Consider the following 115,343-nt stretch of genomic DNA (forward strand, 5'->3'; position numbering starts at 1 on the left):
GTTGAACTGACGTTTAAATACGGCAGGGTCGGCGACGAAGTCCTCGTGGGCGACTGGGATGGCGACGGCACGGACACCCTCGGTGTCCGCAGGGGTCACACCTTCTACCTGAACAACGAACTCGTTGGCGGCAACGCCGATAGCGAGTTCAAGTACGGTCGCGATAACGACGAGGTTCTTGTTGGTGACTGGGACGGCGACGGCACCGACACCCTCGGTGTTCGCCGCGGGCACACCTTCTACCTCATGAACACCCTCCAGGGCGGGGACGCCGAGCAGGAGTTCAAGTACGGTCGCGACAACGACGAGGTCCTCATTGGTGACTGGGACGGCACCGACGGTGACACCATCACGGTGCGCCGCGACACGACGTTCTTCGTCAACAACGAACTCGTTGGCGGCAACGCCGACACCTCCTACGCTTACGGCCGCACCGGCGACACCGCCCTTGCTGGCGACTTTGATGGCGATGGCAATGACACGGTCCTCCTGATCCGTGGCAACGTGTTCTACGTGAACAACGCCCTCGTTGGGGGACCCGCCGAGTCAACGCTCGAATTCGGTCACGAGGGAGACACCTTCCTTGTTGGCGACTGGGACGGCGATGGCACCGACACTCCCGGCGTCAACCACGTCAACTAGAAACCCTCCCCGGGCAATCACGTGTTCGCCCCGCCATTGACTCGAACACCCTGATTGCACAGAGCTGCTCCCCGATCTCGGACCAATGATTCCGACATCGGGGAGCAGTTTCCCGTCACTTACATCTTCACGCTGCCACGCTCAATCGGCCATTTCCACCATTGATAGCCGGACGTTCCCGTCCCGAATCATCACCGCCCCGAAGCGCCACCAACCTCGGCATGCTCCACCCTCAAGAAAATACCGACTTAGTCGCCGAACAGTTCCTCGACCGTCGATCCCAAAACCTTCGCAATGTCGAGTGCGAGGAAGACACTCGGGGCATAGTCGCCACCCTCGATGGCGACAACGGTTTGGCGGGAAACACCCACAGCCTTCGCCAGGTCAGCCTGCGTGAAGCGAAGCTCCTTGCGCTTATCTCTTATCTGCTCACGCACGGTTACCCCGCCTGCCCACGCGAGGTCTCACAGAGCCAGCCCCGCATAGCATCCCCCACGCACCACCTCGCGAGCTCACGCCGCGGAGCGCGATCGCCGTGTCGACCGAGTACATCCCAGCCATCACTCATCGTCCTCCGCTTCTTCGGCGCGGGCCGCCTTCTTCGAGGACACGGTCACGGCGACTAGGCCAACCGCTCCACCGACGAGACCTCCCGCTGCGAAGCCCTTGAGGAAAGACTCCATGATGTCGGTAATCTCAGCCGACAGAATTCCTGGAATCAGTGGCTCGCCCGTCACGGACATAATCAGTGCAACAGCCGACATAACCAGCACGAAGATGCACAGCAGAATGACCGACCTCCGCCATATCCGATCCCCCTGCCGGCCCGCCACCGCGTAGATATCGACGCCATCCTTCTTCGACCGGTAGGTGAAGAGCAGGTGCGGCACAAGAGTGGCCACAAGAACCAGCAGGAAAAACGCGACCCATCCGAAGGCCAGAACGATGACCGAGGCAACGAGACCCATGCCGTAGTTGACGTTAAGTGCCCACCTTGCCGCGTTTCCCATGACGTGCGATTCTCGCTCGTCGATGATCCATCCATTTGAGTCCGGTTTCATGACCCCTCCTCATGTCAAGCATCTTTGACACTTACAGTCAACCATACCTGACATTACATGTCAATGATTCTTGACTAACTAAGTCAAGCATTCTTGACACCAGCGTTTCTGAACCCGAAGCACTGCTTCAAGATCGAGCGGGTCACGGCGCAGAGCGAGGAAACTCGGGATTATCTGAATACACGTCGAGCAAAGCCGTCCGAACAGGGGCGATGGGGCTTAGGGTGGAATAAACACAGAAATCATCATTGAGAAAGCAGGTCGCCATGTCTGAGTACCTCCCCAACGTCTACACCGAGTTCCGCGAGAAGTTCCCCGAGGTTGCCGACAACCAGGACGAGCTCGCCGCCAGCATCGATCAGGCTGGTCCGCTCGACGATAAGACGAGCCGTCTCGTTAAGCTCGGCATTGCCCTTGGCGGGCAGGCGGACGGCGCCGTCCGCTCCAACGTTCGCAAGGCCCTGAAGGCCGGAGCCAGCCGCGAGGAAGTTGAGCACGCAATCCTGCTCGGCCTCACCACCCGAGGCTTCCCGGCAACGGTCGCCGCATGGCAGTGGATGAACGAGGTCGTCGACGAGGACTAATCCCGCTAAGACAATCGACAAAAGGAGCCATGCCTATAGCACTGATCCAGGCAGGACTTGTCCTTGGTGCCCGTACGGGCATGCTCCCCCAATCTCCCCGGTGGAAGTAGGTTCCTTCCCGCACTAACCGCGACTGAAGCCGATAGCCTCCTCCAAAAGCAGTTCCCCGCACGACATGTGCGGGGGAACTGGCTGTCTAAGTTAGACGAGTGTGACTACTCGGCACCGACGCGGACGCGTGCGAAACCGGTGATGGTGCCACCAGCGGCCTGGACGACCTGGGCGACCGACTGCTTCGGATCGCGGGCGTAGGCCTGGTCGAGCAGAACAATCTGCTTGAAGAAGCCGCCGAGACGCCCCTCAACGATCTTGGCGATAGCCTGCTCCGGCTTGCCCTCTGCACGGGTGACCTCTTCAGCAATGCGACGCTCGTTCTCGACAACATCGGCCGGGACGGAGTCACGGTCGAGGTACGAGGGGTTGAGAGCAGCAATGTGAACCGCGACGTCGTGTGCAATGCCGGCGCCTGCGGCGTCGGTTGCAACAAGAACGCCAACCTGCGGGGGCAGGTCCGTCGCGGTGCGGTGCATGTAGGCAGCAACGTTCTCACCGGAAACGGTGGCGACGTGGCCGATCTCGATCTTCTCGCCGATTGCTGCCTGCATGGCGTTGAGGCCGTCCTCGACGGTGCCCTCGTCCAGCTTGGCTGCGAGAAGCTCGTCAACCGTCTTTGCACCCGATGCGACAGCGGCCTCGAGGACGTTGTCAGCGAAGGTCACGAACTTGTCGTTCTTTGCAACGAAGTCGGTCTCCGAGTTGAGCTCGATGAGGACGCCGGTCTGGCCGTCGGCCGAGTCAACAACCTTCGAGACAACGAGGCCTGCGGAAGCGGTACGTCCCTCGCGCTTGGCGATGGACTTGAGGCCCTTCAGGCGAAGGAGTTCCTCGGCGCGGGCGGGATCGCCCTCGGCCTCGGCAAGTGCGTTCTTGACGTCGAGCATGCCTGCGCCGGTCTTCTCGCGCAGAGCCTTGATATCGGCAGCGGTGTAGTTAGCCATGAATGGTTACCTCTCAGGCCTTGTCAGCTTCTGTGGTGGTCTCCGCCTCGGGGGCGGCGTCAGTCTGAGCCTCTACTGCCTCAGCAGCGGCCGGCTCCTGCGTTGCCTCGGGGGCAGCAGTCTCCTCGGTAGCGGCCTCTTCGGCGGCAACCTTGTCGTCGTGAGCGTCAGCCTTGGCGAGCATCTCGCGCTCCCACTCGGGCATGGGCTCTTCCTCGGTCGTGGCTTCGCCACCGGCGCGCTGGATCTTGCCAGCAGCAACGGCGTCAGCAACAACGCGGGTCAGCAGCGAGACGGAACGGATCGCGTCATCGTTGCCGGGAATACGGTAGTCGACCTCATCCGGGTCACAGTTCGTGTCGAGGATAGCGACAACGGGGATGTTGAGCTTCTGAGCCTCGGAGACCGCGAGGTGCTCCTTCTTGGTGTCAACGATCCAGATGGCGGAAGGAATCTTGTTCATGTTCCGGATACCGCCGAGGGTACGCTCAAGCTTTTCCTTCTCACGCGACATCATGAGAAGTTCCTTCTTGGTGAGCCCGGAGCCAGCAACGTCGTCGAAGTCGACGAGCTCAAGCTCCTTGAGGCGCTGAAGGCGCTGGTGAACAGTGGAGAAATTGGTGAGCATACCGCCGAGCCAACGCTCGGTCACGTAGGGCATGCCAACGCGCGAAGCCTGCTCGACAATGGCCTCCTGGGCCTGCTTCTTCGTTCCGACAAAGAGGATCGTGCCACCGTGAGCAACGGTCTCCTTGACGAAGTCGTAGGTGCGTTCGATGTCCTCAACGGTCTTCTCGAGGTCAATGATGTAGATGCCGTTGCGCTCGGTGAGAATGAAGCGCTTCATCTTGGGGTTCCAGCGACGGGTCTGGTGCCCGAAGTGGACGCCGCTCTCAAGGAGCTGGCGCATGGTAACGACTGCCATGTGTAGCCTTTCGTTGCGCTATTGCGCGGTTTCCAGTTAACTGACGTGAACCGGGTGGTCCCGTCCCTAGTGCCCGGCGACGACGGACCGCTGATGCGGACTGGAATCGTCGGTGTGTTCGGACACGCGAAGTCATTCGGATAAACCGAATGCCCACCTATCCTAGCGGAAAACCGCACCAAACCACCACGCTCTCGGTCCTCCCCAGCTGTGATCCTCGTCCACAAACCACAGGCCAAGCCGAGCATCCTGAGACAGTCTTAGGAAAATAACAGCGATGGTCGAAATCCGCACTCGATGCGGATGTGTGCCTGCCGGATGACGGCCGGGGTGACTATCTGGAGCAACGGCAACGGACTGGTCAGCAGGAACTCCAACGTAAAAATTGCTCTTGTCATTCTCGGAACTCACGATACGTCCACACGTGGGGAATGATTGACCGTTCCCCCGGGGGTTCTCCCCCGCATCTGTGTCAAGCTCGCTAGCTCGAGACTTCAGGCATGAAGATCTCAATCCTGCTTGCCCTGACACTCCTTCCCGTCGCCTCGCTTGCTCCGACCACGCTTGAGAATCCAGGTAGTTTTATCGCCTCGGACTCGGCGGAGCCGGTGGCCAGCACTGCACCGATCAGCTCAGTTCCGCCACCCAGTACTTCTTCACCAGCAAATTCACCAGCAAATTTCTTCTTGCCGCGGTCCGCGACCTACACATCGTCGTCCAGTCTCGTCGCACCGCAGTTCAGTATTGATCCCCCAGGAGAGCCACTCACCTGCTGGAGAATGACTCGGGCAAGCAATATCGGGCCAGCAAGGTCCTTCTGTCCCAGAGCTTTCGCTCTATCCGTCTCCAGAGCAGAGCGGGCTGCAAACGCCGCAGTTGTTCTCAGCGCGGTCTTCGCCGGCCGACAATTTTCGTGTCGAGGACGGAGCGCGAGGATTCACGTCATCAGCGGCTCCGATAGGAATTGATGATTTCGACTGGCCAACATCTTCCAAGACCGTCCTGCGCGGCTTTGATCGGCTGGAGCACAACTGGCTCTCCGGTCATCGCGGAGTCGACCTGGCATCGCGGTCCGGCGAGAAGATCCGGGCGGCCGGGCCTGGCCGTGTTGTTTACTCGGGGCTCGTCGTTGACAACAACGTGGTGTCGATCGAGCACTCCACCGGTATCCGAACGACATACATGCCGGTGGACCCATCGGTCTCTATCGGCGACTGGGTCAATACGGGCGATGTCATCGGCACGATTGAGGAAGGACATTGTCTTCTCGGTACCTGTCTTCACTGGGGCGCCAAGAGAGGGGACCGTTATTACGATCCCCTCTCTCTTCTCGACGCTGTCGAGATCAGGCTCTATCCCGTCAGCAAGTAGAAGGTGACGATCAACCCGCTACTTTGGAATAGGTGGTCCTCTTATTGAGGCGAAGGAGCGGATATGGGCTTGGTGGCCCTCCCATATCCACTCCTCCAGATATAGGCCACGAGAACGATGACGGTCCCAGACAGGATGACCGCCCACCAGGGAAATCCTGGAATCTCGGGAGCATCAAAAGCTGTTTCGACGTCATGGATCGGCGTGGGTGTGACTCGTTCTCCGGTGACAAGAATGCGGTGCGAGTTGATGCCGAGCGGGGTGCACGTCACGAGAGTGATGAGGTCCCGCTCGGGATCTGCGAAGATCGCCTCCGTTTGATCAGGCTCGATGACCTGAACGCTGACGACCCTATAGGTCAGTACTTCATCGAGAACAAGGACGGAGAAAGTGTCGCCTTCCTCTGCCATATCCAGGTTGTTGAAGAGTGTCGATTCGGGGAGTCCCCGGTGCGCGGTGAGCACGGAGCGAGTTCCAACCCCTCCGACCGGAAGGGAGGTCCCCTCAAGGTGGCCCACGCCCTTCTCCAACGTCGTATCGCTCGTTCCGTGATAGATCGGTAGATCGATTGTCAAGTCGTCATAGCGGAGCCGGCCCATGAATCCTCCGCCTGTCAGGGCAAGGAGTTCCTCATAGTCAAAGCCGCCGTCAGCAAACGTTCCCTCACCGGTGGCAACGTTCGTGTTTGCTTCGTAGATTGCGCCCGACGCTAGGGCGTCGTTGTAGGCATGGGCCAGTTCGAGCTCACTATTGGCCAGAACCGGATCGTTCTGCGGCGGCTGGTCCATCCTCTCCCTCATCAGCTCAATGACTCTTGACTGCTCGCGCTGCGAGAACCATGAAGCGATCTGCGGATAGAGGGTGACGAGAACACCGGCGAGGATGACGAGGCAGGCGATTGACTGTGCCCACGGGAACCGCCACCGGCGCTGTGCCGGGACCTCCCGTTGCGAGACAACCGTGCCTGCCACTGTCACTACCTTTCATTTGCTTCCGGGAGGGTTGTGGCGGCGGAATCCCGCCGCCACAACCCAACCATCACTGAATCGTTCCCGTTTGTTGACTACTCGGTCTTGCGGCGACGGGTCAGAGCAAGAGCTCCACCGCCAATGCCAACGAGAACCAGGCCACCAACGGTCATGAGCAGCGTGCCCTGAGCACCGGTGAGCGGAAGGTCCGGACCATCGGTCTTGGGGTTGACGATCGTCAATGCATTGACGTTGTTTTCACCAGCGCTGATGGTCACGGGGTTGGTGATAACACCTGCCGAGTGCCCGGAGGGGACCACGGTCTCGTAGACGCAGTAATCCTTGGTAGGTGAATTCAGCGGATCATCGGAGTTGGCAATCCACAGTCCGAGGGGCGACGTTGCCGGTGACGTGTAATCCCACAGGACAATGCCGTCATCACCCGATACGCCGGTCGCCACCGGGTCACCGGTCGGGACCGTAGCGGGGCACTGAGTGCCAGCAGCATCGAACACCTGGAACTCAGCGCCCGCAAGAGGAAGCGCGGTTTCCGAGTCATCGGTCTTCAGGATTGAGAGCTGTCCCCAGTAGGTATGCGGCTCATCCTCACCCGGGACGGTGGTTCCGTTGAACTTGCTCGCATAGTCATCGTTCGGGATCGACCCATTACCGACTGACGTGACGGTCGTATCGAACTCGATGATCAGGTTATTGCCCTGGTTATCATCAAGGAGGGCACGTCCGGATTCCGTCAGAGTCCAGACCGCATTCCCTTCCACGTTGTAGTGCGTTCCATCGACTAGAGGTGTGGCCGGATCACTATCGATCGTGACCGTCGACGAGCCTGGAACGTAGGTGAGCCGGGAATCGAGGGTATCCGTAATCACCGCTTCCGTGAAAGTCTCGTCGTTGTTCAACACCGGGATGGGCACATTCAGGGTCCAGGTGACATCCGAGCCAACGACCAAATCAACCTGATCTTCGTCGATGGTCTTCGACGGCACGTCCATCAGCTGGTTCTTCGGATCGGCCACAACGTCGTAAGTCCAGCCAGCTCCGCCTTCCCCAAGGGAGGTCGGGATGGAGACGTAGAAGTCGGGAACCTTGGAAACGATCGGATGGTCTCCCGGGTCAGTTTCCTGAACCAGGTAGATTCCAACATCCAAAGTGAACGTCACCTTTCCGCCGACCGTCACAGCATCCTTTACGGTGGTGGTCAAGCAGAAGGGGTCCGCCGGCGCTGCGGGAGCACTGTCAAAGAGGTCTTCTAAGCCATCCCAATGACTCGCGTTCGTGAGGTCAAGAGGGACACATGTGCCCCCATCAACCTTCCCAACTCGGGTCACGGTGAACTCGACACCGTCAAGGAGATTGTCCCGGTCGGGTGTTTCCCCTTGGCCCACCGGGCCACCCGAATACTTGTTGATCGTCAGTGTGCCGTCATCGGGGGCTCCCGGCTGATCGGGGCCTATGTTGGTCCCGACGGGATCGTTCTCATCAGCCATCGCGGCTGTACCCACCCCAGCGAATCCAGCTAGTGCGAGTGCCAATGCACCGGCCCCAGCGGCAAATCGCCGTAATGCGGTGTGTTTCGTAGACATTTCTACCGCTTCCTTTCTTTCCCTCGGCCGCCTGTGGCTTCGTAGAGGGTCGATATTTTTCTACTTTCCTTGCGGCCCGAGGCCGAATGCTTGCCGCTCACTTTGAGCCAATGAGCGCCGGTTGAGTCCAAACCCTCTACGCCACCTCCCTGCGGTTCTTGCGCAGGTGCGCGTAGCCCATGCCGCCCACTCCGAGAAGGAGAATCGACGGGCCAACAATCATGAAGAAATCGCGGCTCATGCCACCGGTCAACGGTAGGGCAGGCGGATCTCTTCGTTCATTTTCAACTGGGTCGAGGGTCACCTCGAGTGAGGCAGGGTCCTCTTTTCCAATGGTGAAGGTGATGGGGTCACTGTTCAGGTAGTAGCCTGCCGGCGCCTTCGTTTCGGTGAGCGTGTATTCACCCCAGGGCAAGTCCTCGATCTGGAACACGCCGGCTTCCAGGTCCGCATCGGGCCCAGCACAGGAATCAGCCGTGCAGTCGGTAATCGCTAGCACGTCACCGTCATTGAACAGGTCGGGGCCGGCAAGCTCCCATTCCGAGCCCGACAGCTTCGCACCAGAGTCATCGACCTTTGTCCACTCCACGCTGCCGAGTTCACGAAGGGTCGTGTTTGTCACGATGATCGTCGATGCCTGAGTAGCTGCCGTGACTGGATCGCCAATAGTCGGCTCCCCGTCCCAGCTGTAGGAGGGATCGTCTGCCACGGGAACGTCCGGACGTCCATTCTCATTGACAACTGAGCATTCGGAACCAAGCGGGATCAGGTGCGTACCATCAGAGGCCCAGGTTTCACCGTCCTTGATCGGCCCCCATTGACCGGTGACAGTTTCATCGCCGAGAACACACTGCCAGTCCCCGCTGTATTCCAATTCAGAATCAGCAGTGCCGTCGACAATCTTCGTTACCTCGAAATTGCCGTACACGCGGTCGGCGGTGTTCGTGACGACCACGTTGACGGCATCATTGGCCACGACAGTCGCGGAGTCAGCCGCTTCCGGGTACTCGATGGTCGGAGTTCCCCACTCCCATGACGTGTTGGGAAGGGCAGTATCATCCGGTCCCGTTTCAGTCACGGTACACCCGGAGCCAACCGGAATCTGGTTGGGGGGCACCGAACCAGATGCCTCTGTCAGGACTGCGGGGCCCTCCCCACTGGCGGTCCATGTGCCTGCGGCCGTCTCGTTTCCTCCGATGGAGCAGGCGTAGGTTCCAGTGAAGGACGCATCGTCAGCCGTCTCTGGCGGGACATTGAGATACTTTTTCTCAATGGTGAGTGCACCATGCTTGGGAGGTTCCTGATTCAAGACTGTGCAGGCAACGATGGAATCTACCTTCACATCGACATCAAAAGCTAGGGCTCCCTTATTTGTGACCGGGACAGGTGCTCCACTTGCTTCACAGACTGCGTTGACACCGTTCTGTTGCACGAGCTCATATCCGGCTTGCTGAGTTTCAGTGACTGTGACTGTCCGTGAGGCTGTTGGATCCGTACCCAAATTCAGACGGAAGTTGACGGCTCCAGTCTCTTCATCAGTCACCCTTCCCAGTGAAGAAACAAGAGACTCATTGTCTGCGACCAGCACTGCGTCAGTCGTGGCAGCAGTGAAGAACCAGCCAGCGGGGGAAGAATCGATTATCTCACCATCGGCGTCAACGATCTGCTTTGTTACGGAGACAGAGCCCCTGCAGTTCTTACGAGCAAGCTCTTCCAGCTGCTCTTCAAGTGCTTCGTAATTGGCAACCAGGTAGTAGTCAGTACCTTCTATGTCGCCGGAAACATCCTTGATATTTTCCTCGTCGACACCGCTACCAACACCGAGCCCCATGACAAACGCGCCATTCGACTTCAGATCATTGGCCCGGAGAATCGCAGTATCAAGGTCGATTTGATCGAAACGTGTCCCGTAGTCATTATTTCCGGGCGGAGCACTTCCCGGGGTGCCGTAAGCGGTTGGTTTTCCATCGGTAATAAAAACGACCATGTCATAACCACCGGCAACCTGCCCAAGCCCAGCATCCCAGTTCGTTCCACCCTGAGCGCTGGTCGGGCGCGAAAGACCGTTGATGTGTGCACGAACCACGTCAGCACCGTCATCCGTCGCCACCGTTGTTGCGGGGAGATTTGTATTCGACCCCGCTGGGGCAAACGTTGCAAACGTATAGATGCCAACGCTTGAGGGCGTACCTTCAAGGGCGTCAATAAACGCCACTCCCGCATTCTTAGAGTTATCGACATCCCTATCGCTCAACGAGTTTGATAGGTCGAAAACCAGAGCGATACTCAGGCCACACTGGTTGGGCAGTGCCGGGTTCGGCATCGGATTGACATTGACACTGACAAATTGTTGCACAAACGTGCCGAAGCCATGAGTACTCTGGCCGTGTGCATTATTGAAACCCCCGGAATAACCAATACTCTTTTGATAATTGCTGGAAGGTCTTTCATAATTCGCCTCCCCATACGAGAACTGACCAGATTGTTGCGTGATCTGATATCTCGTATCGGTTACGACATTGTGTCCACCAAATTGCTTCACCAGGAACTCACCCGGATCGGGATCTAGGTCTGGCCCGTCACACGGGGAGGCGATACAGTCGTCGACACTGGTAGCTCCTGCCCAACGTGCGAACCCACGATACTCGATAGTAAATGTCGCTCCGCCGACCGGGTTCCCACTTGCGTTCTTCACATCCCAATAGATGAAGGGGGGCGACGCCTCATCAGGCGAGCCCACCGCCATCGGCTCAATCGCGGCCTCACTGGCAAGCGACGACGCTTCACCATCTTCTTGACCCTCATCGATTCCAACCACGTCGTCTTGGACGACGATATCCTGCTCATCAGCCAGGTCCCCTGAGCCTTCGTCACCAGGAATTGGCGTTGCCGGCTCGTCCGGTTCTTCAACGATGGGATCGTCCGGCTCGGGAGCGGTAACCGGATCGACGGGATCATCCGGTGTCGGCACGACTACTGGATCGACGGGATCATCCGGTGCCGGCACGACTACCGGATCGACAGGGTCCTCCACGGGAGAGTGGCTCTCAATCGGATCGGCGGGCTTCTCGATCTCGGCACCGCCGCCCGTCGTATCATCCGAATCTCCCGCTGCTGCCACGCTGAGCGGAGCGAGGCTCAAACCTAAGAGGGCGGCGGCGAGGGCCGCTGTCATCTGTGACCGCCAGTTATGTGATCGCATTGTTCTCTTCATGTCATTCACCTCGAGCGATGCCGGCCCGTTTGGTTACCGCGGACTGACGTAGGGCTTAGAAACGATTGGTCAATCGACCTCGTGTAAGCGGTGGACACGCAGAGTTTCGTGGCGATCGTGACCGTCGCCGTAGCAAAAAAGCGCTTCACACATGTATGTCGCACGACTACCCCCACCCAAACAGACAGCTTTATCCAAAGAGATGAGCCACCCGCTCGCTGCCGACTTCTATCCCCTTCTCGTCAAGAAGGCTGATAGTTCGGGTCCGGGCGGACTGCTCAGAAACCGAGACATCTTTTGTTCCGGTTTGCAGTTGATTCTTTGCCCTCGGGACCACTTGCTCAATCGATATGCGCCTAAATCGTCCCGTTTTCATCATCAAATTATGAGAAATCTAGAAACTAATTGATGAAAATGACTGCTGGACTTAATGAATGAGAGTCCTTTATTGATGAGTAATCAGTACTGCCCGGATCGGATCACACCTGGATCACCCGGAAGCGCGCCACTCATCGTTTTTTTAATGAGACACGCCTGAATCCTTGCGTAATCACCGCAAAAGGCATACAGTCATTCCACGATCTTCTAATCGATCAGTCAGAGTCGTCCGGTGGTTCACACCTGGCAAGGGAGCCTGTCGGGCACCCCCCGAGCTGGAGAGTTAGCTATGCCTCGGAGTGCTTTCAAGCGTCTTGTTACTACGCCTTGGTTCCTTGTCTCCATACCAGAGCCGAATCCAGGGTCACTCCCACGACCACGCCTCGATGACCTCCTTGAGTCAAGCAGTAGCGATTTTCCGATCACAATTATTGAGACTCCCCCGGGATTCGGCAAGGCCACCGCCCTTGCCGCTATGGCCAATGCTCGGAAGGAAAGTACTGCATGGGTGACGGCCCTTGCGGTCTACTCAGATCCGGTCCCGCTCTTCGCTGCGATACTCTCGTCGCTTCATTATCTGTACCCGGGCAATCAAGGGATCCACGATGAGATCACGCGGCTCAATCAGGACGATGACCCGCTACATTCCCGCATTGCCTCGATGCTCTCCCATCTGCCCGAGGACAGGCGCACGGTCGTCGTCATCAACGATGCTCATTACCTCAGCAAAAAGGCACTCACAGATCTGGTGGTGCCACTGGCTCGCTACAGCCGGGGCCAACTGCATTTCATTCTGTCCGGGATGCAGTCGCTCACCTCGTGGCTCTCAAAGGAGACTGCCGAGGGCATTGCCCACACGATTCCCCACTCGGAGTTCCTTTTCACGCGGGAGGAAACGACCGAGCTTGCTACCGCTGCCGGTCTTGACCCCGAGCGGATCCATGCCGCCAACCGCTGCATGCATGAGGAAACGCACGGGTGGCCGGTCGCCGTTCAGCTCCTCATTAAGAGCCAGTACGAGGCCACCGTGGATGTGGAGACCGGTACGGCCCCGACCCTCCTCACCGAATACATCGTCAACGAAGCGCTCACCAGCTTGCCCAAGCGGCTCCAGGACTTCGTTCTCACCGCCACTGCCTCAACGGGCACCAGCCCGAAGCTCGTCACGCACCTGACAGGTGACATCAGTAGCCCTGCTCTCCTACAAGAATGCCAGCGCCGGGGACTTTTCCTTGAACTCTTGAGAGACAAGGACAGTGATCCTCGGTTCCGTTGGCATCCGCTCTTTGCCCAGAGCTGCCAGGACATTCTCAAGGAGCGCGACCCCGAGCACTACGATGCGATGCAGAGGAGAACGGCGGAGTGGATGGCAACGCGGTATCCCTCGGTTGCCATCACCCACGCACTCAAGGTCAAGGACCCCGACTTCGCGGTTCATATGATTGAGGACGTGTGGCTCCAGATGATCACGAGCGACCACACGGCAACTCTTGAAAGCCTCTGCCTCGAGGTTCCCACTGCCGGACGCAAACTTCCGAGCCTTCTCTATATCCGCGCCTGCTGCCGTGACATCCTGGGGGATGCCATCGGTGCCAAGATGCTGAAGGCACGTGCCGATCGCGGCATCGCAACCCTCGAAGGGGACGAGGCTGAACGCACTCGAATCACCAAGGCCTTCGCTGAGCTCCTCCTGCTGGAGAACCACTCGGGACTGGATGCGGCTGTCAGCACTGCCGAGGAGATCCTGACAACGACACAGCTCCACAGAAGTCTCTTTACCCACGGTACGTTTATCACCGCATGGAACTGCCTGAAGCTGAGCCGCGCCCCCAGGCGCGCCGCCGCCCTTTTCGGTAGCGTGTCCGCGAGCGCCGAGATCGCCGGCTTCCCACTAATCGGACAGAGCGCCAAGGTCGGCCTTATCACGGCGGAGGCTTTCTCGGGCCGGTTCCGGGTTGCCCGGCACCTCCTTGACGAGTTTGACACCGATCACAAAGTGTCGGCGCCGAACAGCCCGGTTGTCGGCCACGTGGTCGCCTGGCCGGATGCTTTCATGTCTTTCTGGCAGGGTGACATGAACCGCGCGGTTCAGCTCGTCCGTGAAATCGATAGCGTGGACGGCTACGGGGTTGACGAAACAGACCTTGCTCGACTCTATTTTGCGTATGCTGCTGCCCTGTCGCGCGACACATCCCTGCTGAATGAGGCAACGATCATGGTGGGGAAGATGGACGATGAGGAGACTCATGGCATGCCCTGGCCGATATACAAGCATGTTGCCGAGGTCTGCCTTCATCTCGCCCGCGGGGATCGCACCCGCGCCATTGCCCTTCTCGAAGATGTCAAGGAACATTCGTGGGCCAGAACCACCCGGATCATCATCGCCGAACTGTGGTTCCGATTGGGACTGCCCGATCGTGCACGCCGCGAACTCGACCACGTGGACGACACCTCCCTCGTCAGTTTCAATCTTGCGCTCTATCAGAAGACCCTCGCGGCGATTGACTGGGTGAAGGGAAACAAGCGCAGGGCGCACAGCCGGTTTGAGTCGGCCCTCGACGCGGCAGTACCGGAGGGCGTTCTCATTCCGTTCATTTACCTGGATGACGCCAGCCGAGAACTCATGACAACACATTCCTACTCGGGGACGAAGCACAACGATTTCCTTATCACGAGGATTGCGGCAGATGCTGCTCGAAGCCGCAAGTCCACCGGTGTCGGCGCACTGCTGTCCGAGCGCGAGTACGAGGTATTCAGTTTCCTGGCAACACCGATGACGGCCGAGGAGATCGCAAAGAATCTGTTCCTCTCCCCCGCCACGGTCCGCTCGCACCAGGCATCGATCTACCGGAAGCTCAGGGTGACGAACAGAAAGGATGCCGTCAGGCAGGGCCTGAGCCTCTAGCTGTCCGCTTACCGCATCGGGCCTTGTGCTGACACCATTGGGGAACGGTAACTCTCGTTGTCGTCCTAGGAGATCTGCGACTTCCACGTATGAACACGCGGCTCCCGCTCCTCGAGTTGCCGTTGAGGAGAATCCGCGATCCGAGCTGCTTTCAGTCCAGCAGCCGCTATTCTGCTATTGCGATCCAGGCCCCGAAGGTGACGCACGGGATTCCCACGGGATCAATCGGAGGTGCTCTCCACCGCTCCCGATCCCATGTCCTCACGGTTCTTTCCCTATCAACGGAAGCGGCGCCAGTCCGTAGACTGACGCCGCTTCTTGGTTGACCGGGTGGAGTCATCCACCTGTCGTTTTACCGGATGGATTGATCCATCGGTTGTTAGGCATTCTTCCTGCGCGCCGTGTAGAGCGCAACGAGGCCTGCTGCCAGGAGGAGGAGTCCGAGCACGATCGCATTGCGAACGTCCGCACCCGTCACCGGCATGTCCGGACCGGAGGGATCCTCCGGGTCCGCGGGAATCTCATCGAAATCGTTGTCGAGGGTGACGGAGACGGCGGTGCCTGCCTCGTCTTCGACAACGATGACGACCTCGGTTCCGTCGCCGCTGATGGTGACATTGGAGTCAGCCGACCATTCGGCTCCCTCCCACGTCACGGTTGCGGGAACATCGAACTCGCCCTCGGTGAGGGTGACTTCGGTGCCGAACGGCACGTTTTCGATGGTGGCGGGCTCCCCTGCGACGAGCTCGAGCTCAACGCTTTGCGGGGCGCCGAGGATGTCGGTCCACGTGGCGGTGACCGGGTAGGTCGTGTTCGCCGGGACAAGGTCCGCTCCGGAGCCGGAGAGTTCCTTAACGATCGAGAGGTTGCCCAGCGTTGCGTGAGCAACGTTGGTGATCTCAACGGTCGGGTTCTGTGCCGCTGCGATTGTCAGCGTCGCGGTGCCGTCCTCGTTGATGATAAGGCCTTCGACTTCGCCCCAGGCTGGAGCTGCCCACGTGAAGGCCGCGTTGCCGGCGAGAGCATCCTCGACAAGGGTGACCTCCGTGCCGTGCGGCAGATACTCTCCGAAATCGACGGGGGTGCCGTCGACCGGGACCTCGATCGAACGGGAAACGGTGACCAGGTCACCAGTCTCCCCATCGGCCTCAACCCAGGTTGCAATGATCGTCACGGTCTCGGACACGTCGGGATTGTCCAGGAGGACTCCCTCAACGTACTTGACGAGCGTGAAGGTGCCAGGGGCCCAGGTCGCCTCGTTGGTGACGGTCACGAGTGTGACATCGTCCTGCTGGTCGGAGACAACAACGTCGGCGCTGCCGTCACCGTTGTCGGTGACGTCGTCACCGGAGATGACGATCTCATCCCAGATCACGGTGTCGAAGCCGGGGCGGTCGCCCTCGGTGATCGTCACAACCGTGCCGGCGGGCAGATCCTCGCCAAGGGGCGTGGGCTCGACAGCGTTGATCGTGAGCTCGCGAACCTGCTCGACGTCATCAGCGTCGGTCCAGGTGACGGTGACCGGGAATTCGGTCTCGGGAGCAACCTCGTCGGCTGCTTCACCGGCGATGCCCTTGATGATGGAGAGGCCAGCAACGGAGGTTGCCGCATGGTTCTCGACCACGACAGCTGCCTCAGCGTTACGTCCGACTGTCACAACGGCGGAGTTGCCATCGATCTCGACTCCGTCACCGGACCACGCGGGTGCAGCCCAGGCGATGCTGGAACCGTCCTCAAGCGGAACTTCGGTCAGGATGACCTCGGTGCCAATCAACAGATCCTCACCGAGCGGGACCGGGGTGCCATCGGTCGGGACCTCGAGGGTCTTCGAACCGGTGACACCTTCCTCATCCCATGTGGCATTTATTGTCACGTTCTCGGGAACAGCACCGTTATCTGCCTGGTCGCCGGTTACGATCTTGGAAATCGAGAAGGTGCCGACGGTGCGCTCAATACTGTTCGTCAAGGTGACCTCAACAGGAGAGTCGATCGCTGCGTCGTCAACAAGGACAGACTCGGGGGTGAACACAGGTTCGCCCCAAGTGAGGATGTCATCGTCTACAAGCGCAGTTTCTTCGAAGGTAACAGTGGATCCGACCGGCAGGTCCTCGATGATAAACGGAACGCCTTCGGTTAGCTCGATTGTACGATCCGCCGGATCCGGGAATTCTTCACTGATCGCAGTCGTGTCGATCGATGCGGTGACCTCGAAGGTGCGGTCTGCAGTCGGATGGTCCGCTGCCCCTCCCTCAACTTTCTTGACGATGCTGATCGAGCCAACATCGAACGTGTTCGTGATCGTCACAACGACGGGATCATGTGCGATAACAGCAGCGCCCGAAACCTCGGTCGCCGTTGCACCACCGGTGACAGTCTCAACGACCGTGCATTCGGCACCGATCGGCAGATCACCGATCGTCGCCGTGTAGTCGTTATCTGCCGATAGCGGGACGATTCCGTCGTTAGCGAGCGTGATCGGTGTGTCCTCTCCGTTGACGTTGTAGACGCACTGGGCCTGGGCCTCGAAGGGACCAACTCCGTAGAGCTCGGCTCCGTCACCTACGAGTTCCTTGTTGATGACGAGCTCGCCCACATCAAACGTGTTCGTAACCGTCACGACCGCGGGTGTTGCTGAAATACTGCCGGAACCGGAGACCTCGGTTGAGGTTGCACCGCCCGTCTTTGTCTCGGTGACCGTGCAGTCAGCACCGATCGGCAGGTTACCGATGGTGGCCGAGTACCCGTTGTCCGCCATTAGCGGGACAACCCCACCGTTAGCTAGAGCAATCGAGGTATTGGCACCGTTGACGTCGTAGACGCACTGGACCTGGGCCTCAAAGGGGCCAGCTCCGTAGAGATCAGCACCTTCGCCAACAACTTGCTTGTCGATGACGAGCTCACCCACGTCGAACGTGTTCGTAACCGTCACTACTGCTGGGTCATTTGCGATAACAGCATCGCCCGACACTTCGCTCGAGGTGGCTCCACCGGTGAGGGTCTCGGTAACGGTGCAGTCAGCACCAATCGGGAGGTTCCCAATGGTGGCCGTGTAGCCGTTGGCCTCACTGAGGGTCACGCGGCCTTCGTTTGCGAGGCCCACGGGGGTCGGCACGCCATCGACGTCGTAGACGCACTGGGCTTGAGCCTCAAAGGGTCCGGCTCCGTAGAGATCAGCACCCTCGCCAACAACCTGCTTGTCGATGACGAGCTCACCCACGTCGAACGTGTTCGTTGCCGTCACGAGGAGCGAGGAGAGTTCCTCGGTGTCCTGCGTCGGAACGACAATTTCGGCAGGGCTGATGCTGGTCGACGTGGCGCCTCCTGTCGTTGTTTCAACAACCGAGCAGGACGTGCTTGCCGGCATCGACGGAGTCGTGTAGGTGCCGCCGCCAACAAGGGAGAAGGAATCCGTGAAGATCTCGTCACCGTTGTAGATGCAGACGAGGTCGAAACCGAACTCGCCGGTTCCGAAGATCTCGGCGCCTTCACCATCGACCACCTTTTCAAGGGTGATCTGACCCGCGTCGTAACCGTTGGTGACGGATACGTCGGTCGGGGTGTCTGCGGAGAGAACACCGATCGTTGCCGTATCGCCATCGGCGGTGACATTGAGACCGGAGTAGACGATGCTGTCCGCATTGGAACCAACCTCGGTCAGCTCACACAGCGAACCAACAGGAATCGTGTTCGCCGGGATGTTGACGGTCTCCCCATCTTCGAGGGTGAACTCGTAGACCGCGGTACCGGCATCGTCGAACGTCACGGCGTTGCCGAGCAACGTCTGGCAGGTGAGCACAAAGTCGAACGGGCCGAATTCGCCAAGATCGGCGTCTGTTTCGACCGTCTTCGAGACCGAAAGGTCACCGAACTGGTAGTCGTTGCTGAGCGTCGTGATCTGCGCCTGCGGGACATTGCCCTCGGCGTCGACACTCTCCAGAACCTGGAGCGTGTCGTTCTCGATAGACCGCGAGGTCTCGCCGAACTCACCGAGATCGCCCTGTTCCGTCACCGTACATTCGGCGCCGTAGGGGATGCCGTCGATCTGGACTGTCCATTCATTTGCCTCTGTGAGAACAATGGTGGAGTAGTCACCCAGGTCGACCGGAGCACCCTCGATGGTGCACTGAACATCGGCTCGGAACTCGCTCGGCGCGTAGGCCGCGGCGGGTCCGGTGATGTCCTTCGTGACCGCGATGGAACCGATGGGGAGCTGCACGCCAACCTGGGCCGGAGTGAGCTTCTCCCACGAGTTTGTGTTCGCGGGCAGGTAACGCACACCAAACTGGTTGATAGCACGCTCGTTCTCAACCGGGACGGTCACCGAGGCACCCGACGGATCTGCCGCGGTGGCCGGTGCGTTCTCGGTCTCGAACGTTACATCAACAGTGTTGCCGGGAAGCATAGTTCCCGCATCCGTACCCGCGAAGTCAACATGAATGCGGATGCCGCTGACGGTCGACCAGTCGGTGTCGTTCGCTGCTTCCAGCCACGTTTCACCGTTCTGCTCACAGGGCTCCTGGTTTTCAAGATTCGACCAGGTGCCGGTGCACACGTCGCTGGAGGACGTGACCTCAACCGTGTAGGTAGCGCCCTCGGGTGCGTAAACGGTTGGGGCCTCCGTGATCTGCGGACGGTAGTCCGAGCCGCGGTTGCCACCGGAGACATACATCTTGTCGCCAGCAACGGGAAGCTGGTCAAAGATGACGAGTTCGTCCATGTTTGTCGTGCCGGCGTTGACGGTGCGCAGTACCCACGAATCGGTTCCACCGATGGCGGAGTTCGCGATGCAGGGGTAGCGGTAGTAGTCGGCACCATCCGAGGCCGTGAGGTTCGGTGTGCACGCCAGGTCCGCGTTCAAGGAATTGACCGCGCCGTCAAGCGAGCCCATGACTCCCTTGACCGCGTAGAGGTTCATTCCTGCGGTCGGCTGAACGAAATCCGAGGTGCCACACGACGTGGGGTCCTGCGTCCAGTGACCGGTGTTGCCCTGATAGGGACTCGTGTTGCCACACTGATCCAGAGTCTCGACCGTGTTCGCAACAATAACGTTTGTCGCTTCCTGTCCAGCCTGGAGTCCCGGCTGGAGCTCAAGGTGGATACGGATCTTAAACGTCTCGCCCGGCTGCATGATGTTTCCATCCTCTGGCCAGGTGAAGACTAGTTCCCCGTCCCTTTCCTCGAGCGTGACGTCTTCGGACAGCGTTCCGCCATCCTCCGCCTCGTAAACGGGGGCGTACTCCGCACTGAACAGCAGGGAATCTGGCAGTTCATCGCGCAGTTCCGTCAGTGTCAGGTATCCGGTACCAGAGTTCTGAACGGTCAGATCCCACGGAATCGGAACACCGACGTTGACCGTGCGGCGTCCTTCGTTCGCGAGCTTGTTGACCTTGATCTCCTGGGTTCCCGGGCTCAGCTCGACTACGGCGTCAGCCGTGACTTCAGGGCTGCGGTCCCGTTCACCGATCGCCTGGACGGTCACCGTGTTCTCAACGGTTCCCTCCATGGCAATCTCCTCGCCGCTATCGCGGAAGGTGTCGCGGAGTTCCACGGTGAACGGAATCGATGCGTTCCACGATGCTGCGGGGAGCGTCTGCGAGAACAGGCCACCGTCAGCACGGGTGAATGTCACCTCGATGCCCTGAATATCCGCGTACTGCTCGGCACCAACCGGAACCTCAACGGAATCCAGCGCGGTCGGAGCAGAGTCAATCCACTCCATCGCCCCGCTATCACCGAACGGGCCGTAGACAGACACAACGGCCTGGTCCGATCCGGACGGCGCACTGATCGTTCCAAGTCCCGTGAAGGTGAACGAGTTCCAGAAGTCGGGCGAGCTGACGTTGTCGTCGCGGATCCACACCTCGACAGGCGAGAGCGTATTCCTGGGCGTCGTCCCGCTATTGGCGGACAGCGTGACCGTCACGGGGGTATCCCGCTCCGGCTCGATTAGCAGCGACGGGGACACCGACTTGCCGGGGGCAACGGTAATCTCACCGCCGGTGAGAACAACGCTGGCCGGGTCAAGAGCACCCGTTCCCTCGCCGTCTGCGAGGACGGGATCGAAGGACTGGGCGAATACGCGGTTCGTGAGGTTCGCGGTTTCTCCAGCCAGGAAGGTCTGATCACTACCGTCGTGACGGAGCGTCTCGCGAAGCTTCGTCTCGTAGGTAATCGTGAACTCGTTTGCCGACGAGATGGTGCCACCGGTTTCCGCCGGGTCGGAGCCCTGGAAGGTCACGGCAACGCCGATAACGTCCTGAAGTTCCTCCGCGGTCATGCTAGGTAGAGCATCCACGGTCGTGTCTTCAACGCTGAGCGCGTTTGTCACCTCGTCGTAGCGGAGCAGCCATGCGGGTGAAGCCGCAAGGTCGACCTCGCCCGGCCTTGACGAAGAAACCTGAAGACCGGTCAGATCAACCCTGTTGAAGGGGCTCTCATCCAGCCACTCGGTCGCATCACCCATCTCCCCCAGGTCAAACGGTGACGTGGTCGCGCCCGCAGCCGTGGCTTCAACCTGGCAGTCGGTGTTGCTACCCATGTCATCGCATTGCGGCGGATCAACAATCGACAGGTAGGAGGCCTTCGATGCAGACATGCTCGATGCCTTCACCGTCCAGTTGATCTCCTGGAACAGGCTCGGATCGGCACCGGGTGCGGGGACGTAAATCTGATCCTCACCGTTAACGATCGACACCGACTTGTCCACGCGGACGTTCGGGGAGCCGTTGATGATCTGAATTTCATCAGCATCGGTGTCCCGTACCGGATCCGTATTCTCATCGATCGGATCGGCCTCGAGTTCAACAGTGTTGAGAACTTCGCCGGTGTTGGCAGTGTTGTAGGTTCCACCCTGCTCAACCCAAATGCCCGCGCTGCGGGTCTTGTTCCTGATTTCCCAGTCGAGGGTAAAGGCACGTCCTGAGCCTTCGGAGACACCGGTCCCCGGCTCGGGCGCGTACGGGTCGGTGGCATTCGTGCGTGCGTCCGTGTTCTCGCCGAGAACAATCTGGAAGCCGACGGTCGACTCGCGTTCAGCAGCCGTTAGCTCGTAGCCAACGAATCGGCCATTCTGGATCCAGCCACCGCTTGGAGCGGCCACCTCAACCCAAGTGGAGCCATCATAGAGTCGCACCGACTCGATCGTGTCGTACTTGAGGAACCAGCCATTCGAGTACGGAGTATTCGAAGCGTTGATCGGGTCAATGCGCTTCAAGTCAAAGGAATCGTAGACGCTCTCCTCGATGTTGATCGTTGGATCCGACGGATCCGTGATCGTTGCATTCTCGTACCCTGCCGTGAGGCTCCACGACAGAGTGGTCGACCGTTCCTGACCTGACTGCGCAATGACATTCGCCTCAGTCCAGCTCTTCACAATATCAATCGGTCCAGGACCGCTGGGAGACGGGACAACCGCACCAGTATCGACATCGAAGTCCTCGTCAATTACCGGCGTTCCATTGCCAGTCTCACCGTTTCCTGAGGCAACCGCTGCGTTCTCGTACTCCGTAGCTACGTCCGGGAGGTCTTCACCGAGGCGGGTCTGTTCAAGGGCGGTGAAACCCACGTAGGGACGAGCATTGAACGTGGCGGGAAGGCCGTCATCACTCGAGAACTCAAAGCGCACACCAGTCACGTCCTCAGCGGCAACGGCCGGCGTGAGCGAAGCGAGGGCAGCATCAAGCGCGGATGCATTGAGGCTAACGAAGCGGGCCGAGGTCTCCGCGGGGAAGACACTGACCTCATGCCACGTATCCCCTACCTGAACGGAGAAGCTCAGCTCAACGTTGGCCGGAACCTCGGTTGACGGCATCGAGGAAAGCTCAAAACCATTCCAGAAGTTCGACGCCGAGTCATCCCAGACATCCTCAATAATGAGGGACTCGTTGGTGACCCAGTCGGACGACGCCACCGACTGCGCGACGAGGCTGGTAACAACGGTCTCACCCGGGTAGACGTCACGGTTCGGGCGCACGTCCTTCGTCAGGGTGACATCAATACCCGGTGCAATAACAACAACCGAATCGCGGTCAGTATCCGAATCAGACAGACCGTTCGGGGCAGTAACCTCGACGGACACACCATTATTGAGCGTGACCGAGTTCGGGGCAGCGCCTGCCGCGTCCTCGGTCGTTGCGATATCGAAGGTAGCATCCGCACTCGCACCCACCGCAATTGTTCCGGTGAAGACGATGTCGAACCCGGAAATGGCAACCCCGGGATCAGCCGGGGTCGCCCCATTCGTATAGGCGGTGGTGATCGGATCTCCACCATCAAGCGGGTGGTAGACGACAGCGGCGTCGGTCGCACCGGCAGGCCATGTCGGCGCCGCATTGAAACCATCAAAAGTGATCGTGTCGGTGAAGAAGTCCCGGTCCGAGATAACAAGCTCGGCTACTGGAACACCGGACTGGTTCACACCGGTGAGGGTCGCTGATGCGGACTGGCCGGCACCGATCCGATCCTGCTGGATGTCCTTCGCCGCAAGGGCCTCGATGGGAGCCGGGGTGATCGCGAACGGGGCATTGTCCGTCACGGTCACCGGCTCATACTCGGGCTCAATAGCCGTGGCCGAGGCAATGTTCGTGACATCCTGGCGAGCAACCGACAGGTCGCTACCATCATTGCGGTCCGTGGCCCGCTGGCCTACCGTCATATCAATCGCGGCCGAGGCGCCAGCCTCGATCTCGCCAGCAAACGTAAAGCGGAGCCCAGCAACATCGGCTGGGTCGACACCCGTGGGAAGAGCCGCAGTCACCTCAGCGTTACCCGTCACCCATGCATAGGTTCCGTCTGCCTGAAGAACGTAGGCGTCCACTTGAACGGTGTCGGCACCTGCCGGAAGTGCAACACTGTCAAGCGAAGCGAGGTCAACGATGCTGAACGGGTTGTTTGCATCCAGGGTGTCCGCGCCGTCGACCGCCGTTGCCGGGTCCTGAACAACAAGACTGCTCACCGGAATATTCGATGAGTTTGTCGCGGCAAGGGTAACCGCGGACTCAGCTCCCTCCTCGAAGTACTGCGAGGAAGGGTCCCAGTTCTTTGTGATCCCTGCATTGATCGTGCCGGGAACATTCACAGTAACGGTGGCCTCGTCAGCATCCGGCGCCGAGTTATCAGCGGAGGAAGAGACATGGTTGACGGCGGTGATGTCGGTGCCACCGGGTAGATCCTGCGGCACCTGCAGTGTCACCTAGAGGTGGAGGGTCTGTCCCGGCTCCATTCCTTCGCCGTCCTGCGTCAGATGGAGCACGTCAAGGACTAGCGAAGTATCAGCGCCAAGTTCTGCAGGCTGGTCGGTTAGAGCAGTATCGCCCTCATACCAGGTAACTTCGCGGGGAACTTCTGCCGCTGCCGGGCTGATGAAGACGTTGTCAATCGGCCACCCGGCCAGCTCCGTCGGGAAATCATCTACCAGCTCAGCATTGAGACACGTCGTTTCCTGGCATTCCAGGTAGATGCTGTAGGTAAACGAATCACCCGGCTGGAGCTCTTCCTTATCGACCGACTTTCGAACGGTCAAATATTCCGGGAACTGCTCCTGCATCGGCGAGGCGGGTTCGCCCGTGGCAGCCGCGGGGAACAGCATGACGGCAGCAACGATCATGGCCAGGGCGCTGTACGCGCGCTTGCGCATACGAGTCACACTCGCACGACTCTTAGCCAAACCCCTGCTACCTGCCGAGCTCAGCGTGGCCAGTACAGAATGACAGGCTCTCATCAGCCAGTTTGGCTGACGAGAGCGGGTGTTGTCGTCATTCAACGGATGAGGACGTTTCACGTCATTCCCCCTTTTCCAGTTGTGATTTCATCGGGTGTCTCCTTTTTTGAAGTGCTGGTAAGAACGTTGAAGCTCTGCTGTCAAAGTCGCGCGTAAGAGTGGCTATGGCAGGGCATAGCTCACCCAGTAAAGGGCTTCACAAAGCTGCTACTGGGTCCAATTTCCATTGCCTCAACGCGCGATTCCGCGTGAAATCTGAGCGCAACAGGTCAGGTCAAACGACTCCAGACCTTGAGGTAGTATCCGTCGATCGCCATTGATCGACGGATACCGGGATTGGTGTAAAGATAGGGTCGATTGCTGAGGCACCGTCGCTGAATGCGCCGGCGGCCGCGTGTCGACACTCATGAATTCCTCGCAGTTCTCATAACGGATCACCCAAGACCGTCATGGGCTCGGGCGATATGCCGATCTGATCGTCCACCGAAAGCTTGTGCGCTTCAATGAAAGTCGGAGAACCCGCGCTCCATTCATAAAGTTATGATTACTTTTTCAGCAATGTCTCCCCATTTGATGAGTCGTTCAAAAAATGATGAGAGGGCGAGTAATCATTGTCGTCGGCGCTTCGGTAGCCGGGTAAGACGGCCTTAGCCGAGTGCTATTAGCTTCGATAATGGCTTCATTACATCAATACATGTGCGCGTCTATCGCACATCATCGCACCGAGATTCCCTAGACCAAGATGGGTATCAAACCGCTTCTTATTTCATGAGAAACTAAGAAACGAGTTTTTCCATCTTGTTACGATGTGGATATGCCAGGCGATTCTCTGCATCCACTACCGGCCGTTGCGCGATTCTTTGTCACAGCACCGGAGGTCAGCGGACGAGAGATTCTTCGCCACGAACTATTTGAGATCATTACCTCGTCGGTACGTGAGTATCCGATCAGCGTCATTGAAGCACCGTCCGGTTTCGGAAAGACCACCGCCCTCAGCCTGTGGGCAAAGGAGCGCGAGGAGCCCACCGTTTGGTTAACCCTCGGCCAAGAGGGCAAGACAACAACGCAACTTTTCGCCTACCTTTTAGCGGCACTGCAGCGCACATTTCCCGAGTCTGACGATCTCAGCAAACTGGTGCTCGATGTCCAGGACGGCGCGGAGTCACTACAGCCGGTTCTCGAGTCACTCTTGGACGCGATCCCTTCCGCCGGCACAACCGCTGTCATCATCGACGAAGCACAGGCTTCCAGTCAGGACGCCCTCAACAATATTGTGGTTCCGCTGGCTCGTTACAGTGGCGGTCGTATCCGCTTCATTCTCAGCGGCACAGGTCGCCTGTCGAAGTGGATGGCAAACCCCCTTGCCAAAGGGGAGGCTATCCGGCTCGCAAACGTCGCGTTCCCATTCACGCAAAACGAAGTGAAAGAGCTTGTCGCCCTGAGTAGCGACGCAGGTGCCGATGCCGCTCTGCGCCTGTGGGAGGAGACGGGTGGATGGCCGGTGGCGGTCCGGCTACTGCTTCAAATAGGAGCCGTTGAACATCCGCCGGTCAATCTGAAAGAGCACACTCCCCCAAGCGTCCTCACCGACTACATTGAAGCGGAGATTCTGGAGAAGATCCGTCCGGAGCTTCGCGAATTTATCCTCGATGCGGTTATCGCCGACCGAGTCAATGAGAGCCTTGCCAGCGAGATGACAGGCAGCCACCTCGCTGCCTCCTACCTCGAAGAGTGCCGCACGGGCGGCCTGTTCCTCGACAGCTTCCAATACAACGGTGGCGGAACCGTGTACCGCTGGCATTCCACCTTCGCGCTTAGCTGCCGTGAGATCGCCGAGCGCACCGACCCGGCTCGGGTACAAGCCGTTCACCGTCGAGCGGCGGGATGGATGGCCGACCCATATCCGGCGGAAGCTATTTTCCATGCGCTCCAAACCGGCGACGACGACTTCGCGGTGGCAATGATCAACGAAGTGTGGATGCCGCTCGTCATGCACGGGCACACGGACCGACTGGAGGAGCGTTGCCTGCAACTGCCGAGAAGTAGGCAACACGATGCCTCAATTATGCATATCCGCTCCGTGTGCCGCCACATTGCTGGGGACACGATCACATCCGAGTTGCTCAGAACCCATGCCGATGCTGCCTTGGAACGACTGTCCGGTGACGAACTCAAGCAGTCCCCCACGACAATGATTTTTACGAATCTCCAAATCCTTTCAGGACACGCCGAACTCACGGAGACTGTGGCCGAGGCCGAAAAGATCCTCGCGAAGGCGGCCCTCTCGAAGAGCCAACACCTGCACTACATGTACGTGGTCGGCTCCACGATGATCCGCTTGCGCACCAACCCCCGTCGCGCCATCGAGCTTCTAACCGCGGCGACAATGGGTGCTCGAGAAATGGGTCTTCCGAGACTCGCGCACAGGGCGGCCGCAATGAATGCCCTCGCTCTCGCATTCGTCGGTAAATTCCATGCCGCACGCCAGATCATTGATCGCGAATCGGCAGACAACCCCAGCATGTTCGATCCAATCGACGGAAGCGTCGTCTATTGGTCGTCCATGTTCGTCGCCTATTGGCAGGGGGATATCGACCAGTTAATCAGGGACGCCCGGGTTCTCGACTCTAGCCAGCAGAAGGCAACGTGGCGTACTGGGATGGGGCGCCTCTATTTCGCGGCCACGGCAACGATCGCCCGACACGACCTCCTCGACGAAGCACTCGTCATGCTTGATAAGATACCCGACACCGTTGAGCACGGTCTCCCCTGGCCCGCCTACAAGGCAATCGCCCATGCCGGCATACTGTGGGCCCGCGGCAAGAGGCCCGCTGCCGTTCAGGCTCTTGAGCGGATCGGTTCGCACGACGGGATCACAACCGTGTTATCGATGGCGGCAGAAATGTGGCGCAGGCTTGGCTACCCCAATAGGGCCCTCAAATTGATTTCGAAGATCGACAAGAACCAGCTCACCAATTACACCGCGTCGAGCATCCAGTTCACCCAGGCTGTCATCGCATGGGACAAAGGAGACCAGACCCTTGCCCACAATCTGCTAGACAGCTGCCTCACGCTAGCCGTTCCAGAATCAATTGCGTCGCCGTTCGTCGGTCTCGATGAATCATCGCGGGCGCTCATCCTCGCCCACATCGACCGGGGTACACCCCACGAGCATTTCCTAACCGAACGGCTGGCAACGAGTCCTTCTCATGTGGTCTCAACCCTCGAACCGAATCGCGACCTCTCCCGCCGCGAAACGGAGATTCTCCAGTACCTGGCAACGCCGATGAGCGCCGAGGAGATCGCGGAGTCCCTCTTCATCTCTCCCGCCACCGTCCGATCTCACCAGAGGTCGATCTACCGCAAGCTCGGGGTGAAGAGACGGCGCGATGCCGTGCGCGTGGGGCTCCAGTAGAGCAACCGATTCGGGTCGTGTTGCTATGCGCGCGGGTGTGCCTGACCGAAAGCGCTCCGAAGCCTTTCTGGCGATACGTGAGTGTAGCGTTGGGTCGTTCCCAAGGACGAGTGCCCGAGGAACTCTTGAACTGTGCGCAGGTCCGACCCACCATCCAGCATGTGGGTGGCCGCCGAGTGGCGCAGGTCGTGCGGTGCAGTATCGGCAATACCCGCCAGGCCGCTGAGCCTGTGGAGGATTCCGCGTAGCGTCCGCGGGTCGAGCCGGCCTCCCCGGTCCCCGAGGAAGAGTGCGTCCGTTGGCTTCACGAGAAAGGACGGACGAACCTCGCGGTAGGCATCGAGTGCCTCCTGCGCTGGCGCGCCGAGGGGCACGATTCGTTCAACGCCGCCCTTACCGAATACTCGGACGGTATCGCCTTCGATATCGGTCGTGTTGAGCCCCGTCAGTTCACTCACTCGCAAGGCGGATGAGTAGAGCAGTTCGCAGGCCGCCCAGTTGCGGATCTTCGACTTGTTGCCGCGCTCGGCCACGTCCTTGGCGTAGTCGAGGAGTTTCCCGGCATCACCGACCGACAGCACGTGTGGGAGGCGTGAATCCGGGGACGGAGAAGAAAGCCGGGCACCGGCATCCTTCTCCGTCACACCCTGCTCGGCAAGCCATGCGGTGAAGGACTTAATGGCAGCGGCACGCCGCGCAAGACTCGACCTGGACGATCCCGCACGCTGCTGGGTTCCGAGCCACGACCGCAGGTCTTCCAGCTCAAGGTTCTCCAGCCCAAGATCAGCGACGGTCAGGTCATCACTCCTGGCGCCGACAAGAGCCGACAGGTATCCGAGCAGATTCCGGGCGTCCGACAGGTACCCGGAGACGGTGTGATCGGACAGTCCCCGACGCACGGAAAGCTCACGCCCGTAGGCGTCAATGAGGGAAGAAACGGCGAGCGAACTCATACCGCAACCCTAATCCACCGGTCGGCAATGGATCGTGCCAGACCAATCGATTGGAGGAAAGACAGGGATGTCGCAGTCTCGTGAGCTGACAGTCCCGCTTCTCTGGCAATACCGGTGAGTGACCCAACCACGCGGGGCGTCAGAGCATTCCAGACACGTCGGTCCCGTTCCCCCAGCCTGTCGTACACTGTCTCCGCCACGCGAGGAAGGGTATCGGGCCCGATGGTACCGAGGAGCTCCCTGACATCCTGTGCGCCGGTGACGCAGATCCCGAAGTCCCGCAGCAACTGATTCGTGCCAGCACTTGCCGCTGAGGTAATGGGTCCCGGTACCGCGGCGACATCACGGCCGATCTCCGCCGCGTGGCGAGCGGTCGATAGGGCACCCGAACGTACGCCCGCTTCCACCACGACCGTGACCTGACCGAGCGCGGCGATGAGCCGGTTGCGGGACAAGAACCGGTGCCGAGCGGGAGTAGCCCCCGGGGGCATCTCAGACACGACCGCTCCACCGGAGACGACGATCGCTTCGATGAGCTCCCTGTGGGCGGCAGGATAGACCCGATCGATGCCTCCTGCGAGCACAACAACTGTCCGACCGTGCCGGGCCAGGGTGGCCCGGTGAACGGCCGCATCAATGCCGAAGGCGCCTCCGGAAACCAGGACGTGAGTTGCTGCCAAATCCCCCGCCATCTCACTCGCCACGGACTGACCATAGGACGTTGCGGCTCGCGCCCCGACGATTGAGACCGACGGCCACGAGAGGATCGAGGCTCGCCCTCTCATCCACAGCCCGATCGGCTGCAGAGTACCCAGATCCGCCAGGCTCTTCGGCCAGTCTTCATCGTCCGGAATGAGGAACCGTAGATTCCTATCGAATCGGCCGGCAAGAACGTCTTCATCCAGGCCCTCCAGGCGCAGTTTCCACCGCGCAGCGTGCGTAGCAAGGTCACCGTCCAGACCGCCACTGCGGAGTAGCTCGAGTGCTTCTAGCGCACTGCCGTCGAGATGACCCGCGGGGTCGCCGGGTTCTACCAGGTGGCTCCAGACCGCCCGTGCGGCCCGCTCTCCTGTCATTGTCTGCATTGTCGCCCTTTCTATCCGTCCTTATCTTCGCGAGCGGGCGAATGGGCGTTCTCGTGCAGAAACTCCTTGGCGGAACAATGCGCCCGGCCCGTCCTTGTGGACGGGCCGGGGCTGATAGCAAGAGTGGCTACGACGGAGTTAGCTGACGCGGGCGGAAATGGGCTTGCAGTTAGGCCCCGGGGTCAGCGACACCAACCTCGGATACCGCTTCGCCAGGGCTACTTGTCGAGCCCGAGGTCCTTTGTGATGTCTGACTTGTTGAGCTCTTCGACGTTGACGTCCTTGAAGGTGACGATGCGGACGGAGCGGATGAAGCGGGTGGTGCGGTAAATGTCCCACACCCACGCGTCGGTGAGAGCGACGTCAAAGAACACTTCGCCGTTGTTCGCCGAGCGGATCTTCACGTCAACGTCGTTGGCAAGATAAAACCGCCGCTCGGTCTCAACGACGAAGCGGAACAGACTGAGGACGTCGCGGTACTCGCGGTACAGCGCGAGCTCCATGTCGCCTTCGAAGTTCTCCAATTCACTCATGTGTTACTCCTGGAAGCTGCCAAGCCGTACGGTGGTGGACGTGTGGCCCGAGCCGAGAAAGCGCGTCGATGTGGGCTGGCGAGGCATAGCCCTTGTTCGACTTCCAACTATAGCCGTCGGCGCCGTCGAGCCCGACCATGAGCTCGTCGCGGGCCACTTTGGCAAGGATCGATGCTGCGGCAATGACGGTGCAGGTGAGGTCGCCTTTGACGACGGTGCGGACTTTCGGGGTGTCGAAGCCGGTAAACAGATCATTGCCTGTCAGCCAGTCGGCAACGCCGTCGAGAAGGATCAGGTCGGGGACGACCGGTAGCTGGGCAAGGGCCGACATGCCAGCTTCGCGCAGGCCCGCCATGATCCCTGCCCGGTTGATCGTATCGACGCTTCCGTAGCCCACTGCTCCGGGAGCCCAGTTCGTGATTGTCTCGACGTAGGCTTCCCGCACGGCGGGGCGCAGTACTTTTGAATCTGCGAGGCCCACTGGCGCTTCGGGTGTCGAGGTGGTGATGGCGACGGCACCGACAGCGACGGGGCCCGCGAGTGCTCCCCTGCCAACTTCGTCCATGCCGACGATAATGGCGGGCCTACCGAGTTGTTCGGTCAGCTCCGCCAGGACCTGCTGTTCCAGGTCCGGTGTTGCTAATTTCATGGCTCGGGAACGTCCTGGAACACGCTCGAGTAGTCGCCGAGACCGCCGAATCTGCTGAGCGGATACATGATGAGAGCGACGCGCCCCTCGATGTTGTCGACAGGGACGAAGCCGCCACCGGGCGCTCCCATGTGTGCGCGAGAATCTTCCGAGTTCGAACGGTTATCTCCCATGACCCAGACGTGTCCATACGGGACGATGACGCGGAACTCCATACCGGACGGAATCGTTCCGGTCTTAATATAGGGCTCTTCGATCGGTTCGCCGTTGACGGTAAGCAACCCTCCGCTGCTACAGCAGGCAACTTCATCGCCGCCCACGCCGATCACTCGTTTGACGAGGTGCTGGCCCGAATCCTTCGGCAGGAGGCCGATCATTTCACCGATGGTGTAGAGCGTGTCCATGAATTCGGAACGATCGGGGTCGTCTTCGCTGTCGAGCCAGCCGCCCGGATCGACAAAGACGATGACGTCGCCCCGGTGGATTTCGTCGGCGGAGTTCGCCAGCTTATTGACAATGATTCGATCCCCGATTTCGAGGGTGTTCGTCATTGAGGAGGACGGGATGTAGAACGCCTGGAAGAAGAACGTCTTGATGAGAATCGAGATGACAAGGGCGAAAGCGATAACCGCCACCATCTCCGCCAAGTATGACTTCCAGCCGGATTTCTTTGACTGCGCTTCCTGCGCAGAGCCCTCACCTGCTGGTTTGGGGACGTAGCTGGGTGGCATTTCGTCATCGCGACCATGATCCTCAGCCATTCGTCCTCCTGCCTATCTTCACTCTGTCATCATAGGGCACATATGAAGACGGCCCGCCGGATAGTCCCGGCGGGCCGCATAACGTCTTCTAGTTAGCGTCGTTACGCTTCTCACGAATCTTGGCAGCCTTGCCGTGGCGATCACGCAGGTAGTAGAGCTTGGCGCGGCGAACGCGGCCGCGGGTGATGACTTCAACCGAGTCAACGGTCGGCGCGTGGAGGGGGAAGGTCCTCTCAACACCCACACCGAACGACATCTTGCGGACCGTGAAGGTCTGGCGCAGGCCGGTGCCCTGGCGTGCCAGGACAACACCCTGGAAGGCCTGAATACGGGAGCGGTTACCTTCGATGATGTTGACGTTCACGCGGACGGTATCGCCGGCGCGGAACTCCGGAAGGTCGGACTTAAGCGACTTGTTGTCGACAATGTCGAGGTTATGCATGGTGTTTCTTCTATTCCCGTCCGTGCGCGCAGGTCACAGTCGATGTTCAGGGCAGCGGAACTGCCGAAGATTAATGGTTTCTCGCCGATGCGCTTCCCCCTGCGGCAGGATTTGCGCACTGTGTCAGCGAGTGATCAGCGCGTTCTAGTATGTCACATCGAGAGTTCGAGCCATAACAATATCCTCGTTATTCTGCTCACCCACAAGGAAAGAGCGGCTTCCCACCGACTCGAATCCGAGCTTCGTGTAAAGCGCCTGCGCCCGGCTGTTTCCCCTGTTTGTTCCCAGCCACACGTAGGGCCTCTCCCACGACCGGGTTGCCGATGCTAATTCCTGCAGTGTCGCCGTCATCAGCAACCCGGCAAGACCCGACCCCCGCCAGGGCCGATCGAGATAGAACTTCGACATTTCCACAAGAGGACCGATACGAGGACCGTCCGCCAGCTCAGCATCGACCGGAGCACCTTCATCGGCTCCCGCCGCACCCTCCCCCTCCGGGACGAGGCACAGCGAATAGGCGATGAGGCAACCATCGTGGTCCCGTACACCAACGAGGACCCACCCTTCGGATGAAATGTAGTTCTGGAACGCCTCAACCGAAAGATTCTTGGCCATAAAGGCCTGAATATCGGCATCCGACATGCCCTTTGGGCAAGCGTCCGGGAATGTTCGTGCCGCGAGTTCGCTGTAGTCACCAGCCGCGTCCATGTTGGTTGGGATCTCCGCAACCGGCTTGAACGGGTGCATGCCGATTTCGGCCTTTTTCGGCCAGTACCAGCCGTGCTGGCCCAGTGCGGCGCGGTCCCGCCTGTCAAGGTCGGCAGCTTCGAGAGCGGCAATCATGTCGGGGCGCCGCAGTGCGGTCTTGCGGAGTGCTTCGTCCCTCCGCCACCTGGCGACCCGTCCGTGGTCGCCGGAGGTGAGGATCGCGGGAACCGATTCGCCCCGCCAGTCGAGCGGCCTCGTGTAGCTCGGGTATTCGAGAAGCCCTGCGCTGCCGTGCGATTCTTCGACGAGAGATTCGGGATTCCCAATAACTCCCGGAACGAGACGAGCAACGGCCTCGACAAGGGCGAGGGCGGCTACCTCTCCCCCGTTAAGGACGTAGTCTCCGAGGCTGAATTCGAAGACCTCGACTCCCTCCAGTTTCTCGTAGTGGGAAGCCACCCGCGCGTCGATGCCTTCGTAGCGCCCACAGGCAATAACGATCTGATCGCAGCGCTCCGCGAGGTCCACGCAGATTTCCTGCGTCAGCGGATATCCGGCAGGCGTTGGGATAGCGAGCACTCTGCGCGGGGAGTCGGTTCCCAGGTCCGCGTCGAAAGCAGTGTCGAGGGCCTTGCCCCAGATATCGGCACGCATGACCATGCCGGCACCCCGCCAACGGGGGTGTCATCAACGGTACGATGTCGGTCCTCGGTCCAGTCCCTCAGGTCGTGAACCTGAATGTCGATAGAGCCCCCTTCGGTTGCCTTACCGACAAGTGAAAGCCGCAGGGAGTTGAGATAGGAGGGGAAGACGGAGAAGATGTCGAAGCGCATGGTTACTTCGTTTCCTCAGAAGCATGATCCTGAGAATCATCGCTTTTCGAAGAACCCGAGACCGTCTCCTCGGAGATCACCATTTCCTCTTCGGAGAACAGGCCGGGAGGCGCGTCGATAATAACGCAGTTGTCCTCAATGTCGATCTCGGTAACGATTTCTTTAACAAACGGGACGCGGGTTATGAGACCGTCGGGCTCTTCCACGACGAGGAGGTCCTGGCCCGGCATGATCTCAAGTTCCTTCACCACGCCAAGCGTGTACCCGTCCGGGTCGAGGGCTTCAAGGCCGACGAGTTCGTGACGGTACCATTCGTCCTCACCGGTTTCTTCCTCTTCGTCGGTCTCCACAACGAGCTCGACACCGCGGATAGATTCGGCGGCGGTGCGGTCTTTGATCTCGTCAAAGAGAACGAAGTACGAGTCCTTGTAGGTGCGGTTCTTCGCCACCGTGAGGGGACCCGCCTCGGGCGGGTCCGTTTCCAGAATCGAACCGACTGCCAGGCGAATTTCCGGACGGTCGGTCCGGACGTCAAGCCGCACTTCACCCTTAAGGCCGTGGGGCTGACCGATAACTGCTACGCGTAACTGCACTTTCCCAGAGTACAAGAAGGTGCCGACACGATAAGAATCGTGCCGGCACCCTGAGATGTATTAGGCCTGGTCAGTCTCGACGACGTCTACGCGGACAGAGCCGCGAGCAACGAGCGCCGACATGACGGAACGCAGTGCCCGTGCTGTCCGACCGGAGCGTCCAATGACGCGTCCGAGATCGTCAGGATTGACTCGGACCTCGAGGGTCTCCCCGCGCCTGCCGCGCTTCGAGTCGACGCGAACATCATCGGGATTATCGACAATGCCGCGCACGAGGTGCTCGAGAACATCCGCCAGCATTAGGCGTCCTCGGCCGGTGCTTCTGCCTCGGCGTCAGCGCCGGCTTCTTCCGATGCCTCGGCTACTGCCTCAGCGTCAGCGGCAACCTTGGCCTCGGCCTTGGCGGCACGCTGCTTCTCGGCGTCGTTCTGAACGGCGGCGATAGCGGCCTTGCGCTCTTCAGCCTTCTCTTCCTCGGTCACGGTCTTGACCTCGAGAACGCCTTCGGCGTTGCCCTTGCCGCGGAACTTCGCCCAGTCGCCGGTGATGTGGAGCTGACGGCGGACCGCGTCGGACGGCTGAGCGCCGACCGAAAGCCAGTACTGTGCACGCTCGGAGTCGATCTCGATAAGCGAGGGCTCCTGAAGGGGATCGTACTTGCCGATCTCCTCGATGACTCGACCGTCGCGCTTCTTGCGACTGTCGACGACAACTACACGGTAAAACGGCGCATGGATCTTACCCATGCGCTTCAAACGAATCTTAACTGCCACTTGTGTGGTCACTCCTGGTTCTGAGTTATGGATCGCGGATGTCAGGTGGGGACCCGGACTCCCGGTCTCCGGAACACGGCTATTCCTGGTGAGAGGGTCCAAGTCAAGCCGGGTACGCCGTCTAATTCTGCCAGAATCAGCCGATCAACCCAAGCGGTAACGAGACATTCACTCCGTGGCATCACTCACGAGCCGGCCGCCAAGCACGACGGCATGCGGGGAGTTCAGAAGCTCGGGGTTCGACCGTGGATCATCGGCATAAACAACCACGTCGGCCACGCTTCCTTCTTCCAAGGCAGAAAGGCCAAGTCGTGCTCGCCCCTCCCAGGAGGCAGCGGCAATGGCAGTGTCCGCGGGAATGCCGGCATCGATACAAGCGATGATCTCGCTTGGTAGCGTGCCGTAGGAGAGCGTGCTTCCAGCATCGGAGCCCATGAGCAACGAAATACCAGCGTCCGCCATGGCAGCCATGTGCTCCTTGCGGTTCTCGTACATGTGTCTCATGCGCTTGCCGTACACGGGATACTTCGCGCCAGCCTGATTGGCAATATCGATGAAGGTCTCAACCTGATTGGCCGTTGGGGTTACGAGAATGCCGCGCTTTGCGACCTCGATCATCTGATCGGGTGACATGCCCGTGCCGTGCTCGATGTCGTCGACTCCTGCCTCGAGCAGATCATCGATCGTCTCCGTCGCAAAGGTGTGGACCGCAACCTTGGCACCGGCCTCGTGGGCGGCCTGCACCGCGTCCATGAGGATCTCTCGCGGCCAGAGCGGCTCCAGGTCCGAGTCTGCGCCCTTGGATCGGTCAATCCAGTCACCAACGAGCTTTACCCAGCCGTCGGCCTTGGCGGCTTCGTCAACGACAACGCCCGGGAGCTCGGCGGGTTCGATCTCGCGGGCAATCCCCCGCAGGTACCTCATCGGGCGAGCTATGTGGCGCCCGCAGTGGATGATCCTGAGAACGCCGGGTTCCGAATCGATCCACGACATGTCACCGGGGGTACCGAGGTCGCGAACATGGGTGACGCCGCTGGCCACCACATCAGCGGCCTGCTGCAGAGCAGTTTCACGGTCGACGAGAATATCCGCGCCGAGGCCGATATGGCAGTGCACGTCAAGCAACCCCGGCATGGCGAACCCACGAACTGTGGTTGCCGTCTTCGCTCCCTCGGGCTTCACGTAAGTGATCGCACCATCGACGATCCAGGCTTCGGGCGCTATTCCACCCCCGTGGATAATCGTTCCAGTCAGGTGGATCATGGCCTACTCCTTTACGCTGTCGCGATGTGTGGTCAGTTTTCCAATGCTCTGTCGACGCAGTGTCACTATCTCAGCTCTGAGGCTAAGTGGCCTGTCGGCTGGGAATCCCTACCCGCGGCCCGGGCGTTAGGACGTCCAGTCTGCCTCGGATCGACACGTTGTACGCCTTCTGCCTCCGGAGCAGACTGTCCTAGGTGCCTACGCTGGAACGACCGCAGGCACGTCCCTATCGGAGGAACTTGGCGAGCTCGTTCAGGTCCGGCGTATCGTCCCCCTGGTTGGAGACGCCGAACGCGGATCCCTTGGGCTGGTTGGCACGCTTCTGAGCCGCCTCCCGCTCCTGCTGTGCGCGCTTTGCGGGGTTACCGGAGCGGCCCTTCTTGTTGGCCGACTTCCTCTTCTTGGAGGCAGCTGGCTGACGGGCCTTCGCTCGCTTGCCCATGCCGGGCAGCGATCCCATGCCGGGGGCTCCGCCGCCCGTCTTCGACATGTGCTGCATCATCGTCTTGGCCTTCTCGAACCGGTCCATGAGGGAGTTCACCTCTTGGACGGTACTTCCGGAGCCCTTGGCGATGCGGAGACGGCGGGAGCCGTTCAGGATCTTGGGGTCGCGACGCTCCTGCGGGGTCATCGAACGAATGATGGCCTCAACGCGGTCAATCTCGCGCTCGTCGAAGTTCTCGAGCTGGTCACGGAACTGCCCCATGCCGGGCATCATGCCCAGCATTTTCTTCATGGAGCCCATCTTCCGGACCTGCTGAAGCTGGGCCAGGAAGTCGTTCAGCGTGAACGTTCCCTCCGCCATCTTCTCCGCAAGATCTTCAGCTTCCTTCTCATCGTAGGCCTTCTGGGCCTGCTCGATCAGGGTGAGAACGTCACCCATGTCGAGGATTCGGGAAGCCATGCGGTCAGCATGGAACCGCTCAAAGTCTTCAAGCTTCTCGCCGGTGGAGGCAAAGAGGACCGGAACACCGGTCACACCACGGACCGAGAGTGCCGCGCCGCCGCGAGCATCGCCATCGAGCTTGGACAGCACAACACCGGTGAAGCCAACACCGTCACGGAAGGCGATCGAGGTCTGGACTGCGTCCTGACCAATCATCGCGTCCAGAACAAACAGGGTCTCGTTCGGGTTGACAGCATCCCGAATGTTCCGGGCCTGCTCCATCATCTCCTCGTCGACACCGAGGCGACCGGCCGTGTCGACGATAACGACGTTGTAGTGGTTTTGGCGACCGTGCTCAACACCTGAGCGTGCCACCTGAACGGGGTCACCGACACCGTTGCCCGGCTCAGGAGCCCACACGTCCACGCCTGCTCGCTCGCCCACGATCTGGAGCTGGTTGACGGCGTTGGGGCGCTGCAGGTCGGAGGCTACAAGGAGGACCTTGTTGTCCTGTTCACGCAGCCACAGGCCAAGCTTTCCAGCGAGCGTGGTCTTACCGGCACCCTGGAGGCCGGCCAGCATGATGACTGTTGGCGGGCGCGAAGCAAAGTTCAGTTCACGAGTGTCGCCGCCAAGGACCTCAACGAGTTCGTCGTTGACGATCTTAATGACCTGCTGGGCCGGGTTAAGGGCCTGCGAGGACAGCGCAGAAACAGACTTCTCTCGGACGGACGCGGTGAATTGGCGGACGACCGGCAGGGCCACGTCGGCTTCAAGAAGGGCACGGCGAATCTCGCGGATCGTCCCGTCGACGTCCGCCTCGGAGAGACGGCCCTTGCCGCGCAGCTGCTTAAAAGAGCCGGTTATCCGATCAGAAAGTGATGCAAACACAGTCGTCCTATTCCTTTGACTTCGTTTAAGGGTAGCCGTTTCTCGTCCGCTACTACTACCCGGCGAGCCCGTGAACAGTGCCTCAGGGCCGCCCGAATGTTCCCAACCATCTTAGCGACTTGAGGAAACATCCACGAGATCCTGCCCTAGCAAGCGTTCCTCACAACCGGGCGAGGCAAATCAGGCCCACCTGCGCGGAGCAAGTGAACCGGCGGGGCAATGCCGGAAATAACCGAGCACGACCCCGCCGGGACCGCTGAACGCCAATAATTAGTGTGGTTTTCACCCTACGAGAAGGCGCAGCTTCCTGGACTTACGGAGCCCAGTTTTCAAACTCTTCGGCGGTTGCGTAGGAGTACTGGGTTCCCCTCTTCGTGACGGAGTTAGCAGCGTAACGGGATGCTGTCATCAGCGCATCGGGAACGCTGTCGCCCTTGACGATTCGGGTGGCGAAGCAACCGATAAACGCATCTCCAGCACCCGTGGAGTCAACCGCTTCCACCACCGTTGAGTCGATGAGGACCTCGTCGGTCTCGGTCAGCCAGAGGCTACCGCGGGAGCCGAGCGTCACGATAATGTTCTCGAGCTTGGATTCGGCGAGGATCTTCTTACCTGCCTCGGTGATCTCCTCGATGGTCTCAAGATCCTTACCGGCAAGAAGCGAGAGCTCCGTTTCGTTCGGAACGAAATATGTGCACTTGGCGACGTACTCGGGATCCAGACGAGTATCGGCAGGCGCCGGGTTGAGAAGGACGGGGACACCTCGCTCGACAGCAAGGTCGATCGCGGCATAAACGGTCTCGAGCGGGATCTCCAGCTGAAGGACGAGGAGCTTGCACTCCCCAATCGCATCCCCAGCATCCGCCACATCCTGGGGCGACAAAAGACCGTTCGCGCCCTTGACGATGATGATCGAGTTGTTTGATTCCCTATCGACAAAGATCGGGGCAACCCCCGAGCTGCCCGTGGTTTCGAGAACCCATTCGGTGTCGATCCCGTTGTCGTCGAAGTTCTTCACGGTGTTTGCCGCGAAGATGTCGTTGCCTACCCGGGTGACCATGCGGACGGTGGCCCCAAGGCGAGAGGCGGCGACAGCCTGGTTCGCGCCCTTGCCTCCGCATCCCATCTCGAACTCGGGGGCTTCGATTGTCTCCCCCTCCTTCGGCATGCGGTCAATGTAGGTAATGAGGTCAACATTGTTCGAACCGACAACTGCGATATCCATGACGGACCTTTCTGCCGCGTCGACAGCGACGCGAGGTTGAAGGGAAATATAAAAGCCAGCTGCGGGAAGCGATAAGGAAGGCTGGTAACCATCCGTGCCCGGTCGGGTCGATATCCCGCTGTCCCGATACTCGGAGTGTACGCCGCGAACACTGCTGTTTGCTCGATGGCAGGAGGGAGAACTTCCCACAGGAGGTAACGGTCACCAGCTTTGCCTCGCAACAGCGTTCGACTCGGACACCAGTCGGCAGCATTCCCTCAACGCGGGAGGCGAACTCCCGCTGGGCGATAACTGTTCCGTAAGAGAGTTGATGCCCTCCGGGGAGGGCATCAACCAAAGAGTGAATCGAACGAATTGCTTACGAGAGGAGCGCCTCGACGAAGCCTTCGGGATCGAACGGTGCAAGGTCGTCTGCTCCCTCGCCGAGTCCCACGAACTTCACGGGGACACCGAGGGTGCGCTGCACGTTGATGACGATTCCGCCCTTGGCGGTGCCGTCCAGCTTGGTGAGGACGATACCGGTGATGCCAACGACTTCGGAGAACACCTTGGCCTGGGACATGGCGTTCTGACCGGTCGTGGCGTCGATAACGAGGAGGACCTCGCGGACCGGCGCCTGCTTCTCCATGACGCGCTTGATCTTGCCAAGCTCGTCCATGAGGCCGGCCTTGTTTTGGAGGCGGCCCGCCGTGTCAACAACAACCACGTCAACTTCTTGGCGGCGGCCCTCGGCAACAGCTTCAAAAGCGACGGAAGCCGGATCGGCTCCCTCCACGTCGGAGCGAACAACGTCGACACCAACGCGCTCGCCCCAGGTGGCTAGCTGATCGGCCGCGGCGGCGCGGAACGTGTCTGCCGCACCGAGGACAACTGTCTTGTCTTCTGCAACGAGAACGCGGGCAAGCTTGCCAATAGTGGTGGTCTTACCGGTGCCGTTAACTCCGACAACGAGAACGGTGGCGGGGTGGTGCGCACCGTCGTCACCCACACCGGGGACGGTGTCGAGTGTGCGGTCCATATCCGGATTCACGAGGGCGAGGAGCTGTTCACGGAGGATCTCGCGGACAACCTCGGGATCGGTGGTGCCGCGCACCTTGGTCTCGGTCCGGAGGTTCTCCATGAGCTCGTCGCTGGCCTCGAGGCCAACGTCGGCAGCCAGGAGGGTTTCCTCGATCTCGTCCCAGTCGTCCTCGGAAAGGTCACCACGGGAAAGAATGGAAAGAAGGGCCTTGCCCATGCTGCCCGAGCGAGCAAGACGGGCACGGAGCCGCTGGAGGCGGGAAGGAACGGATTCGGGGCGTTCGAGTGTGGGAACGGACGGAGCCTCATCAACCGATACGTCATCCTCGATGACATCGGGATCGAGCGTTCCGACCGCGGCGTCGGCCTCGTCCTGGGCCCTCGCCTCCTCATCGGTAATAACGGGGGTGGTGGATTCGTCCAGACGGAACCGGTCAGACTTGCGCTTCTTCGACCCAGCATAGAGGCCGATGATCGCGGCAAGGACGACCACAACAGCGATAACAATATAGAGCGTTTCTGGCATGCTCCCAGTTTCCCCTATCTTCTAGCGCGAGTACACCTTGCAAGGGCAATCTTCACAGTCCAGCCCTGCTCTTTTCCCTCGTCAACGGCATAAAAAGGACATCGCGGAGGCACGAATCCGTCCTGCTGACATACCGTCTGAGCCATCCGCATGGGCTCTCATTGAACGCTGGAGAAGCTCCAGCCGAGGTAGTTCTGCGATTCGTTCCGTCGACGTTCGGCCGGTCCCCGGCGCCATATCACGCTAGTGTATTGCTACCGCAATAGAAGGAGGACGGTGTGAAAGCACTGGTGAAACCACACCGGGGACCAGGGTTGGAACTCCACGATGTCGCAGAGCCATACGCAGGCCCGGGCGAGGTCAAAATCAAGGTCATGTACGCAGGGCTCTGCGGAACAGATCTGCACATTCTTTCGTGGGATGACTTTGCGCAGAAGCATGTCTCCCCCGGACAAACCATCGGCCACGAGTTCTTTGGAGAGATCGTTGAGATTGGCGACGGCGTGGCGCAGGGCGACCGCAAGGACGAACTGCAGGTCGGCAACCGCGTCTCCGTTGAGGGACACGTCGTGTGCGGCAGGTGCCGCAACTGCCGGGCAGGCCGCCACCACATGTGCATCCGCACCTCCTCAATCGGGGTGGATCGCAACGGTGCCTTTGCCACGTACGTGACGGTCCCTGCCGACAACGTGTGGGTCCAGCCCGCCGAGATCGATCCGGAGCTCGGAGCGATCTTCGATCCCTTCGGCAATGCCGTACACACGGCATTCCAGTATCCGCTCACCGGCGAGGACGTTGTCATCACCGGCGCCGGCCCTATCGGGATCATGTCGGCCCTGATCGCGCGGCACTCCGGTGCCCGCCACGTTGTTCTGACGGATATTTCCGACGAACGCCTCGATCTTGCCAAGAAGGCCTTCGATGGTTACGGCGAGGTTTGCCTCGTCAACACAGCGAGGCAGTCCCTCGAAGTGGTCCAGGAGCGACTTGGCATGAAGGAGGGCTTCGACGTCGCGTTCGAGATGTCGGGGAATCCGCGTGCCATGGCTTCGATCATCGACAACGTGACGCACGGCGGTCAGATCGCCATGCTCGGCCTACCTTCCGCTCCCTATGCGATCGATTGGAATCGCGTCATTTCCCGCATGATCACGATCAAGGGCGTATACGGCCGGGAAATGTATGACACCTGGTACACGGCCACCACCATCCTCCTGTCCTCGAAGCCGCTACGGGAGGCCCTCCGCACTCTTATTACCCACCGCTTCCATGCCGATGACTGGGAGAAGGCCTTCGAGGCTGCTTCTTCCGGTACCGCCGGCAAGGTCCTCATCGATTGGAGAAACTCATGATGACGTTCACCGACCAGCTCGCCACCGAGCTGGCAGACATCGAATCCGCAGGCCTCACCAAACGGGAGCGGCTCCTCACCTCCGCGCAGGGCCCCCACATCACAACCTCTCAGGGACCTGCCCTGAACTTCTGCGCAAACAACTACCTGGGACTTGCCAACCACCCAGAGATCATTCAGGCCGCTCACGATGGCCTTGATCATGCTGGCTTCGGTGCAGCCTCTGTGCGCTTTATCTGCGGCACCCACGAAGAGCACCGCAACCTCGAGAAGGAAATTGCGGAATATGTGGGAACCGAGGACGCAATTCTCTTCCCCTCCTGCTTCGACGCCAATGGGGCCCTCTTCGAGGTCCTCCTGACCGCCGATGACGCAGTCATCTCCGACTCTCTCAATCATGCCTCGATCATCGATGGTGTTCGACTCTCCAAGGCGAAGCGGTTCCGTTACGCCAACCGGGACATGGCTCAGCTCGAAGAGGCACTCAAGGATGCTCAGGGTTCCCGGCGCATCCTCATCATCACCGATGGCGTGTTCTCCATGGACGGCTACTTCGCTCCGCTCGAAGAGATCTGCGATCTCGCCGAAAAGTACGGAGCAGCCGTGGCGGTCGACGACTCGCATGCCACCGGCTTTATCGGACCAAAGGGCGCAGGAACTCACGCGCGAGCCGGTGTTGCGGACCGTGTCGATATCCTCACCGGTACCCTCGGCAAGGCCCTGGGTGGTGCTTCCGGCGGTTACGTCGCGGGCCCTCAGGAAGTCATCGACCTGCTCAAGCAACGCGGCCGCCCCTACCTGTTCTCCAACGCCGTTGCTCCGTCCCTCGTGGCCGGAGCCCGCGTCGCTCTACGCCTCGCGAAGGAAGGTGATGATCTGCGGGAGCAGCTCACAAAGAACGCGGATCATTTCCGATCTCGCATGGCCCACGACGGCTTCGACCTCCTGCCTGGCTCGCACCCGATCATTGCCGTCATGTTCCCCGGAGAAGACGGGGCGCTGCTTGCCTCGAAGATCGCCGACGACATGCTGAAGCTCGGGGTCTACGTCACCGCCTTCTCATTCCCGGTCGTTCCCCGAGGGGAAGCAAGGATCCGCGTTCAGCTATCCGCGGCCCACACCGAGGCAGACATCGATGCGTGCGTCGACGCCTTCGTCGCATCCCGGGACCGAATCCAGGCAGAAGACAGCAAGTAACCCATCAACGACAACCACCTAACCGAGGCAACAATTCACCGTTCCTGCAAAATGTCCACAACGCGGTTTCCCAGGACTTAGGGTTCGAGCAGGGTCGGTCATGTCTGCGGGGCATGGCAAGATTCTTCTTGCGGTGCCCCGCTCGCTCTTGATCGGAAAGTCGATCGTGCCCTGGCATAGCCCGTTGCCTTCCGCTTGCGGTTATTGAGGGGTTCGACTCTTGAGAAGTTGAGGAGGTGCTCCGCCATGGAGGCGGTTATTGTGCGCGGGCTCGGTGGGTGCGTTCTGCGTCAGCTCGAAGTCCAGGCAAGGAAGCACGGGTACTCCGTGGAAGCGGAGGTTCGCGACATTCTCACGACAGCCGTGCACCGAAACTTCGGGATGGCACTACTTCTGGCTACCGCAGGAGCCGGTGGAATTGATGGCCTGCCGATTCCGGTGCGCGATAGTCTTGCATGCTGTGCCCACTTTGACCAGCCAGCCCCCGCACAACCAACGTCGTAGAGAGCTATCGATCGGGTTGCTCAGGTCAGCGTAATGATTTTGTCCGCATGTGCTTGTGATGAAGCGATAAGTTCGGCGTTGGCCTGGTCGGGGCCGAGGGTCCACGCTTCAGCTTTCTCTCGTGTCTTCCCGGATTCCACGTGCCGTTCGATTAGGCGCGCGATGCGGGTCGGGCCATCGAGGTCCACGTACCAGGACTCGTCGAGAAGGTTTTTGACTCCGGACCAGGGCTCCTCATCAAGGAGCAGATAGTTGCCTTCGGTGATGACGAGGTTAACGGAGGCTGGTATCCGAACTGCTCCGGATATCGAGTAACCAATGCCTCTCTGATAGGCGGGCGCGTAGATATCCCGTTGCTCGGTGCGGAGTCGGTTAAGAAGTGCAATGTAGCCGTATGCATCGAACGTGTCGGGGGCACCTTTACGGTCGCGCCGCCCGAGTCGCTCCAGCTCTTCGTTCGTGTAGTGGAAACCATCCATGCCGACAACTGCGCACCTGTCACCGAGCGCTTCTTTCACCGCTGCTGCAAGAGTTGATTTCCCGGCACCGGGTGCTCCCGCAATGCCAAGAATTGTTCGGGTTCGGAACCCACGGGCGCGATCAAGTAGCTCCGGTGGAAGCCGGAAGCGCGTCATGAGCGGCCGGGGTTCTTTTCAGTGCCGGAAGAGAAGAACTCTCCGAGGGAAACATCATCAATATCATCCGCGTAATTCCCAAGCTCGCGGTTTCTGAGCGCACTGTAGGAACCCTGCACGAGGCCGCGGGTCTCGTCCCACGTCTGAGCAGCATCGGGATCTCGTCGCACGAGCATGGCGACAGCGACGAGTACAGCAACAAGGCCAAGGATGGCAAGAATCATTCCGAACGACACGCCTCTATTATGTCCTCGCTGGTCATGGCTTTGCACGTTGAGACACGGCCACGTGATCAAACTGTAACGTCCTAACTCACTGGACAACGCCGTGCTATGTCAACACTATCGATACCCGTTCCAAATAGGACAGGAACGGGCTACGTTACTTGGCCTGGCATACCGGCGCGGTTGCGGATGCGGTTGCAACTCTTCGGTTCGGTCCCACTCGCCCGGCCAACCCGCACAGTCTTTCGTTGGCTATGAATCGTTGCCTCCCGCTAGTCAATCAGCCCATGCACTCCCGCTATTCGGTCGGCCGGATGTCCTTGAGGCGCTGGGAGATGACGGTGGAGACGCCCTGATCTCGCATGGCGACGCCGTAGATCGTATCCGCGATCTCCATCGTCCTCTTCTGGTGGGTGATGACGATGAGCTGGGAGGAGTTCTGTAGTTCCTTGAACATCGTCAGCATTCGTCCGAGGTTCACGTCATCCAGTGCGGCCTCGACTTCGTCGAGGACGTAGAAGGGCGAGGGACGCGCCTTGAAGATCGCGACAAGGAACGCGAGCGCCGTCAGGGACCGTTCACCACCGGACAGCAACGAGAGCCGCTTGACTCGCTTGCCGGGTGGCCGGGCCTCAATCTCGATACCTGCCGTTAGCGGATCATCTCCCGTGAGAACGAGCTTGCCGTCGCCACCCGGAAAGAGTGTCGAGAAGACGTGAACGAACGCGTCTTGCACATCCCGGTACGCGTCGCTCAGAACGGCCTGGACCTTCTCGTCGATGTCATTGACGATCTGAACGAGATCGGCCTTTGATTTGCGCAGATCATCGAGCTGATTCGACAGGTAGGTGTGGCGCTCCTCGAGGGCTGCGTGCTCTTCGAGGGCAAGCGGGTTAATTTTGCCAAGGCGGGCCAGCTTCCGCTGGGCCTGCTCGTAACGTTTCTGCTGTTCCTCGCGAACGTAAGGCGTGGGACCGTCTTCACCGGGAACATCGACGAGAGGACCGAATTCGCCCACGAGGTCTCCCCCGTCCATGGCCAGTTCGGCGCGTGCCTTCTCCTCGAGCTGTTCCAGAATGATGCGTTGCTCGGCGCGGGCAATATCCCGCCGGTTGGCAGCATCGTCAACCTCGGTCAGGCTCTCCTGGACTTCATCGAGTCGTTTACGGGCCTGAGCCAGAGCAATGTCTCGATCGGCGCGACCGGACTCAGCTTCCCTGCGTAGCCGTGCCGCAGTATCCCGCGCAATTTCAACCTTCTCAAGGGTTGATCCGGCGAGTTCCGCAACCTGCTGGGCAATCTTCGCATGGTGCGCTCGGCGGGCAAGCCTGCGCTGCTCCTCGATAAGCCGTGCTTCTTCCGCACGAGCGTGACGCTCTAAAGCATCGGCCTTGCCAGCAATAACCGTGGCGCGCTCCTGCGCTACTCGCAGGGCAAGCCTCGCCTCCGTCTCTTCGGAACGAGTAGCCACGGTCTTCTCATGCAGAGATTCTTTGCTGGCCTGCGCCGCAGAAAGCCTGCCCTCGAGATCTTCGGGCGCCACGTCGCGGGCCTCCCGGTCCGATTCGAGGCGTGCCAGTTCATCCTTGCGCTCGGCCAGCTCAGTGGCGATCTTCTCCAGTCGCGCCGTGTTTCTTTCAACCTCGCCGCGTGCGGCAGTCAGAGACTGTCGGAGCACACCAAGCTCTGCCGTGGCGGCGGCAAGCTGAGCGTCACGAGTGTGGAGTTCGGAGGCCGCTTCCGCGTATCTACCTTCGATCTCATCGAGGTGTTCCTGAGCTTTCTCAACGTCCTCGCCAGCCGCAACAAGGTCCGTTGCTGCCCGATCGGACTCGGATTGAGCGGCACGTGCGGCGGCCTGTCTCGCAAGGATCGAGGCTTCCGAAACGGAGCCGCCGCGGGCGGAGTGCGGTCCTATCGAATCACCATCGCGGGTGACAACGCGCGGGGCGCCTGCTTCCACGAGCCTGCGTGCCAACGTCAGATCGGCGGCAAGAATCGTTCCTGCCAAAGCGGCTTCGAGGCCGTCCCACCCGCGCATGGCATCGGTTGCCAAAATCGCATCCTCCGCCGACTCACCAACGCTCTTCAGTGCAACGCGCGCACGCTCCTGCTTGGCAACGTCAGCCTCCGGCTGTTCGCCTTCAACAACGAGAACAACGCGGCCGCCGTCGCCTTCGCGAACGTAGCGGATCGCGGCAACGGCAGAGTCAACGCTTTCGGCAGTGAGTGCACCAGCAACACCCCCGAGAGCGGTTTCCGATGCGGCTTCCCAGCCGTCCTCAACTTCTAGCAGAACGCGCAACCAGCCGGTTACACCGACAACGTTCTCCAGGACATCGGCAGAGCCGTCCTCCGGTTCGAGGGACAGGGCAAGGGTTTCCGCGCGGGTCTGGGAAACGTCCCTGCGTCCCCGAGCATCCGACTGCCTGTTGCGCGCTTCGTTGAGAGCGGCCTTTGCTTCAGCGAGTTTCTCCGCGAGCGCTTCGTGTTGCTTCGACAGCTCGTCGCCGCCACCGTCGTGTGCAACGATCGATTCTTCTGCCGTGGCGACCTTTGCCCGAGCATCCTCGTGGCGATCCTGGGCGGAGGTGCGGGACGCTTCGACGCGTTCCCGTTCTTCCTCTAGCGACTGGACCCGGCTCGTCGCCGTAACAATGCGCCCCGATAGTCGTGCCGCATCTTCTCTTCGGTCGGCAATAGCGCTCGTTAGGGATGAGATTTCGCGGTCGAGTTCCTTCTCGCTGGCTTCCGCCTTCTCACGTGCCTCGATCGAGCTATTGAGCAAGCGCTCTGCTTCGTCGCGACGGTGTTGGAGTTCGGTTTCTTCGGCGCGCACGGTCGCCGCCCGGGAACGGAGCTCTTCGGGTGATTCCCTGCGCTGGGTTTCCTGGTGGGTGGACAGTGAGCGTGCGCGCTCACCGGCGAGGGTCACCAGCGAGCTGAAGCGCTCTGCCTGGGTTGAGAGACGCTGCCAGGATTCCGTGAGATCGGCGATCACGGGGTTGGCGCGGGATCGCTCCTCTTCGAGGAGTCCCACTTCTTCACGGACCGCATTGCGCTTGCCAACGAGCTCATCCCGACGCGCTTTGAGCCGTGTCTCGTCTTCCTCGGCGGCGCTGAGGCGCGCCTGCACCTGAGCAATATCGTCGGCGAGGAGGCGTGCCTGAGCGTCGCGCAGATCGGCTTGGATCACCTGTGCGCTACGCGCGGCTTTCGCCTGCCTGGCGAGGGGGCCGAGTTGCCTGCGGAGCTCGGCAGTGAGGTCGGAGAGTCGGTGGAGGTTTGCCTCCATTGACTCCATCTTCCTAATGGCTTTCTCTTTGCGCCTGCGGTGTTTGAGAACACCGGCAGCCTCTTCGACAAAGGAGCGCCGTTCCTCGGGTGTTGCTTGCAGGACCGAGTCAAGCCTGCCCTGGCCCACAATGACGTGCATCTCCCGTCCCATGCCGGTGTCGGAGAGCAGTTCCTGGATATCGAGAAGACGAACCGGGGATCCGTTGATCGCATACTCGGAGCCACCCGAACGGAACAGGGTGCGGGAGATTGTGACTTCCGTATAGGAGATCGGCAACGCACCATCCGAGTTGTCGATCGTGAGCGACACTTCGGCACGACCAAGCGCCGGTCGGTCAGCGGTTCCCGCAAAGATCACGTCGGCCATGGAGCCACCGCGCAAGGTTTTCGCTCCCTGCTCTCCCATAACCCACGACAGAGCATCAACAACGTTTGACTTACCTGAGCCGTTAGGGCCAACCACGCAGTTGATTCCCGGTTCGAAGGTCAGCGTTGTCGCGGTCGCAAAGGACTTGAAACCGCGGAGCGTCAGCTGTTTGAGATGCACTGAATCAGTTTAGGACACGAAACAGCGATGATTGTGCAGGTAGAGCAGTGTCATCGGACAGGAAGAGGCCCAACGAGGGAGTCAGGCTGGAACAGTCTGGACCAAGCCGGACCAGATCGGCCTTGAGGATCCTTCCTGACCATGCGGAAATAACGCACTAAAGAGGTAGAGGGCCGAGCTTCCTCGACCCTCCACCTCTTCGTGTCTCTTGGTTATGGCTATGGTTATTAGCCCGCCGGTTTCGTGAAGTTCTCGATTACTTGTCGAGTCCTTCGGCGATTGCTTCAGCAATCCGGTCAACGCCGGCCCAGCACTTGGGGTCCTGGGTGGAAACGGTGACGGTCTCGCCCTTCTTAATCCCGAGAGCCATGATCGACATGATCGAATCTGCTTCCGCATCGTTGATCAGGATCTCACCGTCGTACTCGCCGGCAAGAGCCGCGATCTGTGCGGCGGGCCGAGCATGAAGCCCTGCCTCGTCAGCAACAACGGCGTCCCGCTTGAAGACGCCTTCGGCGTCCTCGCTACCGGAGTCCGACATCGGGGTCGTGTCGAGCTTTTCCGCGTAGAGGATAGCTGCGGAGGTTGCGGCTCCCGCAACATCCCACAGCTCGGAGCCCTGCTGGGCTGCCACCGCTGCGGCGATCGTTCCTTCAACGAACGGTGCGTCCTCGAAGACGATTTCGCGGTCCTCGAGGGCCTCAAGGACGGCTTCCACCGTCATCGTCGCCGATCCCAGGTCGGTCAGGGCAAGGACCGCGAGGCCCTTCTTCCTCAGACCGGTGATCGCGGCCTCGATCTTCTCGTACGACGTTCCGATGCTTCCATCATCCAGGCCTCCGGCCGGGACAATTTCCACATCCTCTGCCATTTGGCTCGCTAATTCAGCAAGCCCCTTGGCGAGGGAGTCGGAATGAGAGACGAGGACGAGACCGACGCCGATGCTCACTTCTCTGCCGCCTTAGCAGCCTCTTCCAGCAGGTAGGCGCTCGAGGTGGCTCCCGGGTCGCGGTGACCGATGGAACGCTCACCCAGGTAGGAGGCACGTCCCTTCGTGGCCTTCAGGGGTCCCGTTGCGACGGCACCGGCCTGAGCAGCATCCGCTGCGGCACGGAGAACAGCCTCGGGGGCGAGTCCGTCCTTGGCGGCCTTCTCGGCTGCGCGTACGGCGGGGGCCCAAGCGTCAACCATGGTCTTCTCCCCCTCGTCCGCCTTTCCGCGAGCCTGGATGCCGGCGAGGCCAGCTTCCAGCATCGCAACAACGTCGCGGGGTCCAAGGTTATCGGCGGTTACTTCCTTCGATGCTCGAAGGAAGGCCGTTCCCAAAAGCGGACCGGAGGCGCCGCCCACGGTCGACATGAGTGTCGTGGCAACTAGCTTGAGAACGTCTCCGGAGTTCGACACATCGGCACTGGACAGCTTCGACTTAACGGCCGTGAAGCCGCGGTCGAGGTTTTCACCGTGGTCGCCGTCTCCGATGGCACGGTCAAGCTCGATCAGCTCTTCTCTGTGCTCGGACACGGTCTTGACGCATCCCTCGATCCAGGCGATTGCCCAATCCTTACCAAGTGTCATGCTTACATTCCCTTTCGGTAGGCCACCGTGTTAACGGGGGCTTCAAACAGTTCGATCATCTCATCGTCTGCCTTGAGCAGCGTGACCGATGCTCCCTGCATCTCCAAGCTGGTGATGTAGGAGCCAACGAGGCTACCAGCCACCTCAACGTTCAGTTCACCCAGGCGCTTCGCAACGCGGGCATACATGATGTAGAGCTCGGACAGTGGGGTTCCGCCCATGCCGTTGACGAGGACGATAACCTTCTCGCCACCGGCCAAGGACAGATCCTTGACGACCGGGTCGAGAAGCTGGTCGGTGATCTCATCGGCGGTTGCCATGGGGATCCGGTGCCGTCCCGGCTCACCGTGGATGCCGATGCCGATCTCTACTTCGTCGTCATCCAGGTCAAAGGAAGGCTTGCCCGCGTGCGGAACCGTGCAGGCCGTGAGTGCCACGCCCATGGAACGCACGTTGTCGATGACGCGCTGAGCAACGGCCGTGACGCCCTCGAGGTCGTCACCGCGCTCGGCGGCAGCGCCTGCGATCTTCTCAACAAGCATGGTGCCAGCAACGCCACGGCGTCCGGCGGTGTACAGGGAGTCCTCGACAGCTACGTCGTCGTTGACGACAACGGAAGCCACCTTGATGTCTTCAGCCTCTGCAAGCTCTGCCGCGGTCTCGAAGTTGAGAACGTCGCCCGTGTAGTTCTTGACGATGTGGAGGACGCCAGCCCCGCGGTCAACGGCCTGTGTTGCAGCCAGGATCGGATCCGGGGTGGGCGAGGTAAAGACGGCGCCGGGAACGGCAGCGTCAAGCATGCCGTGACCGACAAAGCCAGCGTGGAGCGGCTCGTGGCCCGAGCCGCCACCGGAGACAAGAGCGACCTTGCCGGACTCCTTCTCCTGTGCGCGGGCAACAAACATGGGGTCCTCTTGGACCGTGACGTGCTCGGCGTGTGCAAGGGCAAAGCCGCGGACTGATTCGATGACGACATTATGTGGATCATTGATGAGCTTTTTCACTGGGACTCCTTTGGCCAGATCATGGTGTTCCACCCCACACTATACGCCCCGGAGGCGGTCAGAGCGACTGAACCAGAGACGGCCTTCACCGAGCGCGAACCAGCGTGTGACAACTTCTTGAGAGTTTTGGGTGAATCCGCATGTCCGGGCCCTCAACCGGCACAAGTCACCTCTCGCTCCCCGACACGTCAAGGCGAGCGGCCCGGGTAACTAGTCCAGGCACGTTGCATGCAGCCCATAGGGCGGTGCGAGAAAGAGGAGGCGAAATAGAGAGAGTGAGAGAGGGACTGAAGTAGTGGGGGAGCGCGAGGGAGAGGATTGGCCGTAGGAACGGGGGCTTCCGAATATTCGGAAGCCCCCACAGCAGGGACGGAGGAATGGAGGATGCGGGTTCACACGGGGAGGTCAGGTCCGTACTTAGCTGAACCGGCCCGTTCTCCTTAGTTGAACCAGAGACCGATCTCGCGTGCGGCCGACTCGGGCGAGTCTGAGGAGTGGACGATGTTTTCGATCTGACCGGTGCCCCAGTCGCGGCCCAGGTCGCCACGGATGGTGCCCGGTGCGGCGAGCGTCGGTTCGGTAGAGCCGGACAGGGAGCGAATACCTTCGATGACGCGGGCGCCTTCGACGATAACGGCGACGATCGGGCCGGACGTCATGTAGGTCACGAGGTCGGGGAAGAAGGGCTTCTCCCGATGCTCGGCGTAGTGCTCGCTGAGGAGCTCCTCGGTGGCCATGACCATTTTCAGATCGGTCATGACGTAGCCCTTACGCTCAACGCGGGCCAGCACCTCGCCGGTGAGCTGACGTTTGACACCGTCTGGCTTGATAAGAAGAAGAGTCTGTTCCATGCGTGAATTCTATCTCTCGACTGAAGAAAGCCCGTGACCTAAGCCCCAGGGGCGTTAGGAATTCGAGCCATTTTCCGCTTCGGTTTGTGTTCCTTCGTGGGCGTTCGCTTCCTGCTCTGCTTCCCACTGTGCTTGTTCGACACGGCGGACCTCGCGTTCGCGGTCGAGCTTGGAACCCCAGTAGATCGAGGCAACCCACAGTGCCAGGAAGGTTATCCCCACTACGAGCGAGACCGGCATCCAGATCCCCATCGCGAGAACGACGGCCTGGGCGATAGAGCCGAGCACGAGGCCGACGTTCGGGGATTTCCTGATAGCGATGGCTGCGATCAGGCAGAAGGCCATGCCGACGCCGGTCACGGTCCAGATGACACCGGGGCTGGCGAGGCGCAGGCCAATGGCAGCGACGCCGCCAAACAGTACGACGAAGATCTCAAGAATCAGCATCGTGAGCGTGAACTGAGCGAGGGCCGACCCTTTGGGGATCGGTGCCGTCAGCGGATTACGTGCCATTAAATGCTCCTGGCCGCCTTTCCAAACAGCTCTCTGACCCGGGAAGCCAGCTCAATGGAGCCGATGGTGAGGACCGCAGGTGCTGTCATCTCTTCCTTGTTGAGCGATTCGGCAAGCGATGCTGCCATGTCGACCGCTTCCAGCAGGTCGTATTCCTCGCGCACCCGTTCTTCCCCGAAGACATCTTCGGCGATTTCGCGAGCATCCTCGATGGGAAGCGCACGCGGGTTCGACAGGTTGGTGACAACGATGGCGTCAAGCACGGGTTCCAGGACTCCGAGCATCTGCTCGACCTCCTTGTCCGCCATAGCAGCAAACACGCCAACGATCGGGCCGTGGAACGTTTCCTTCATGGCGCCGGCTGCGGCTTCCACGCCTGATGGGTTGTGCCCACCGTCCACGACGACCGTCGGGGAGTTACGGACAACCTCGAGCCGGCCCGGCGAGGAGGCCGCCATGAGGGCGTGCTCGAGGACGGTGCCGTCGAGGGCCCCTCCCCCGAAGAACGCCTCAACCGCGGCGATTGCAAGAAGGCCGTTGCGGGCCTGGTGGCGGCCCAGCAGGTTGAAGGGGATCTCCTGGTAGGTGGCCGCCGGGGTTTGAATGGAGATCATCTGACCACCGACACCCGGGGTGCGGTCCAGCAGGAGCAGGTCCTTCGCTTCGATTTCCAGGTGTGCGCGATGGGAAGTGACGGCTTCCGCAAGGATCGGTAGCACGTCGGGGTGCTGGATTGCGGAGATAACGGTGGCACCGTCCTTGATGATTCCAACCTTTTCCCGTGCCGCCTCTTCGCGCGTGGGGCCAAGGAACTTCGAGTGGTCGACATCAATTGTCGTCAGTACTGCGACATCGGCATCGATCACGTTCGTCGCATCCCACCTGCCTCCCATGCCGACCTCAACAACGGCCACGTCAACCGGTGCGTCGGCGAAGGCGGCGTAGGCAAGAACCGTGTACACCTCGAAGGTGGACATGGGAGGGCCGCCTGCGGCGGCCGAGGCCCGGTCAACGAGGGTGATGGCGGGCCGGATTTGGTCCCACGCATCGACCCAGTCCTGGCGAGACAAGATCTCCCCATCGATCGTCACTCGTTCCCTCATGGTGTGCATGTGGGGCGACGTGTAGCGGCCCACCCGCAGGCCCTTCTCCGCGAGCAGGGCTGCGATCATCCGGGATGTCGAGGTTTTGCCGTTCGTTCCGGTGATGTGGATCGACCGGTAGGAGTTTTGGGGGTTACCGAGAATGTCGAGGCAGTCGACGACCCGCTGGGTCGAGGGCTGCACGTCGTGTTCGGGGGCACGGGCAAGAAGCTCGACGGCAATTTCCGCCATCCGCTCCTCCATGCCACTCTCCTGCGCAAGCTCGAGCGTCGGGTCGGGCTCGGCAATGACTTCGGCAATAATGTCGGAGTCGCCGAGGAGGCCCGAGGCCGCGATCTGCTGGACCGCTTCCTCGTATTCCTTCTGGGCCTGCTTTTCGGCTTCGATCGCCTTACTGTCGGTCAGTCCCAGGTCCTCGCGGTCCTCAGGATTGGGTGTTGTCACGCAATCTTCTCCGTAGTAATTGACAGCTCACCCTCGGTGAGATCGACCTCGAGGGCAAGCGTCTCGGCCTTGATCAGCTCGAGATTTGCCTCGACGGCAGCGATGTCCGCGGCCGGGACAATGAGGGTGAGTGTGATGCGGTCGGCGACATGGAGGTCGCTGGCCTTGCGGGTGTCCTGGATCTGACGGATTAGGTCGCGAGCATAGCCTTCGGCCAGCAGTTCCTCATCGAGTTCGGTGTCGAGAACAACGAACGATCCGGAGTCAAGCACGGTTGCCACGTCGCCATCCTTCGCGTTGACCACCGTCGTCAGGGTGAACTGGCCGGGCTCCAAGGTCACGGGCTCGTCCAATTCCATGACGACGTTCTCGCCGTCCTTGTGCCAAGCACCGGACTTCGCTGCCTTGAACAGTGCCGAGGTGAGCTTACGGAGATCACCGGGGAGCTCACGCGGCTGCACGGCAAGGGTTTCGTTCACTTCAAGGCCGGATTCGGCCGCATTCGTGAAGGTCACGTTCTTGACGTTGACCTCGTGGGCGATCAAATCGGCGAACGGCGACAGGTCCAGGTTGGTGACGCATTCGAGGCCTCGCAGCGGCTGGCGCACGCGAAGCTTCTCGGCCTTGCGGAGCGAGTGGGCGGCGGAGACCACGGCCCGGACTTCGTTCATGACCTCGACGAGTTCGTCGTTGTCCCAGGCCGCGGGCGGGGTCGGCCAGTCGGTCAGGTGCACGGAGCGGCCTCCGGTGAGTCCGCGCCAGACTTCTTCCGCAACGAGCGGTGCGAGAGGGGCAATGACCTTGGAAAGGGTTTCGAGGGCCGTGTAGAGGCTGTCGAAAGCACCTTCCTCTTCGTTCCAGAAACGGTCGCGGGAGGTGCGGACGTACCAGTTGGTCAGCAGGTCAAGGAACTGGCGGACCCGCTCGGTAGCGTTCGCGATCTCGTAGGATTCGAGGTCGGCACGGACGCCTTCGGCAAGCTTCTTAGTGGAGGCCAGCAGGTAGCGGTCCATGACATCTAGGTTCGTGGGGTCTTCGACGAGCTTCGCTTCGTAGCCCGCGCCCTTATTGCAGGTGCCGGCGTAGAGGGAGAAGAAGTAGTACGTGTTCCACAGGGGCAGGAGCACCTGACGGACCGTGTCGCGCAGGCCCTGCTCGGTGACGATGAGGTTGCCGCCACGGACGATTGGGGAGGCCATGAGGTACCAGCGCATCGCGTCCGCGCCGACCTCGTCGAACATTTCGTAGACGTCCGGGTAGTTGCGGAGCGACTTACTCATCTTCTGACCGTCGTTACCGAGGACAATGCCGTGGGAAACCGAGGTGCGGAAGGACGGCTTGTCGAACAGTGCGGTGGCGAGCACGTGAAGGGTGTAGAACCAGCCGCGGGTCTGACCGATGTACTCGACAATGAAGTCACCCGGGTAGTGGTTCTCAAACCATTCCGCGTTCTCGAATGGGTAGTGGACCTGAGCGAACGGCATCGAACCCGAGTCGAACCAAACGTCAAGAACATCCGGGATACGCTTCATGGTTGAATTGCCGGTCGGGTCGTCCGGGTTCGGCCGCGTCAGGTCATCGATGTAGGGGCGGTGGAGATCCACTTCACCCTTCTCGTTCATCGGCAACCGACCGAAGTCCGCCTCCAGCTCAGCCAGTGACCCGTACACGTCGGTGCGCGGGTACTCGGGGTTGTCCGACACCCAGACGGGGATGGGGCTACCCCAGTAGCGGTTGCGGGAAATCGACCAGTCGCGAGCGCCAGCCAGCCAGTTACCGAACTGGCCGTGCTTGATGTGCTCGGGAACCCACGTGATGTCCTCGTTCAACTCGACCATGCGGTCACGGAAGTCCGTAACCCGAACAAACCAGGAGGTAACCGCCTTGTAGATAAGGGGTTCGCGGCAGCGCCAGCAGTGCGGGTAGGAGTGCACATAAGAGGCCTGGCGGACCAGGACCGGGCGGTCGTTACCGCGTCCGGCCATGGGACCCGTGCCGTCGCGCAGGTCGCGGATGATTGGCATGTTCGCCTCGAACACCTGCATGCCCTCGTAGTCGCTCACCTCGGAGGTGAACACCCCACCAGCGTCGACCGGGACAACGGTCTGGATGCCAACCGCGCCGGCTACAGCCATGTCGTCCTCACCGAAGGCGGGAGCGATGTGCACGAGGCCCGTACCATCCTCGGTGGTGACGTAGTCACCGGTGATGATCTGGAAAGCATTCGGGCCGGGCGCAACGGAGTCGTCGCGTCCCTGGAAGTAGGTGAAGATCGGGGCGTACTTACGGCCTGCGAGATCGCGACCCACGATCGTGTCAACAACCTCGGCGTCCTCGCCAAGTTCCTTCTCGTAGGCAGACACGAGGTCGGCAGCAAGAATAACCTTCTCGCCGGCTAGATCGCCGGTGACGGGTGCGACAACCGAGTAGTTGACGTCCGGGTGGACAGCGATCGCGAGGTTTGAGGGCAGGGTCCACGGGGTCGTGGTCCAGATCAGTGCCAGTTCGCCGGTTTCGAGGCGAACACCGACGGTGACGGTCTGGTCCTGACGGTCCTTGTAGACGTCGTCATCCATTTTCAGTTCGTGGTTCGACAGCGGCGTCTGGTCGTTCCAGCAGTAGGGCAGCACGCGGTAGCCCTCATAGGCGAGTCCCTTGTCATACAGCTTCTTGAAAGCCCAGATCACGGACTCGACGTACGGGGTTTCGAGGGTCTTGTAATCGTTTTCGAAGTCGACCCAGCGGGCCTGGCGAGAAACGTACTCTTCCCATTCCTTCGTGTACTTCAGAACAGAGGAACGACATTCGGCATTGAACTTGTCAATCCCCATCTCCTCAATCTGGTCCTTCGTTTCGATTCCGAGGAGGCGCTGTGCCTCAAGCTCGGCAGGAAGGCCGTGAGTGTCCCAACCGAAGCGACGTTCAACGCGCCTACCGATCTGGGTTTGGAACCTACCTACAAGGTCCTTGATGTAGCCGGTCAGCAGGTGACCGTAGTGGGGCAGGCCATTCGCAAAAGGAGGACCGTCGTAGAACACGAACTCGTTGGAGCCGTTCTCCCCCGGGTCACGATTATCAATGGAAGCCTGGAATGTGCCGTCCTGCTTCCAGTAGTCGAGAATGTTCTCTTCGAGCTTGGGGAAATTGGGGGACGCCACGACCTCACCATCGCGGTGGAGCGGGTAGCGTAAGGACTTGTCAGCCATCTGGACAGTATCTCCTCGTTGACCTGCGCCGGGACGAGCGAATCGGTTTTGATCCTCCCGCGGTACCACCCCGCTTGCCGCATGCGGCCGCTTCATTAGGAGACGATGACGGGTCCAACCGTCCGGTTCTACTAAGCAGAGCAAAAACTCTTGCCGTTCTTCCGGATGCTCGCCGGTGATATCCCCTCCCGGGGCCGGGTCATAGCAATCAGTAGCTTACATCGATCGGAACGCAAATCACCACATTCCTATTCCACGACCAGCTCACAAAAAGCATTCCGCGACCTCGTCACCACGAGAATTAGACGCCCCCTCCCAATCGGGAATTCCACGACCTCTCACAAAACGAAGACGTGACATCGGTGGACGAGGGGAATGGCGGCGGGAAACGGTTGGGCGCCCTGAACTCTGCAGGACGCCGCAACTATTAACGGCTCTCCGGCATGCCCTGCTCAGGAGTATTGCCTTCACCATCGGACAAATTATCGCCGTTGGTAGCAGACGTGACACCGGTACGTGCTGAACTACTGGTACTTGACGAACCACTGTCTTCCGCTGAGGCCTTGGGGGCCCCCGAACCATCTGCCGGCAGGAGCTTGAGTCCGACGATGGCGGCGATGATGCCAATGAGGAACAGGATCTTGAGGAAGCTTGCCTGCTCGGTTCCGGTGATGAGTGCGTAGGCCACGGTGAGGGCAGCACCCGTTCCGGTCCACACCGCGTAGGCGGTGCCGAGCGGGATCTCTTTCATTGCCCGGGCAAGGCCAAGCATGGAGATCGTCATCGCGACCGCGAAAATGATTGTTGGGACCGGTTCAGTAAAACCGTTGGATTCTCCAAGCGCGGTTGCCCAGATGGCTTCAAAAACTGCGGAGATTAAAAGAATTGTCCACGCCATGTCAGCTCACCGCCTTCAGTCCGGCAACGCAGCCAATAAGCAGAACAAGCAGACCAACCCGTGCGAGCGTCGCCTTCTCGATTCCGCGATACATGGAATAGATAACAGTGAGCGAGGCACCGATACCAACCCACACGGCATAGGCAGTTCCCGTGGGCAGGTCAATCATTGCCCATGCGAGGCCGATGACGCTGATGGGGGCCGTGACGAGAAAAAGGAGGGAGGGTTTGAGCTTCTTAAAGTTATCTGAAGCATCGAGGGCACCGGCCCAGACTGCTTCGAAAGCTCCCGAAAGGATAAGGACAAGCCAGGACATGACATCAACTCCATTGAGTCAGTCTTGTCGTGTGCGGGTACTGCTCCCTCGTCCGCGCGCCCGGTTTTGGCGCCGTCAGCACTCTAAAAGACCACCGAATTTCCTTCAATCTATGGTGATCACAGTCACCGGGTGACACAATTTGCTGGTGATCACAATCGCCCAAATAGCACTCCCTTCCTCGCCGGCACCGTCGCGGGCCATGAAGGAGTTCACCCGCGTCCTGGAACAGTCAGCTTTGCTAGTGGAAGGCGACACAGAATCGGTCTCCACCACCGAAATCCGAACGCTTCGATATCGGAACCAGTTCTCGTGGCGCAGCATTTGTTTGCTCGCTATCGACACAGGCCTCGGGCAGCGAATGGAATCTAACTACGGGCTCCCCCTCCTTGCTGGCTCGGCCGATGGGGTTGCCCGGTGGGATAAGGATTCCGATCAGCCGGTCTCGATCACGCCCGAGCAACCCTGGCCCGGCACCGTCATTGGAGCCGCCGAACTTAGCATTCCCCTGAAAGAAAACCTGGACTCCGCGTACGTCTTCCTCCACGCCCTGCCCGGACACGAAGACGCACTCGCACATCTCTGGGAGACAGCACAGAATATTTTTCGTACGGAGAAACGGTCAAAGATCTCCTCCTACGTGGACCACAAGTTCGGCACCGACCACAGGGCCCCAAGCTCCGATGTGTCACTTGCATCCACCACTATCTCGGACTTCCTCATCTCCGCCGGTTTCGAACTCACCCAGACGGAGATCTGCAGCAGACTCAGCCTGCCTGCGGACGAAACGGTCCTAGCGCCCTTGAGGGAGGCAGCTATTGCCAAATCTGGTGACTACCGCCTGCTCTCCTGGACTGGTGGAACTCCGGAAGAGTACCTGGAAGACATGGTGGAAATGATGACGGCGTTCGAGATGGATATGCCGGTGGCGGGAATCGTTGAGGCCGAAGCGAACTACAGCGTGGAACGGCTCATCAAGAGCGAGCAGATGATGGCGACCCTTGGCACCACCTCCATCATCACCGCGGCCCAGCACATTCCCACCGGTCACCTAGCCGGATACACCCAGCTGGACTTTGAGCCCGGCAAGCACTCCGTTATCCAAGAAGACACCCTTGTCCTCAAAGAGCACCGCGGCAATCGCCTCGGCTACCTCATCAAAATTGACAACCTGGAACGCCTCCGCGAGCAGGCTCCCGAACGTACCTTCATTCAGACCTGGAACGCCGGGGAGAACGAATGGATGTGGGGCATTAATGAGCAGATGGGGTTCCGCCCGCACACGGCCGTTGGCCTGTGGCAGAGGAAAATCTAAGCCCAAGGCTCTTATCAGCTCGTGGGACGTCAAACCATTGCCCGGCGCAGGCCGAGAAAGACCGCCCGTTCAACGGTTTCTGCCACCCGTGCACTGACGAGAAGGTCACAGCGCTCACCTGTCAGAGGCGGGTACTATGCGGACAGTAAGGAGGCCCCTTTGTCCCATGATCATTCCCATGCGACTGCGACAACGAACCGCAATCGCCTGCTTGTTGCTTTTGGTGTAACCGCCACAATTCTTGTCGCCGAGGTTATTGGTGCCCTGTGGACCGGGAGCCTCTCGTTGCTCACGGATGCTGGGCACATGCTCACTGACACGGTCGGACTGTTCATGGCGCTGATCGCCACGCAGCTCACGTTGCGTCCTCCGGACAATCGCAGAACCTGGGGAATGCGAAGGGCAGAGGTTCTTGCCGCAGGCTTCCAGGCTTCTGTCCTGTTCATTGTCGGAGTGTTCGCCATCGTCGAGGGCATCCGGCGTCTTATCGAGCCATCCGAGGTCCACGGGACCGGTCTGCTGATCTTCGGCATTGTTGGCCTTGCCGGTAACCTCATTTCCCTTGCCGTGCTCTCGGGCGGTCGGAAATCAAACATCAACATGAGGGCCGCTTTCCTTGAGGTCATCAATGACGCTCTCGGTTCGGTCGCCGTCATCATCTCCGCCATCATCATTGCCACCACCGGGTGGGTGCGGGCAGATGCCATCGCAGGCATGATCATCGCCCTTCTCATCCTGCCCCGGGCAATCATCATCCTGAAGGAATCGGGAGCGATCCTTCTGGAATCAACCCCGGCAGGGCTGGACCTTGAAGAAGTACGCCAGCACATGCTGGAACTCCCCCACGTTATCGCGGTTCACGATCTTCACGCCTCCGAGATCTCATCCGGGTTCCCCACCCTGTCAGCACACGTTGTTCTCGACGATTCCTGTTTCCACGACAACCACGCACCCCAGATCCTTGACGCACTGCAAGCCTGCGTGAAAGAACACTTCCCGGTCAGTATCGAGCACACCACTTTCCAGCTCGAACCGGTCGGCCACACCGACCACGAATTCCACACCCACGACTGAGCCAGCCACACAGACATCCGTTTGAGCCCGCTCCACTTACGTCCAGCTTATTGATCGTCCGCGTCTGCTTTTCTGGTGCACCTCAGGTCCGCTGGTAAACATGCCGTTAAGCGGTTGGGAACAGTGACGGTATTACGCCACTTTCGGTGACCTTGTCACCGTTTCTTAACCATCTGGCAATGGGACACCCCCATAACTGTGGGCTGTCGGCAACCTCCGTTACATACGTTGAAATTGTGCGTATAGCAGTGTTTACCGAGGTATTTGCCCCCAAGGTCGACGGCATCGTTACTCGCCTGACCCATACAGTTAGAGAACTCTCCGAACTTGGCCATGATGTCGCCGTCATTGCCCCCGGCCCTGGCCCCAGGCAGCACAACGGGATTCCCGTATATCGGCTCCCGTCTGCTCGGTTTAAGCCCTGGTATCCCGAGGTTCGCGTGGGGATCCCCAGTTTCGCTGTGACCTCCCATGTCGCGAGGTTCAACCCCGACATCATTCACGCGGTCAACCCGATTGCGTCCGCAGCCTGGGGCATTCGCCTGGCTCGCACCATGAACCTGCCCTTGCTTGCCTCTTATCACACGGCTCTCCCCCAGTACACGGAAGACTTCGGCCTTCCCGTCCTGCGTAAGCCATCGGAGTTCTGGATCCGCAGGCTCCACAATCGTGCCGACGTTAACCTGTGCCCTTCCGTCCCGATGGTCGATGAGGCCCGCGCACTCGGCATTGAACGAGTAAGCCTGTGGCCCAAGGCTGTCGACACGGAACGGTACCGTCCCTCCAAACAGTCCGATGCTATGCGAGAGAGACTGACCGCCGGCAATCCGTCGGATCCCCTCATTCTTTATGTCGGCAGGCTCTCTGCCGAAAAGAACCTCCTGTCGCTACGCCCCGTTCTCGACAGGATCCCGAACGCCCGTCTCGCCTTTGTTGGCTCCGGCCCCTTCGAAGAAGAACTGACGAAGGCTTTCGCAGGAACGAAGACGGTCTTCACGGGTTACCTACACGGCGAGGATCTCGCCGCGGCTTTTGCTTCTTCCGATGTGTTTGCCTTCCCGTCGCTGACCGACACGCTCGGCAATGTCGCCTTCGAGGCCATGGCCTCCGGCACCCCCGTTGTTGGTGCCAACGCCGGTGGCATTCCCGATATTGTTCAGGACGGCATTAACGGTTTCCTCGTCAACCCGACCGATACGACCATGTTCGCGGACCGGATCACCCAGATTCTGTCCCGTCCCGACCTTCGCGCGGAGCTCACGGCAGGAGCCCTCTCCTCAGCCCGAGGCAAGTCGTGGCGCGCGGCAACTATGACCGTGGTCGACAACTATGCCAAGGCGGCCCTACGCTCCCATATCCGCCGCGGCAGCACCCTCCCCGCGGGCGTCGACGCACCCGTCGGAGCCACCCGCGTCAGCTAACCCAAAACAACTATCTAGAGCTTTGTGGCCACCCAAAACGGGTGGCCACAAACGTACCGAGCCTTCAAAGCTCACAAACCATTCTCAACTCACCGCCGATTTAGACGACGGGATTCACACGATGGGATTCGCACGACTGCTGGAGAATCCAGAAGGCCAGAATTTCGTGCGCTCAAGACGCCACGTTGTTCCTGCTTGACATTCACCTTTGCTATAGCGACTACGCACTCAGCTCTTAAGATCTCCAGCACCGCTGAGAGTCAGAACTCTCGTGTTCGCTTCAGCATCCTTTCGACGAGGTCCCGGTAGTCGCTCGTGTCGGTGGAGGCAAGGTAAGCGGATGCCATACGAAGTGGGTCTCCATGGAAGTAGTACTCGTAAAGTCCCTGGCGGCCTGCGAACGATGAGACCGCTGCATCGAAGCCCATGTTGAACAGGTGGACGCGGTCGCGCCCCGGCAGTGTTTTCGACTGGAGGTAACGGCTCGCATCGCCTGCAATCTCCCCCGACATGTCTGATTCGTACGGTAGGGCGGTAAGACCGGAGGCACCGAACTTCCGAATCGTTTCCGGCAGGGTCTGGAAATAGCGGGGGAACCACGTGCGGATGGCCGCAAGCGGTGCCATGTCTGGTTGGAAGAAGCCGTACTCGTTGATCTTGCCGTCGACCTCGGCAGCGCGGAGTGCTGATCTGCCCATCGTGGCCGCCATGATCGCCTGAGCAATGTCGTCCTGAATGTGGCCGTACCGGTCGATCCCGATTGTCTCCGCCATCTCCACCAGCAGGCCGGCAAAGAACTCGGTCTTCACGGTTGTTCTCGTCACCGATTGGTGAGCCATAAGGGCAGTGGCCCCGGTGTCGGTGAGCATAGCGTTGGACTTGGCGGGGTGGCCCAGAAGGAACACCCTGTCCCAGGGAACGAGCACATTGTCGAACACGCAGATTGCGTCGATCTCTTCGAACCGCGAAGCAAGCGGTTCATCAAACTCGCTATTCCCGTATGCGAGCGGGCGACGGGCCAACAGCCGTAGTCCTTCAATATCCGAGGGAACGGCAAAGGCAAAGGAGTAGGGCTTGTCATCAACCCCGGTACGCAGGACCGTCTGCGGCATCACCAGAATCTCGTTGGCAATCGGGGCGTTGGTCGCCACCATGCGGGCACCGGAGACCGTGATCCCACTGTCATCTTGGGCGACAACCCGCAGAGTCGTCTCTCCCCCGCCCTGCTCGGCGGCAGAGACTGCTCGGTTTGTTTGGGGTGAGCCAACGGTCGCGGTGAGGAGAACATCGGATTCCTTCGCCCACCGCACATAGTTCTCGATGTTGATGGCGAACTGTTCATCGGCTTCCGCAAACCAGTCCCGTGCCTGGCTGAGCGCGGTCAGAGCGGCGTTCAGGTAGTCCCCGGTCCGACCAAGCATGCCGCCCGAGTATTCGGCCCACTCCCTCGCCGCGCTTCTACGCCGGACCAGATCATCGGCAGATTTGGGCACAAGGAAGGACGTGGCGTAGCGGGAGCCGTTTTCCTCAAACGTGAGGACGTCCTGCTTCTCCCCTTCCTGCATGTCATACAGGTCGGCGTAGGAGCGGATCACTCCGGCAAACGCTGGGTGGTCAATGACGGAATCGACCTTCCCGTCCAGATAGACGGACGGGTTCATCTGCTTGAGGCTGTCAATATAGGAGGCGCCGTTGCGGGCTGGCATAGGTTTCCTTACATGAGGTGCTCGCGGCCGAGCACCGTCTCTGAGATTTCGGTAAAGCGAGAGCCGTTAAAGCCAAGCGGATCGCCCCGGCGTGAACCAAAGGACTGTATTTCCCCAAGGACAAGCGTGTGGTCGCCCCCGTCATAGTCCGCCCACGGCGTGCACTCAAACCAGGCAAGCGATCCATCAAGACGAGGCGCTATTTCCCCGTCCAGCCATCGCGGAGCATCATTAGGCCGACCAGCGAAGCTCATCGCCACTGCCTCTTGGGATGATCCGAGGACATTCACCGCAAAGGGGCGGTTCAACAAAAGATCATGTGAAGAAGTTGTCCGCTGGATGGAGACCAGTAGAAGAGCAGGATCAAACGAGACCGAGGTGTAGGAGTTCACGGTAATTCCCCGCCGCACACCCTCCGCTTCAAACGTCACCACGCACACGCCGGTCGGGAACCGCGAGAACGCAGTCCGGAGCCTTTGTAGGTCGGTGGTTGCGGGTAGCGGCCGCGGCTCACTCCGCTTCTCAAGCTGCTCGATGTACCTATCCATCGCTCCCCTTCATCTCATCCCGCACAGTCATTACGCACATTCAAAACGCACACCGTCCTCATACGCACAGTCCAAACACGCTCGGTTCAAATACCGGGACAGTCCAGACCCGCATAGCCACGGCAGCCACGTGTCCAAAACGTGCCAGTTCCACGAATCAGCCGTGTAGCTGGCGCACGTGTCTGCTGTGAGGAATTTGTCCTATATGTGTATATATGACAGTGCCTTGCCCCGGTCACCCGGGGCAAGGCCTGCGTGCTATGGGCGAACTACTTGCGTGCGACGACCGTGTTTGATGCTTGCGCGACGGGGCGGATCAGCATCGAGTCAATATTGACGTGGTCGGGTAGTTCGAGGGTCCACATGATGGCCTCGGCAATATCCTCGCCAAGCAGTGGCTCATCGACGCCCTCGTAGACTTCTTCCGCCTTTTCTTCGGAGCCGAGACGGTTGAGGGAGAACTCTTCGGTCTTGACCATGCCGGGGCCGATCTCGATGAGGCGGATCGGTTCACCAACCAGCTCGAGCCGCATCGTGTTTGGAAGCATCCGCTCCGCGTGCTTCGCAGCGGTGTAGCCGCCACCACCCGGGTAGGTGTCGTGGGCTGCGGTCGAGGTGAGGAACACGAAGGATCCCTTGCCGCGTTCACGGAAGATCGGGAGGATCGCCTGCGTAATCCGCAGGGTGCCCAGCACATTCATATCGTACATGGCCTGCCAGTCTTCGATCTTGCCGTCTTCAACCTTGTCGACGCCGCGAGCGCCGCCCGCGTTGTTGACGAGGGCGTCAATCCCAAACTCGCGGGCACGTTCGGCAAGCTTCGCGACGTCTTCGTCGACCGTGAGGTCGGCGGTGATCCATTCGCAACCGGTTTCTTCCGCGAGTGCCTTGAGGCGGTCTTCGCGGCGTGCCGTTGCCAGCACCTCCCATCCTGCGCTCCTCGCACGGCGGACTGTTGCTGCGCCGATTCCAGTAGATGCTCCAGTGACAAGAACTCGTTTGCTCATGCCACCAGTCTCCCCCTTCCTCCTCGGTTAGGCTAGTTCCATGATTGGTTTCCTTGGATCTGGCAACATGGCACGCGCGATTGTGGCGGGGCTCGTCGCAAACGACTACGACCCGAGCGACATTGTCGTTTCGTCTCGGGACCCACGCAACGCCGAGAAGCTGGCGCACGCCACGGGCGTGGACTTTGCGCAGTCAAATGAGGAACTGGTTTCCATGATCGGCTACGACGGAACGCTGGTTCTCGCGGTCAAGCCAAACATGATTCCCGGTGTTCTTGAACCGCTGTACGCCGATCTTGCGGAGACTTCGATTCTTGTGGTGTCGGTTGCCGCCGGCACGTCACTCGGGTTCCTGGAGTCTCATCTTCCCGATGGGCAGGCCGTCGTACGTGTGATGCCGAACGTTAACTCCCAGATCGGTGCTGGTATGAGCGGGATCTGCGGCAACGAGGCGGCAACCGAGGAGCAACTTGACTCGGTTTTTGCCATGTTCGATTCGATCGGTGAAGTAGCCCGTATTGCAGAAAAGGAATTCCCGGCATTCTCCGCTATCGCAGGTTGTTCACCGTCCTACACCTTCGGTTATATCGAGGCCCTGGCACGTGGCGCTGTCGCCAATGGAATCCCGAAGCATCAGGCTGTCCGCATCGCGGCCCAGGCCGTCTTGGGCTCAGCCCAAATGGTTCTTGAGAAGGCGGGCGAGGGGCTCACACCCGCTAATCTCCGTGACACGGTGAGCTCACCGGGCGGCACAACGATCGCTGGTGTTATTGCCATGGAAGATGCTGGGTTCTCGGCCTCCGTAGTACGCGGCGTCCAGGCCTCCATTGATCGGGACATCGCCATCCAGCGCGGCGAATAAAGTTGTTCCGGTTCAGAGGAACGAAACCGCTGGGGATGGTAATCCCCTGGGGTACATCCTGACCGAGAAGCGCTTCTACGATTTGTCGAGCACATCCAATGCCACAGCGCCACCGTCAAAGGTTTCGGGGAAGACGTCAGCACGGGTCGGATGGACTTCACCGTCAACGATCGGGAAAACCCCTTGTCCCGCCAGTGGCATTGACCAGACCTTCCCTTCCACTGTTCCGGGGCTGGACACATACTCTGACGCAACAATGACGTAGCTGTTTCCAGGAACCAGGTACTCCTCGTCTGACGCCTCACTCATGGTGCCAAACTGTGACTGGACAACGGTCAGTTCCGTTCCCACGAGCAACTTGTCACCCTTCAAGACGTCATCCACCTTGACGGTGAGGCTTTCCATTAAAAGACCAGGATCATCGGCATGATCCGCCTTCCCGTCTCGACCATAATCAACATACTCCGCGTCGACTGACACAACCGTAACAACCAGCGTTGCGTCATGTTGGTCTTGCACATCCTCAAAGGAGCTATAGATAACCGGAGCCACTTGGACGATCGGGTGGGACTCAATCGAGTCACCGTTTCCCAGCCACGACACCGCACCAGCTATCACAGCGGAAAGCCCGAAAACACTTATCACGCCAATCAATTTTCTATTCATTGCAGAACTCCGCTCCTAATATCTGGCGATAACGCCATTAATGTCGTTGGGCTGTGGAGTGGTCATAGAACAATCCGTCAGATAACCAATGTCAACCCGCATTATGCGACAACCGTAAGTGACATGGCCAAGCCCGTAGGCGTGCCCAAGCTCGTGAGTAGAGATTCGATCCTTCTGGGGGCCTGTGCGAGTATGAATGAGCGAGGAGTTCCATACGAAATTTACCTCATTGCCCGAGTAAGTCCCATCCGCGTCACAGGTGGCAGAAATCCATGCGTAGGCGTTTTGGTTCGGATACGAGTCGTCAGTGACGTTAACTTCTGGGTCCAGTGAGGTCGTAGACTCTGAGAAGTATCCGGGAGCCGAAGTGTTGTTCCATGAGCTGACCCCGTGCTTAGTAGCCCGTAGAAGCGAAGCGCTACTCACTGAGTAGAAGCGATAGGTTATCGGAGAAATTGAACCTTGGTCGTAGCGACAACCCGAAAAGGTGTAGGAATGCGCCACTGACGAAAAGGAAACCCCTAATAGACAACCGAGAATAAGCGCCAGCATAAGAGCAAGCGAGTGGCGGACAGTTAGTATTTTCTGCACCTGAATCCTTGACGGTTATTGATATCGCTTCCACCTCAGTTGACGGATGATATCGCTCGATAAGTAAAACCAATGAAATAGATTCAACAACGAATCTGTAAAATTATGTACGTTTCGTCTCTACAGAAGTGACGTAGAGCAAATGAGCCAGGCAATCGAGTATTCGAGTAAATCTGAGAGTTAACTCGACACTCAGATGGTCTCTAGACGGGACCAACGATCCATGTGCTCTAAATTACACCTACGCTCATTCCTAGTCAATGCTCAGTCCAGAATGATATCGCCTCGGTCACATTAGAGTCCCAGATTGGAGGCAAAGGGCGACGATCATCACCTTCCTAATCATCTTGCGACGTTTCGGCTCAACCCGTCATAGAATTAGGCCCGCTTATGTCCCACAAGGCCTAGGTCATCGCCCTGTAGGGTGTGGAAGTCCTTACAACTAGCACCTGTGGTGCACAACTGGACAATATCCCTCTAACTCAGGTTAGTTGTGAGTCAGTCTTCATGTCTTGGAAGATAGCTTCGGGATGACGATTGCGCTTGGTTTATCTGATGAGAAAGTCCGTGATTTCGGGTACGAGTTTGAACACCAGCCCATGGCATCAAAGGTGCATGGCTGGTCGAGCAGGGAATGAGTTGAGACCGGTTTCGCAGGTGGCGCGGGTCACGGTGTGTGACGGAAGCCTGGGCCGGGGCTGATTCCACAACCGGATAGTGCTAGGACAAGCCCCACGCAACGACGCCATACCGCCAAACAGAATGCTAGTGTGTTGCGTCGATAACTCGTTATTAGTGATGCGAAAAACAACTGGGCGCACATTGGCAAGGAGGTGAGCAGCTTTCCCATTTATTGAGCAGGGTCGGACCCCAGGTCCTCTCCCGGACTCCAACGAAAAGCACTTCTCAGCCCCGTGAGTTCTATCAACTTCTGCACCCCGGCACTGCCATTCATCGATCGGGATATTGCCATCCAGCGCGGCGCATAAGACTGTACCGATTCACTGGATCGTCCGAACTTTGACTGTGGGCCCCTCATTGCGGGGCTCACAGAATGTCTGACACTAGACCTTCGTCTAACACTGGACCTTCGTATTATTCTGGAGCCTCAGTCCTCATTTTTAGCCTTTCATGGCAACGCCGATTCGCCAGTAGCCCATGAAGGCAACCTGGCTGCGGTCCACTCCCCTGTCTCGAACGAGGTAGCGGCGAAGTTCCTTGACGACTCCACTTTCACCTGCGATCCAGTAGTAGGTGCCGTCGGTTGGTTTTGCATCGGTAGCAAGGTCCTCGCCGGCGGATGAATAGTTCGGGGTTTCCCACAGCAGTGGTGCGTCTGGGCTTTCCGCAGAAACTGCGGATACCGGACCTTCAACATGCCATCCCAAAGCGGGCGCTAGCCGCGATCCCTGTTCGGCGCCGGAGCGCGGGAGCCACGTGATTTCGTGGTGCGAGGCAGAGGTGATCTCTAGCCGGTCGTATTCGGTGGGGATCTCGATGTAGGCGGTGCAGGGAACTTCTGCGCCTTCTTTTGCGAGGTCCTCGAGGATTCGCGCTATCGCAGGCGCAGCTGTCTCGTCTCCGAGGAGAACCACTTTCTGTGCTTCACCGCGATTGAATTCAATGCCGCCGGAGGCGGCACCCTGCATGGGTGCAATGAGAATGATTTCGGAACCGATCGTGGCGTATTTTGCCCAGGTGGCCGCGGGGCCGATCTTTCCGTTTTCTTCGTGCATGACGAAGTCAATTGCCAAGCGTACTTTGTCGCCTACTCGGGTGGCGGATCGAACGGAGTAGGTACGCATGATCCCCGACTTTCTTCGGGGATGTCGAGCCAAGCCCGGTACCACTCGTCGGTTTCAACGAGCTCGGGAAGCTGACCCGATGCTGAGGGGAAGATCAGCTTGATCCGCTGATCGTAGAAATGGTCGTCGGTATCTAGATCCAGGTCCGGGCCGATAAGAACAATCCTCCGGAAGTTTGGGGAGAGGTCGAGGATTTCGTCGACGCGGACACGGACGGGGCCAAATGTTGCCATGGTCCCTACCTTTCGTTGGTGTGGTGACGGCCAATCGGCATGACTAACGGACTGTCGGACACGGGATCGGGGTGCACCTGGCAGCGGATCCCGAACACCTCCAGCATGGTCTCAGGCGTGACAACTTCTTCTGGGGTTCCCTGATGCATGATTGCGCCGTCTTTCATGGCGACCAAGTAGTCGGAGTATCTTGCAGCCAGGTTAATGTCGTGCAGGACCATGACAATCGTTGTGCCCTTGGAGGCATTCCGGTCAGTGAGCAGGTCGAGGATCTCCAGCTGGTTGGCCAGGTCCAGGAAGGTTGTCGGTTCGTCCAGCAGAAGGATGTCTGTTTCTTGGGCGAGAGACATGGCGATCCAGACCCGTTGGCGCTGGCCACCGGATAGTTCGTCAACGGCCCGTTCAGCCAGATTGTCCGTTCGCGTTGAGGCAAGGGACTGGGCGACCACCTCGTAGTCGCGGGGCGACCAGCGCCCCATGATCCCCTGGTGCGGGTGGCGGCCCCTGCCCACCAGGTCAGTAACAACAATGCCTTCGGGGGCGATTGGCGACTGCGGGAGCAAGCCGAGGACCTTGGCAAGCTGCTTCGGGGTGCGGGACCGGAGCGGTTTCCCGTCGAGCAGAACATCACCGCCGTCGGGTCTGAGTAGCCGGGATAGGGCACGAAGCAGGGTGGACTTGCCGCAGCCGTTGGGCCCAACGATCGAGGTGATTTTCCCGGGAGGGATCTCGAGTGTCATGTTCTCGATAACGGGACGGTCCCCATATCCGAGTGCAATGTCTTGTGCGACAAGCGTGTGCTGATCTGTCACAGGGAACTCCCTCCGCGATTGGTGCGGGCCAGAAGATAGATAAGGAACGGTGCACCCAGTGCCCCGGTGATAACACCCACGGGGTAACGGGTACCGAAGAGGAACTGTCCGGCAAGATCCGCGATCAGAACGACGAGCGCGCCGACAACCGCGGACGGCAAGAACAGCGAACCGCCCTGCCCCACTAGACGAACCGCGATCGGGCCAGACACGAAAGCAACAAAAGCAATCGGACCGCACGCGGCCGTTGCCACGGCAATGAGAATGACGGCAGAAACGATGAGTGCAACGCGGGTGGACTGGACTCGAACACCGAGACCCGCAGCCGTTTCATCACCGAGCCGCAGAACATTGAGGTTCCGGGAAAACACCACGATGATCGGGATAAGAATGCAGACGGCCCACACGAGCGGCATGGTCCGCTCCCACGTGGCACCGTTGAGCGAACCCGTCAACCACCTCGTCGCCGTTGGCAGATCCCACGTACTTGCCTGCGACAGAGCGTAGGTAACAACAGACTGGAGCATTGCGGCAACACCAATGCCGATAAGGATGAGCCGCGTTCCAGCAAACCCACCCCGATAGGACAGGAGATAGATCGCGAGCGCAACAAGCAGGGAGGCAACGAGTGCTACGGCCGAGACCTGGGCCTGCCCCATCCCGAAGATCACAATGCCGATAACACCGGCGGCTGAGGCACCTGCCGAAATACCGATGATGTCGGGAGAGGCCAGCTGGTTGCGGAGCATCGTCTGAAACGTCACGCCCGCTGCACCGAACGCGAGGCCCGCCAACAATCCCATCGTGGCTCGTGGGAGACGAAGAACACCCACAGCATACGAAGCCCCGGGAACATCCTCGCCCCTGATCACCGCCATAACATCGGATGGTGGGTAAAACACCTCACCCCACATGAGACTGAAGGCGTAAACGGCCACAAGCAGTGCAATGAGAAGCCCGGTAATGATTCCGCGCCTGCGGATCCTGTTATGACGGGACTGCTTCAGCCGCTGGCCAAGAGGAATGGAAGCTGGAGAATCTTCCGTCGACCGTGTGACCGCCTGGTTAGTCGCCTGCTCGGTGAGGACATGCTCGACTGAATCGTCTGGCCTGGCAGAGAGGATGCCGTGGTCGCTAACGTCCACATCGTTACTGCTTGTGTCCGCATCGCCAGCGTCCGCACCGTTTGCTCCGGCAAGGTCACGGGACCCGGCAACGTTTTGGGATGAGGTTTTAGAGTAGCTAGGTTTCACAGTTCCCTCACCTTCTGCCTACGGACAATCCAGATGAAGAAGGGGGCGCCGATGATCGGCATGATAATACCGACCGCTATCTCCTGGCCCGGAACAACGACGCGGCCAAGGGTGTCCGCAAGGATAACGAGGACAGCCCCGGCGAGGGCCGTGGTTGGCATGAGCCACCGGTGATCCGTTCCGACGATGAGGCGGCACAGGTGCGGGACAATCAGCCCCACGAAGCCGATGGGGCCGGCCAGTGCCGTTGCGACACCGCAGAGGATCACGGCCCCTATCGAGGACAGGATCCTGGTCCGCAAAACGTTCTCACCGAGACCGGTTGCGAGCTCGTCACCGAGTGCCAGGGCGTTGAGGCCGCCCGCGGTGAAGACGCAGATTAGGGTGCCGACAATGAGGAACGGTATGGCAATCCCAAGCCTGTCCCACTCTGCACCTGCAACGCCGCCAATCTGCCAGTGCCGGAATGAATCCATGACGTCGATACGGGGCAGAAGAATAGCGGAGACCAGGGCAGTGAGTGCGGCCGACGTGGCGGCGCCCGCGAGCGCAAGCTTCAACGGTGTGGCTCCGCCGCGACCGAGCGAGCCAACGACGTAGACGAAGGCCGCGGCAAAGGCAGAACCGAGGATGGCGAGGAACATGATGTTCACGGGGTTTGTTGCCCCAAAGAAGGTCATGCCGATAACCACGGCAAGGGACGCTCCCGATAGGACGCCGAAGATCCCGGGGTCGGCAAGCGGGTTTCTGGTCACTGCCTGCATACTCGTCCCCGACATGGCTAATGCTGCTCCAATAAGGAAGCCGAGGGCCGTACGGGGAATTCTCTTGTAGGCGGCCGCCTGTTCGGCCGTGTCGGTGTTGCCTTGGATAGCGGCAAACGCGTCGGAGACTCCGATCGAGCGGACACCGAACATGATCGAGGCAAGGACAGCGAGAGCCAGAAGGACAAGTAGGAGGGTAATGAAGGCGAGGCGGCGCCCGCCCCTGGAACGTTCAGTCCTCGGGGTGGGCACCGCTTGCGTGACTGTCATCGACGTTAGTTAAGTGCTTCTTCGAAGAGGGAGAAATAGTCGTCAATCCCCCATGCCACCGACAGCGGTGACGAGTTAGCGGCCGCGGCGAGCGGGCCATTACCGAGGAAGACGACGCGGCCCTCGGCGATTGCCGGGATCCGGGACAGGAGAGCATCCCCCTGCCACGCTTCAAGGCTGGATTCGTTCTCAGCGGGATCATTGGAGCCGTAGGCGATAAGGAAATCGACATCGTCGAAAGCCTCGGGGTTCTCGGCGGAGACCTCGACGTAGAACGTCTCAGCGTCGGCGGATTCATCGAGGATGCTGGCAGTTCCGAAACCGTTGTCGAGCAGGAAGCCTTGGCGCGGATCAAGTGCCGTGTAGACACCGATCTTTGACATGTCGGAGTTATCAATGAAAGCGAAGACAGGCTTCGTGCCCTCCAATGAGGGATGGTTCTCCAGGGCGGCGGCAATCTCGGCGTCGAGCTCCTCGACGAGCTGCTGGCCCTCTTCCTCCAGACCGAGGGCCTTCGAGTTCACGAGGATCGTGTCCTCAAGCGACGTACCCCACGCAAGCTCCGGGTAGGCGACGACAGGAGCAATCTGGGAAAGCTGGTCGTACTCTTCCTGCGTCAGGCCGGAGTAGGCGGCAAGAATAACGTCAGGATTCGTGTTGGCGACCTTCTCGAACGGGATGCCGTCCGTCGCATCGAACAGCTCGGGGGTCTCCCCACCAAGCTCGGCTAGTGCCTCTTCCACCCAGGGCAGCATGCCGTTGTCGTCATCGTCTCCCCACGAGACCCTCTCCATACCAACCGGCACAACACCGAGCGCGAGGGGAACCTCGTGGTTGTTCCACGCAACCGTGGCGACCCGTTCCGGCTTCTCCTCGATCGTTGTCGAACCAAAAGCGTGCTCAATGGTCACCGGGAACGCGTCCGCTTCGGCGGTGTCACCGTCAGTGGTGTCCCCACCATCGCCAGTATCCTCGCCGGCAGTTTCCTCTGCCGCGGTGGTCGATTCGGTATCGGTCTCTTCATCGGAGCTACATGCAGCGAGCGAGATAGAGAGGGCGGCTGCCGCAAAGCCTGAAAGAAGGCGGCGTGGTGTCATGTGAACTCCTGTGTGTGCAATGACCGGCGGGACTCAGCAATTGCCGAAGCTCCAACCGCACCCAACGAAGTTAGGCTGACCTAACATTACATAGATTTACGCAATGTCGATAGGACTTAATTCCCGGTACCGCCATCCACTCCGCAACTGGACGAAGCGGGATAAACCGGTCACCAGGGAAATTGCCGACAAATGCAAGAAAAAACAGGTGGGAATGAATCGCAGAACACATTCCCAGTGGCACGAAGGAATTTATGCTAGTTCACAATCTGAAACCGCGAGGCACTTCACGTCGGGACGGCAAGGTCGGATTCTGCTCATTCATACCTAGAGCACGACCTACTTACTGGAGCTGCAAAACCATGGCCTTGAGATACCACGTCGTGCGCGGGACTCAACCTGGACCTCGCCGAACTCAGTCCTCGTTCTCGACCGGAGTCAGTCCTGGTCCTCGTAAGTGAGGAGATGTCCAAGGCCGCGAATCGCGACGACCGGATGGTCCGGATAAGCATTCATGAGAACCTCGGCTGTTGCTGCCAAGCTCCTACGCAAATCAGCGCTACCGATTGTTGAATCAATTCCGGCCGCGGACAGAAGCTCACCCGGGCCGGTGATGATCAGGCCGGGGCGTCCACCGAACCTGGCATCGAGGCCCCGGCGGATTTCCCGTGCACTTGTTCGGGGATCCTCCGGAGGAAGAACGGAAATGCCACGCGGACTGTTCCCCTCGCTCAGAGCGTCTTCTTTTGCTGTTCCTTCTTTGACGAGCCTGCCTTCGCAGATCGCGACAAGCTTGCGGGCAATGACAATGATGTCGCCCTGGGTAAGACCAACGGCACGATCGGGCCACACAAGAGTGTTGAGTGCGGGCGAGATCAAAGCGGGAACATCATCCTTCGTCGTGGCCTGGGGAATACCGGGGACGGCGACGGCAAGGAGGGAACTGCGTGGGGCTTCCATGGGAACCAGGGTACCGAGGGAAGCGCGAGGTCAGTGAATGTAGCAGAGCTATGCATGCTGGTACGCAGTTACGCGACAATCACGTTTGTTGATAAACCCCGGGACCAGCAGCAGATGGTTACGAGGGGAACAGAAGACCCAGTGGCGGACTCCCGTGCGGTTAGTTCATTCCCCCGGTTTGCACTTACCCCAGTCCCGGTTCGCCCTAATCCCAGTAATGTGCCAGCAGGACACGTACTTTGCCAGTGGGAGATGCCTCACACGAGTCCCGCGAGAACTGCCGCACCTGAGCCGGTGGGAACTGTCGCACATGGATATGGGCGCAAATATTGATGGCCAGCCAAATATGAAACAATTGCGCCATGACAGAGAACGCTTCAATCGTTGCCGCCGTCGACGCTCCCGACAGGGTGAGCCTCGATGGCCTGGAAACCAAGTGGGGAACCGCTTGGGAGGAGAACGGTACCTACGCCTACGAGCTCACCTCCCGCGAGAACACCTACTCGATCGACACTCCCCCGCCGACCGTTTCCGGCTCCCTGCACGTCGGACACGTCTTCTCCTACACTCACACGGATGTGGTGGCCCGCTACCAGCGGATGAAGGGGAAGCACGTCTTCTACCCGATGGGATGGGATGACAACGGTCTGCCGACCGAGCGACGCGTTCAGAACTACTACGGGGTACGTTGCGATCCTTCGCTTCCCTACGTTGAAAACTTTGTTCCCCCGCACGACGGTGGCGACGGCAAGTCCATCAAGTATGCGGACCAGGTGCCGATCTCGCGCCGTAACTTCATTGAGCTCTGCTGGGAGCTCACCGCACAGGACGAAGCACAGTTCGAGCACCTGTGGCGCACCCTGGGTCTGTCAATTGACTGGAAGCAGAACTACCAGACGATTGGCGCAAAGGCACAGAAGGTTGCCCAGGCGGGGTTCCTGAGGAACCTCGAGCGCGGCGAGGCCTACCAGGCACAGGCCCCCGGCCTGTGGGACGTCACGTTCCAGACCGCCGTTGCCCAGGCCGAGCTTGAGGCCCGCGAATACCCGGGCGCCTACCACAAGATCGCTTTCCACGGAGAAGCTGGCGACGTTGTCATTGAGACAACCCGTCCCGAGCTCCTGCCCGCCTGTGTCGCCCTCATTGCCCACCCGGACGATGAGAGGTACCAGCACCTGTTTGGCACCACCGTCACCTCCCCGGTTTTTGGCGTCGAGCTTCCCGTTCTTGCTCACACGGCCGCTGAGAAGGACAAGGGCGCCGGCATCGCCATGTGCTGTACCTTCGGTGACCTCACCGACGTTCAGTGGTGGCGTGAACTCTCACTCCCGCTGCGGTCTGTCCTCGGTAAGGACGGCCGTATCCTGGCCGAAACCCCCGAGTGGATTACCTCCGACGAGGGCGTTGCTCTGTACGAGGAGATGGCGGGGAAGACCGTGTTCTCGTCCCGCAAGGCAGTTGTCGACAAGCTCAGCGAGACCGGTGAGATGATCGGCGAGCCCGAAAACACGAACCGCATGACGAACTTCTTTGAGAAGGGCGACAAGCCACTCGAGATCGTCACGTCCCGCCAGTGGTACATCCGCAACGGTGGTCGCCCCTACCAGGAAGCCAACGGTAAGGAACTGCAGGAGAACCTCCTGGACGCCGGTAAGGACCTGGCCTTCTACCCGGACTTCATGCGCGTCCGTTACGACAACTGGACGAAGGGCCTCAACACCGACTGGCTGATTTCCCGTCAGCGTTTCTTCGGTGTGCCGATCCCCGTCTGGTACGCGATCGACGACAACGGCGAAATTGACTACGAGACAGTCCTCGTCCCCGAAGAGTCGCAGCTTCCCGTTGATCCTTCTTCCGATGTTCCAGTGGGATTCACGGAAGACCAGCGCGGCGTCCCCGGCGGCTTCGCCGGCGAAGTCGACATCATGGACACGTGGGCAACCTCGTCCCTTTCGCCCCAGATCGCGACGGGCTGGCTGACCGACGACGAACTGTTCAAGGCCACGTACCCGATGGACCTGCGCCCCCAGGGCCAGGACATCATCCGCACCTGGCTTTTCTCCTCCATGGTCCGCGCCCACCTCGAGTTCGGCGAGAATCCGTGGAGGCATGCCGCGATCTCCGGCTGGATTCTCGATCCGGACCGTAAGAAGATGTCGAAGTCGAAGGGCAACGTCGTCACCCCGCTCGGACTGCTCGAGAAGCATTCCTCCGACGGCGTGCGCTACTGGGCAGCCTCCGCTCGTCTCGGCACCGACGCGGCCTTCGAAGAGAACCAAATGAAGATCGGCCGCAGGCTTGCCATCAAGCTTCTCAACGCCTCAAAGTTTGCCCTCACCATGGGTGGGGACACTGTCGAGTTCAACCCGGCTAAGATCACTCTGCCGGTGGACCGCGCCATGGTTGCCACCGTTGCCCGCGTCGTCCGCGAGGCCACAGCCGCTTTCGAGGCCTACGACCACACCCGCGCCCTCGAGGTCACCGAGTCGGCCTTCTGGTCATTCTGCGATGACTACCTGGAGCTCGTGAAGGACCGCGCCTACAACCGTGACGACCAGTTCGCACTGGCCGACACCGAGTCGGCACGCGCCGCACTGGCACTGTCCGTTGACGCGTTCGTCCGCCTGCTCGCTCCCTTCCTGCCGTTCGCGGCGGAAGAGGTCTGGTCTTGGTACGCCAAGGGCTCCGTCCACCGCGCCACGTGGCCGGTCGCTGACCCGCTCGAGAAGGCAGCCGCGGGCCAGGATGAGTCGCTTTTGACCGTTGCGGGTGAGGCACTTGCCGCACTTCGCCGCGTAAAGAGTGAAAATAAGGTGTCTCAACGCACAACCTACGCATCAGTAGCTATGATGGCTCCCAAGGCATCCCATGAGCAGATTGAGGCGGTCCTCGCGGACCTGCGGCAAGCAGCTCATGTGCGCGGCCCGCTCGAGATCGGTGAAGGCGAGAACATCGCCATCTCCGGCTACGAGCTGGACCCCGCGCCTGCCAAGAACTAGGCACCAGCCCTCCGGGGCGGGAAGGGAAATTATGACACAACACGATCGCCAGGTGAGCTTCACCGAGGGCCCGGTCACGGTCCAAGAAGACCAGAACCTGGCCCAGTTGCTGGAGACTCTCACCGAAGAGCGCCCCAACCGGGTCGTCATGGAGACAAAGACGGCTATTGGAGCGGCCTGGGTGCCCGTCACCTACCGCCAGTTCGAGGACACGGTTCGGGCACTCGCCAGGGGCTTCATTGCTCTTGGCATCGAGCCCGGCGACCGGGTCGGCATCATGTCCCCCACCCGCTACGAGTGGAGCCTGCTCGACTTCGGACTCTGGTACGCAGGAGCTTCGGGAATTCCCATTTACGAAACCTCGTCCCGTACCCAGGCCGAGTGGATCCTGACAGACTCCGGCTGTAAGGCCGTCGTCGTAGAGAGCGCGGCACTGCGCGACACGGTAGCGCCCCTGCTCGACACGATCGACGGGCTGGAGAACCTGTACGTCATCGACGAGGGTGCTATCAACCAGATCATCGCCGCCGGTGAGGCCATCGACGAAGCTGAGGCGGAGCGGACCATTGAGGACCGTATCGCCAACACGACGGCCGATGACATTGCCACGGTCATCTACACGTCTGGCACCACAGGCAAGCCCAAGGGCGTTCGCCTGACCCACAGGAACATCCTCCACGTCGTCCGCAACGGCCCTGCCGACCCGGATCTCAACCTCATCGTCTCGGGTGAGGACGCAAGGACGCTCCTGTTCCTCCCCATGGCCCACATCTTCGCCCGCTTCGTCTCGCTTGTCGCGATCGAATCCAACGCGGTTCTCGGGCACTCCCCCGACACGAAGAACCTCGTGGCCGACATGCAGTCGTTCAAACCCACGTTCGTTCTCGCGGTCCCCCGCGTTTTTGAAAAGGTCTATAACGCTGCCGACGCGAAGGCAAATGCCTCCAAGGTCAGGGGCCCAATCTTCCGTCGCTTCGCGAAGGTCGCCATTGCCTACTCCCGTGCGATCGAAACCCCGGAAGGTCCGTCCGCGTTCCTCAAGGCCCAGCACGCGCTAGGTGACAAGCTCGTCTACTCCACCCTCAAGGAGCTGCTCGGCGGGGAGCTCCGGCACTCGATCTCGGGTGGTGGCCCGCTCGGTGAGCGTCTAGGACACTTCTTCCGCGGCGCCGGCATCACAATCTACGAGGGCTACGGACTCACGGAAACGGCAGCGCCGACAACCGTGAACCGTCCCGGCAACATCAAGGTTGGTACGATTGGCCCGGCTTACCCCGGTTGCCTCGTATCGGTGGGTGAGGACGGTGAGATTCTCGTCAAGGGCGATCACGTCTTCGTCGGCTACCACAACAACGAGGAAGCGACGAAGGAAGCCTTCACAGGGGATGGCTGGTTCCGTACCGGCGACCTGGGTTCAATGGACGATGATGGGTTCATTACGATCACGGGACGCAAGAAGGAAATCATTGTGACCGCCGGTGGCAAGAACGTGGCCCCCGCGATTCTCGAAGACAGGCTCCGCGGACACCCGATTGTTTCCCAGGTCGTTGTTGTGGGTGACAACCGTCCATTCATTGGCGCTCTTATCACCCTAGACACCGACATGTTGCCCGGATGGCTTTCCAACAAGGGCCTCGAGCCCATGTCTGTCGACGAGGCAGCACAGAACCCTCAGGTTCTTGCAGCTCTCGACCGCGCCGTTAACCGCGCCAACGAGGCAGTCTCCCGTGCTGAGTCGATCAGGAAATTCAACGTCCTCACAACCGACTTCACGGTCGACAACGACTACCTGACCCCCTCGCTCAAGGTGAAGCGCCACAAGGTCCTTAAGGACTTCGCTTCCGAGATCGACTGGATCTACGACAGCAAGCGGTAATCACCAATAGATTAGCAACCACCCAATCAGGTGATTGACTACCTTCGGAGGGCGGCGGTTCACTGTCGCCCTCCAGTCATGTTCGCTGACGCAATCGCAGTTATTGCCGGTCTCTCGACAGACTATAAGACCAGTTTTGTTCAAACCCACCCTCTTAACGCCAAGAACATGTTAACTTTGAAAACACGTCCAAGATGACATAAAGGCCCAAAGATGCTCCCACCATACTGCGACGGACACCACCCCTATTTAGTTCGATGACCTAACCGAGCATTTCAGCACCAACAGAGGGAAAGGCGGCGGGTCCAATGATTGTGGCTCTTGACGGCATCGACGTCACGTTCCGCCGTGCCGGTAACGATATCCAGATTCTCAACAGCTTCTCCCTCGAAGTGGATGATGGGGAGTTCGTTGCACTTGCCGGGCGGTCAGGAAGCGGGAAGTCAACCGCCATCGCCGTTGCCTATGGTCGGCGGAAACCCGATCGTGGCGTTACCCGATGGGGTGACGTGGAACTGGCGGAGACAGGTGAGAAGGAACTCCAAAAGATCCGCAAGACCAGCATCGGCTTCGCGGCCCAGGATGCTCTAGTATTTGACGATCTGTCTGTTTCTGCCAACGTCAAAGTTGGTGGAGGAACTGACGAGCGCTGTTCGGAGCTCCTCGAGTCACTGGGGCTCGCAGGCTTCAGCACCATGAAGGCCGGTCGCATCTCGGGTGGAGAACGCCAACGGGTCGCCGTTGCTCGCGCCCTCGCCAAGGACCCGTCTCTTGTCCTCATGGACGAGCCGACAGCATCGCTTGATGCTGCCGCAGCAGCCCTGGTTATCGAGCAACTTTGCCATGCAGCAGGTCGGGGTGCCGCAGTTCTTGTTGCCACCCACGATGCGCTTCTTGAAGAAGCCGCCGATCGGGTGATCGAACTGTGAGCGTGCGTCCTCGCATGAGGCGAACCCACGTCATTGTCTTTGTCCTCATTGGCCTCCTCGTCTTTTCCGGTTCTCTCCTTGGCAGGATCGGGGTGTCGCGAGCAGGCGAGATCCTTGAGGACAACTGGCGCGGAGCATACGACATCCTCGTGACTCACGACGATGGATTTGAACGGATTTCGCCGGGCAGGGATGCAAACGGCTTTAACCTTGTCGATAGCAACTACGCATCACAGACGAGCCGGGTCATCGGATTTGACCAGCTCGACCAGATAATGCACAAGATTCAGTCGACTTGGCTGCACCAGTTGCCTTCCTTGGACGGATGGCAAATGCACCGCCCTAGTTTTCCTTCACGATCGAGGACCACAATTTCACTGAGGACCCAGTCCAGGACTACGTGATCACCTGGAGCATCACCGACGACAACGGCATCATCTTCGAGAGAACAAATAATCTCCGGATCGATGCGACGCGATGGACGGGTGAGAGCGGTCAGTACTTTGATGTTGGGATCAGCATCACCAACGATTTCGCGCCCATGGACCGTCACCTGCTCCTCGTTCAGGCATCTGTATTCGGCGATTCTCTCCTTCTAGGCTGGGGTCAGGGACCAACCGTTGCCACGACCATCGCCGCCGTCGATCCAGTCCTCGAACAGGAACTGCTTGGCGAGGCAGGCGAGTTCCTCCAACCCCTGGAAGACTTTGGCAGCCTCATTCGACAGCATGGTCAGCTGACCCCGATCGAAGCTTTCGGTGAGACCGGCACTGAAATCGTCCCTGAACTGATTGACATGCCGGGAGTACAGCCGGGTTCTCGACCGGCACCGTTCTGGATGTACGGCGGGCAAAATCCTCTCGTCGGCTATCTTCGCAACACCGATGCCTACCCGCCCACAACAATCACGGCAACGATCGAAGCCGTGGGCGAGACAAGCGTCGAATACGACGAGGTCATGCGGCCGTTCAACGGCGGTCTGCACGATCTCCCCTGGCCAACGAACAATCTCAATTCCGGCGAACCGATCATCGAGAACTACACGCTCAGCAACTACACCGGCACCCGCCTATACCCTCCCCAGCTCACGCAGGTCGACTCCCCCGTCGAAGGACAGGCGGCCTTCACCGCCCGGATGCTGGGGATCTACGGTCCCTTTGCCCGGATCGAGGGAGCTGACATTGACCTTCCCACCGGAACCGATCCTGGCGAAGAGATCAGCTACCGTAACCCAACCGGGAATCAGCTTTCCATTGGCACATACTCCCAAGAGGGCGCCGCTCCTTTTGAAGTTGCTACCTTCACTCCAGGAGAAATCGTCACGGAAGGCGGGTACGTTCCACTCGGGCTCTATGGGCCAAATACCGCAACGCACGAGGGCGAGCCTTTCCCCGTCTCACGCCACGCCCTTGGTATCGCCACTCAGGCTCCCTCCGCCATCCTGTCCTTCGAAGGAGCGAAGGAACTCACCTCTCAGGAGACCATCATTTCCGCGGTCCGGGTACGTGTTGGCGGGCTTGACGGCCTCGACAACGACGAGGCACTGACCAGGATTAACGACACTGCGCAGGCCATCCGGCGCATCGACGGGCTCGATGCCACTGTTGTCATCGGCGGAACAACTCAGCCCGTCAGCATCTGGGTGCCGCTCTACGCCTTTGGAACAGACGATCCCCAGGGACAGCAGGTTGTCGATGAGCTGGGCTGGATCCAGATTGACTACGGAACGCTCGATGTTGCTTCTTGGACAGCATCACTCACGAATGCAACCGTGGACCGCGTTGCCGTCGCCACGATCCTCATCTCATCCCTCTTTGTCATAGGGCTCTGTCTTCTGGCCCGACAAGAGCGGCGTACCACCCACGCTCTCCTTGCTTCACAGGGATGGAGTACGTCCCAGCGCCTGCGGTGGACACTGGGTGAGGAATGGCTGGGGCTGGCCTTCTTCGGTATCGCTTCGACAATTGCTTTTGTCATCGCGGGCACCGACATGAGTCGCTATGCAATCCTCGCCGCCGTTCTCGCACTCCTCCTTGGACTCATCATTGCCAACCCGGTCCATTCTCGGAGACTAGCCCCAGCCGACAGGCTTGGAACCCGTGCACGCATGCTAACCCTGGCGGTCTTCGAGGGCATCAGCCTCGGTATCACCGCCGCCGCCATCGGAGCCCTCGGTATGATCTCGCTCTGGTACTTCCGGCTCCTCACCCAGACAAGCCTCGGCTCCATCATGACGCAGGCACTCATGCCTGTCGTGGGAGCAATTCTCGCGGCTGGCGCAGTCATCGTCCTGACGATGGCTGTCACTGCACGGAAGAACCGCGAAGTCACGAGCGCACGTAACGACTTCTCCTATTGGGGTCTCGGAAGGTCACAGGCGCAGATTCGCACCAGGAACTTCGCCCCAATCGCTATACACGTCATCATTGCTTCAATCATCGTCGCCGCCGGAAGCCGGTATGCAGACGGCTACCAGCAGGGCACGACCCTTTATCTCGCACTCGGCGGATGCTGGATTCTCATATCGCTCCTCACCCGTGGAATCAGCGCATTGCGATGGAAGCCGACAATTCTGGAGCCAACACCATCCCAGTAAGACGGATCCCGTACCCCAGTTCCTGATCAAATACCCACTCACAACCAGTGATAACGCAAACGAACCGCGTGAGTACGTAGGCAAGCAAGTGCATTAGTAACAAGATTCGCGTAACGCTACACGCGCTGAAGATGAAACTGAAACAAACAGGATTAGCCTAAAAGGCATGCGCCAAGAGTGACAGCGGAATCATTCCCTTATGGAAGCCCTGACCGGACTCGCTCTTGGGACAGCCTTAGCCGGTTACTTATTTTCCGCGAATTCTTCGTGGTGACGGATAACTTCGGTGACGATGAACTTGAGGAACTTCTCGGCGAAGACTGGGTCGAGACCTGATTCTTCCGCGAGGGTCTTGAGGCGTGCAATCTGGCGTTCTTCGCGGCCCGGATCGGAGGCGGGAAGGCCGAGTTCAGCTTTGAGTTTGCCTACCTGCTTTGTGCACCGGAAGCGTTCCGCCAGGATGTGGATCAGTGCAGCATCAATATTGTCGATGCTTTCCCGTGCGGTACGCAGTCCCTCCGGGATGTCCTGAGCTTGTTCCACTTCTCCTCCTAGGCAGACTTCTTCGAGCGCTTATAGACGAAAGTGGGTTCACCACCCTCGAACGCCTTCTCATCAATGATGACGCGTTCGATGTCGGAGCGCGAGGGTATCTCAAACATGAGCTCCCGCAGGATACCCTCCATGATCGAACGCAGGCCGCGGGCACCGGTGCCGCGCTCGAGAGCCTTCTCAGCGATCCTGCGAAGGACTTCGTCGGTGAACTCTAGCTCGACGTTGTCAAACTCGAACATGCGCTGGTACTGCTTGGTGAGGGCGTTGCGGGGCTCGGTGAGGATGCGGACAAGGTCGTCGACCTCGAGAGCATCCACAGTGGCGATTACTGGGAGGCGGCCGACCAGCTCGGGAATGAGGCCAAACTTGTGAAGATCGTCGGGCTCAACATCGCGAATCAGGTCACCTGCGGCCTCGTGGCTGGAGAGCTCCGAGCCGAAACCAATGGAGCGGCGTCCCGAGCGTGAGGACACGATCTCTTCCATGCCCGCAAAGGCGCCTGCGACGATGAAGAGGACGTTCGTCGTGTCAATCTGGACGAACTCCTGGTGGGGGTGCTTGCGTCCGCCCTGCGGGGGAACCGAAGCGACCGTGCCCTCGATGATCTTGAGGAGGGCCTGCTGAACACCTTCACCCGACACGTCGCGGGTAATCGAGGGGTTCTCGGACTTGCGGGAGATCTTGTCGATCTCGTCAATGTAGATAATGCCCTGGGCGGCACGATCCGTATCGCCGTCGGCCACCTGAATGAGCTTGAGGAGGACGTTCTCGACATCCTCACCCACGTATCCCGCCTCGGTCAGGGAGGTGGCATCTGCAATCGCGAAGGGCACGTCAAGCATGCGGGCAAGTGACTGAGCAAGGTAGGTCTTGCCTGTGCCGGTCGGGCCGATGAGGAGAATGTTGGATTTGCCGATCTCAACGGGCTCGCTCCCCTTCTTGGGAACATCCTGGCCTGCGCGAATCCGCTTGTAGTGATTGTAGACGGCAACGGCGAGGGTCCGCTTGGCGGAGTGCTGGCCGACCACGTATTCGTTGAGGAACTCGTAGATCTCCTGCGGCTTCGGCAGTGACTCGAGCGAGAACTCGGATTCTTCCTGACCGAGCTCCTCAGCAATGATCTCATTGCACAGCTCAATGCACTCGTTGCAGATGTATGCCCCCGAGCCGGTGATCAACTTCTTGACCTGGCGTTGGGACTTCTGGCAGAACGAGCATTTGAGCATGTCCGCTGCGTCGGCGGTGCGAGCCATAAGAGTACCTCCCTGAACTGTCACCACTCTAGCGACATCGGCGTGCTGGCGCGAATGCACCACGCGGAAACGGGAGCCGTTCAATAGGCTCCCGTTTCTGTGGATTGTTACATCGTGCTAGGCCTCGATGCGGGGCGGCTTGCGGGAGGTAAGAACCTCGTCGACAAGACCGTATTCCTTGGCCTGCTGGGCGGTGAGGATCTTGTCGCGGTCGATGTCGCGCGAGACCTCTTCCTTCGTCTTGCCCGAGTGGTCGGCAAGGGTCTGCTCGAGCCATTCCCTCATGCGGTCGATTTCGTTCGCGACGATCTCGATGTCCGAGGCCTGGCCCTGGACGCCCTGCATGGCGGGCTGGTGGATGAGGACGCGCGCGTTCGGCAGCGCGAGGCGCTTACCGGGTGCACCGGCTGCAAGCAGGACGGCTGCTGCGGAGGCGGCCTGTCCGAGGCAGACGGTCTGGACCTCGGGCTTGATGTACTGCATCGTGTCGTAGATCGCGGTCAGCGCCGTGAAGGAGCCGCCCGGCGAGTTGATGTACATCGTGATCATGGCATCCGGGTCCTGCGACTCGAGGACGAGCAGCTGGGCCATGACATCATCAGCGGATGCGTCATCAACCTGGACGCCGAGGAAGATGATCCTGTCCTCGAAGAGCTTCGCGTAAGGGTCCTGACGCTTGTAGCCGTAGGGCGTACGCTCCTCGAAGGTGGGGAGCACGTAGCGGGATTCCGGCATTGCCGGCGCCATCATCGACGGGTAGTTCATCTTGTACTCCTGGTTCACTTGGTACCACCGCCACCGGAGACGAGATCCGAGGTCTCAACGACGTGGTCGACAAAGCCGTATTCGAGGGCTTCCTGGGCCGTGAACCACTTGTCACGGTCCGAGTCCTCAATGATCTGCTCAACCGTCTTACCGGTCTGCTGAGCCGTAATCTCAGACAGCTCGTGCTTCATCTTGATGATGAGGTCGGCATTGATTCGAATGTCGGTAGCGGTACCACCGGCACCGCCGGAGGGCTGGTGCATAAGAACACGGGTGTGCGGGGTGATGTAGCGCTTGCCAGGGGTGCCCGAGGTCAGCAGGAACTGCCCCATCGAGGCAGCCATGCCCATGGCAACCGTGGCAACATCTGGCTGCACGAACTTCATCGTGTCATAGATAGCCATCCCGGCCGTGACGGAGCCGCCCGGCGAGTTGATGTACAGGTAAATATCCTTCTCGGGATCCTCTGCGGCGAGCAGAAGCATCTGTGCACAGATCGAGTTCGCGTTATCGTCGCGAACTTCGGAGCCCAGCCAGATGATGCGTTCCTTGAGAAGGCGGTTGAAGATGTGATCACTCAGGCCGAGAGATGCGGCCTGGTTCTGCATCGAGGGAAGTGTGCTCAATGGACAGCCTCCTGAATAGAAAAGTCCTTGCGTTCATTCGAGGTTAACGCACCTAGCAACGTCCTACTTCCCTCGGTCGGCTTTGTTTCGCTGTTGGCGCATATAAACAAGGAGTCCGCGAGATCTCTCCCGCGGACTCCTCATGTCTATTACCTGTCGGCGAAACGACTACTTCTCGTCCGTCTCGGCCTTATCGGCCTTTTTGGCCGGAGCCTTCTTCGCAGCCGGCTTCTTTGCAGCAGGCTTCTTGGCGGGAGCCTTCTTCGCCGGGGCCTTCTTGGCGGGAGCCTTTTCCTTGGCCTCGGCCTCGGTGGCGTCCTCGGCCTTGTTGTCGGCCTTCTTGGCGGCCGGTTTCTTCGCAGGAGCCTTCTTCGCCGGGGCCTTCTTGGCAGGAGCCTCAGGTTCGGCGGCCTCCTCGGCCTTCTCCTCGACGACCTCGGCCTCAACGACCGCGGTGTCCTCTTCTGCGGCGACGGGCTCGTCGGTTGCGGCAGCGGCAGCCATAGCACCAGCCTCAACGTCCTCGTCTACGCCCTCGTTCTCGTCGATGACGGACTTGACGTCGATTGCCTCGCCGTCCTGGTCAACAACCTTGACCTCACGGAGCGAAAGGATCAGAGCCTTGTTGCGGGTGAGCTCACCGGCAAAAGCGGAGACCTGGTTGGTCTGGGCTGCTGCCTGGATGAACTGGTTCGGCTCGATGTTGTACATCTGGGCCTGCTGGACCATGAACTCGAGGAGCTCGTCCTGGCCGATCTCGACCTCGAGCTTCTCGACAATGGCGTCAAGAATCATCTGATCGCGGAACTGCTTCTCGGTATCCTCGCGAATCTCGTCACCGTGAGGGTCGCCAACTTCCTTACCCTCTGCCTCAAGGTGACGCTTGATCTCTGCGTCGATGATGCGGGAGGGGACGGGAACGTCAAGCTGCTTGTTGAGCTCCTCAAGGAGGAGGTCACGAGCTGCGTAAACGGTGTCGGTGAGCTTCGTCTTCTCGACGGAGGCACGCAGGTCGGCCTTGAACTCGTCGATCGTGTCGAACTCGGAAGCGAGCTGAGCGAAGTCATCATCAGCCTCGGGGAGCTCCGACTCCTTGACCGACTGAACGGTCACGGTAACGTCGGCCTCTTCGCCCTCGTGGTCACCACCGGCAAGGGTGGACTTGAAGGTCGTGGTCTCGTCGGCCTGGAGCCCCTCGAGGGCTTCGTCGATGCCTTCGAGGAGCTTGCCGGAGCCGAGCTGGTAGGAGATACCGGAAACGGAGTCGACAACCTCGTCGCCAATCTTGGCTTCCATGTCGATCGACACGTAGTCGTTGGCCTGGACGGGACGCTCAACGGACTTGAGGGTAGCGAAGCGCTCCCTCATCTCCGTCAGGCTGGCGTCGACGTCCTCATCGGTGACAACCGGCTTGTCGGTGGTCAGGGTGATGGTGGACAGGTCGGGGAGGTTGATCTCCGGGCGGGTGTCGACGCTGATCTCCACGACGAGAGTGCCGCCGGGCGCGCCTTCCATGTTCGGCCACGTGGTGATGTCGACCTCGGGCTGACCGATCGGGTCCAGCTCGTTCTCAACAATCGCCTGCTGGTAGTAGCCGTCGAGGGAGTCATTGACTGCCTGCTCGATGATGGCGGGGCGGCCAATGTGGCTCTCGAGGACGCGCGTCGGGACCTTGCCGCGACGGAAGCCAGGGATGTTGACCTGCTGGCTCAGCTTCTTTGCCGCGGCGTCCACGGCCGGCTTCAGCTCGTCGTACTCGACATCCACGCTGATCTTGACGCGGGTCGGTTCGAGCTGTTCAACGTTGCTCTTCACGAAAGTTACTCCAGTCATTGACGGTGTGGCAGGCTGCCACCTCACGTTTCACCTGCATTTACTGCAGACATACCGGGTTATTCTACGACACAGAAGCCGTCAATTCCCACTGTCTGGCCCCACAGGTTGCCTATCCCACTCTCAAAACAGCCGCAATCCGGGATTACGTCCAGCAACGATCCAGGAAACGATCACGGATGGCCCGATAGCTCGTTCGCGAACCATTAGGGCAGCGGTTCCGCACTGCACGTGGGAGTACACGCGAGACTAACTGGCGTTCGTTCTCCGCGACTGACCGCGACTTGATCCCTATATCTCCGAAGGACTGGGCTCCCATATCTCCGAAGGGTCAAGCTCCCAGTTCTTCTAAGGGTTGAGCTCCTAGATCTCCGAAGGATCAAGCTCAAGGTCATCCTCGTCCCAGGCCACGTTGTGGGCTGCTGGAAGGACGTCCTTTGGTGCTGCCGGGTCCTTTGCGTCGCGGACCGTGCCATCGTCGTCAACACCAAGGGCAACCTGCCCTCCCGCTGGGTGGCGTTTCTTTTCTGCTTGGGAGATCGGAATGGCTGCAGCGATAAGCGGGAGGATGAGGACAGAGGCGCCACCCGCCAGGACAATGCTTGAGGAAATTTCGTTCGTCATCGCTCCAGCATCCTCGGCAATCGAGGTGACGGCCACGATGATCGGTAGAGCTGTCGAGGAGTAGAGGGCTGTCACGACCCTGTCCCCCATTGTCAGATTCAGTTCGTGACGGAACGTATGTGCAAAGGTTCCAAGGAAGACGGGGATGCCGCGGACGAGAATGAAAAGGATGAGGAAAACAACCCAGATGATGGGCTCTTCGAGCGCGGCAGCGATATCGATGTGCATACCGGACGTAATAAAGAACACCGGGATGAAGAAACCGTAGGCCAAACCGTCAAGCTTCTTCTCTAGCTCTTGCCTGCCCTGCGGGAGGGCCTGGCGAACAATGAAGCCCGCAGCGAATGCACCGAGAACAATATCGAGTTCAAGGACGGTGGCAAGCGTAATGAGTCCTACGAGAAGGACAACGGTTCCGCGAACGGTTGTCTGCGCTGTCGACTCGGCTCCCATGTGCAGGAACCTCAGGACAACGCCGCCGGCCCTGCGAGCTCGGGTCGGCACAAGTCCGATGATGATCGTGACAACGATGAAGAGAATGACGATAAGGAGCGAAAGCCATTCGCTTCGCACCGACAGCAGCACCGCCATAGCCAGAATCGGGCCGATCTCGCCGACAGCGCCGTGAGTCATGACGCTCTTACCGATCGGGGTCTCGAGAACACCCCGCTCTTTCAGTAACGGGAACATGGTGCCGATAGCCGTGGAGGTCATGACGATCGCAATCGCCGCGCCCTCCATGCCTAACGGTGGAAGCTCAAAGATGAGATAAGTAACTCCGAAAGCAAGGATCAAAGAGAACACCCAAGTGAAACTTGCCACTACTCCGCCGCGAGCTTTGAACTCTTTGATGTCGATCTCATAGCCCGCAAGCAGGAACAGGAAGCCAAGCCCTAGCTCCGCGATTAGCTCGATCGACGCACTCTCCGACGCTATCGATAGCGCGTGAGGGCCGATGAGAACACCGAGGAAGAGGAGAACCACAACCTCGGGCAGGGCCTTCTTGGGGACCATTTTGCTGATGATTGGGGCGGCCAAAGCCGCCAAAACAATGAAGAACAGGGAAGTGATGATGTCGACGTTCACCCGTTATTACCTCCGGGTCGTGTATTCGATCGGCCAACCTATCAGAAAACAGCTCTGATATTCACTGGTCGGGGTGACAGGACTCGAACCTGCGACCTTCCGCTCCCAAAGCGGACGCGCTACCAACTGTGCTACACCCCGTCTCCGCTTAGCGGGACGAACTCATCTTAGTGGGTCGCTTCGGCCGATTGGAAATCGAGGCCAGAATCTTGATACTCTCTAAGCCGTGCGGGTGTAGCTCAATGGTAGAGCCTCTGCCTTCCAAGCAGATAGTGCGAGTTCGATTCTCGTCACCCGCTCCGCACAATCCCCGGCACAACGCCGGGGATTCTTTTTTCCCCGCCACCACTCAGACAGGCTCCCCCGCTACTCCACCCACGTGGGCCCAAACTCGACACTTAACCCACATTTGCTACCTGCAAGAGCAGTGACTGGAGTAGTCGGAGTCTCGGTGACCGATATTGGGCGCGCTTACCTTGCTGATCGAAGGCAACCGCCTCCCGAGCGGCCTGGGCAGACACCCCGGGGTAATAGTTCGCAACTTCCTCAGGCGTGATCTCGCCTGTCGCCACTAACGACGCAATGGTCAAGTACGGTATCCGCGTCTCGGCGATGGTCGGCATCCCTCCCATGCGGCGAGCATCGACCTCAATGCTTGGCAAGGGTTGTCGAAAATTTACGACATGGTCACCGTGAGAGTTAAGCAACTCCTTTGACAGTTCATCGAAGGAGACACTCATCGATTCAAGACTCGCATCGGCAAGATCGACGGAGTACTCACTCTCATGGCTTTCCACCCAGGTTGAGACTCCGTCGGATCCGAACCAGTACGTGGAAGGGCGTTCCATTACGCCAAGAGCGATCAGATCCATGAATTCACTACCGACCTTCTGCAACGACACCTCGAAGCCATGCAATGTAGCGGAGCACTACGAGGTCACGGAACGAGTAGAGCGGGGTACTGGACTCGCGCACGTCAGGAACGACCAGGCCTTTGCTTGCCCGGCTCCGGAGCTCATTTATCGTCATCCCGGTAAGCACGGATGCCAGTTGACGAGAAAACATAAGCCCACCTCCGGTCCCTTACAGAACACAGCGTAGCTAAGCTCGCCCAAGCTTCGATCACATTCAAATCGAGTCTTGTAATGCTTTCGGAATACGGGGGCGCTCACGCGGTGAACTTGCGAGATGCCGATTCCAGGTCATGCACCAAGGATAGCCATCTCTCCCCCTACGGGAGGTGATCCATTGCCTCACAGGGAATCGATCCGGGTTGCGCACGGTGGATGTCCATCGCCAACCTACCAATCAGAGACGTGAGCGTCTTCCTGTCCGCTTCGCCTAGCCCCGCAAGCAGATCGGACTCCATGTGGGCGACGCGCTCCTCGTATTTTTCTAGAAGCTCCCTCCCCTTGTCAGTTGCGACGATCTTGCGTGCCCGGCGATCTGAGGGTGCTGGGATCCTTTCGACAACGTCAGCTTTGACTAGGTCATCAATAAGGTAGGTCAGGACGGTTCGGTCAATGGCCAGATGTGCCCCGAGGGCCTGTTGGCTGGGCGGGTCGCGGTGAATGACCGCGGAAACAATCTGGAAGCCGCGAATACCCGAGGGCATGCCCTCGACAACGTCTTCAAAGAGTGACTGGTAGCCACGCAAGACCATGCCAAGGTTCCACCCAAGATCCCCGGGCGGAGCGCTATCAAGGCCTGTCCCATGTGTCGCGGCTTCTGTCACGCTAACCATCATACTCAAAATTAATCTGTTGCATAGATGATCTTTCAACTATACAGTCTGTGGAGCAACATATTTTCTTTGTGGCAGGATTTCGCTTCACCATAGGTCTTTTCCGTTGAGGGACTGCGGTGGAAGAGATTACCTCTGCTACTGATAGAGCCTTGAGAGGTCCTCTCTCCTGGCCCGACGATTAGGACTTTGCATTGACTACTGCCCCGACTGAGCTTCGCACCATTGGAATCCTGGGAGCAGGACGCGTTGGAACTGCTGTGGCACGTCAGGCCCTGAAAGCGGGCTACGAGGTGAAGATTGCAACTGCGAAGTCGGCTAGCGAGATTTCGTTGATTGTCGAGATCATCACGCCCGGTGCCATTGCCGTTGATGCTGCCGAAGCCGCGAGCGCAGATCTGGTTGTTATAGCAGTGCCGCTACACAAGTACCGCACTCTCGATCCGGAGCTTCTTGCGGGACTCACCGCGATTGATGTCATGAACTACTGGGCTCCGATTGATGGCGAGCTTGACGATTTCGAGGGTGATCCCCGGACAAGTAGCGAGATTATTCAGGCCTACCTGCCAGAGACGAGGATCGTTAAGTCTCTTAACCACATTGGCTATCACGATCTCGAAGAGGATGGCCGCGAGCCGGGCTCACCTGACCGCAGGGCGCTTGCTCTTGCAAGTGATGATGAGGAAGCTAAGGCGCTGGTTGCTGGCTTTATCGACCGCCTCGGCTATGACGCCGTGGATGCTGGACCGCTTAGCGCGGGACGCGCCTATCAGCCGGGCACTGAGATCTTTGCCAGCGCTCACAATGCTGAGCAGATGAGAGCCCTGCTCGAAGCCGCAAAGCAGCCTGCACCCTCCTAGTTCCTAAGCCACCTTTCGGCGCTTCAACCGGGCCGTTAAAACTGACACCGGCCCGTACGAATACCACCTGAACCAAACAACTCAATCAGTTACCGCAGGCATGGTCGGGTAGCCATCCTGCTGACAAACATCTTGCTGACGCGTCAGCTCAACCCATGGGAGAGACAATGGAAATAGGCGCCTACAGCTTCGGCGATACTCAGCGTCATGAGGACGGCTCGCTTCGCTCAACCCATGAGGCGGTGCGTAACCTGCACGAGGCAATCGTCCATGCGGATGAGGTTGGGCTCGACTACTTCGGGGTTGGGGAGCACCACACGACCACCATGCCTGCGTCATCACCGGGGGCCACCATTGCGGCCGCCGCCGCAGCAACAAAGCAGATTATTCTCGGCAGCGCCGCCAGCATCATCAGCACCGATGACCCGGTCCGCGTCTACCAGCAGTTCGCAACCGCCGATGCTATTTCCGGTGGTGGGCGTATCGAGATCACAGCCGGCCGCGGTTCTTCTGTCGAGACCTTCCCGCTGTTCGGTTACGACCTGGGTGACCACGACGAGCTGTACGCCAACAAACTCAACCTGCTCATGACCATTAGTGAGAGCGATTCTGAGGAAGTCACATGGAGCGGTAGCCGCCGCCCCGACATCCCGAACCTCGCGGTTGTCCCCCGCCCGGTCCAGGGCCGCATGCCAATCTGGTTGGCTACGGGCGGCAACGCGGGTTCTTCCGCACGTGCGGGACAGCTGGGCCTGCCGGTGTCCTACGGAATCATTGGCGGAGCCCCACATCGCTTTGCCCCACTCGCTGAGCTGTACCGGGAGACCGCGAAGCGCGCCGGCCACCCCGAAGAGAACATCAAGGTATCGGTAGCCGCCATGGGACTCATCGCACCCACGAAGGAGGAGGCACTCGAACGCTTCTACCCGGGCTGGTACAACCTAAACGTAGAAATGGGGCGGCTGAGGGGATGGCCGGAGCCGGATCCTAACGCCTACTACGCGCAGGCCAATGCCCCAGGCGCGTACTACATTGGTGATCCCGACGAGGTGGCCGAACGTATCGTTCATCTCCATGGGCACATGGGCCACATGCGGCACTTCTTGCAGATGGACATCGGCGGCCTCCCTCAGGACCACCTCCTCGAGTCCATCACCCTCCTCGCCACCGAGGTCAAGCCGAGGGTCGAGCGACTGCTCGCCAAGAAGTAGCACCCATCTGGCAATCGCCTCCTAATCTCCTTGCTCAAAGCAAAGCCGGGGTCGGCGTCTAACCGTTCAGGTCGCTGGCCCCGGTTTTGCTGACATGATGACAGCATGACGAACTGGGAAGTTAATCCAGCCGAGTACGAGTGCAAGCACGTTCAGCAGGCCGACATTGTCGACATCATCACTGCACGGGAGGTGCCTCTGGGTGGCCCGCGCGCCATGACTGTCCGGCGCACCCTGCCGCAGCGTAAGCGCTCCCTGATTGGCCCCTGGTGCTTCCTCGACCACTACGGCCCAGACGATGTTGGCGCCACGGGTGGCATGGCAGTACCGCGGCACCCGCACACGGGCCTGGCCACCGTCACGCTTCTCTTTGAGGGCCTGATCGAGCACATCGATACCACCGGCTTCTCGAACATTGTGCGCCCTTCCGAGGTCAACCTAATGATCGCGGGATCGGGGATCTCTCATTCCGAGTTCTCCACCGGAGACACCTCGATCCTGCACGGTGTCCAGCTCTGGTACGCACTCCCCGAAGCAAAGAGAAACTCAACGCCAGGGTCACAGCACTACGTTGCCGAACCGCAGGTTGTTCCCGGAGGAACAGTCCTCACCTACATCGGTTCCCTAGCGGGCGTAACCTCACCTATTGACACGAGGATCGATGCGCTGGCAGCTCAGGTTGTCATGAAGCCGGGTGAGACTGTCACGCTTGATATTGACCCATCCTTCGAGCACGGGGTCGTTCTCGACTCCGGCGAGCTCACTATCCACGTGGGCGAGCACGACCAGACGCTCGGTAAGGACGAGCTGGCCTACCTTCCTCTAGGCCCCGAACAGATTAGCTTTACCGCAAGTGACTCCCCGACCCGAATCATCCTGATCGGTGGCAAGCCCTTCGAGGACACGATCGTCATGTGGTGGAACTTCGTTGGCCGCTCGCACGACGCGATCGTTCAATACCGCAATGCCTGGCAGGCCGAGATCCGGATGAAAGAGCCGCCCGCCAATACCGCAAAGGACATGGAGTCCGGGAAGTATTTTGACGGCATGGCCGTACCTAGGTTCGGAGCCCACTTCCCCGAAGGCGAGCCTGCACCGCTTCCCGCCCCGAAGCTCCCCAACGCTCGAATCAAACCGCGCATTCAGCCGTAGACTAATCCCACCATTGCAATCCGGCTTGCAGAAATTTGGGTATGAAAAGGCGTGGTGCCAAGAACGAGTCTCGGCACCACGCCTTTTAAATATTTGCTAAGTCGCTAGAGCTTAGTCAATCGCACCAGTCTGGTAGGCCTTGACCAGGCGACGGGGAATGCGAACCTCGCGCCCCTGAACCTTGACCGTGACGAGATCCGTCATCTGGGCCTTCCACTGGGACCGACGATTGCGCGTGTTGCTACGCGACATCTTGTGCTTGGGAACTGCCATTGCGCCGCTCCTTTCTGTCTTAGGCGGCCGAAGCCGCGAATATTCTTACCAGGAGGACTTGGTGACGCCCGGGAGCTCACCACGAAGCGCCATGTGACGCATACGAACGCGGGACAGACCGAAGTCGCCGAGGTAACCGCGGGGACGACCATCAATGGCGTCGCGGTTACGCAGACGAACCGGGGACGCGTTGCGCGGAAGACGGTGCAGTGCGGCCATAGCCTCATCACGCTCTTCCTGCGTCAGGTTCTCGTCCACCGAAGCCTTCTTCAACTGTGCGCGACGCTCTGCGTAGCGCTCGACCATCTCGCGGCGCTGCTTGTCACGCGCAATCTTGGACTTCTTCGCCATGCTTACCTCTCTATATACCGAAACGATGTTCCGGCTATAACATCTTGTATCTTGCTGGACCTACCGGGAGTTTCCTCGCGCGATGGGGATCACCCGGAGGGACAGCGGTCCGACAAACCATCCTAACTCAGGATTGAGCCAGAACCATAGTTACATCAACCACTAATCTCCGCGCAGTCGGTCACACTTAAAAAGACCGGCGGGTCAGGGCCGATGAATGAACACCCCCTAGGATAGCGGTATGCCGCAGACGATTCGAGACAGCGTGAGAACTGAGCTTGTGATTTCGCGCTCCCGCTTTATCACCGAACTCGTCCCCGCCGCCGATCCGGACGGGGCCAGAAACCTTGTTGCCGAGCTCCGAACGGAGTTCCCAGACGCTCGCCACCACTGTTCCGCATGGATCGTCCAGGTACCCGGCGAGCAGGATCGGGAGCACTCGTCCGATGATGGGGAGCCGTCGGGAACCGCGGGCCGGCCCATGCTCGACGTGTTGCGCGGACGGGAACTCACCAATGTTTCTGCTGTTGTTGTCCGCTATTTCGGCGGGATTCTCCTTGGAACCGGCGGGCTCGTGCGCGCCTATTCCGATTCCGTGGCCCAGGCAGTCAATGAGGCAACCCTGTGGACGGTCACCGAGGTGCCGCAGTGGGAGATCACCGTTCCTGTGGCCACAGCCGGCAGACTCGAAGGGATCCTACGGTCGGAAGGCTGGGAAGTGGAGTCGCAGTGGGGTTCCGAGGTGACGATGCTGATAACAACGGACAGAGTTGATCGCCTTACCACCATTGCTTCCATTGAGCTGGGCACAGATGTCGTACCCGAACATCGCGGAACGGTTCAGCAATTCTCTCGATGAGTGAACGGGCTTGCTCGGTGGCGAAGGTCATGAAACTATAGCCATAAGCACTGAGCTTGAAGTTTTAACTATCTTCTAAGGAGGCGGCCATGAGCACCACTCGTCCGTTCCTCCTGTGCTGTCTGTTCTGTCGCTAGAGTGTCGAGCCCCAGGGTGCGTTGACGCATGCTCGGCACTCTCCCTTTTACTACTTACAGACCGGTACAACCCCCTCAAAAATTCATCGAAGGAAGATTTATGTCTCGAATTGCAGCCGACGCCACCCAGCTTGCCGGCAACACCCCGCTCGTCCGCATCAACAACCTGTTCCCCGACTCGAAGGCCACCGTCCTCGCGAAGCTCGAGTTCTACAACCCTGCCAACTCTGTGAAGGACCGCATTGGCGTTGCCATCGTGGATGCTGCTGAGAAGTCCGGTCAGCTCACCGAGGGCGGCACGATCGTAGAAGCCACCTCCGGCAACACCGGTATCGCCCTCGCCTTCGTTGGTGCAGCACGCGGATACAACGTTGTTCTCACCATGCCGTCCTCGATGTCGAAGGAACGCCGCGCACTCCTGCGCGCCTACGGTGCCGAGCTGATCCTCACAGAGCCTGCTGATGGCATGAAGGGCGCAGTCGCGAAGGCCGAAGAAGTTGCAGCCGAGCGTCCGGGTGCTGTGCTTGCCTCGCAGTTCGCGAACAAAGCGAACCCCGCTATTCACGAGGCCACGACGGGCCCTGAGATCTGGAACGACACCGACGGCGAAGTTGCAGCCCTCGTTTCCGGCATTGGCACCGGCGGAACCATCACCGGTGCGGGCCGCTACCTGCGTTCGAAGAACCCCGACATCAAGATCTTTGCCGTTGAGCCGGCCGAGTCTCCGCTCCTGTCCGAAGGTAAGGCTGGCCCCCACAAGATCCAGGGCCTCGGCGCCAACTTCATTCCCGGAATTCTTGACACCGAGATCTACGACGAGGTCATCACCGTTCCTTCTGCGGACTCCTTCGACTGGGCCCGTGCAGCGGCCACGAAAGAAGGCCTCCTCGTTGGTATCTCCTCGGGTGCTGCCCTGAAGGCCGCTGGCGAGGTTGCTAGCCGCGAAGAGTTCGCCGGTAAGACGATCGTTGTCATCATCCCGTCGTTCGGTGAACGCTACCTGTCCACCCCGCTGTTCGAGGGCCTGGTCGATTAATCATGGTTCTGTCACTCGGCGCTTCCCTGAAGACGCTCCTCAAGGAAGACCTTGAGGCTGCTCGTCGGCGGGATCCCGCGGCGCGTACCCCGCTGGAAGTCGCTTTGGCATATCCCGGCGTGCACGCCCTGTGGGCACACCGGGTGGCACATGCAATGTGGAACAAGTCAGATCGGCTGAAGCTCCCGGCACGCCTGCTGTCGCAGGCAGCCAGGTCAATCACTGGGATCGAGATCCATCCGGGCGCTCAGCTCGGGCGGCGCATGTTTATCGACCACGGCATGGGAGTCGTCATTGGCGAAACCGCCGAGGTCGGTGAGGACGTCATGATGTATCACGGCACGACCCTGGGAGGTGTTTCCCTCGACAAGGGAAAGCGCCACCCTACGGTCGGTGACCGGGTCACGATCGGTGCTGGAGCCAAGGTGCTTGGCCCCATTACGCTCGGTAACGACTCCCAGATCGGCGCTAACGCCGTTGTCGTTAAGGACGTTCCCGACGGAGTGACCGCTGTCGGCGTTCCCGCGAAGAACCGCGAGATCCCCGTCATGGAACCCCAAATCGACCCGGCCATCTGGATCTGATAAACCACTATCGGATCGACCACTAGAACTGGCGATTAACTGTGAGAATGGCGGCCTTCGGGCCGCCATTCCCCATCCAACCCCTTGTTTGACGAAAACAGGTCTTAAAGTGGGTGGCATGACCGTTCCCGACTCTTCCGCAGCGAATCCCGAGTATCTCGCGAGCGTCAAGCAGGCCCGCCAGAGGGCCCTTCTCTTTGCTGTCACTGCACTTGTCGTCCTCATTATCGGGGCCATCCTCGTTGCGGACGTCACGAGAGTTGCGAGCATCATCGGACTCTCCGTCCTTGGCTGGGCTATCGTCCAGCTCATTGGGATCGGCTACCTGCGCATGAGACCAAAAAACCCTGCGGTAGGCGTTGCCATCGTCGGAGGCATCGCAACTGCCCTTACCGTTCTTCTCATTACCTTCTTTTCAAGCGGCTTTGACGAGGCTCTTCTCGTGGCTGGCACATGGCTTGCCGGTGGCGCGCTCTCGGAGGCCGTTCGTGGCAGCAGGTGGCAACGTGCTCTTGGTGAGAAAGGGATCTCCGGCGATGTCGTGCGCACCCTCGCCATTCACACCGGCTACGACGGAACCCCCATGGCAAGCTTCCTTACCGGCGGCATCCTCGTCGGCATCTGGGCCTGGCTCCTCGACGTCCTCCCCTGGGTTACTCCCTTTGCGGCACTCGTCCATTGCGCCGTAGCTCTCGGACTCTCCGCCAAAGCGAAGGCCTGAGAACAACGTAGTCATTCACCCACCTCATCCTCACCAGCACTAACGCTGGCTTACCCGTCCAACCCCGACCCATCCGTCGTTCCTCAGAACGGCGGATGGTCTCTTTATTGCAGCAGATCACACCCGATACTGAACAGGCTTTCCAACGGGTTGCGCTCGAGCTTTCCAGCTCGACATGATCAATATGATCAACATGGTCAAGTGTGTTGGCCGGACCCTTCCTTGCATCCATCGCCGAGGATTCCTACCTAACTCTCATGTCAACTTCCATGGCGCCTGGAGCTTCGCTGACCTGGCTGGTTTCGCCCTCCGCAATGAACGAGAGCCCTGCCACGGACTGCCCTTAGACTGGTGGAATGACAGATCCTATTCTCAGCGATGTGCTGAAGAACGCTAAGCAATCCGTCCGTGTTCAAGATGACCTGTTCCGCAGGGTTAATGGCACCTGGCTCGACACTCACGAGATCCCGGCCGACCGTCCCCGGGACGGTGCTTTCTACGACCTTAACGAGCGGTCGCAGGAGCAGGTTAAGGCAATCATTGATGAACTTGCCGAAGGTGACCCTGCAGGTGATGCTCAAAAGATCGGCGACTACTACTCGTCCTTCATGGATGTCGACACCCTGAACGCCGCAGGCGTTGAGCCGCTCCGTGAGGATCTTGAGCAGATCTCTCTCGCACAGACAAAGGAAGCTCTCGCGAGCGCCGTGGGCACTCTTGTTCGCACGGGCGTGAACACCCCGTTTGATTTCGACATTGACGCCGATCTCAACGACCCGGACTCCTACGTCATCTTTATCAGCCAGTCGGGCCTGTCCCTTCCGGATGAGGCATACTACCGGTCCGAACAGCATGCGGAGACCCTCAAGGCTTTCGAGAAGTTCGTTCCCGAATACCTTGCCCTCACGAATGTTCTTGCGAATGCCGAAGAGGCTGGCCAGCATATCGTCGAGTTCGAGACCGCTCTCGCTTCTCACCACGCCGATGTCGTGACGACCCGCGACGCCGACAAGATCAACAACCCGATGTCGTGGACCGACTTCATGGCTTCCGCACCGGGTTTTGACTGGGAGGCAGCCCGTGAAGCTATTGGCATCCCCTCCGATCTGGCCGACCGACTTATTGTGCTGACCCCGGATGCTCTCACGGGAGCCGCAAAGCTGTGGGAAGAGACCGATCTTGATGTCCTCAAGGAGTACCTGACCTTCCAGGTCGCTGTCTCCCGCGGCGCCTACCTGACTGAAGACATCGCCCAGAAGCGTTTTAATTTCTTCGGCACCACTCTTATGGGAACCACGGAGCAGAAGGACCGCTGGAAGCGAGGCGTTGCCCTTGTCAGTGGTGTTCTTGGAGAGGCTCTCGGCAAGATTTACGTGGAGCGTCACTTCCCGCCGTCCCACAAGGAAAAGATGGAGCAGCTCGTAGCGGACCTACTTGAGGCCTACAGCAACTCGATCAAGAATCTTGACTGGATGGGTGAGGAGACCAAGAAGAAGGCCCTTAGGAAGCTCTCGACCTTCGTTCCGAAGATCGGCTACCCGGAAAAGTGGCGGGACTACTCCGCTCTGACGATCACCGATGACCTGGTGGGCAACGTTCGCGCCTCGGCCGGTTTCGAAACTGATCGCGCTATTGCAAAGCTCGGGACACCCATGGACCGTGAAGAATGGTTCATGCCTCCCCAGATGGTGAACGCCTACTACAACCCGACGTGGAACGAGATTGTCTTCCCCGCGGCTATTCTTCAGGATCCGTTCTTCAACCCGGATGCTGATGACGCCTGGAACTACGGTGGCATTGGTGCTGTGATCGGCCACGAAATCGGCCACGGCTTCGATGATCAAGGTTCGAAGTATGACGAGTCGGGCCGTCTCAACAACTGGTGGACCGATGAGGACCGTCGCGAGTTTGAGAAGCGCGCCAACGCTCTTATCGCACAGTACGACGCCTACACCCCGATGGCCCTCGAAGGCACCGAGCATCACGTCAACGGCGCCCTCACCATCGGTGAAAACATTGGCGACCTCGGCGGCCTCACGATCGGCCTGAAGGCGTACGACATTGCACTGCGTCGCCAAGGCTACGACGGCATCGATGATGCTCCCGTCATTGACGGAGTGACCGGTGCCCAGCGCGTCTTCTACTCGTACGCGAGGATTTGGCGGGAGAAGTCCAGGGACGAGACCGCGATCGTCATGCTCAGCATCGACCCGCACTCCCCCTCCGAGTTCCGTTGCAACGGTGTCGCCAAGAACCTCACGGCGTTCCACGAGGCCTTCGACGTCAAGGAAGGCGACGAGCTTTACCTCCCCGAGAATGAGCGCGTAGCCATCTGGTAATGAAAGCTATTGTCCGATACCAATACTGGCACTGCTGGCGTAAGGCCAGAACATAGCTGCCGGGAGATAACGTCAAGGGAGGGGCCGATTCAGTTTCATTCTGAATCGGCCCCTCCCCTATGCATCGGTTAAAGGTTATGACAGGACTGTTTAATCGGCACTTGCCACGCTTGAGAGCATCTCTTCGACATCGGCCTGGAGCTCACCGAACTCTTCGGCCGATGCTGAGAAAGCAACTTCCTGTAGCCCGTCATCACTGAAGATCGGGTAGACAAGCTGGGTGATCTCCAGTCCGTCCATGACTCTCGTGACCTCAAGCCCCTCAACCTCGTTGCCGTCCACGCTCAGCGTCGTGGCAGGTCCGATGACAACATCATCCGGGTTCTCGACGCCAGTTCGGAAGGAGTTGCTAGCGGGCTCCTCCCATTCCTCAAACGCGGTCGGGACGCCGGGAGCAGCATCAACCCAGGTTCCCACAATATTCGGAACGAAAGCCGAGTTGTTGACACCGGAGACGAGCAGAACCGTGAGGTTGACGTTCTCGTCAAGTGGCGCAGGGTATGCCTGCCATCCATCCACCAGGGTCAAGGAATAGCGGTCGTCCTTCGACGTCACCACGTCACCCTCGACGGTCATGCGACCCTCGGTCCCCTCCTCGCCGCCGTCAGCTGTGCCTTCGGGGGTTAGTTCCTCGTAGGTTGGGGTGGCAGATGTTTCCTCGGACGACGATGTCTCGTCAGTCACGGTGTCATCGGAGCAGGCCGAAAGCGCTGCGAGTGCGACGATGCTCGCCGCGGCAAATCTTCTGATCATTCGAACGACGGCCCCTTGTCGCGGGAACGCTTGAGCTCGTAGAAGCCGGGAACGGAGGCAACGAGAACAGCACCGTCGAACAGGCGCAGAGCGTCCTCTCCTCGGGGCGCCGGGGTAACAACCGGGCCGAAGAAGGCGGAGCCGTTCACGGAGATCGTCGGGACACCCACGTCGGTTCCAACCAGGTCGGTGGCGCCTTTGAGCTGTGCCTTCATGGCCTCATCAAATTCACCGGACTCGGCGCGCTCGACGAGGGCAACGTCGAGCCCTGCGGCTTCAAGGGCCTCAACGATTGCGTCACGCTCGTTCGTGCGGCCACCCGGGTGGTAGCGGTTGCCGACCTCGGTGTAGAAGTTACCGAGGGCCTCCTGGCCGTAAACCTCACCAACACCAACGGAGACCTGTGCACCGAGGCGGGCCTCTTCAATGTGCTTCGCGTAGCCAGGATCGAGGTCGCGGCCTTCGTTGAGGAGGGTGAGGGACAGGACGTGCCAGGTGACGTCGACGTCACGGTTGGGAACAATCTCCTCCGCGATCCAGCGGGAAGTCATCCAGCACCAGGGGCAGGAGGGATCAAACCAGAAATCAATTTTGTCAGCCATGTCACCATCGTCCCGTAGTTTGAGCCGACTTCCAAACAGGGACGCTCAGCGCTCAGCGTATTCCCAGCCCAGCAAGTACTGTTAGGTAGGTGCACGCAAACCGCGCACGGACACTGTGAAAGGACATTCATGCCAGGAGAGAACCTCACCCGGTCAGAGGCAGCGGCACGCGCTGGAGCGGTTTCTGCCGACAGCTACCGCGTCCAGCTCGACCTGAGGGGCGACACAACATTTTCTTCCATCACGACACTGAAGTTCTCCGCAAGCGCGGATCAAACGTTCGTGGACCTGATCGGCTCGGTCAACTCGATCCTGCTCAACGGCGAGCCGGTCGACCTGTCCGCGCACGCGGACTCCCGGATCCACCTGACTGGCCTCAAGGCCGAGAACGAGCTGGTGGTGGACGCGACATGTTCGTTCATGAACACAGGCGAGGGCATGCACAAGTTCGTTGACCCAGTCGACGGTGAAACCTACCTGTACACCCAGTTCGAGGTTGCCGATGCTAGGCGCGTGTTTGCTGTCTTCGAGCAGCCCGACCTCAAGGCCGAATACACGTTCGAAGTTACGGCACCGAGCCACTGGAAGGTGTTCTCCAACTCCCCCACCCCGGAACCCACCCCGGTTGATGACACCTCGAGCCTGTGGGAGTTCACGCCCACCGAGAAGATCTCCTCATACCTCACGGCGATTGTCGCTGGACCCTACGAAGGAAGCGAATCGTCACTGACGAGTTCTGATGGTCGGACGATTCCGCTTGGCGTGTACTGTCGTGCGTCGCTTGCCGAGCACCTGGATGCTGACGAAGTTATCAACATCACGAAGGCAGGTTTTGGTTTCTTTGAGAACGAATACGGTCACCCCTACCCGTTCCGCAAGTACGACCAGATTTTTGTTCCCGAGTTCAACGCCGGAGCCATGGAGAACGCCGGTGCCGTAACAATCACGGAATCCTACGTGTTCCGTTCCCGTGCCACAGGCGCGATGATCGAGCGTCGTGCGATCACGATTCTGCACGAGCTTGCCCACATGTGGTTCGGTGACCTGGTGACGATGCGCTGGTGGAACGACCTGTGGCTCAACGAATCGTTTGCCGAGTTCATGTCGCACCTGGCTGCCGATGAGGCAACCCGCTGGGATCAGGCCTGGCAGACGTTCCTCTCGTCGGAGAAGTCGTGGGCCATGGAAGCCGATCAACTCGCCTCCACGCACCCCGTTGTCTCTTCGGTGACGGACCTTGAGGAGGTGTGGGCAAACTTCGACGGAATCACGTACGGCAAGGGCGCTTCCGTCCTCAAGCAGCTTGTTGCCTACGTGGGCCGCACCGAGTTCATGACCGGCCTGTCCGAGTACTTCTCCAAGCACTCGTGGGGCAACACGGAGCTATCCGACCTGCTGGTGGAGCTCGAGAAGGCTTCCGACCGTGACCTGTCCGAATGGTCCACCCTGTGGCTCGAGGAGTCGGGTGTGACCCTTGCTCGCCCGGTGATTACCGCCCAGGGTGACACGATGACAGAGCTGGTAATCCGTCAGGAGCTCGGTAACGCACCCCGGCTTCGTCCGCACCGCATGGGAGTGGGACTGTACGACGTTGTCGATAATCGCCTCGTCCTGCGCAAGCGCGTTGAGCTAGATGTTGCCGGTGAGGAAACAGTTGTCACGGAGCTGGCTGGCGAGAAGATTGCCGACATTGTTCTCCTGAACGACGGGGACCTGGCCTACACGAAGATCAGGCTGGATGAGAGGTCGTTGGAGACCGCGATCAAGCACATCGACACTTTCGATGATCAGCTGGCCCGCACGCTCCTCCTCAGCGCGGCCTGGGACATGTGCCGCGATGCAGAACTGTCTGCTACCTCGTTTACTGAGCTGGGGCTCCGCGCGATCGAAACCGAGAACCACCCGACCGCACTGCGCGTGTTGCTCATGAGCGTGTCGCTGGCGGCCACGATCTACTCCTCCCCCGATAACAGGGAGAACCTGATCGTTAAGGTTGCCGATGAGCTGTTCGCGATCGCCGACCGGGCCGAGCCCGGCTCGGAGATCCAGTTCCAGGTTGCTTTGGAGGCGGCACGCCGCGCGAAGAGCGACGGTCAGCTGGACCGGCTTGAGAACTGGCTCGAAGGTAAGGACCTACCGAATGGCTTCGAGCTGGACACCGACGGCAGGTGGACGGTCCTCCAGGGGCTTTCTGCCGGTGGCCGGATCGACGAGGCAAGGATCGAGGCGGAGCTCGCGAAGGACAGCACGGCAACAGGAATGGAATCCGCCTGGCGTGCCCGCGCCTCCATCCCAACCCCCGAGGCTAAAGAGGCCGCCTTTTCGGCACTGATTGAAGGCGGCCTGCCGAACATGCAGCAGCGGAGCGCCCTCTTCGGGTTTCAAGCCGGAGACGCCTCCGTCCTCGCCCCCTTCTTCCCCAGGTACCTCGACGCCCTGAGCGGAGTGTGGGAGAAGCAGACGTACGAGATGGCGCAACAGCTCGCCACCCGTATGTTCACACCCTCAATTATCGGCATGGGAACCGATGTTGAGGCGGGGCTGAACGCGTGGCTGGAAGAGCACCCGGACGCTGCACCGGCGCTACGCAGGATCATCATTGAGCATGGGGATGCGACCCGCCGGGCCCTAGCGGCCCAGACGGTCGATTCAGCTCATAACAGTTAGGACTGGTGGTCAGTCGAGCTTTCCGAGAAGATCGCCGGCTGTAACCTGAGCGCCTGGAGCCACACCCTGGTTCCAGGCGTTCGTCCTTTTCTGAGGGAACGTCACGACAACCATGGATTCCAGGTCGCCTAAGCGATCCAGGTCGACGGTGATAAGCGGGGTTCCGACGCTCACCTGATCGCCCTCTTTCACGAGGGCGGTGAGGGCATCGCTCTTGTGAGTATCGATCCCGGCATGGACCAGGCAGGAACTCACGACAACGGCATGGGAACGCACCGAGGTAACCTCGCCGTCGCATGGCGACAGGACTGTCATAACGCCGGTCTCCGACGGGTCTATCGCACAACCGGGTCCCAACATGAGGCTTGAAAACACAGGGTCGGGGACCGACTCGAGCCCGAGTACAGTCCCCGCTATTGGCGAATAAAAGTTCACCCCATGCGCTCCACAATATCTTCGGCCTCGGGGCCTACAACAACCTGGACAACGTTATTGGCCTGGACGACGACACCGAAGGCACCGCTCTCCCTGAGGGCCTCCTCCGACACCGCGTCGACCGAGTTCACGACGGCACGGATACGGGTGATGCAGGCTTCTACCGTGGAAATATTGTCCTTGCCGCCGAGCCCAGCGATGATGGACTGTGCTTTATCCATGATTCCTCCTTGGTCTCAGAGTAGCCGGTTATCGTCCCCAAGTGCGCGCCTAAACGTCTCCAGAAGGGACGTGACACGCGAATGGGACGGAATGTCGCCGACGAGAACAACCTCTTCTGTTCCGTCAGCCAACGGAACCCGCCAGTTCGGATATTCCTGATCGGTTCCCGGCTGGTTCTGGGTCCGACGTTCACCCACAGCGTCAACCAGGGAAACAGCGAGGAACGTGGATCGTGCCTGGGCAATGTAGGCGTAGAGGCCTTCCACGATTTCCCGCTCGGTCGGGTTCTCCCCGACCAGTCCGTACTCCCGTAAACGCTTCAGGGCCTTTTCTCGTTCCTCATCTGCTTCGGCCCGCACCTGCTCAACCGGCTGCATCAGAAGCCCGAGCCGCTCGCGCAGGTCGACATGCTCGCCAGCAATGTAGCCGGCGGCGGGCGGAAGGTCGTGGGTGTTGACGGAGGTGAGGACCTCGCGGCGGTAGTTCTCTGCCCGCAGCGGCATCCCCTCACCTTCCTTCTCGAACCAGAAGATGGAAGTTCCGTAGATCCCACGGGCCGCAAGGAAGTCCCGAACCCAGGGCTCAACTGTTCCCAGGTCCTCACCAACGAGGATCGTGCCAGCCCGGTGTGCTTCGAGCAGGAGAACGCCGATCATGGCCTCGTGGTCGTAATTGACATATGTACCCTCGGAGGCCGGGTGATCGTCGGGAACCCACCAGAGACGGAAGAAGCCAGCAACGTGATCGACGCGGAGCATTCCGGCGTGGCGGATTACGGTGCGGATCATATCGCGCAACGGCTGGTAGGCCGTCTCGGCAAGAGTGTCGGGACGCCACGGGGGCTGCGACCAGTCCTGGCCCTGCTGGTTGTACATATCGGCGGGGGCGCCGACGGTGACGCCACGAGCAAAGGCCGTGGGATTCGCCCACACATCCGCGCCAATTGGGTGGACACCAACAGCGAGATCGGCGCACACACCGATGTGCATGCCAGATGCTAGAGCGGCCTCCTGGGCCTTTTCAAGCTGTTCGTCAGCAACCCACTGGAGCCACGACCAGAACTCGATCCGGTCGGTCAGCTCACGCTTCTCGCGTGCCACATAGACGGAGTCGGCCGTTGCAATATTCTCCGGAAATCCCTTCGGGTACTTCTCGCACAGGGCGCACCAGAGCGCAAAATCTGTCAGCCCCTGGCCCTCTTCTTCAAGGTACTTTTCGTAGGCGGCCTGACGAGCGAACGAGCGGGGCACCTTGAAGATGATCTCGAGGGCCTGGCGCTTCGTTTCCCAGACCTCGTCGCGATCAATGTACTCGTTACGTAGCGAAGAGGCTCGTTGTTCTTCGCCTCCCCAGTCAATGAGGGAACGCTGCGGGCCAGTCAGGTACGCGGTCTCCACGATCTCTTCGGGACGAACGTAGATCGGGTTAACAAAACGCCTGGAAACGGGAAGGTACGGCGACGGCGACATGTGCCCAACCGGCTCGGCCGCGTGCAGCGGGTTGATTTGGAAGAAGTCCGCGCCCTCATGACCAAAGATCGCGGCAAGGTCGGCAAGATCGGAGAAGTCGCCAATGCCCCAGGACTTTGCGGAGCGGACCGAATAGAGCTGGGCGGCAACACCCCAGGCCCGGGAGGTTTCCAGGTCCGGTTCGTCAAGGCGGTCCGGTGTCATCGCAAACGGGGATTCGGTAACGGTACCGTCCTCCAAGGTCGCACGTAGCGTATGCCACCCGAGTGGAATATCGCCGGGCAGGAGGAATGAGGCACGGCCAGTCTGCTTGCCGTCGATTGTACGGTCCCCGGTCCAGTCCTCGACCTGGCTCAGCGGCCACGACTCATCGGTGCCCTCAAGGATAACTTCGAGGATGACCTTGCTACCGGATGGCACGTGTGCGTGTACGCGGCCCTCGGAGTTCTGGCGGTGAACAACTGAGGGCGGGAGGATCCTGCGCCAGGTCTCAAGTTCGCGATCGGTGAGCGCCTGCACTGCGCCCTGCTCGGTCGAGGCATCCACTCCCATGGCGGCCAGCACCTTGATCAGGATCTCATCGGAGATGTCGCGCTGCTGTCCGTCGTATCCCCAAAATTGGGTCGATACACGATAGGCAGCTGCCAGCTCCGTCAGGGTTGATCGAGAGGGAGGGACACTCATAGGACGACCTTTCGCAACGACATTGTGCATTCGTGCACTATTCTGCCAGATATTCGCTTTCGACCAGCACAATTAATCGTCAGCTGGGACACTCTTCTATTTCACACTCTCCGTGAGCTTTACTCCAGTGTGATGTCAGGTGTCGGGCTAACAGCGTTCGCCCAGGAAAACTCGGTTAGTGTTTACCCTGGATAGGAGCACCATGGACAAGCGCATCTTCATACCGGAAAGCACAACGGAGCCACTGGCTTCCCTGCTCAACACGCTCAGGCTTGAGCGCCAGGGAGACATCACATATCGGGGTCACGACAATCTGCCCCAGCTCTCCGGACGCGTGTATGGCGGCCAGGTACTCGCCCAGGCCGTGTTGGCTGCCGCCGATACATTTGAGGACAGCGACGACCGGCTTATCCACTCCCAGACCGCGGCTTTCCTCCGCGCTGGCGACATCAAGAAGCCAATCGACTTCGAGGTCGAAGTCATCAGCGACGGAAGGTCATTCTCCACCCGTCTCGTGCACGCCCTGCAAGACAATCGCATTATCTTCACGGCACGCGACTCCTTCCAGCGTCGTCAGCCCGGCGTCGAGCATCAGGACGAACCCCCGAACGTTCCGGGGCCGGATGAGTTCCCGTCCTCGGTCGACCTCTTTTCGTCCGTCGACCATCCGGCGGCCCGTTTCATGTCCTCGACGAACTCGCTCGACATGCGGCACGTCGAAGGCCAGCTCTACCTGCGCCCCACGAAGGAAATCGACTCGACAACGCACGTCTGGTTCAAGACTCGCTCCCCTATGCCAACCGATTCTTCTCAGACACTCAAGAGAGCCGTCCTCGCTTACGCAGCAGACCAGTTCATGCTGGAACCAATCCTGCGTAACCACCGACTTGCTTGGTCCACCCCAAAGATCGCTCTCGCCACTCTTGACCACACAACCTGGTGGCACCGCGATGTCGATCCATCCAACTGGATTCTTGCCGAGCTTCACAGCCCCTCGGCACAGGGCGGCCGCGGCCTCACACTCGCCAAGTTCTTCCAGGACGGAACACTCGTGGCAAACATGGCCCAGGAGGGCATGGTCCGCTCCCCCGAGTTCTCGGAGTAGCACCGGCCAATTGGGTAAAGCCACGATCAAGTGTGGCACCGAGCTCCGCTTCTCCAGAACCATCCGATGCCGCCCACCGACCCCCGATCAAGCTTTGGGCCCAACCAGCGAAATGGTTGGGCCCAAAGCTTTGCGTGCGCACTACTTTAATAGTGCCGCGGTAGCGGTCTGTTTAGTCGCGCGTGAGCTTGCGGTAGGTCACGGCGCTGGGGCGTGCCGCCTCGGCACCAAGACGCTCAACCTTGTTCTTCTCGTACGAGTCGAAGTTACCTTCGAACCAGTACCAGTTGGCCGGGTTCTCCTCGGTGCCTTCGTAGGCGAGGATGTGGGTGGCGACGCGGTCCAGGAACCAGCGGTCATGAGTGACGACAACGGCGCAGCCGGGGAACTCAAGAAGAGCGTTTTCGAGCGAACCGAGTGTTTCCACATCGAGGTCGTTCGTCGGCTCATCGAGGAGCAGCAGGTTGCCGCCCTGCTTGAGGGTCAGCGCAAGGTTCAGACGGTTGCGCTCACCACCGGAAAGAACTCCCGCCGGCTTCTGCTGGTCCGCACCCTTGAATCCAAAGGCGGACACGTAGGCGCGGGACGGCATCTCAACCTTGCCGACCTGAATGTAGTCGAGTCCGTCCGACACGACCTCCCACAGGGTCTTGTCGGGGTCGATACCGGCGCGGGTCTGGTCGACGTACGAGATCTCGACGGTCTCGCCAACCTTCAGCTCACCGGCGTCGAGCGGCTCAAGACCGACGATGGTCTTGAACAGGGTTGTCTTACCAACACCGTTCGGGCCAATGACACCGACGATGCCGTTGCGGGGAAGCGAGAACGACAGGCCGTCGATGAGAACGCGATCGTCGAAGCCCTTCTTCAGGTTCTTGGCTTCGATAACAACGTTGCCGAGGCGCGGGCCGGGCGGGATCTGGATTTCTTCGAAATCCAGCTTCCTGGTCTGCTCGGCTTCCGCCGCCATCTCCTCGTACCGATCGAGACGCGCCTTCGACTTGGCCTGACGGCCCTTCGCCGACGAACGAACCCATTCGAGTTCTTCCTTCAGGCGCTTTTGAAGCTTGGCGTCCTTCTTACCCTGGACGGTGATGCGTTCCTGCTTCTTCTCGAGGTAGGTCGAGTAGTTGCCCTCGTACGGGTAGAGGCGACCGCGGTCGACCTCAGCAATCCACTCGGCAACGTGATCGAGGAAGTACCTATCGTGCGTGACCGCAATTACGGCGCCGGGGTACTTCGCAAGGTGCTGCTCGAGCCAGAGCACCGACTCGGCATCGAGGTGGTTCGTGGGCTCATCGAGGAGGAGCAGGTCGGGCTGCTCCAGGAGGAGCTTGCACAGTGCGACGCGGCGTCGCTCACCGCCCGACAGGTGGGTGACGGGCGAATCGGCGGGCGGGCACTGGAGTGCGTCCATGGCCTGCTGAAGCTGCGAGTCGAGATCCCACGCGTTGGCGGCGTCAATGTCGGTCTGGAGCTTACCCATCTCTTCCATGAGGGCGTCGAAGTCGGCGTCGGGATTACCCATCTCCTCGCCGATTTCATTGAAGCGGTTGACCTTGGCAAGGATGTCGGCGACACCCTCCTGAACGTTGCCGAGGACCGTCTTTTCCTCGTTGAGCGGCGGCTCCTGAAGGAGGATTCCCACCGTATATCCCGGGGTGAGCCGGGCCTCGCCGTTGGACGGTGTATCCATCCCGGCCATGATCTTGAGGATCGTCGACTTACCGGCACCGTTCGGGCCGACCATACCGATCTTTGCACCCGGCAGGAATGCCATGGTGACGTCGTCAAGGATCAGCTTGTCGCCGATCTTCTTGCGGGCTCGGACCATCGAGTAAATGTACTCAGCCACTGTTCTCCCTTGTGTTTAAGAAGCTTTCCTCCACAAGGTTACCGCAGGCGTCACGAAGCGGGTGACTCCTCCGCCGCAAGCGGACCCCTCACATATTCGGCAGTTCCGCGTCCGATCTCGATTCCCACCGAATCGGCTTTGATGACGAGGACCGTGCGGGACTGCGTCGGATCGTCGCGCAACTGATACGTGTCCGTCTCGAACCTGCCGCGCACGAGAACCGGGGTTCCCTTCGTGACAGACAACGCGCAGTTTCTCGCCAGTTCCCCGTAGGTCTTAACCGTGAACCACTCGGTCACGGGCTCCCGGTTCTCCACCGGGCCCCTCATTGAGGATGATCCCACCCGGAAATAGCAGTACGGGGTCCTTCCGTCGCTTTCAATGAGGGCAGCATCTGCACCGGCAAATCCTCTGATCGACACATTAATTTCGTTGTTCATTCGTGCCTCCTTGTCAGTGCCAGAAAACCATCGAAGCGCGAGTGACACAGACGGCGGAAGCCCCTCCGGGGAGGGGCTTCCTGGCCACATTGTCTGTGGACGATGTCTGTCAGAGCAGTAGATGAGCCACCGGGTTTGACAGTTAGTGCTCGGTGGTGTCACCGTCCTGCGCGGCCGGGTCAGCGTCTGTAGCTGGGTTTACAGCAAGATCCTTCTCGTGGCCGGGCGAGCCGGGGATGGCACCAACCATGAGGGGGCGGGCCGGGATCGGCTGGACACCGGCGGCCTCGTACGACTGTGCCTCGTCAAGCGTCTCGTGCTCCATGAGAGCTTCGACGATCGAGTCGAGTTTGTCGCGGTTCTCTCGCAGGAGGGTGCGGGCACGGTCGAGGCATTCGTTGATGAGGGACCGGACTTCCCGGTCGACGAGTCCGAGAACCTCTTCGGAAGCGCCCTGCTGGCGAGCATCGCCCTCCGACGGGTACACCTGGACCGGGCCAAGCGTCGGGGACATGCCCCAGCGACCAACCATGTTGCGAGCAATATTCGTGACCTGCTCAAGGTCCGATTCGGCACCGGTTGTCATGACACCAAAGACTTCGAGTTCGGCGGCCATGCCGCCCAGGGCGCCAACGATCCTGCCTTTGAGGTAGTCGACGTCGTAACCGTAGCGATCCGATTCCGGTGTCGACAGGGTAACGCCGAGGGCGCGGCCGCGCGGGATGATCGAGATCTTGCGAACCTGATCCGCGCCCGGTTGAAGCATGCCGAGGAGTGCGTGGCCTGCCACGTGGTAGGCGGTCCGTAGCTTCTCTTCTTCCGGCATGACAATCGCACGTTCGCTACCGAGCTGGACCTTCTCCAGGGCAATAGCGAAGTCGCGCGATGTAATCGCGGGAGCACGCTTTTCGGCCGCGAGGATCGCGGCTTCGTTAGCGAGGTTGGCAAGATCCGCACCGGTCATTCCCGGCGTGGTCTTCGCTACCGCCATAAGGTCCACGTCCTGCGCAAGGGGCTTGTTCCTCGTGTGGACCTTGAGGATCTGCTCGCGTCCACCGGCATCGGGGGCGGACACGGTGATCTTGCGGTCAAACCGGCCGGCGCGCGTGAGCGCCGGGTCTAACACATCGGAACGGTTCGTCGCCGCAATAACAACAACGCCTTCGGCTCCCGTGAAGCCATCCATTTCCGTGAGGATCTGGTTGAGGGTCTGCTCCTGCTCGGAGTTGGATCCCATGGCCCGCGAACTGGACCGAGCACGGCCGATCGTGTCGATCTCGTCGATGAAGATAATGGCGGGGGCAACCTTGCGGGCCTCGGTGAAGAGCTCGCGAACACGGGATGCACCGACGCCAACAATCATTTCAATAAACTCGGATGCCGAGGCGGAGAAGAACGGCACTCCTGCTTCACCCGCCGTGGCGCGGGCAATCAGGGTCTTGCCGGTGCCGGGCTGGCCTTCGAGCAGTACACCCTTCGGGAGCTTCGCGCCCAGCTTCGTATAGCGCTCGGGCTCTTTGAGGAAGGACACAACCTGCTGAAGCTCAGACTTAACCTCGTCAATACCGGCCACGTCGTCAAAGTTGACGCGAACATCCTCGGCTTCGACGGGCTTCACCTTCTTGGAGCCCATCATGCCGCCCATGTTCTTCGCCTGCCTGCGGAAGATCCATACCCAGAAGAGAATGATGAGAAGAATCGGTAAGAACGAGAAGAACAGGTTGACGAGCGTGCCGCGCTCTTGAACAATCGGTGAGGCCGACACGATAGTGCCTTCCTCATCCAGAGCTGTCAGCAGGTCATCCTGGGCAAACGTGGGACGTTCAGTCTTGAACTGCGTGTAGGTCGCATCCTCAATATCGGGATGCTCAGCTTCTTCGATCAGGGTTCCCTCAATGGTTTCCCCGCGGGAGAACACCTCCTCCACGTTGCCCTCTTCAACCTGGACAGAGAACTCCGTGTAAGAAACCGTCGCAGTTTGGGAGGCAGCATCGTCTTGAAGACTGAAAAGCAGGAAAAGAACGAGCCAGCCGCCCGCCATCCACGCAAGAATCCTGCCCCACTTCGGCGGAGGTGGTTCGGTACCCTCCGGAAGCAAACCTTATGTGCGCCAGGGCTTCAGATCCTCTTCCCTGCCATTGCCGCGTTTTGCGCTTGATCCACCCACGGCATCGTTCCGACCATCGTCGTCACGGACCGGATCCTTTTCTGCCACGGCCGCCACCTCCGCTTTCTCGTTATTCGCTGTTCACTGGCGGGCCCGTTGCTGGCCTCCTGTTCTTTATTTTCATCGAAAATGAAATTAATTGAACACTATTTACACTCTGGGCAAATTCAACGCCCAGGAAACGTACAGAAAGGGCCGCAAGCGCATTGCTTGCGGCCCTTCGAAGGGAAGTTTACGCCTCTTAGCGACGCTGGATGTTACGAGCCCTTGGGGTTTGTTTCAACGTGTTGGTCAGACACCCGGTCAGCACCGGACGCGGCGATAGAAGCGCTATCAAACTCCGCCCCGGTCCTATCTCGAGCTTCTCCCAGAACGCCATCTCGCTTTCGAGTGAAGCGGGCAATGAGAACGAAGGCGGCGATCATGAGGACGACACCGAGGATCACGGTGTAGGGGCTGGCGGTGAAGCCCGCGATGATGAACATGACGAGGACGATCGAGCCGTTCGTCAGCGCATACGGGAGCTGCGTCTTCACGTGGTCGATATGATCGGAGCCGGCGCCGGTCGAGGCGAGGATCGTCGAGTCGGAGATCGGCGAACAGTGGTCACCGCAGATGGCTCCGGAGAGTACCGCACCGATGGAGACCAGCATTGGGGCATCGAGTCCAAGTGCGATCGGGATCGCCAGCGGAATCATGACCGCGAAGGTCCCCCATGAGGTGCCGGTTGCGAAGGACATGAGGGCGGCGGAGATGAAGATCAGAGCCGGAATGATACTCCCGGGAACGTTACCCTGGAGCATTTCCACAATGAAGTTCGCGGTTCCCATCTCCGTCAGCACGGAACCGAGGCTCCACGCAAGGATGAGGATCATGACGACGTTGATCATCTTCTCCATGCCCTTCACGTAGGTGGAGATGATCGCACCGATCTTGTTCACCTTGAAGGCAAGCATGAGGACAACGAGAGTGATCGCGGCAAACAGGTAGGCCGTGGAGAGAGCCGCACGGAAGTCGCCACCGGCAACCTGCTCGCCGGGGAAACCCATGGTACCAAGAATGCCGAAGAGCGTAATGAACAGGACGGCAAGCGGCAGCCAAATAACGATTGCGCGGCTGGGCTTCTGCACCTCTTCCGCAACTACCGTATTCTCGCCACGCATCGGAGTCGAGTCAGGCCAGTAACGCTGACCGGTCTCGAGCACGCGGCGCTCGGCCTTGCGCATCGGGCCAAAGTCAGCTTTGAAGAAAATAACCACCGGAACCGAAATAACGGTGAGGATCGCGTACATCTGGAACGGAATCACCTGAACGAAGGTGTCGAACTCCGACGCTTCGATACCCTCGTTCTCAAACGCATCAGCAATCAGACCCATGATGTAGATTCCCCAGCCAATGAAGGGAATGAGAACCGCGACGGGCGACATCATCGAGTCGAGGATCCA

At 59.8% G+C, this 115,343-nt stretch carries 90 protein-coding genes, 2 tRNA genes, 1 pseudogene and 1 riboswitch (2 of these 94 only partly in view); of the genes and pseudogenes, 27 read left to right on the forward strand and 66 right to left on the reverse strand.

All coding sequences use genetic code 11. From position 1 onward, the window contains the following. On the forward strand, window positions 1–642 hold the 3' portion of the coding sequence (locus tag EJ997_RS05925) for a bifunctional metallophosphatase/5'-nucleotidase (RefSeq protein ID WP_126703747.1). The gene continues 1,872 nt to the left of window position 1, outside the view; the window shows 642 of its 2,514 coding nt (coding positions 1,873–2,514); its start codon lies off the left edge, out of view; its stop codon occupies window positions 640–642. A 248-nt stretch (window positions 643–890) separates the two neighbouring features. Here EJ997_RS05925 and EJ997_RS05930 read toward each other — a convergent pair whose 3' ends face one another. Both EJ997_RS05930 and EJ997_RS05935 read right to left on the reverse strand, forming a co-directional pair. Beyond that, the gene (locus tag EJ997_RS05930; RefSeq protein WP_126703748.1) at window positions 891–1,079 is read right to left on the reverse strand and encodes a helix-turn-helix transcriptional regulator; all 189 of its coding nucleotides are present in this window, start codon (window positions 1,077–1,079) and stop codon (window positions 891–893) included. Between the two features lie 123 nt (window positions 1,080–1,202). Then, window positions 1,203–1,703, reverse strand: a complete 501-nt coding sequence (locus EJ997_RS05935) for a hypothetical protein (RefSeq protein ID WP_126703749.1) — start codon at window positions 1,701–1,703, stop codon at window positions 1,203–1,205. 266 nt (window positions 1,704–1,969) lie between these two features. Here EJ997_RS05935 and EJ997_RS05940 point away from each other — a divergent pair, with 266 nt between their 5' ends. Then, a complete protein-coding gene (locus tag EJ997_RS05940; RefSeq protein ID WP_126703750.1) occupies window positions 1,970–2,287 on the forward strand; it encodes a carboxymuconolactone decarboxylase family protein in 318 nt (105 codons plus the stop codon). A gap of 215 nt (window positions 2,288–2,502) precedes the next feature. Here the strand turns inward: EJ997_RS05940 and tsf are convergent, their stop codons facing one another. Both tsf and rpsB read right to left on the reverse strand, forming a co-directional pair. Further along, window positions 2,503–3,345, reverse strand: coding sequence for a translation elongation factor Ts (gene tsf, locus EJ997_RS05945; RefSeq protein WP_126703751.1), 843 nt, complete (start codon window positions 3,343–3,345; stop codon window positions 2,503–2,505). Between the two features lie 13 nt (window positions 3,346–3,358). Beyond that, a complete protein-coding gene (gene rpsB / locus EJ997_RS05950; protein WP_126703752.1) occupies window positions 3,359–4,270 on the reverse strand; it encodes a 30S ribosomal protein S2 in 912 nt (303 codons plus the stop codon). A gap of 876 nt (window positions 4,271–5,146) precedes the next feature. Between rpsB and EJ997_RS05955 the strand changes: the two genes are divergently transcribed. Continuing rightward, window positions 5,147–5,641, forward strand: coding sequence for a M23 family metallopeptidase (locus EJ997_RS05955; RefSeq protein WP_164719835.1), 495 nt, complete (start codon window positions 5,147–5,149; stop codon window positions 5,639–5,641). A 41-nt stretch (window positions 5,642–5,682) separates the two neighbouring features. Here the strand turns inward: EJ997_RS05955 and EJ997_RS05960 are convergent, their stop codons facing one another. The 3 genes from EJ997_RS05960 to EJ997_RS05970 all read right to left on the reverse strand — a co-directional run bounded on the left by EJ997_RS05960 (window position 5,683) and on the right by EJ997_RS05970 (window position 11,424). Continuing rightward, on the reverse strand, window positions 5,683–6,612 hold the full coding sequence (locus EJ997_RS05960; RefSeq protein ID WP_228201603.1) for a class C sortase: 930 nt from the start codon (window positions 6,610–6,612) through the stop codon (window positions 5,683–5,685). 92 nt (window positions 6,613–6,704) lie between these two features. Continuing rightward, window positions 6,705–8,210, reverse strand: a complete 1,506-nt coding sequence (locus EJ997_RS05965; protein ID WP_126704968.1) for a SpaH/EbpB family LPXTG-anchored major pilin — start codon at window positions 8,208–8,210, stop codon at window positions 6,705–6,707. A gap of 136 nt (window positions 8,211–8,346) precedes the next feature. Continuing rightward, window positions 8,347–11,424: a DUF5979 domain-containing protein gene (locus EJ997_RS05970; protein ID WP_126703754.1), complete on the reverse strand. Its 3,078-nt coding sequence runs from the start codon at window positions 11,422–11,424 to the stop codon at window positions 8,347–8,349. Between the two features lie 667 nt (window positions 11,425–12,091). Between EJ997_RS05970 and EJ997_RS05975 the strand changes: the two genes are divergently transcribed. After that, window positions 12,092–14,707 (forward strand): LuxR C-terminal-related transcriptional regulator, encoded by a 2,616-nt coding sequence (locus tag EJ997_RS05975; RefSeq protein WP_126703755.1) that lies wholly within the window; start codon window positions 12,092–12,094, stop codon window positions 14,705–14,707. 379 nt (window positions 14,708–15,086) lie between these two features. Here the strand turns inward: EJ997_RS05975 and EJ997_RS05980 are convergent, their stop codons facing one another. Together EJ997_RS05980 and EJ997_RS05985 are read right to left on the reverse strand one after the other, a co-directional pair. Next, the gene (locus EJ997_RS05980) at window positions 15,087–23,885 is read right to left on the reverse strand and encodes a DUF5979 domain-containing protein (protein ID WP_126703756.1); all 8,799 of its coding nucleotides are present in this window, start codon (window positions 23,883–23,885) and stop codon (window positions 15,087–15,089) included. Between the two features lie 12 nt (window positions 23,886–23,897). Then, complete coding sequence (locus EJ997_RS05985; RefSeq protein ID WP_126703757.1) at window positions 23,898–24,341, reverse strand: hypothetical protein; 444 nt, start codon at window positions 24,339–24,341, stop codon at window positions 23,898–23,900. Window positions 24,342–25,239: 898 nt separating this feature from the next. Between EJ997_RS05985 and EJ997_RS05990 the strand changes: the two genes are divergently transcribed. Further along, complete coding sequence (locus tag EJ997_RS05990; RefSeq protein WP_126703758.1) at window positions 25,240–27,840, forward strand: LuxR C-terminal-related transcriptional regulator; 2,601 nt, start codon at window positions 25,240–25,242, stop codon at window positions 27,838–27,840. A 23-nt stretch (window positions 27,841–27,863) separates the two neighbouring features. On the opposite strand, the gene EJ997_RS05995 is transcribed toward EJ997_RS05990, so the two are convergent. The 14 genes from EJ997_RS05995 to ftsY form a co-directional block, all read right to left on the reverse strand. Continuing rightward, complete coding sequence (locus tag EJ997_RS05995; RefSeq protein ID WP_126703759.1) at window positions 27,864–28,793, reverse strand: tyrosine recombinase XerC; 930 nt, start codon at window positions 28,791–28,793, stop codon at window positions 27,864–27,866. Then, the gene (gene dprA, locus EJ997_RS06000; RefSeq protein ID WP_164719837.1) at window positions 28,790–29,869 is read right to left on the reverse strand and encodes a DNA-processing protein DprA; all 1,080 of its coding nucleotides are present in this window, start codon (window positions 29,867–29,869) and stop codon (window positions 28,790–28,792) included. Before dprA ends, EJ997_RS05995 begins: the two co-directional genes overlap by 4 nt. Before the next feature lie 227 nt (window positions 29,870–30,096). Continuing rightward, on the reverse strand, window positions 30,097–30,411 hold the full coding sequence (locus EJ997_RS06005; protein ID WP_126703761.1) for a DUF2469 domain-containing protein: 315 nt from the start codon (window positions 30,409–30,411) through the stop codon (window positions 30,097–30,099). Further along, a complete protein-coding gene (locus tag EJ997_RS06010; protein ID WP_126703762.1) occupies window positions 30,404–31,060 on the reverse strand; it encodes a ribonuclease HII in 657 nt (218 codons plus the stop codon). Before EJ997_RS06010 ends, EJ997_RS06005 begins: the two co-directional genes overlap by 8 nt. Then, window positions 31,057–31,821, reverse strand: coding sequence for a signal peptidase I (gene lepB / locus EJ997_RS06015; protein ID WP_126703763.1), 765 nt, complete (start codon window positions 31,819–31,821; stop codon window positions 31,057–31,059). The genes EJ997_RS06010 and lepB overlap by 4 nt, the downstream gene beginning before the upstream one ends. A gap of 88 nt (window positions 31,822–31,909) precedes the next feature. Continuing rightward, on the reverse strand, window positions 31,910–32,263 hold the full coding sequence (gene rplS / locus EJ997_RS06020; protein ID WP_126703764.1) for a 50S ribosomal protein L19: 354 nt from the start codon (window positions 32,261–32,263) through the stop codon (window positions 31,910–31,912). Window positions 32,264–32,407: 144 nt separating this feature from the next. Then, complete coding sequence (locus EJ997_RS06025) at window positions 32,408–33,625, reverse strand: GNAT family N-acetyltransferase (protein WP_323052637.1); 1,218 nt, start codon at window positions 33,623–33,625, stop codon at window positions 32,408–32,410. Window positions 33,626–33,806: 181 nt separating this feature from the next. Continuing rightward, window positions 33,807–34,397 (reverse strand): ribosome maturation factor RimM, encoded by a 591-nt coding sequence (gene rimM, locus EJ997_RS06030; protein ID WP_126703765.1) that lies wholly within the window; start codon window positions 34,395–34,397, stop codon window positions 33,807–33,809. Window positions 34,398–34,457: 60 nt separating this feature from the next. Further along, window positions 34,458–34,697 carry an RNA-binding protein gene (locus EJ997_RS06035; RefSeq protein ID WP_054952084.1) on the reverse strand — a complete coding sequence of 80 codons (240 nt, stop codon included), beginning with the start codon at window positions 34,695–34,697 and terminating at the stop codon, window positions 34,458–34,460. Continuing rightward, entirely contained in the window at window positions 34,697–35,170 is a 474-nt protein-coding gene (rpsP, locus tag EJ997_RS06040; RefSeq protein ID WP_126703766.1) for a 30S ribosomal protein S16, read from the reverse strand. The genes EJ997_RS06035 and rpsP overlap by 1 nt, the downstream gene beginning before the upstream one ends. Before the next feature lie 168 nt (window positions 35,171–35,338). After that, a complete protein-coding gene (locus tag EJ997_RS06045) occupies window positions 35,339–36,433 on the reverse strand; it encodes an amidohydrolase family protein (protein ID WP_126703767.1) in 1,095 nt (364 codons plus the stop codon). 226 nt (window positions 36,434–36,659) lie between these two features. Next, window positions 36,660–38,210, reverse strand: coding sequence for a signal recognition particle protein (gene ffh, locus EJ997_RS06050; protein ID WP_126703768.1), 1,551 nt, complete (start codon window positions 38,208–38,210; stop codon window positions 36,660–36,662). Window positions 38,211–38,523: 313 nt separating this feature from the next. After that, window positions 38,524–39,435, reverse strand: a complete 912-nt coding sequence (gene rbsK, locus EJ997_RS06055) for a ribokinase (RefSeq protein WP_126703769.1) — start codon at window positions 39,433–39,435, stop codon at window positions 38,524–38,526. Window positions 39,436–39,793: 358 nt separating this feature from the next. Further along, window positions 39,794–40,981 (reverse strand): signal recognition particle-docking protein FtsY, encoded by a 1,188-nt coding sequence (ftsY, locus tag EJ997_RS06060; RefSeq protein WP_126703770.1) that lies wholly within the window; start codon window positions 40,979–40,981, stop codon window positions 39,794–39,796. A gap of 290 nt (window positions 40,982–41,271) precedes the next feature. On the opposite strand from ftsY, the gene tdh reads away from it, so the two are divergent. The 3 genes from tdh to EJ997_RS06075 all read left to right on the forward strand — a co-directional run bounded on the left by tdh (window position 41,272) and on the right by EJ997_RS06075 (window position 44,033). Then, window positions 41,272–42,333 (forward strand): L-threonine 3-dehydrogenase, encoded by a 1,062-nt coding sequence (gene tdh / locus EJ997_RS06065; protein WP_228201619.1) that lies wholly within the window; start codon window positions 41,272–41,274, stop codon window positions 42,331–42,333. After that, window positions 42,330–43,529: a glycine C-acetyltransferase gene (locus EJ997_RS06070; RefSeq protein ID WP_126703772.1), complete on the forward strand. Its 1,200-nt coding sequence runs from the start codon at window positions 42,330–42,332 to the stop codon at window positions 43,527–43,529. The genes tdh and EJ997_RS06070 overlap by 4 nt, the downstream gene beginning before the upstream one ends. A 246-nt stretch (window positions 43,530–43,775) precedes the next feature. Further along, entirely contained in the window at window positions 43,776–44,033 is a 258-nt protein-coding gene (locus EJ997_RS06075) for a FitA-like ribbon-helix-helix domain-containing protein (RefSeq protein ID WP_126703773.1), read from the forward strand. A gap of 20 nt (window positions 44,034–44,053) precedes the next feature. On the opposite strand, the gene EJ997_RS06080 is transcribed toward EJ997_RS06075, so the two are convergent. The 12 genes from EJ997_RS06080 to EJ997_RS06135 form a co-directional block, all read right to left on the reverse strand. Beyond that, window positions 44,054–44,668 (reverse strand): nucleoside/nucleotide kinase family protein, encoded by a 615-nt coding sequence (locus tag EJ997_RS06080; protein WP_126703774.1) that lies wholly within the window; start codon window positions 44,666–44,668, stop codon window positions 44,054–44,056. Further along, window positions 44,665–44,904 (reverse strand): hypothetical protein, encoded by a 240-nt coding sequence (locus EJ997_RS06085; protein WP_126703775.1) that lies wholly within the window; start codon window positions 44,902–44,904, stop codon window positions 44,665–44,667. The genes EJ997_RS06080 and EJ997_RS06085 overlap by 4 nt, the downstream gene beginning before the upstream one ends. Window positions 44,905–45,190: 286 nt before the next feature. Further along, complete coding sequence (gene smc, locus EJ997_RS06090; protein WP_126703776.1) at window positions 45,191–48,736, reverse strand: chromosome segregation protein SMC; 3,546 nt, start codon at window positions 48,734–48,736, stop codon at window positions 45,191–45,193. Between the two features lie 256 nt (window positions 48,737–48,992). Beyond that, window positions 48,993–49,685, reverse strand: coding sequence for a dihydroxyacetone kinase phosphoryl donor subunit DhaM (dhaM, locus tag EJ997_RS06095; protein ID WP_228201604.1), 693 nt, complete (start codon window positions 49,683–49,685; stop codon window positions 48,993–48,995). Further along, window positions 49,682–50,311 (reverse strand): dihydroxyacetone kinase subunit DhaL, encoded by a 630-nt coding sequence (dhaL, locus tag EJ997_RS06100; protein ID WP_126703777.1) that lies wholly within the window; start codon window positions 50,309–50,311, stop codon window positions 49,682–49,684. The genes dhaM and dhaL overlap by 4 nt, the downstream gene beginning before the upstream one ends. Before the next feature lie 2 nt (window positions 50,312–50,313). Further along, window positions 50,314–51,315, reverse strand: a complete 1,002-nt coding sequence (gene dhaK / locus EJ997_RS06105) for a dihydroxyacetone kinase subunit DhaK (protein ID WP_126703778.1) — start codon at window positions 51,313–51,315, stop codon at window positions 50,314–50,316. Window positions 51,316–51,755: 440 nt separating this feature from the next. Next, a complete protein-coding gene (ndk, locus tag EJ997_RS06110) occupies window positions 51,756–52,166 on the reverse strand; it encodes a nucleoside-diphosphate kinase (protein ID WP_126703779.1) in 411 nt (136 codons plus the stop codon). Window positions 52,167–52,220: 54 nt separating this feature from the next. Further along, window positions 52,221–52,679 carry a DUF4233 domain-containing protein gene (locus EJ997_RS06115; protein WP_126703780.1) on the reverse strand — a complete coding sequence of 153 codons (459 nt, stop codon included), beginning with the start codon at window positions 52,677–52,679 and terminating at the stop codon, window positions 52,221–52,223. Then, window positions 52,679–54,226: a bifunctional folylpolyglutamate synthase/dihydrofolate synthase gene (locus EJ997_RS06120; RefSeq protein ID WP_228201605.1), complete on the reverse strand. Its 1,548-nt coding sequence runs from the start codon at window positions 54,224–54,226 to the stop codon at window positions 52,679–52,681. The genes EJ997_RS06115 and EJ997_RS06120 overlap by 1 nt, the downstream gene beginning before the upstream one ends. Further along, window positions 54,223–57,432, reverse strand: a complete 3,210-nt coding sequence (gene ileS / locus EJ997_RS06125) for an isoleucine--tRNA ligase (RefSeq protein ID WP_126703781.1) — start codon at window positions 57,430–57,432, stop codon at window positions 54,223–54,225. Before ileS ends, EJ997_RS06120 begins: the two co-directional genes overlap by 4 nt. A 427-nt stretch (window positions 57,433–57,859) precedes the next feature. Further along, the gene (locus EJ997_RS06130) at window positions 57,860–58,330 is read right to left on the reverse strand and encodes a DMT family transporter (protein WP_126703782.1); all 471 of its coding nucleotides are present in this window, start codon (window positions 58,328–58,330) and stop codon (window positions 57,860–57,862) included. A gap of 1 nt (window position 58,331) precedes the next feature. Then, a complete protein-coding gene (locus EJ997_RS06135) occupies window positions 58,332–58,646 on the reverse strand; it encodes a DMT family transporter (RefSeq protein WP_126703783.1) in 315 nt (104 codons plus the stop codon). A gap of 12 nt (window positions 58,647–58,658) precedes the next feature. Beyond that, window positions 58,659–58,723: riboswitch (guanidine-III (ykkC-III) riboswitch) on the reverse strand. 71 nt (window positions 58,724–58,794) lie between these two features. On the opposite strand from EJ997_RS06135, the gene EJ997_RS06140 reads away from it, so the two are divergent. The 3 genes from EJ997_RS06140 to EJ997_RS06150 all read left to right on the forward strand — a co-directional run bounded on the left by EJ997_RS06140 (window position 58,795) and on the right by EJ997_RS06150 (window position 62,456). Then, complete coding sequence (locus tag EJ997_RS06140; RefSeq protein ID WP_126703784.1) at window positions 58,795–59,961, forward strand: hypothetical protein; 1,167 nt, start codon at window positions 58,795–58,797, stop codon at window positions 59,959–59,961. Between the two features lie 159 nt (window positions 59,962–60,120). Next, on the forward strand, window positions 60,121–61,035 hold the full coding sequence (locus tag EJ997_RS06145) for a cation diffusion facilitator family transporter (protein ID WP_126703785.1): 915 nt from the start codon (window positions 60,121–60,123) through the stop codon (window positions 61,033–61,035). Between the two features lie 236 nt (window positions 61,036–61,271). Further along, on the forward strand, window positions 61,272–62,456 hold the full coding sequence (locus EJ997_RS06150) for a glycosyltransferase (protein WP_126703786.1): 1,185 nt from the start codon (window positions 61,272–61,274) through the stop codon (window positions 62,454–62,456). Between the two features lie 260 nt (window positions 62,457–62,716). Here EJ997_RS06150 and hpaB read toward each other — a convergent pair whose 3' ends face one another. From hpaB to EJ997_RS06165, 3 genes are all read right to left on the reverse strand, one after another. Continuing rightward, entirely contained in the window at window positions 62,717–64,162 is a 1,446-nt protein-coding gene (gene hpaB / locus EJ997_RS06155; protein ID WP_126703787.1) for a 4-hydroxyphenylacetate 3-monooxygenase, oxygenase component, read from the reverse strand. Window positions 64,163–64,170: 8 nt separating this feature from the next. Beyond that, on the reverse strand, window positions 64,171–64,710 hold the full coding sequence (locus EJ997_RS06160) for a flavin reductase family protein (protein WP_126703788.1): 540 nt from the start codon (window positions 64,708–64,710) through the stop codon (window positions 64,171–64,173). 269 nt (window positions 64,711–64,979) lie between these two features. Then, window positions 64,980–65,717: an SDR family NAD(P)-dependent oxidoreductase gene (locus EJ997_RS06165; RefSeq protein WP_126703789.1), complete on the reverse strand. Its 738-nt coding sequence runs from the start codon at window positions 65,715–65,717 to the stop codon at window positions 64,980–64,982. A 40-nt stretch (window positions 65,718–65,757) separates the two neighbouring features. Here EJ997_RS06165 and proC point away from each other — a divergent pair, with 40 nt between their 5' ends. Then, on the forward strand, window positions 65,758–66,579 hold the full coding sequence (proC, locus tag EJ997_RS06170) for a pyrroline-5-carboxylate reductase (protein ID WP_126703790.1): 822 nt from the start codon (window positions 65,758–65,760) through the stop codon (window positions 66,577–66,579). A gap of 75 nt (window positions 66,580–66,654) precedes the next feature. Here the strand turns inward: proC and EJ997_RS06175 are convergent, their stop codons facing one another. From EJ997_RS06175 to EJ997_RS06205, 8 genes and pseudogenes are all read right to left on the reverse strand, one after another. Continuing rightward, window positions 66,655–67,245 carry a hypothetical protein gene (locus tag EJ997_RS06175; RefSeq protein WP_126703791.1) on the reverse strand — a complete coding sequence of 197 codons (591 nt, stop codon included), beginning with the start codon at window positions 67,243–67,245 and terminating at the stop codon, window positions 66,655–66,657. A 1,712-nt stretch (window positions 67,246–68,957) separates the two neighbouring features. Beyond that, a complete protein-coding gene (locus EJ997_RS06180; protein WP_228201620.1) occupies window positions 68,958–69,485 on the reverse strand; it encodes a siderophore-interacting protein in 528 nt (175 codons plus the stop codon). 57 nt (window positions 69,486–69,542) lie between these two features. Continuing rightward, window positions 69,543–69,874, reverse strand: a pseudogene (locus EJ997_RS13150) (siderophore-interacting protein); the annotation flags it as partial. 5 nt (window positions 69,875–69,879) lie between these two features. Then, a complete protein-coding gene (locus tag EJ997_RS06185; RefSeq protein WP_126703792.1) occupies window positions 69,880–70,686 on the reverse strand; it encodes an ABC transporter ATP-binding protein in 807 nt (268 codons plus the stop codon). Further along, on the reverse strand, window positions 70,683–71,939 hold the full coding sequence (locus EJ997_RS06190) for a FecCD family ABC transporter permease (protein WP_228201606.1): 1,257 nt from the start codon (window positions 71,937–71,939) through the stop codon (window positions 70,683–70,685). Before EJ997_RS06190 ends, EJ997_RS06185 begins: the two co-directional genes overlap by 4 nt. After that, entirely contained in the window at window positions 71,936–72,973 is a 1,038-nt protein-coding gene (locus EJ997_RS06195) for a FecCD family ABC transporter permease (protein ID WP_126703793.1), read from the reverse strand. The genes EJ997_RS06190 and EJ997_RS06195 overlap by 4 nt, the downstream gene beginning before the upstream one ends. A 5-nt stretch (window positions 72,974–72,978) precedes the next feature. Continuing rightward, complete coding sequence (locus EJ997_RS06200; RefSeq protein WP_126703794.1) at window positions 72,979–74,070, reverse strand: iron-siderophore ABC transporter substrate-binding protein; 1,092 nt, start codon at window positions 74,068–74,070, stop codon at window positions 72,979–72,981. Between the two features lie 438 nt (window positions 74,071–74,508). Further along, window positions 74,509–75,030 carry a hypothetical protein gene (locus EJ997_RS06205; protein ID WP_126703795.1) on the reverse strand — a complete coding sequence of 174 codons (522 nt, stop codon included), beginning with the start codon at window positions 75,028–75,030 and terminating at the stop codon, window positions 74,509–74,511. A 362-nt stretch (window positions 75,031–75,392) separates the two neighbouring features. Here EJ997_RS06205 and valS point away from each other — a divergent pair, with 362 nt between their 5' ends. The 4 genes from valS (at window position 75,393) to EJ997_RS06225 (ending at window position 83,430) form a co-directional block, all read left to right on the forward strand. Continuing rightward, on the forward strand, window positions 75,393–78,029 hold the full coding sequence (gene valS, locus EJ997_RS06210) for a valine--tRNA ligase (RefSeq protein ID WP_126703796.1): 2,637 nt from the start codon (window positions 75,393–75,395) through the stop codon (window positions 78,027–78,029). A gap of 31 nt (window positions 78,030–78,060) precedes the next feature. Then, complete coding sequence (locus tag EJ997_RS06215; RefSeq protein ID WP_126703797.1) at window positions 78,061–79,905, forward strand: AMP-dependent synthetase/ligase; 1,845 nt, start codon at window positions 78,061–78,063, stop codon at window positions 79,903–79,905. 308 nt (window positions 79,906–80,213) lie between these two features. Continuing rightward, window positions 80,214–80,834 carry an ABC transporter ATP-binding protein gene (locus tag EJ997_RS06220; protein WP_126703798.1) on the forward strand — a complete coding sequence of 207 codons (621 nt, stop codon included), beginning with the start codon at window positions 80,214–80,216 and terminating at the stop codon, window positions 80,832–80,834. A gap of 400 nt (window positions 80,835–81,234) precedes the next feature. Continuing rightward, window positions 81,235–83,430, forward strand: a complete 2,196-nt coding sequence (locus EJ997_RS06225; protein ID WP_126703799.1) for a hypothetical protein — start codon at window positions 81,235–81,237, stop codon at window positions 83,428–83,430. A 243-nt stretch (window positions 83,431–83,673) separates the two neighbouring features. Here EJ997_RS06225 and EJ997_RS06230 read toward each other — a convergent pair whose 3' ends face one another. From EJ997_RS06230 to EJ997_RS06260, 7 genes are all read right to left on the reverse strand, one after another. Then, on the reverse strand, window positions 83,674–83,973 hold the full coding sequence (locus EJ997_RS06230; RefSeq protein WP_126703800.1) for a chorismate mutase: 300 nt from the start codon (window positions 83,971–83,973) through the stop codon (window positions 83,674–83,676). A gap of 8 nt (window positions 83,974–83,981) precedes the next feature. Beyond that, on the reverse strand, window positions 83,982–85,238 hold the full coding sequence (gene clpX / locus EJ997_RS06235) for an ATP-dependent Clp protease ATP-binding subunit ClpX (protein WP_126703801.1): 1,257 nt from the start codon (window positions 85,236–85,238) through the stop codon (window positions 83,982–83,984). 117 nt (window positions 85,239–85,355) lie between these two features. Then, a complete protein-coding gene (locus EJ997_RS06240) occupies window positions 85,356–86,003 on the reverse strand; it encodes an ATP-dependent Clp protease proteolytic subunit (RefSeq protein ID WP_126703802.1) in 648 nt (215 codons plus the stop codon). A 14-nt stretch (window positions 86,004–86,017) separates the two neighbouring features. After that, complete coding sequence (locus EJ997_RS06245; protein WP_126704972.1) at window positions 86,018–86,611, reverse strand: ATP-dependent Clp protease proteolytic subunit; 594 nt, start codon at window positions 86,609–86,611, stop codon at window positions 86,018–86,020. A gap of 186 nt (window positions 86,612–86,797) precedes the next feature. Further along, window positions 86,798–88,444: a trigger factor gene (tig, locus tag EJ997_RS06250; protein ID WP_206501863.1), complete on the reverse strand. Its 1,647-nt coding sequence runs from the start codon at window positions 88,442–88,444 to the stop codon at window positions 86,798–86,800. Window positions 88,445–88,825: 381 nt separating this feature from the next. Further along, on the reverse strand, window positions 88,826–90,172 hold the full coding sequence (locus tag EJ997_RS06255) for a cation:proton antiporter (RefSeq protein ID WP_126703804.1): 1,347 nt from the start codon (window positions 90,170–90,172) through the stop codon (window positions 88,826–88,828). Window positions 90,173–90,237: 65 nt separating this feature from the next. Beyond that, window positions 90,238–90,313, reverse strand: a tRNA-Pro gene (locus EJ997_RS06260). Window positions 90,314–90,400: 87 nt separating this feature from the next. On the opposite strand from EJ997_RS06260, the gene EJ997_RS06265 reads away from it, so the two are divergent. Beyond that, a tRNA-Gly gene (locus EJ997_RS06265) sits at window positions 90,401–90,471 on the forward strand. Window positions 90,472–90,570: 99 nt separating this feature from the next. Here the strand turns inward: EJ997_RS06265 and EJ997_RS06270 are convergent. Further along, window positions 90,571–91,044 (reverse strand): DUF433 domain-containing protein, encoded by a 474-nt coding sequence (locus EJ997_RS06270; protein ID WP_126703805.1) that lies wholly within the window; start codon window positions 91,042–91,044, stop codon window positions 90,571–90,573. A gap of 359 nt (window positions 91,045–91,403) precedes the next feature. Then, window positions 91,404–91,907 carry a MarR family winged helix-turn-helix transcriptional regulator gene (locus tag EJ997_RS06275; RefSeq protein WP_164719841.1) on the reverse strand — a complete coding sequence of 168 codons (504 nt, stop codon included), beginning with the start codon at window positions 91,905–91,907 and terminating at the stop codon, window positions 91,404–91,406. 203 nt (window positions 91,908–92,110) lie between these two features. Here EJ997_RS06275 and EJ997_RS06280 point away from each other — a divergent pair, with 203 nt between their 5' ends. The 3 genes from EJ997_RS06280 to EJ997_RS06290 all read left to right on the forward strand — a co-directional run bounded on the left by EJ997_RS06280 (window position 92,111) and on the right by EJ997_RS06290 (window position 95,139). Continuing rightward, window positions 92,111–92,776, forward strand: a complete 666-nt coding sequence (locus tag EJ997_RS06280) for an NADPH-dependent F420 reductase (RefSeq protein ID WP_126703807.1) — start codon at window positions 92,111–92,113, stop codon at window positions 92,774–92,776. A 155-nt stretch (window positions 92,777–92,931) separates the two neighbouring features. Further along, window positions 92,932–93,987, forward strand: coding sequence for an LLM class flavin-dependent oxidoreductase (locus EJ997_RS06285; RefSeq protein WP_164719843.1), 1,056 nt, complete (start codon window positions 92,932–92,934; stop codon window positions 93,985–93,987). Between the two features lie 105 nt (window positions 93,988–94,092). After that, window positions 94,093–95,139: a pirin family protein gene (locus tag EJ997_RS06290; RefSeq protein ID WP_126703808.1), complete on the forward strand. Its 1,047-nt coding sequence runs from the start codon at window positions 94,093–94,095 to the stop codon at window positions 95,137–95,139. A 111-nt stretch (window positions 95,140–95,250) separates the two neighbouring features. Here EJ997_RS06290 and rpmF read toward each other — a convergent pair whose 3' ends face one another. Further along, complete coding sequence (gene rpmF, locus EJ997_RS06295; protein WP_126703809.1) at window positions 95,251–95,412, reverse strand: 50S ribosomal protein L32; 162 nt, start codon at window positions 95,410–95,412, stop codon at window positions 95,251–95,253. Window positions 95,413–95,457: 45 nt separating this feature from the next. Beyond that, window positions 95,458–95,763 carry a 30S ribosomal protein S14 gene (gene rpsN, locus EJ997_RS06300; RefSeq protein ID WP_126703810.1) on the reverse strand — a complete coding sequence of 102 codons (306 nt, stop codon included), beginning with the start codon at window positions 95,761–95,763 and terminating at the stop codon, window positions 95,458–95,460. 241 nt (window positions 95,764–96,004) lie between these two features. Here rpsN and EJ997_RS06305 point away from each other — a divergent pair, with 241 nt between their 5' ends. The 5 genes from EJ997_RS06305 to EJ997_RS06325 all read left to right on the forward strand — a co-directional run bounded on the left by EJ997_RS06305 (window position 96,005) and on the right by EJ997_RS06325 (window position 101,439). After that, a complete protein-coding gene (locus tag EJ997_RS06305; RefSeq protein WP_126703811.1) occupies window positions 96,005–96,622 on the forward strand; it encodes an IMPACT family protein in 618 nt (205 codons plus the stop codon). A 237-nt stretch (window positions 96,623–96,859) separates the two neighbouring features. Then, entirely contained in the window at window positions 96,860–97,795 is a 936-nt protein-coding gene (cysK, locus tag EJ997_RS06310) for a cysteine synthase A (protein WP_126703812.1), read from the forward strand. A gap of 2 nt (window positions 97,796–97,797) precedes the next feature. Next, window positions 97,798–98,379 carry a serine O-acetyltransferase EpsC gene (gene epsC / locus EJ997_RS06315; RefSeq protein WP_126703813.1) on the forward strand — a complete coding sequence of 194 codons (582 nt, stop codon included), beginning with the start codon at window positions 97,798–97,800 and terminating at the stop codon, window positions 98,377–98,379. 118 nt (window positions 98,380–98,497) lie between these two features. Then, window positions 98,498–99,100: a hypothetical protein gene (locus EJ997_RS06320; RefSeq protein WP_126703814.1), complete on the forward strand. Its 603-nt coding sequence runs from the start codon at window positions 98,498–98,500 to the stop codon at window positions 99,098–99,100. 356 nt (window positions 99,101–99,456) lie between these two features. Then, window positions 99,457–101,439, forward strand: coding sequence for a M13 family metallopeptidase (locus EJ997_RS06325; RefSeq protein ID WP_126703815.1), 1,983 nt, complete (start codon window positions 99,457–99,459; stop codon window positions 101,437–101,439). A gap of 150 nt (window positions 101,440–101,589) precedes the next feature. On the opposite strand, the gene EJ997_RS06330 is transcribed toward EJ997_RS06325, so the two are convergent. Then, window positions 101,590–102,252: a hypothetical protein gene (locus EJ997_RS06330; protein WP_126703816.1), complete on the reverse strand. Its 663-nt coding sequence runs from the start codon at window positions 102,250–102,252 to the stop codon at window positions 101,590–101,592. Continuing rightward, entirely contained in the window at window positions 102,249–102,854 is a 606-nt protein-coding gene (locus EJ997_RS06335) for a DsbA family oxidoreductase (protein WP_126703817.1), read from the reverse strand. The genes EJ997_RS06330 and EJ997_RS06335 overlap by 4 nt, the downstream gene beginning before the upstream one ends. A 129-nt stretch (window positions 102,855–102,983) precedes the next feature. Here EJ997_RS06335 and pepN point away from each other — a divergent pair, with 129 nt between their 5' ends. Beyond that, on the forward strand, window positions 102,984–105,521 hold the full coding sequence (gene pepN / locus EJ997_RS06340; protein WP_126703818.1) for an aminopeptidase N: 2,538 nt from the start codon (window positions 102,984–102,986) through the stop codon (window positions 105,519–105,521). Between the two features lie 9 nt (window positions 105,522–105,530). Here the strand turns inward: pepN and EJ997_RS06345 are convergent, their stop codons facing one another. Genes EJ997_RS06345 through malQ form a run of 3 tightly spaced genes read right to left on the reverse strand, consistent with a single transcriptional unit; the run spans window position 105,531 to window position 108,331 of the window. Further along, a complete protein-coding gene (locus EJ997_RS06345) occupies window positions 105,531–105,956 on the reverse strand; it encodes a PTS sugar transporter subunit IIA (RefSeq protein WP_126703819.1) in 426 nt (141 codons plus the stop codon). Further along, on the reverse strand, window positions 105,953–106,177 hold the full coding sequence (locus EJ997_RS06350) for a glucose PTS transporter subunit EIIB (protein WP_126703820.1): 225 nt from the start codon (window positions 106,175–106,177) through the stop codon (window positions 105,953–105,955). The genes EJ997_RS06345 and EJ997_RS06350 overlap by 4 nt, the downstream gene beginning before the upstream one ends. A 15-nt stretch (window positions 106,178–106,192) precedes the next feature. After that, a complete protein-coding gene (malQ, locus tag EJ997_RS06355; RefSeq protein ID WP_126703821.1) occupies window positions 106,193–108,331 on the reverse strand; it encodes a 4-alpha-glucanotransferase in 2,139 nt (712 codons plus the stop codon). Between the two features lie 202 nt (window positions 108,332–108,533). Here malQ and EJ997_RS06360 point away from each other — a divergent pair, with 202 nt between their 5' ends. Continuing rightward, window positions 108,534–109,436 carry an acyl-CoA thioesterase gene (locus tag EJ997_RS06360; protein ID WP_126703822.1) on the forward strand — a complete coding sequence of 301 codons (903 nt, stop codon included), beginning with the start codon at window positions 108,534–108,536 and terminating at the stop codon, window positions 109,434–109,436. A gap of 172 nt (window positions 109,437–109,608) precedes the next feature. Here the strand turns inward: EJ997_RS06360 and ettA are convergent, their stop codons facing one another. From ettA to EJ997_RS06380, 4 genes are all read right to left on the reverse strand, one after another. Continuing rightward, complete coding sequence (ettA, locus tag EJ997_RS06365) at window positions 109,609–111,291, reverse strand: energy-dependent translational throttle protein EttA (RefSeq protein WP_126703823.1); 1,683 nt, start codon at window positions 111,289–111,291, stop codon at window positions 109,609–109,611. 50 nt (window positions 111,292–111,341) lie between these two features. Beyond that, the gene (locus EJ997_RS06370) at window positions 111,342–111,731 is read right to left on the reverse strand and encodes a single-stranded DNA-binding protein (RefSeq protein ID WP_164719844.1); all 390 of its coding nucleotides are present in this window, start codon (window positions 111,729–111,731) and stop codon (window positions 111,342–111,344) included. Between the two features lie 142 nt (window positions 111,732–111,873). Further along, window positions 111,874–113,772, reverse strand: coding sequence for an ATP-dependent zinc metalloprotease FtsH (ftsH, locus tag EJ997_RS06375; RefSeq protein ID WP_126703825.1), 1,899 nt, complete (start codon window positions 113,770–113,772; stop codon window positions 111,874–111,876). 383 nt (window positions 113,773–114,155) lie between these two features. Continuing rightward, on the reverse strand, window positions 114,156–115,343 hold the 3' portion of the coding sequence (locus tag EJ997_RS06380) for a Na+/H+ antiporter NhaC family protein (protein WP_206501584.1). The gene runs 432 nt beyond the window's last position; only the last 1,188 of its 1,620 coding nucleotides appear in the window; its start codon lies off the right edge, out of view; the stop codon is at window positions 114,156–114,158.

The organism is Flaviflexus ciconiae (assembly GCF_003971195.1).
Classification (GTDB): Bacteria; Actinomycetota; Actinomycetes; order Actinomycetales; family Actinomycetaceae; genus Flaviflexus; species Flaviflexus ciconiae.

Coding starts and splice junctions, on each gene's coding strand:
- valS (WP_126703796.1), top strand. CDS start 75,393: ATGACAGAGAACGCTTCAATCGTTGCCGCCGTCGACGCTCCCGACAGG.
- EJ997_RS06290 (WP_126703808.1), top strand. CDS start 94,093: ATGACGAACTGGGAAGTTAATCCAGCCGAGTACGAGTGCAAGCACGTT.
- tsf (WP_126703751.1), bottom strand. CDS start 3,345: ATGGCTAACTACACCGCTGCCGATATCAAGGCTCTGCGCGAGAAGACC.
- lepB (WP_126703763.1), bottom strand. CDS start 31,821: ATGGCTGAGGATCATGGTCGCGATGACGAAATGCCACCCAGCTACGTC.
- EJ997_RS06045 (WP_126703767.1), bottom strand. CDS start 36,433: ATGATCCACCTGACTGGAACGATTATCCACGGGGGTGGAATAGCGCCC.
- EJ997_RS06335 (WP_126703817.1), bottom strand. CDS start 102,854: ATGGCTGACAAAATTGATTTCTGGTTTGATCCCTCCTGCCCCTGGTGC.
- rpsB (WP_126703752.1), bottom strand. CDS start 4,270: ATGGCAGTCGTTACCATGCGCCAGCTCCTTGAGAGCGGCGTCCACTTC.
- EJ997_RS06005 (WP_126703761.1), bottom strand. CDS start 30,411: ATGAGTGAATTGGAGAACTTCGAAGGCGACATGGAGCTCGCGCTGTAC.
- EJ997_RS06220 (WP_126703798.1), top strand. CDS start 80,214: ATGATTGTGGCTCTTGACGGCATCGACGTCACGTTCCGCCGTGCCGGT.
- EJ997_RS06195 (WP_126703793.1), bottom strand. CDS start 72,973: ATGACAGTCACGCAAGCGGTGCCCACCCCGAGGACTGAACGTTCCAGG.
- EJ997_RS06175 (WP_126703791.1), bottom strand. CDS start 67,245: ATGAATAGAAAATTGATTGGCGTGATAAGTGTTTTCGGGCTTTCCGCT.
- clpX (WP_126703801.1), bottom strand. CDS start 85,238: ATGGCTCGCACCGCCGACGCAGCGGACATGCTCAAATGCTCGTTCTGC.
- malQ (WP_126703821.1), bottom strand. CDS start 108,331: ATGAGTGTCCCTCCCTCTCGATCAACCCTGACGGAGCTGGCAGCTGCC.
- EJ997_RS06305 (WP_126703811.1), top strand. CDS start 96,005: ATGCCGCAGACGATTCGAGACAGCGTGAGAACTGAGCTTGTGATTTCG.
- EJ997_RS05970 (WP_126703754.1), bottom strand. CDS start 11,424: ATGAAGAGAACAATGCGATCACATAACTGGCGGTCACAGATGACAGCG.
- EJ997_RS05935 (WP_126703749.1), bottom strand. CDS start 1,703: ATGAAACCGGACTCAAATGGATGGATCATCGACGAGCGAGAATCGCAC.
- EJ997_RS05985 (WP_126703757.1), bottom strand. CDS start 24,341: ATGCGCAAGCGCGCGTACAGCGCCCTGGCCATGATCGTTGCTGCCGTC.
- ftsY (WP_126703770.1), bottom strand. CDS start 40,981: ATGCCAGAAACGCTCTATATTGTTATCGCTGTTGTGGTCGTCCTTGCC.
- EJ997_RS05975 (WP_126703755.1), top strand. CDS start 12,092: ATGCCTCGGAGTGCTTTCAAGCGTCTTGTTACTACGCCTTGGTTCCTT.
- rplS (WP_126703764.1), bottom strand. CDS start 32,263: ATGCATAACCTCGACATTGTCGACAACAAGTCGCTTAAGTCCGACCTT.
- hpaB (WP_126703787.1), bottom strand. CDS start 64,162: ATGCCAGCCCGCAACGGCGCCTCCTATATTGACAGCCTCAAGCAGATG.
- EJ997_RS06180 (WP_228201620.1), bottom strand. CDS start 69,485: ATGCAGGGTGCCGCCTCCGGCGGCATTGAATTCAATCGCGGTGAAGCA.
- EJ997_RS06205 (WP_126703795.1), bottom strand. CDS start 75,030: ATGGAAGCCCCACGCAGTTCCCTCCTTGCCGTCGCCGTCCCCGGTATT.
- EJ997_RS06165 (WP_126703789.1), bottom strand. CDS start 65,717: ATGAGCAAACGAGTTCTTGTCACTGGAGCATCTACTGGAATCGGCGCA.
- EJ997_RS06370 (WP_164719844.1), bottom strand. CDS start 111,731: ATGAACAACGAAATTAATGTGTCGATCAGAGGATTTGCCGGTGCAGAT.
- EJ997_RS06160 (WP_126703788.1), bottom strand. CDS start 64,710: ATGGATAGGTACATCGAGCAGCTTGAGAAGCGGAGTGAGCCGCGGCCG.
- pepN (WP_126703818.1), top strand. CDS start 102,984: ATGCCAGGAGAGAACCTCACCCGGTCAGAGGCAGCGGCACGCGCTGGA.
- EJ997_RS06025 (WP_323052637.1), bottom strand. CDS start 33,625: ATGCGTGCCGATATCTGGGGCAAGGCCCTCGACACTGCTTTCGACGCG.
- ileS (WP_126703781.1), bottom strand. CDS start 57,432: ATGGCTGACAAGTCCTTACGCTACCCGCTCCACCGCGATGGTGAGGTC.
- epsC (WP_126703813.1), top strand. CDS start 97,798: ATGGTTCTGTCACTCGGCGCTTCCCTGAAGACGCTCCTCAAGGAAGAC.
- EJ997_RS06075 (WP_126703773.1), top strand. CDS start 43,776: ATGGAGGCGGTTATTGTGCGCGGGCTCGGTGGGTGCGTTCTGCGTCAG.
- EJ997_RS06320 (WP_126703814.1), top strand. CDS start 98,498: ATGACCGTTCCCGACTCTTCCGCAGCGAATCCCGAGTATCTCGCGAGC.
- EJ997_RS06285 (WP_164719843.1), top strand. CDS start 92,932: ATGGGAGAGACAATGGAAATAGGCGCCTACAGCTTCGGCGATACTCAG.
- EJ997_RS06325 (WP_126703815.1), top strand. CDS start 99,457: ATGACAGATCCTATTCTCAGCGATGTGCTGAAGAACGCTAAGCAATCC.
- EJ997_RS06035 (WP_054952084.1), bottom strand. CDS start 34,697: ATGCTGGCGGATGTTCTCGAGCACCTCGTGCGCGGCATTGTCGATAAT.
- EJ997_RS06330 (WP_126703816.1), bottom strand. CDS start 102,252: ATGATCAGAAGATTTGCCGCGGCGAGCATCGTCGCACTCGCAGCGCTT.
- EJ997_RS06080 (WP_126703774.1), bottom strand. CDS start 44,668: ATGACGCGCTTCCGGCTTCCACCGGAGCTACTTGATCGCGCCCGTGGG.
- EJ997_RS05995 (WP_126703759.1), bottom strand. CDS start 28,793: ATGAGTTCGCTCGCCGTTTCTTCCCTCATTGACGCCTACGGGCGTGAG.
- EJ997_RS06270 (WP_126703805.1), bottom strand. CDS start 91,044: ATGGATCTGATCGCTCTTGGCGTAATGGAACGCCCTTCCACGTACTGG.
- EJ997_RS06240 (WP_126703802.1), bottom strand. CDS start 86,003: ATGAACTACCCGTCGATGATGGCGCCGGCAATGCCGGAATCCCGCTAC.
- EJ997_RS06070 (WP_126703772.1), top strand. CDS start 42,330: ATGATGACGTTCACCGACCAGCTCGCCACCGAGCTGGCAGACATCGAA.
- proC (WP_126703790.1), top strand. CDS start 65,758: ATGATTGGTTTCCTTGGATCTGGCAACATGGCACGCGCGATTGTGGCG.
- rbsK (WP_126703769.1), bottom strand. CDS start 39,435: ATGGATATCGCAGTTGTCGGTTCGAACAATGTTGACCTCATTACCTAC.
- EJ997_RS06130 (WP_126703782.1), bottom strand. CDS start 58,330: ATGGCGTGGACAATTCTTTTAATCTCCGCAGTTTTTGAAGCCATCTGG.
- ndk (WP_126703779.1), bottom strand. CDS start 52,166: ATGGAACAGACTCTTCTTCTTATCAAGCCAGACGGTGTCAAACGTCAG.
- rpmF (WP_126703809.1), bottom strand. CDS start 95,412: ATGGCAGTTCCCAAGCACAAGATGTCGCGTAGCAACACGCGCAATCGT.
- EJ997_RS06215 (WP_126703797.1), top strand. CDS start 78,061: ATGACACAACACGATCGCCAGGTGAGCTTCACCGAGGGCCCGGTCACG.
- EJ997_RS06115 (WP_126703780.1), bottom strand. CDS start 52,679: ATGGCACGTAATCCGCTGACGGCACCGATCCCCAAAGGGTCGGCCCTC.
- EJ997_RS05990 (WP_126703758.1), top strand. CDS start 25,240: ATGCCAGGCGATTCTCTGCATCCACTACCGGCCGTTGCGCGATTCTTT.
- EJ997_RS06245 (WP_126704972.1), bottom strand. CDS start 86,611: ATGCAGAACCAGGCCGCATCTCTCGGCCTGAGTGATCACATCTTCAAC.
- ftsH (WP_126703825.1), bottom strand. CDS start 113,772: ATGGCGGGCGGCTGGCTCGTTCTTTTCCTGCTTTTCAGTCTTCAAGAC.
- EJ997_RS06200 (WP_126703794.1), bottom strand. CDS start 74,070: ATGACACCACGCCGCCTTCTTTCAGGCTTTGCGGCAGCCGCCCTCTCT.
- dprA (WP_164719837.1), bottom strand. CDS start 29,869: ATGACAGGAGAGCGGGCCGCACGGGCGGTCTGGAGCCACCTGGTAGAA.
- EJ997_RS05965 (WP_126704968.1), bottom strand. CDS start 8,210: ATGTCTACGAAACACACCGCATTACGGCGATTTGCCGCTGGGGCCGGT.
- EJ997_RS06360 (WP_126703822.1), top strand. CDS start 108,534: ATGGACAAGCGCATCTTCATACCGGAAAGCACAACGGAGCCACTGGCT.
- EJ997_RS06010 (WP_126703762.1), bottom strand. CDS start 31,060: ATGAAATTAGCAACACCGGACCTGGAACAGCAGGTCCTGGCGGAGCTG.
- cysK (WP_126703812.1), top strand. CDS start 96,860: ATGTCTCGAATTGCAGCCGACGCCACCCAGCTTGCCGGCAACACCCCG.
- EJ997_RS06350 (WP_126703820.1), bottom strand. CDS start 106,177: ATGGATAAAGCACAGTCCATCATCGCTGGGCTCGGCGGCAAGGACAAT.
- dhaL (WP_126703777.1), bottom strand. CDS start 50,311: ATGACACTTGGTAAGGATTGGGCAATCGCCTGGATCGAGGGATGCGTC.
- EJ997_RS05940 (WP_126703750.1), top strand. CDS start 1,970: ATGTCTGAGTACCTCCCCAACGTCTACACCGAGTTCCGCGAGAAGTTC.
- EJ997_RS06135 (WP_126703783.1), bottom strand. CDS start 58,646: ATGTCCTGGCTTGTCCTTATCCTTTCGGGAGCTTTCGAAGCAGTCTGG.
- rpsN (WP_126703810.1), bottom strand. CDS start 95,763: ATGGCGAAGAAGTCCAAGATTGCGCGTGACAAGCAGCGCCGCGAGATG.